The following is a 112,214-nucleotide window of genomic DNA, read 5'->3' as shown; positions in this document are numbered from 1 at the left end:
GAATGGGTCTTTTGGGAAACGGGCCGCGTGGACTTTCTCGCCTTCAAACTGGCCCTGCCTGGCATGCTGCGCTGGCTGGGTTGGGGAAGTCTGGCGATCGCCGTGGCCGTGCCCTGCCTGGCATGGGCGCTCCGCCGCCGGCGCCAAGTGCGCTAGGAAGGCTCGCCCGGCTGCAGCCACAGTTCGCGCCGCTGCACCGGCGTCTCGGGTGGCAACAGCGGGTTGCTCAGCTTCAGCACGCGGTCCGGCGCTATGGGGTGGGCCTTGATCACGGCGCCGTACTGCTCGCGATGCAGGCGCTGGAAGCTGCCGTCGGCGACCGCGGCTTCCAGCCCCGCCTTCAGCTCGGCGGCCAGGTCGGGGCGGGTCGGGCTGACGAAGAGATAGGCCGCCGCGGGATAGTGCAGCATCAGATTGGGCGCGATGGCCAGCTCGGGATAGCGGCCGCCCGCCATCTCGGCGTCGATCTCGAGGATGGAGCGCGGGAAGTAGTCGATGCGCCCGGCCGCCAGCATGCGGAAGAGGGCGTCGTAGCCGCTGCTGGTGCCCACCTGCAGGCCGTTGGCGCGCAGGATGGCTGTGTCGGGCCAGTCGTGGCCCTGGCCGGCCATGCGCTGGCCGAGCTCCTTCAACGTGCGCACGCGCTGCCACTGCGCCAGCTCGCTGCGCCTGACCAGCAGCAGACGCCAGCCCAGCAGGCCGCGGTCGATGGGGATGCGCACCGGCAGCAGGCCGCTGGATTCGCGCTGGATGTCGGTCATCGTCCACATCAGGTCGATGGGGGCATGGCCGGCGGCCAGCTCGACCAGGGTGCGGCCCTGGGTCATGTCGAGGTCCACCGGTTGGACGGCCAGCCGGGTGCTGCCCCGGCTCAGCGCCAGCTCGACGATGCGGCGCACATAGGCCAACTGCGGGTCGGGCATGGCGACATGGCGCGGCAGGCGCACGGGCTCGCCGGGCTGGGCCGGCACGGGGCGGGCCGCAAGCAGCAGGGGCAGGGTCAGCAGGGCGCGGCGCTGTATCGACGGGGGGATCGAAGGCATCGGCCGCCATCATGAAGCAGCCGGCGCAACGTCGGGTTATCCCTGGGCTCAGAGCTGGTGGCGCTGCGCCTCGAGTTCGTGTTCGCGCAGGCGGGCCAGCAGGGCGATGTCGTCCAGGGCCGCGTCCTCGTGTGCGAGGGCTCCGCGGGCACGCAGGCTGGCGCCATGCTCACGGATCACGCGCTGCAGCCATTGGGCACGGCGCAACGTCCGCGGCGTGCAGGAGCGGCCGCGCAGGTCGTCGTCGAGATCGCTGCTGTGGGCTTGCCAGGCGCTGGCGAGGTAGAGCTGGGCGGGCGCTTGCGAGATGGCGCTCTGCCAGTGCCGCGCCAGACCGCGGTAGTGGCCGAGCACCGCGGCGCTGGCGCCACGCCTGGCCAGGCGGTTGGCGAGGTCTTCATAGGCCTGGGCGGCCAGGCGCTTGAAGGCGAGGAAATGCGGCAGGGCCTCGTCATCGCTGCCGGCGTCCAGCAGGGCGCCAAAGAGATGGCGGCCCTCGATGCGCTCGGCGGGGTGGTGCTGAGGGCAGTCCAGGCCGTGGCCGGCGCTGTTGAACTGGGTCAGCGGATCGAAGCGGTAGCAGTAGCCGAAGTCGTAGAGCCAGATCCGCTCGCCGTCGTCCAGCAGGTTGCCGGCGCTGTAGTCCCATTCGAAGCAGCCCTGCTCCAGCAGTGCGCAGGCGGCTTCGAGCAGGGTGCGGGCCTGGCGCCCGTCCAGCACGCCGGGGTGGCGGCCGGCGATCCAGGGCGACACGACGAGGCCATCGCGCAGCGAGCCGTAGACGGGCTTGACGATGCCAGGTACATGCAGCGGCGCCAGTTCGGCATGGCGCTGCAACTCGTTGAGGAAGGAGGTCTGGCCATCGGCGTTGCGCACCCGGCATTCGGCGCGGGCGCGCTTGACGGCCCAGCGGCGGCCGGCGTGGTTCAGGCACAGCACTTCGGCCGTCAGGCCGCCGTCCTGGATGGCCTCGACGCCTGGACTCTCTGCGCTGAGAGCCTGCAGCGCGGCGACCGACAGGGGCAGGGCGGCCGCCGCGCCAAAGGCGAACTCGGCGCCGCTCGCGATGAAGGCCAGGTTGGCCTGCTGGCGGGCCTGGTCCAGCGTCAGATCAGGCCCGGCCATGCGTCGCCGTGGCGATCGAAGGCGGCGCGGATGTTGACGACCAGCTCGGCCGGCAGCGGGCCGCGGGCTATGGCGTCCAGGTTGCGGCGCAGATTGGCCGGCTTGGCCGTGCCGACGATGGCGCTGGCCGCACCGGTGTGGAAGGCGGCGAAGCGCAGGGCCACGTCGGCCCAGTCCTCGGCGCAGGGGATGCCCATGGCCTTGAAGCGGTCCCAGTACTGGCCTTCGGCAAAGTCACCGGGCCGCTCGGCATGGCGCCAGACCGCACCGGCCAGCGGGCGCTTGGCGATGACGCCGATACCGGCATGGTCGGCCAGCGCGGCGCGGGTCTTCAGGTGGGCCTGGTCGCAGAGGCTGATGGAGGTCTGCAGGCTGCCGAAGGCACCGCTCTTGATGGCGAAGTCGATCTCGGCGTTGTCGCCCGAGTAGGCGGCCACGCGCAGCTTGCCGGCTTTGCGGCAGTCGTTCAGCGCGCGGGCGACGTCGCCTTGCTGCAGCAGGGGCAGCGGGCAGGAGTGCAGGTGGACGATGTCCAGCCAGTCGGTCTTCATCAGCTTGAGCGCGCGCTCCACGCCGGCCACGATGCAGTCATAGGTCCAGTCCGGCACGCCTTCGACGCCATAGCCGACCTTGGTGGACAGCACGAAGTCGGCGCGGCGATGGGCGATGTGGCGGCCGATGCGCTCTTCGCTGAGGCCGTAGCCGCGGGCGGTGTCGACGAGGTTGATGCCTTGGTCCAGCACATGGTTGAGCAGGGCGCCGGCCTCGGCTTCCGAGGTGCGCTCGTCGTTGATGTGCATGGCGCCGAAACCCAGCGCGGAAACTTTCAGGCCGGTGTGGCCCAGGGGATTCAGGATCATGGCGTGATGAGGACGCGGCCGAACAGGGGCGGCACGGTGAGTTGGATGGCGCTGTTCTTCACGGCCACGGGCTTGCCGCCCAAGGCATCGCGCAGCTGCTCGGCCGGGAAGGGCAGGTCCACGTTGACGGTGCGGGGCTTGTCGCTGTTGTTGGTGGCCGTGACGGCCCAGGTCTTGCCGTCCTGGCGGGCCAGCACGACGACGTGGTCGTCGACATGCAGCGGTTCACTCAGCGTGCCGCGGCGCAGCACCGGCAGGTCGTGGCGCAGTTGCGTCAGGCGCTTGAAGTCGGCCAGCAGGGACTCGTCGGGCTTGCCGCCCTCGTCGGCCCAGGGATAGGGCGCGCGGTTGTAGGGATCGTCGCCGCCGCCCAGGCCCACTTCGTCACCGTAATAGATGGTGGGCGAGCCGGGGTAGGTCATCTGGAAGAAGACGGCCAGGCGCAGGCGCTTCTTGGCCAGGGCCAGGTTGCTGGCTTCGCCGAAGTGGTGGAGCGCGCGCGGCTGGTCGTGGGTGGACAACAGGTTCATCAGCGCATACAGAGACTGCTGCGGGTAGGCCTCGCGCAGCAACTCCAGGTTGGCGGCCATCGACTTCGCGGGCTTGCCGGCGGCGTAGTCCAACACGGCATTGCGGAAGATGTAGTTCATCGTCGAGTCGAACATGTCGCCGAGGAAATACTTCGAGCTGTCGAACCAGGTCTCGGCCACCGTCAGCGCATCGGGCTTCTTGGCCTTCACGGCCTGGCGCCATTCGCGCCAGAAGTCGTCGGGCACCCAGGGTGCGACGTCCATGCGCCAGCCGGCCGCGCCACGGTCCAGCCAGTAGTTCGTGACCGAGTCCTTGTCGCGGTAGGCATAGGCGCGGAAGGAGGGTTCGTTCTTGTCGAGTTCCGGCAGGTCGGTCACGCCCACCCAGCCCTGGAACTGCTTGTTCGGGTCGGTCTCTTCCGGCTTGAACTTGAACCACTTGGCGTAAGGCGAGGCGGGGTTGATCTTGCCGCCGTCAAAGGCGCCGCCCGGCGGGAAGTTGTTGAAGCGGTTGAAGTAGGGCGAGTCCGCGCCGACGTGGTTGAGAGATGTGTCGGGGATGACACGGATGCCGCGCCTGGCGGCCTCGGCGCACAGGCGCACGAAATCGTCGTTCGTGCCGAAGGCCGGGTCGATCTGCTTGTAGTCGGCCGCGTCGTACTTGTGATTGCTGGGCGCGCGGAGAACCGGCGTCAGGTACAGGGCGTTGGCGCCCAGGCCCTTGATGTAGTCGAGCTTGTCGATGAGGCCGGCGAGGTCGCCGCCGAAGAAGTCGTTGTTGTAGAGAGTGTCGGAGCCATCCCCCGTGCCGGGCTTGAAGGGCTTCTCGTTCCAGCTCGAGTGGCGCTCCACGTCTCGGTCCTGATAGCGGTCCTGCGGCCGGCCGCCACCGGGGCGCGGGTCGTTGCTCTTGTCGCCGTTGCGGAAGCGCTCGGGGAAGACGTAGTAATAGACGATGTCCTGGGCCCAGGCCGGCACCTCGAAGCCCGGCGCGTGGATGGTCTGGCGGTAGCGGCGCACGCGGTTGAGGTTGCTGGGCAGACGCTCGACCGAGGCCATGCCCATGGAGCCCTTCTCGCGCGTCCAGTAGATGGCGTCCTTGTTGTTCTGCAGCGCGTACTTGCCGTGGTCGGTCTCGATCTCGAACCAGTAGCCGTAGATGCCGGTGGCCGTGAAGGCATGGCGAGCCGTGAAGCCGGTGCCGAAGCCGCGCGGCTGGGGCGTCATGGCGATGCGGGCGACCGGCTCGTAGGCGAGCTGCTCCTGGTTGCCCGTCATGTTGCGCCGCTCGATGACGAGGGTGGCTCGCTTCAGGCCGGGCACGTCGTTGCCGATGGAGAAGCTGATCTCGCTGCCCGCCGGCTGGGCGCCGAAGGGCGTCTTGAACTCGGTGTTGCGCGAATCGAAGCGGGTGGTCAGCGCGGCCTTGTCGGCGAGAGGCTTGGGCGGCGTGGGCTTGAAGGTCCTGGGGCCGACGTCCAGGCGCGCGCTGCCGTCGGCGGCAAAGCTCAGGCGCAGCGTGTGGTCGCCGCGGAACTCGCGCTTGAGGTTGCCGGAGCCTGCGCGGCTGGGTTGGCCGTTGGCGCCGCCGCCAAAGGTGAGGGCGGCCGTCCAGTCCTCATCGGCGAGCTTGAACTCCTGGGCACCCTTGGCCTTGAGGTTCAGGAAATAGGCGTCGCAGCGGTACTCGAAGGCGTGTTCGTCCTGCGCCGCCCAGTTGTTCAGGCCACCGCGCAGATAGAGGGTAGCGTCGCCGAGCGGGGCGGGCTTGCAGGGGGCTGCATAGGCCGCAGGGGCGAGCGAAAGCAGCGCTGCGAGCAGCGCGGTCATCTTGGTCATCTGATCAGCCCTTGACGCCGCCCGCAGTCAGGCCGGAGACGATCCAGCGCTGGGCGAGCAGGAAGACCAGCGTGATCGGCAGGCCCGACAGCACGGCCGCAGCCGCGAAGTCGCCCCACAGGAAACGCTGGTCGTGCAGGAAGTATTTGGACCCCACGGCCAGCGTCAGGTTGCCCTCTTCGCGCAGCAGGATGGAGGCCACCGGGTACTCGATGATGGTGCCGATGAAGGCCAGCACGAAGACCACCATCAGGATGGGCACGGCCATGGGCAGCAGCACGCGCGAGAAGGCCTGCCAATGCGTGGCGCCGTCGACCTTGGCGTTCTCCTCGATCTCGACCGGGATGGTCTCGAAGTAGCCCTTGATGGTCCACACATGGGTGGCGATGCCGCCCAGATAGGCCAGCACCAGGCCGGCGTGGGTCTCGACGCCGAGGGCCGGCACATAGGTGCCGATGGTCTCGAAGATGGCAAAGATGGCCACCAGGGCCAGCACCGGCGGGAACATCTGCAGCAGCAGCATGCCGTTGAGCACCGGCTTGCTGAAGCTGAACTTCAGACGCGCGAAGGCGTAGGCCGCCGTCGTCGAGATGGCGACGATGAGGAGGGCCGAGGCGGTGGCGATCTTGATGGAGTTCCACAGCCAGGTCAGCACCGGGAAGGGCGGCTGCACCAGGCTGCCGTCGGCGGCTTGGTAGGGGATGCCCAGAGCGAGCTTCCAGTGCTCCAGGCTGATCTCGGTCGGGATCAGGCTGCCGGTGGCGAAGTTGCCGGGGCGCAGCGAGATGGACACGACGGCGAGCAGCGGGAACAGCGTGATCGCGATGAAGACCCACATCACCGCATGCGCGCTGAAGGTGCGCCAGCGAGCTTGTTTGCCGAGGACGATGGCCATTACTTTTGCGCCTTTGCAGAGAGCCGCAGGTTGATCAACGACAGCGCCGCGACCAGGAAGAAGATCAGCGTCGAGATCGCCGCGGCCAGGCCGAAGTCGGAGCCCGAGTCGCGGAAGGCGATGCGGTAGGTGTAGCTGACGAGGATGTCGGTCTGGCCCGCGGGCAGCTTGGTGGACAGGAAGTCCGGCCGGCCGTCGGTCAGCAGCGCGATCAGCACGAAGTTGTTGAAGTTGAAGGCGAAGGCGCTGACCAGCAGCGGCGCCAGCGGCTTGATGATCAGCGGCGCCGTGATCTTGAAGAAGTTGGTCGCCGGAGAGGCGCCGGCCAGGGCCGAGGCTTCGTAGAGGTCCGCCGGAATCGCCTTCAGCAGGCCCGAGCACAGGATCATCACGTAGGGGTAGCCCAGCCAGACGTTGACGATGACCAGCATGGTCTTGGCCAGCAGCGGGTCGGCGAACCAGGCGGGCTTGACGCCGAAGAGCGCATCCAGGATGGCGTTGATCTCGCCGAAGTTCTGGTTGAACAGGCCCTTGAAGACGAGGATGGAGATGAAGCCCGGCACCGCATACGGCAGGAAGAGCAGGGTGCGGTAGGTGGTGCGGTACTTCATGCCCTCCCAGTTCAGCATCACCGCGAACAGCATGCCGATGGCCGTGGCGAAGAATACCGTCAGCGCCGAGAACACCACCGTCCACGTGAAGATGGACAGGAAGGGGCCGCGGAACTCGGCGTCGAACAGCATGCGCGCGTAGTTGGCCGCGCCAATGAAGGCCTTGAAACCGGGCTGCAGCACCTCGCCCGCGCTGGACTCGAAGAAACCGGTGTCGCGGTTGGGCTTGAAGACGGTGCTGTCTGCCGTGCGGGTGAGGCTGTCGTCGGCGTTCGCGGCCCATTGCGGCTTGACCGGGCCGAACTCGCGCAGGCCGAGGTAGTGCAGTTCGGACTTGTCGGGCATCACCAGCACGAGCTTGCCCAGCGCATCGCGGTGCTTGATGAGCTCGGGCAAGGGCAGAGCGGCGTCGGCCGGCGTCGCGGCATCCGCTGCCGCAAGGTCCACGTGCAGTTCCTTGCCTGCACGCAGCGCCAGCGGCGGCGACACCCAGCGCGGCGCAGCTTCACCGTCGGCGCGCAGCACGAGACGGTGCTCGGCCCCGCTGGCATGCAGGCTGTACGCCAGCACCTGGTCTTCAACGGCGTCATGCTGCTCCAGCAAATACTCGCGCACCCGGCTCTCGCTGAGCAGATGGGTGCTGGAGTAGTTGGTGAAGCCGATCTGCGCGGTGTAGACCAGCGGGAAGGCGATGAAGACCAGCATGCCGGCGATGCCGGGGAAGAGATAGCGCCAGGCAAAGCCGCCGCGGCTCAGGTAGACATAGAAGCCCGCCGTGAACAGCACCAGAAGGCCGACGGCCCAGGCGGACTGGCCGGTCGTGTAGACGATGAAAACGAAGTAGAGGGCAGCGACGATGAGGGCGGCGGCAAGAGGCCAGTACAGCAACTTGCCGAGCTTCTCGGTGAGCGATGGCGGCAGCGTCGAGTAGCTGCCTTGTCCAAGAGTGGAAGTTGCAGCGTTCATTTGTTCAGCAGCATCCGTGCGGCGGCGCCGTCGAGCGCGTCCTTGGGGCTTTGCAGGCCGTTGGTGATGGCTTCCAGCGCCGCGTCCATCGCGGTCCAGAAGCGCCCCACCTCGGGGATGTTGGGAATGGGCGCGCCGTTGCGGGCGTTGGTCATGCTCGCCGCGATCAGCGGGTTGACCGACAGTTCGGCATAGAAGGCCTTGTTGGCCGGCACGCCGATGGGCACGTCGGCATCCAGCACCTTCAGCGCCGCGGGTCGCATCAGGTGGTTCTCGATGAACTCCTTGGCGATGTCCTTGTTCTTGCTCGGCGCCGAGATCATGCAGCCCAGCACGCCGACAAAGCTCTTGCTCGGCTTGCCGGCGATGACGGCGGGAATGGGCGCGACGCCGAAATCGATCTTGGCCTTCCTGGCGTTGTCCCAGGCCCAGGGGCCGGAGATCATCATGGCCACCTCGCCACGGGCGAAACCCGTCTCCATCTCGGAGTAGCGCGCGCCTTTGGGCATATGGCCGTCCTTGATGAGGCGCTCGACCATCTGAGCGCCGGCCAGGGCGCCTGCGTTGTTGACGTCGACCTTCCTGGCGTCGAAGTCACCCTGGGCATCCTTGCCGAAGATGACGCCGCCGGCGCCGGCGATCATGGGCCAGCTGAAGAAGCTCTTGTTGTAGTCCCACAGTACGGCGCTCTTGCCGTTGGCCTTGAGCTTCTTGTCGATGGCGATCAGCTCGTCCCAGGTCGCGGGCGGCGTGGGCACCAGGGCCTTGTTGTAGATCAGGCCGGTCGTCTCGATGGCGATGGGGTAGCCCCAGATGCGGCCGCGATAGCTCAGCGCTTGCCAGGCAGTCTCCTCGGACTCGGCCTTGAGCTTTGCCGAGGGGCGCAAAGGCGTCAGCAGGCCGGCCTTGGCCCATTCGCCGACGCGGTCATGCGGCCAGCAGAAGATGTCCGGGCCCTTGCCGGCGCCGGCGGCCTGCTGGAACTTGTCGGTCGGGTCGACCGGGTGCTCCACGACGACCTTGACGCCCGAGGCCTTCTCGAAGGCATTGCCGACCTTCTGCAGGCCGTTGTAGGCCTTGTCGCCATTGATCCAGACGAGCAGCTTCGGGCTCTCGGCCAGGGCCGGCGCTGCGAGGCACAGGGATACCAAAAGCGTCAACGCGGCCTTGCTCGGGCCGAGCGCCGGGCCGCTCCCAAGCCGGCCCGTCTGGCGATGTGCGTGGCGGTTGACCCGGCACGCATCGCCGTCCCCTCGGGGGACCGACCGGGCACGCCCGCGTTCAGCGCGGCGAGACTGGGCGAGGGGCTCGCGGCTCATGCGTGCAGCTCCGGCGCGGCCAGGCGGCGCAGAGCCAAGCCATCGGCGTTGAACACATACAGGGCCTCGGCCGGCAGGTGCAGGTCCAGGGCCTGGCCGCTGCGCAGGCGGTCGCAGCCGTTGCGGCCTTCGAACTGGCAGGTCAGCGGCTCTTCCAGGCCGGGGTAGGGGCAGTAGGCGAAGGTGATGCCGCCCAGCGACTCGACAAAGGCCACCGTGCTCTGCAGTAGATTGCCGGCGCCGCCCTGGCGGATGTGCTCGGGTCGCACGCCCAGGGTGACCTTGTCGCCCACCTTGGCGGCGCTGCCGTCGACCTTGGCCTGAAGCACCACGCCGCTGCCGTCCAGCTTCACATCCACATGGCCCGCCTCGACGGCGACCAGTTCGCCCGCGATGAAGTTCATCTTGGGGCTGCCGATGAAGCCCGCCACAAAGAGGTTGCGCGGGTGCTCGTAGAGCTCCAGCGGCGAGCCGACCTGTTCGACCTTGCCGGCCGACAGCACGACGATGCGGTCGGCCAGCGTCATGGCCTCCACCTGGTCGTGGGTCACGTAGATCATCGTGGTCTTGAGATCCTCGTGCAGCTTGGCGAACTCGTAGCGCATGCGCACGCGCAGCGCGGCATCGAGGTTGGACAGTGGCTCGTCGAACAGGAAGACATCGGGCTTGCGCACGATGGCGCGGCCGATGGCGACACGCTGGCGCTGGCCGCCGGACAGGTCCTTGGGCTTGCGGTCCAGCAGGTGTTCTATATGCAGGATCTTGGCGGCGCTGCGCACGGCCGTCTCGATCTCGGCCTTGGGCACCTTGGCCAGCTTCAGGCCGAAGGCCATGTTGTCGTACAGATTCATATGCGGGTAGAGCGCATACGACTGGAAGACCATGGCGATGCCGCGCTCGCTGGGCGGCACGTCGTTGACGACACGGCCGCCGATGGTCAGCTCGCCGCCGGTGATCTCTTCCAGGCCGGCGATGGAGCGCAGCAGCGTGGACTTGCCGCAGCCCGAGGGGCCGACGAAGACCATGAACTCGCCGTCGCGGATCTCCAGGTCGATGCCATGAAGGATGCGGATGTCGCCATAGGCCTTCTCCACGCCGGTCAGTCGAACGTCTGCCACTTCTAACCTTTCAGTCGCCGGGCGTCCTGTTGCTGAACTACGCCGGCTTGTCTCGTCGGGAGACGGCTAAATTTCTCTTGTTTGGCCGTCTTTGTAGACAATATACATTTGTGGAGCGCCGACAACAACAGCGACTACCCGCCTGAATCTTCACGAAACCCTTATGGATCAACGGTTTGCAAAACGTCTCGGGTTTTCCCGATGTAGTCAAACTACACAACGACTCGTGAGTGGTCGATACTTCAGCCATCGCTGCCTGTCCGGTAGCATTCTTGCCCTCGTTGCCGGGGGCTGGCACTGATGAACACCCCAACCCGTCTGCCCGTTCAACGCAAGCCTGCCGCAAAGGCCTCCACCGCGATGAAGAAGCCGTCTGCCCTCACTGCCGAAGACAAGGCCCTGCGCGCCGCCTTCGAGACCGCCTACGAGCGCGAGCTGTCCCAATCCAGCCATGGCGCCACGCCCCAGGCGGCCCTGCATGCCGCGGCCATCGCCTGCCGCGAGACCCTGGCCCGCCGCTGGGCCAGGACGCAGGCTGCCGACGCCCAGCGCGGCGACAAGGCGCCTGTGCGCCGCGTGCACTATCTGTCGATGGAATTCCTGATGGGCCGTGCGCTGTCCAATGCGCTTGCTGCCCTCAAGCTGGTCGATCCGCTGGAAGCCAAGCTGGCCGAGCACGGCACCACCTTGGGCGATGTGCTGGAGCGCGAGCCCGATGCAGCCCTCGGCAATGGTGGCCTGGGCCGTCTGGCCGCCTGCTTCCTGGACAGCTTTGCCGAGTTGGAGCTGCCGTCCTTCGGCTACGGCCTGCGCTACCGCTATGGCACCTTCGCCCAGGTCATCAGCCAGGGCCGCCAGCTGGAGCAGCCCGACGACTGGACGCGCGACTCGCCCGCATGGGAGCTGCCGCGCAATGATGTGCGCTTCCATGTCGGCTTCGGCGGCCGCGTCGAGGCCGATGCCTCCGGCGTGCGCCGCTGGATGCCGGCCGACAGCATCGAGGCCCAGGCCTTCGACTTCGTCGTGCCCGCCCACCACAGCGACCGCGTCTCCACGCTGCGCCAATGGCAGGCCACGGCCGCGCCCATCGCCTTCAAGCCCTTCTGCGAGGGCGACTACGCCCGCGCCGCCCGCCACCAGGTGCTGGCCGATGCGCTGAACTGGGTGCTCTATCCGGACGACAGCACCGAGGCCGGCCGCGAGCTGCGCCTGAAGCAGGAGGCCTTCCTCGTCAGCGCCTCGCTGCAGGACCTGATCGCCCGCCATCTGCGCGAGTTCGGCTCCCTGCACAACCTGGGCAAGACCAACGCCATCCACCTCAACGATACGCACCCGGCCCTGGCGCCCGCCGAGCTGATGCGCCTGCTGCTGGACGAGCATGGCCTGGGCTGGGACGAGGCCTGGAAGATCACCCGCCAGGCGGTGGCCTACACCAACCACACGCTGATGCCCGAGGCGTTGGAGACCTGGCCGGTGCGCATGTTCGAGAACCTGCTGCCGCGTCATCTCGAGATCATTTACGAGATCAACCACCGCTTCCTCGAAGAGGTGCAGGCGCGCTTCCCCGGCGACCACGCCTTCGCCGCGCGCGTGTCCCTCATCGACGAGGGCAGCCACGGCCATGGCGAGCGTCGCGTGCGAATGGCCGCCCTCGCGCTGGTGGCCTCGCATCGCGTCAACGGCGTGGCCGCGCTGCATTCCGAACTGATGGTGCAGACCATCTTTGCCGACTACGCCCGCATCTGGCCGGACCGCTTCCACAACGTCACCAACGGCGTCACACCGCGGCGCTGGCTGCAGCAGGCCAACCCGGCCCTGTCCGGGCTGCTGGACAGCCGCATCGGCGAGGGCTGGCGCAAGGACCTGGCCGAGCTGAGCGAACTCGCCCCCCTGGCCGCCGACCGCGAGCTGGGCGAGGAGTTCCTGACGGTCAAGCGTGCCAACAAGGAACGCCTGGCCGCCGTCATCCGCCGCGAGCTGGGCATCTCGGTCAATGTCGACAGCCTGTTCGACATCCAGATCAAGCGCATCCACGAATACAAGCGCCAGCTGCTCAATCTGCTGCACGTCGTCGCCCGCTACCAGGCCATCCGCGACAACCCCGATGCCAACTGGGTGCCACGCACCGTCATCATTGCCGGCAAGGCCGCTTCGGCCTACCAGATGGCCAAGAGCATCGTGCGCCTGGCGCATGACGTGGCCCGCGTCATCAACAGCGACCCGCGCGTGGGCGACAAGCTCAAGCTCGTCTTCCTGCCCAACTACAGCGTCACGCTGGCTGAAAGCATCATTCCGGCGGCCGACCTGTCCGAGCAGATCTCGACGGCCGGCACCGAGGCCTCGGGCACCGGCAACATGAAGTTCGGCATGAACGGCGCGGTCACGATCGGCACCTGGGACGGCGCCAACATCGAGATGGCCGAGGCCATGGGCGTGGAGAACATGTTCGTGTTCGGCCTGCGCGCCGATGCCGTCGCCAAGATCAAGCAGCTGGGCTACGACCCGCGCCTGTATGTCGAAGAGAATCGCCAGCTCAAGCGCGTCATCGATGCCATCGCGGCGGGCGTCTTCAGTAACGGCGATACCGAGCGCTATCGGGCGCTGGTCGACAGCCTGCTGCAACGCGACGTCTACCTGCTGATGGCCGATTTCGCCGATTACGTCGCCACCCAGGCCAAGGTCGATGCGCTGTTTGCCGACCGCGCTGCCTGGGCCGAGCGAGCCCTGCGCAATATCGCCGGCATGGGCCCGTTCTCGTCCGATCGCACGATCGCCGAGTACGTGGACCGGGTCTGGTCCGTGAAGAGTTTGAATAGCTGACGATGCTGAACGACGCCGACGTTGATTCCCTGCTGGCGGGCCGCCATGCCGATCCTTTCGGCCGGCTGGGCCTGCACGCGGATGACAACGGTCGGCTCTGGGTGCGCGTGCTGCTGCCGGGTGCCGCGGAAGTGGCCCTGCTGGATGCCGGCAGCCAGAAACGCATCGTCGAGCTGGAGCAGCGCCGCGCGGGCTTCTTCGAGGCCATGGTGCCGCGCCGCAAGCACCGCTTCGACTACCGCCTGGCCGTCAAATGGCTGGGGGGCGGGGAGGGCGCTGAGGGGGTGTACGCCGACCCCTATGCCTTCTACCCCCAACTGGCCGACGAGGAGCTGAAGGCCTTTGCCGAGGGCCGCAACTTCCGCCCCTGGCTGAGCCTGGGCGCCCACCTGGTCCGGCATGGCGACGTCAGCGGTGTGCGCTTCGCCACCTGGGCGCCGAATGCCAGGCGCGTCAGCGTCGTCGGCAGCTTCAACAACTGGGACGGCCGCCGCCACCCGATGCGCCTGCGCCACCAGGCCGGCGTGTGGGAGATCTTCGTGCCGCATGCGGGCGAGGGCGACCTCTACAAGTTCGAGATCGTCAACGGCAACGGCCAGCTGCTGCCGCTGAAGGCCGACCCCTATGCCCGCCGTGCCCAGCTGCGGCCCGAGACGGCCAGCATCGTCGCGGCCCTGCCCGAGCCCACACCGCTGCCGCGCCAGCGCGAGCGCGCCAACCGCCGCGAGTCGGCCATCAGCGTCTACGAGGTGCATGCGTCTTCATGGCGCCGCGGCGTCTCGGGTGAGTTCCCGACCTGGGACGAGCTCGCCGACCAGCTGCCCGCCTATGCGGCCGACATGGGCTTCACGCATCTGCAGCTGATGCCCATCAGCGAGCATCCCTTCGACGGCTCCTGGGGCTACCAGACGCTGGGCATGTACGCGCCAAGCGCCCGCTTCGGCCCGCCTGAGGGCTTCGCCCGCTTCGTCAAGGCCTGCCACGACCAGGGCCTGGGCCTGCTGCTGGACTGGGTGCCGGCGCACTTCCCGGCCGACCCCCACGGCCTGGCCGAGTTCGACGGCACGCGCATCTACGAATATGCCGATCCCAAGGAAGGCTTCCACCGCGACTGGAACACGCTGATCTACAACTTCGGCCGCACCGAGGTGCGCCAGTTCCTGATCGGCAGCGCCCTCTACTGGATCGAGCGCTGGGGTGTGGACGGCCTGCGCGTGGACGCCGTCGCCAGCATGCTCTACCGCGACTACTCGCGGCCGGCCGGTGAATGGATTCCCAACATCCGCGGCGGCCGCGAGAACCTCGAAGCCATCTCCATGCTGCGCGAGATGAACGAGCATGTCGGCGAGATCGAGGGGGCCCTCAGCGTGGCTGAGGAAAGCACCAGCTTCCCCGGTGTCTCGGCGCCCACCTATGCCGGCGGCCTGGGCTTCCACTACAAGTGGAACATGGGCTGGATGAACGACACCTTGCGCTACATGGCCGAGGACCCGATCAACCGCCGCTGGCATCACGACAAGATGACCTTCGGCCTGATCTACGCGTTCAGCGAGAACTTCATGCTGCCCATCTCGCACGACGAGGTCGTGCACGGCAAGGGCAGCATGCTGGCCAAGATGCCGGGCGACGACTGGCAGAAGTTCGCCAATCTGCGCGCCTACTACGGCTTCATGTGGGGCCACCCGGGCAAGAAGCTGCTCTTCATGGGCCAGGAGTTCGCCCAGCGCCAGGAGTGGAATCACGAGGAAAGCCTGCCCTGGGGCCTGCTGGAGGACGACCGCCACGCCGGCGTGCAGCGCCTGGTGCGCGACCTCAACAAGCTGTACCGCGATCACTCGGCCCTGCACCGGCTCGATTGCGACCAGGGCGGCTTCGAGTGGATCAGCGCGCATGACGCCGAGCACTCCATCTACGCCTGGGTGCGCCGCGACGGCACGGGCCGCATGGTGCTGGTCGTCGTCAACATGACGCCGGTGCCACGCGAGGGCTACTCGCTGGGCGTGCCCGACGGCGTGACGGCCTGGAAGGAAGCGCTGAACACCGATTCCGCCTATTACGGCGGCAGCAATATGGGCAACGGCGTTGCCGCCGCCGGCCTGCCGGTGCAGGCGCATCCTGCGCATGGCAAGCGCCTGTCCATCACGATCAATCTGCCGCCGCTGGCCACGCTTTTCTTTGTTCCGATCTGAGTCTGTAGTCCATGGCTCATCTGCCTGATCTGCAACCCGGCTGGCACGAGCCGCTGGGAGCGCTCGCCCGCGACGGCGGCGTCAACTTCGCCGTCGCCAGCGAGAACGCGACGCGCATCGAGCTCTGCGTTTTCGACGGCGAAGGCCAGCGCGAGCTGCGCCGCTACGAGTTGGTAGGCCCGCATGACGGCGTCTTCCACGGCTTCCTGCCCGGCGTTGGCCCCGGCCTCGTCTATGGCCTGCGCGCCCATGGCCCCTATGCGCCCGAGCAGGGCCATCGCTTCAATCCGCACAAGCTGCTGCTGGACCCGTATGCGCGCGAGATCGTCGGCCACTTCGGCTGGCGGGCCGAGCACCATGGCTATGAGCTGGGCCACCCGGATGGTCCGAGGTCTCTGGACCATCGCGACAACGCGACCCAGGCGCTGAAGGCCCGCGTGGCGCCGCCGCCGGTGGCTCATGCGCGCGCCCACCAGCCGCGCCGCGCACCTGCCGAGGTCGTGCTCTACGAGGTCCACGTCAAGGGCTTCTCCAAGCTGCTGCCGGGCGTGCCGGACGACCTGCGCGGTACCTATGCCGGCCTGGCCCATCCGGCCGCCATCGCTCATTTCAAGCGGCTGGGAATCACGACGCTGTCGCTGCTGCCGGTGCACTACTGCATCGACGAGCCTCACCTCGCCGAGCGCGGCCTGCACAACTACTGGGGCTACAACACCCTGGGCTTCTTCTGCCCCGACCCGCGCTGGGCGAATGCGGCCCATCGCCACGACCCCACCGCGGTGACGAGCGAGTTCCGCCGCATGGTCGATGCGCTGCACGCCGCCGGCCTGGAGGTCGTGCTCGACGTGGTCTACAACCACACGCCCGAGGGCAACGAGTTCGGCCCGACGCTGAGCTTCCGTGGCCTGGACAACACCACCTGGTACCGGCTGGTGGCCGACGACAAGAGCCGCAACGAGAACCTGACCGGCTGCGGCAACACCGTCAACTGCGCCCATCCGCGCGTGACCCAGTTCGTGCTGGACTCGCTGCGCTACTGGGTGGCCGAGATGGGCGTCGACGGCTTCCGCTTCGACCTGGCGCCGGTGCTGGGCCGCACCAACCATGGCTACGAGCCCAACGCCGCCTTCTTCACGGCGCTGAGGCAGGACCCGGTGCTCGCCGGCGTGCACCTGATCGCCGAACCCTGGGACGCCGCCTACGACGGCTACCAGGTCGGCCGCTTCCCCGGCCGCTTCCTGGAATGGAATGACAAGTTCCGCGACGCGGTGCGCGGCTACTGGCTGGGCGCCGGCCCGGGCGTGGGGCGGGGTGAGCTGGCGCGGCGCTTCATGGCCTCCAGCGACGTCTTCCATCACGGCCAGCGCCTGCCGACGGCCTCGGTCAACTTCGTTGCCGTGCACGACGGGTTCACGCTGGCCGACCTGACCAGCTTCAGCACCAAGCACAACCACGCCAACGGCGAAGAGAACCGCGATGGCCGCGACGGCGAGCTGGCCGCCAACTTCGGCGCCGAGGGCCCGACCGAGGACGCCGCCATCAACGCCACCCGCGAGCGCGTGCGCCGCGCGCTGCTGGCCACGCTGCTGCTGGCCCAGGGCACGCCCATGCTGTGCGCCGGTGACGAGATCGGCAATGGCCAGGGTGGCAACAACAACGCCTATTGCCAGGACAACGCCATCACCTGGCTGAACTGGGATCAGGCCGAAGGCCGCACGACCGAGCTGGTCGCGCAACTGCTGGCCCTGCGCGCGAGCGAGCCGCTGCTGCGCCATCCGCGCTGGTTTGCCGCCGGCCCGGGCGAGGCCAGCATCGCCTGGTATGCGCCCAGCGGCCACGAGATGACGCCGCATGACTGGCACGACGCCGGCCAGCGTGCCTTCGGCGCCCAGCTGCGCGAGGCCGGCGCCAGCGCGCCGCGGCTGATGATCGTCTTCAACCCCGACCCGGCGCCGCTGCCCTTCCTGCTCTGCAACGGGCCCTGGCAGCTGGTGCTGGACAGCAGCGGCGAATCCGCCGCGCCCCTCGTACTTCCCGGCCAGCCGCTGAACGTGCCGGCCCGTTCCCTCCTCGTCCTGAGGCATCAATGAACCTGAACCAACGCTCCTCGGGTGTGCTGCTGCACATCACCTCGCTGCCCGGCCCCCACGGCATGGGCGACTTCGGCCCCGACGCCTACCGCTTTGTCGACTGGCTGCAGTCGGCCGGCCAGAGCGTCTGGCAATTGCTGCCGACAACGCCCATCGGCCCCGGCGACTCGCCCTACCAGGGCGTGTCGGCCTTTGCCGGCAGCCAGTGGATGGTGGCCCTGGAGCCGCTGATCGCCAAGGGCTGGCTGGCCAAGCCCAGCGTTCCCGCCTTCAACGGCGGCCTCATCAACTACGGCGAAGTCACGCCCTGGCGCGAGCAGCAGCTGCGCGCCGCGGCGAAAGGCTTCTTCGCCAACGCGGCGGATGCCGACCGCATCGCTTTCGCCAAGTGGTGCCTGGAGGCGCAGAGCTGGCTGGACGACTATGTGCTCTTCATGGCCATCCGCTCGCCGCTGAACGGCCAGCCCTGGTGGGAATGGAGCGAAGGCCTGAAGAAGCGCGAGCCCTCGGCACTGGCCCAGGCGCGCAAGGACTACGCCGACGAGATCGCCTTCTGGCAGTTCGTGCAGTGGCAGTTCGACGTGCAGATCGGCGCTTTGAAGGCCTATGCCAACGAGCGCGGCGTCCACATCATGGGCGACCTGCCCATCTTCGTCGCCCACGACAGCGCCGACTGCTGGTCGCGCCCCGATCTGTACTACCTCGACAAGGACTTCCAGACCACCGTCGTCGCCGGCGTGCCGCCCGATGACCTCGGCCCGCTGGGCCAGCGTTGGGGCAACCCGCTGTACCGCTGGGACAAGATGGCCGCCGAGGACTACGCCTGGTGGACGGCGCGCGTTCAACGGGCGTTGACCCAGGCCGACGTCTTCCGCATCGACCATTTCCGCGGCTTTGCCGGCTATTACGAGATCCCTGGCGACAGCCCCGACGCCAAGCGCGGCGAATGGAAGACCGGCCCCGGCATGGCGCTGTTCGACGCCATCAAGAAGGCGCTGGGCCCGTTGCCCATCGTGGCCGAAGACCTGGGCTTCATCACCGACGACGTGCACGAGCTGCGCGACGGCTGTGGCTTCCCCGGCATGAAGATCCTGCAGTTCGCCTTCGGAGCCGAGGGCGACCACGAGTTTTTGCCGCATATGTGGACGCCCGCCTCGGTGGCCTACACCGGCACCCACGACAACGACACCGTGCGCGGCTGGTGGAACCAGGCCAAGCCTCGGGAGCGCGCCTTTGCCGGCTCCTATCTCGCCTGCGGCGAGCACGATGTGCACTGGGCCATGATCCGTGCCTGCGCCAACTCGGTGTCCAACATGGCCGTCTACCCGCTGCAGGACGTGCTCGGCCTGGACAGCCACCACCGCATGAATGTCCCCGGCGTGCTGGGCGGCAACTGGGGCTGGCGCTTCCACTGGGGCATGCTGGGCAGCGAGCCCGCGCGCGTGCTCGGCCTCATCACCGCGGCTTCCGGCCGCGGGCCGTTCGAGCTGCTGCGACTGCCTTGAGCACCGCTTCGCCGCATGAACAGAGGGCTCCGTGAGGAGCCCTTTTTCATTGGCGCCGAGGTCAGCGCGAGATCTCGAGGATCAGCGGGCTGCGGGCTGGGACGGTCAGCGTGTTGCCCAGCTTGAACTCCCGGCCGCCCATCACGTCGCGGGCGGAGTCGCCGGCGGCGATGCGCTCGGCGAAGCGGCCCAGGGCCAGTTCCACCGGCTTGGTCCCCTTGTTGAGCACCACCATCACGGTGCGCCCGCCGCCGTAGCGGAAGAAGACATAGCAGCCCTCCAGCGGCGCGTACTGCATCAGCGCGCCGTCATGGATGGCGGCTGCACCCTTGCGCCAGTTGAAGAGGCGGCGCGTCCAGTCCTGCATTTCGCGCTGTTCGGCGCCCAGCCCTGCACCGGTGAAGGCGTTGATCTTGTCGCCTGCCCACCCGCCGGGCATGTCGGCGCGCACGCGGCCGTCGTCGCGCTCGACGGGGCTCTGCATCAGGATCTCGCTGCCGTAGAAGAGCTGCGGGATGCGCCGCGTCGTGGCGAGGTAGGCCAGCGCGATCCTGCTCAGGCCGGCGTCGTTCTTCAGCAGCGAGAACAGGCGCGGCGTGTCGTGATTGCCGTCGAAGAGGACGAGATTGGACGGGTCGGGGTAGACGAAGTCATGGGCCAGGCCCTCGTAGAGCTTGGTCAGGCCGGTGTGGGCGCCGTCGTTCTCGGTGAGCGCGGCCAGCAGGTTGGACTGCAGCGGGAAGTCCATCAGGCTGGGCGCATACGAGACATAGCCGTCATGGTTCTTCTTGCCGCGCTGCCAATAGGCCACGACGGCCGGATGTGGGCTCCATTCCTCGCCGACGATGTTCAGCCGCGGGTACTCCTGCATGACGCGGGCCGACCAGCGCGACAGGAACTCGCGGTCCGAGTAGGAATAGGTGTCGGTGCGAATGCCCGACAGGCCGAAGCGCTCGACCCACCACAGCGTCATCTGGGTCAGATAGGTGGCCAGCTCGGGCCGGCGCTGGTTCAGATCGGGCATGCCGGGCACGAACCAGCCGTCGGTGAAGCGCTTGCGGTCGCTGGCCGAGGCATAGGGATCCTGCAGCGTCATGCGCGCGTGATGGGTCTCGGTGTACTGGGGCCAGGCGTTGACCCAGTCGGGCGCCGGCAGGTCCTTCATCCACCAGTGGCCGCTGCCGATGTGGTTGAGCACGACGTCCTGGATGACGCCGACGCCCTGGGCGCGGGCCTCGGTCACGAAGGCGCCGAAGTCGTCGTTGGTGCCGAAGCGCGGGTCGATGCGATAGAAGTCGGTCGCCGCATAGCCGTGGTAGCTGTATTTCTCGCTGTTGTTCTCGACCAGGGGCGTCGGCCAGACCTGGGTGAAGCCCAGGCCGGCGATATAGCCGAGGTGCTTGCGCATGCCGGCCAGGTCGCCGCCGTGGCGGCCGCCGTGGTCGGCGCGGTTGCTGCCCTCCTTCATGTCGGCCTGCTGGCCGCTGCCTGCCTTGGCGAAACGGTCGGGCACGACGAGGTAGATGGCGTCCTGGGGCCCGAAGCCCCGGCGCTGGGCGGAGCCGGGCGCGCGGGCCAGCAGGGCATAGCGCAGCGTGTGGCCGCCCACCGTCAGGGTCAGCTCGCCAGGCTGGGCTTGCGGGCCGATGTCGAGGTCGACGAAGAGGTAGTTGGCGCTGGTCGCGCGGTGGCTGCCCTTCAGCGTCACGCCAGGGTAGGGCGCCAGCACCGGCTGGGCGTCGGCGATGCCGGCGCCATGCAGCATCAATTGCAGGGAGGTGTCGCGCATGCCGGTCCACCAGTTCGGCGGTTCGACATGCTGCAGGCCGGCGGCCATCGTGTTCAGGCTCATCAACAGGGCTGTTGTTGCGGTCATCAGGGTGATCAGGATCTTGTTCATCGCGCGTCCAGTCGGTAGAGGCGCAGGGACAGGGGCGGCAGCGTCGCGCTGGCGGCGGCGGCCTTGGGATGCAGGGGGCGGGCGCCCTTGGGCAGCTCGAGCCTGGCCGGCGTGTCGCCGTAGTTGATGGCGACCAGCACGCGCTCCTTGCCGTGCACGCGTTCGAAGCGCCACACCAGGCCATCGACGCGGTCGGCCTCGTAGCGGCCCAGGGTCAGCGCGGGCGATGCGCGGCGCAGCGCGATCAGCTCGCGATAGAAGTTGAACAGCGAGCCAGCCTCGCGCGCCTGGGTCTCGGCGTTGTTGCGGCTGCGATTCAGGGCCAGCGGGCGGAAGGGCTTGTCGCTGCTGCTGAAGCCGCCGGCCGCGGTCCAGCTCATCGGCGAGCGCAAGGGGGCGTCGTCGTTGGCGTCCTGGGTGTCGATGCCGGCCTGGCCGATCTCCTCGCCGTAGTAGACGAAGGGCGTGCCCGGCAGCAGCAGGTAGCTGGCGGCCGCGAGCCGGTAGCGGGCCTCGTCGCCATGCAGCTGGTCCCACAGGCGTCGGCCGGTGAAGATGTCGTGGTTGTGCAGGAAGGTCGCCATCTCAGGCGCCATGGTCCGGTAGTAGTCGGCCATCTTCCGCACCGCGGCGGCCTCGCCCTTGGCCGCCTTGACGATCTCGTAGTTCTGGTTGAACGCGAAGGCGCCGCCGCACAGCTCGGGCTTGCCGTAGGCTATGGGCTCGGCCGTGGCTTCGCAGACGACATAGCGGCTTGGATAGCTCTTGATGAGGTCCTGGAAGCGCTTGGTCAGCTGGCGGCTTTCGGGCTGGTCGTTCCAGTCCTTGGCGTTGTTCTCGATGAAATGGGGCACGGCATCCAGCCGGTAGCCGTCCAGGCCGCGGTTGAGCCAGAAGCGCAGCGAGTCCTCGTGGTACTTCACGACCTCGGGGTTGCGCATGTTGAAGTCGGGCATGTGGGGCCCGAAGGTGCCGAAGAAGATGTCGGGCGAGCCGGGCTTGAAGGGCGGCAGGTCTTTCAGCTCGCCCGTCCAGGTCCAGGGCTGGGTGGCGGCGTCGTACCAGGGCACCTTGCCCCAGATGTCCCAGCCGGGGCCGGGGTTGGGGTTCCAGACGAACCAGCTGCGCCAGGGGCTGTTGCGGTCGGCCACCGCCTGCTGGAAGGGCGGGAACTGCCAGGACGCGTGGTTGATGACGTAGTCCATGACGATGGCTATGCCGCGCTTGTGGGCCTCGCGGATCAGCTCGTCGAAATCGGCCAGGGTGCCGTACTGCGGCTCGATGCTGCGGTAGTCGGTCGTGGCATAGCCGTGGTCGTGATCCGAGCTGGCCGTGATGGGCATCAGCCACAGGCCGCTGATGCCGAGCTTCTTCAGGTAGTCCAGCCTGCGTGTGAGGCCGCGCAGGTCGCCGATGCCGTCGCCATTGCTGTCCTGGTAGCCGCGCACGAAGACTTCCATGAAGACGCCGTGCTGCCAGTTCGCGGGCAGGGTGCTGGCGCGTGGCTCGGCGGGCACCGGGCGGGTGTCGATCTGGGCTTGCGCCACGGCGGCGGTGGCCAGGGCAAGGGAGAGCAGCAATCGCTTGGGCATGGCGTTCAGCGGGTGGTGGTGTAGACGCGCAGTGACTGCGCGGGCACGGTGATGCGGGCTTGGCCGCTGGCGTCGCTGGATGCGTTGGGGGCGCCGGCGGGATGGGCGGCTTGCAGCGTCGCGTTGACGGGCAGGCTCGTCAAGCCGGCCTCCACGGCGGTGTTGCCGAAATTGATGAGCACGACGGCCGCCTGCGTCGCGGTGCGGCGTTGAAAGGCCAGCAGCGCGCCGCTGGCGCTGGCGTTCGCATAGTCGCCGTCGCGCAGAGCGGGCAGGCCCTTGCGCAAGGCCAGCAGGGCGCGGTAGTGCAGCAGCAGGGAGTCCGGATCGGCCAGCTGGGCCGCCACATGATGGGTGGCGGCATTGGCGGCCAGCGCCCGGTAGGGCGTGCCGGTCGTGAAGCCCGCGCTGGCGCCGCTGCCCCAGGCCATGGGCGTGCGGATGGCCGCGTCGCCGCTCAGCGAAGTGGCGCCGCGCAGGCCGATCTCCTCGCCGTAGTAGATGAAAGGCGTGCCCGGCAGCAGCAGATAGGCGCTGGCGGCGAGCTTGAGCTGGGCGAGGTTGGCGCCGAGCTGGTCGGCCGGGCGCAGGCCGGCGAAGCTGTCATGGTTGGACAGCATGGGCGCCATGCCCGGCGTCGCCGTCTTGAAGTAGCTGGCCAGACTGGCGACCGAGGCGGCCTGGCCGCGCGCCGAGCCCATCAGCGCGTTCTGCAGGTCGAAGGCGAAGGCGCTGCCACAGGCCGCCGGCGCAGCGAAGCCCTGCGGGTCGGCCGGGGCCTCGCAGACCATGTAGCGCCGCGCATAGCCGTTCAGCAGCACGCGCATCTCGTTCATCAGCGTGTAGTTGCGCGGCTGGTTCTCCCAGGCGCCGGGGCCGTTCTCGACGAGGTTGCCGACGGCGTCGAACCGGAAGCCGTCGACGCCGCGGTTCAGCCAGAAGCGCAGCGCGTTCTTGTGGAAGTCGACAACCTCGGTCTTCAGCAGGTTGAAGTCGGGCATCTGCTCCCAGAAGGGCGCGAAATATGCCCCATTGGAGGCACCGTTGGCCGTGGTGCGCCAGGGATTGGCGCCGTAGATGCTCCAGCCGGTGGGGGCCGGGTTTTGCCAGACATACCAGTCGCGCCAGGGGTTGGTGGCCGAGTCCTTGGCGTTGACGAACAGCGGGTGCTGGCCGGCGCTGTGGTTGATGACGTGGTCGATGATGACGCCGATGCCGCGGGCATGGGCCTGCTGGATCAGCTCGTCCATGTCGGCCAGCTTGCCGTAGGCGGGTTCGATGTCGCGGTAGTCGGCCACCGCGTAGCCGTGATCGCCGTCCTGGCTCTTGGTGACGGGCATCAGCCACAGGCCGCTGACGCCGAGGTCCTTCAGATAGTCCAGCCGGCTGATCAATCCGCGCAGGTCGCCGATGCCGTCGCCGTCGCTGTCCTGGTAGCTGCGCACGAAGATCTGCATGAAGGCGCCGCGCTGCCAGGCTTCGGGCAGGGGGCTGCCGGGATCAGCGACGGCGACGTTGCTGACGTCGGGCGCAGGCAGCGGCGCCGGTGCGGGCGCAGGGGCCGGGGCCGGGGCCGGCGCGGGAGCAGGCGAGGGCGCCGGGCTGCCCGATCCCCCGCCACCCCCACAGGCCACAAGGGCCGACAGCGCAAGCGCGGCCAATGAAGTTCTGCTGGATAGTCGATTCATGTAATCAAACTACTTCAATGTTGAGGCCGAGCATAGCGAGCTGCCACAGTGGAGCGCTAGAGGGATTTCAATGAATGTAGTTTTGCTACCATCCTGAAAACATGAAGGAGACCTTGATGCCGACCCCTTCCACGCTGTCCATGCTGGTGGGCCTGAGCCTGATGGCCGGCGCCGCGCGCGCGGCCGATCTCGATGACTGCAATGCCGAGGTGCCGGTGCCTGCAGCTGCGGCGCGGGTTGCGTCCGAGGCCTATTGGCTGGATGCGCGCGGCCTGCAATGGCCGGGGCTGAAGCTGCAGCCCGGCGAGCGCGTGCGCCTGCATCACGCCCGCGCGGCAACGCTGCGCGCCAGCGTCGGCGAGGCGGTGACGGGCGCCGATGGTGCGGTCGAACTGCAGTCCAGCACGGCGCCGCTGCCGGCGAGATTCCGCTTCATCGGCGACGGCCCACGCTTCGCGGTCGCGGGAGTGGATGTGGCCCAGTTGCTGCGCAGCCAGGCCCTGCTCGTCCACGAGGCGGCGGATGGCAAGGTCATTGCAGCCACCGGCCTGCAGATTCCCGGCGCCCTGGACGATCTCTATGCCGCCGCCGAGCAGGCCAACGACCTCGGCAGCCACCCCGCCAAGGCTGGCACCCGCTTCGCCGTCTGGGCGCCGACGGCCCAGCGCGTCGTGCTGTGCCGCCATGCCGGCCCCGAATCGCCCGCGACGGCAGTCGACGCGATGCGCTTCGATGCCGCGACCGGCGTCTGGCGCGCGGACCTGGCCGGGAACCTGAGCGGGCAGGCCTACCGCTACCTCGTCGACGTCGTCACGCCCACGCATGGCCGCGTGCGCAACGTCGTCACCGATCCCTATTCGGTCGCGCTGACAGCCGACTCGCGGCTCAGCGTCGTCGCCGACCTCGCCTCGCCGGCCCTCAAGCCCAAGGGCTGGGATGCGGCGCCGCGACCGGCGCGCGTGAAGGCCGCCACCGACCAGCTCATCTACGAGCTGCATGTGCGCGACTTCTCCATCACCGACGCCACGGTCCGCCCGGCCTGGCGCGGCAGCTACCTGGGCTTCACCGAGCCGGCCTCCAACGGCATGAAGCATCTGAAGGCCCTGGCCAAGGCTGGCATGACCGACGTGCACCTGCTGCCCGTCTTTGACCTCGCCAGCGTGCCCGAACGCGGCTGCAAGACACCGGCCGTGCCCAGCGCAGCAGCCGACAGCGAGGCCCAGCAGGCTGCGGTCATGGCCGTGGCCGCTGAGGACTGTTTCAACTGGGGCTACGACCCCTGGCACTTCAACGCCCCCGAGGGCGGTTTCGCGACCGACCCGCTCCAGCGTGTGGTGGAGTTCCGCCAGATGGTGATGGCCCTGCACCAGGCCGGCCTGCGCGTCGGCATGGACATGGTCTACAACCACATGGCCGCGGCCGGCCAGGCCCCCAAGTCGGTGCTGGACAGGCTGGTGCCCGGCTACTACCACCGCCTCAGCGCCAAGGGCGAGATCGAGCGCTCCACCTGCTGCGACAACACGGCCACCGAGCACCGCATGATGGCCAAGCTGATGATCGACTCGGCGGCCCTGTGGGTGCGCGAGTACAGGATCGATTCCATGCGCTTCGACCTGATGGGCCACCAGCCGCGCGAGGCCATGGAGCGCCTGCAGAAGCGCGTCGACGCCGAGGCCGGCCGGCCCGTGCAATTGCTGGGCGAGGGCTGGAATTTCGGCGAGGTGGCCCATGGCGCGCGCTTCGTGCAGGCCTCACAGCTGAGCCTGAACGGCAGTGGCATCGGCTCCTTCAGCGACCGCGCCCGCGACGCGGCGCGCGGCGGTGGTGCCGGCGAGGGCGGTGACGACAGCGTGCGCCGTCAGGGCTGGCTCAACGGCCTGGTCTATGCGCCGAATGCGCTCGCGACCTCAACCCCGGCCCGGCCCGAGCAGTTGCTGAGTGCTGCAGACATGATCCGCGTCGGCCTGGCCGGCTCCCTGCGCGGCTATGAGCTGACGACGTGGCGGGGCGAGAAGAAGCGCCTGGACGCCATTCCCTATGGCGACCAGCCGGCGGGCTTTGCCTCCGAGCCCGGCGAGGTCGTCAACTACGTGGAGAACCACGACAACCAGACCCTGTTCGACGTCAACGCGCTGAAGCTGCCGCTGGCCACCTCGCGCGAGGACCGCGCCCGCGTGCAGATGCTCGGTGCGGCCCTCGTCGCCTTCAGCCAGGGCGTGGCCTATTTCCATGCCGGCCAGGACATCCTGCGCAGCAAGAGCATGGACCGCAACAGCTATGACAGCGGCGACTGGTTCAACCGGCTGGACTGGACCTACCAGAGCAACCATTTCGGCACCGGCCTGCCGCCCAGGCAGGACAACTACGGCAAGGACGGCCGCGACTGGGAGCTGGCGAAGGAGCGGCTGGCGGATGCCTCCATCGCGCCGGGTCCGGCCGAGATCGCCTGGGCCCGCGATGTCTTCCGCGACCTGCTGAAGGTCCGTGCCAGCACGACGCTGCTGCGGCTGCCGAACGCGGCGGAGATCCAGAAGCGCGTCAGCTTTCCCGGCAGCGGCGCGGGCCAGAACCCCGTGCTGATCGCGACCCGCATCGATGGGCGCGGCTTGAAGGGCGCGGGCTTCAAGGCGGTGATGACGCTGGTCAATGTGGCGCCGACGGCGCAGACCTTGAAGCTGCCCGAGGAGGCGGGCGCGGTGTGGCGTCTGCACCCGGTGCAGCGCGGCGCCAGGGCGGCGGATCAGCGCGTGGCACTTGAGGCCAAGTCAGCGTCAGGTGTGTTCCAGGTGCCGGCGCGCAGTGCGGTGGTATTCGTGAAGGAGTGAGCCAGAACCCTGTCGCCAGGGGCGTGCAACTGCGGGCTCGCAACATCTCCGCCGCACAATCCAAGCATGCAAGCTGCTCGTCGCGTCCTTCTCCTCGGCCTGGTGGCCGCTCTGTCCGGCTGCGCCGCACCCGGGCCGAAGTTCGCCGGACTGGCCCCGCTCAGTGCCAGTGAAAGTGATGTCTATGTGTACCGGGGCAGCGCCCTCTATTCGTTCGGCGTAGCGTTTGACGTTGCTCTCGACGGAAAAAAGGTCGGCGCCCTGAGCAACGGGTCCTACCTTCACCTTCGCCTGCCGCCGGGCACCTACAAGCTGAAGGTTTCTCCCGGGGGCGTTGGGAAGTCGTCGGAGCTGCAAATCCAGGCCGAGGCAGGACGGGCGACCTTCTTTCAATACGAGTTCGTCACGGGACCGCTGGCGAATGCCTTCTTCATCGGCTCCTCCATCGCGCCGCGCGAGCAAGCCCGTGCGGAGGCGGACATGAAGGAACTCAGCGCTGCAAAGTGACACCTCAGATCTGGCGCCAGCGCAGGCCGAGTGGTCAGACGGCGTTCCATCCAAGAAACCCATGATCACCTACGTCTGCCCCAATTGCAGCAAAGCCCTCAGCGAGGGCGCCGCGTCCAGGTCCTGCCCGGCCTGCGGCGCAAACTTTGGCGCGGGGTCGGCCTGGACGCCGGTGGATGTCGCCAAGCTGGCGGCAGAGGAACTGCCGACATCGTTCAAGGTGTTGAAGGCGTGCGCGGCTGCGGCATTCGCGCTGCTGGGCGCCTCCTATCTCTATCGCGGCTACCTCAAGGCCGTGATGTTCGGACTGGGCCCGACTTTCGCCTTCGGCGTCCTCTTCGTCTTTCTGGCCGCCGTGATCTTTGCCGCGCGCACGCCGCGCGGGATCTGGCTGTCGCTGGGGACGGCGTTTCTCGCGCTGACCCTTGCGCTGAAGGTGTGGCCGGGCTGAGCCGGCTTGGCCTGAATGTCAAAAGGGCTTGGCAAACGCCAAGCCCTTTTCTCTGTGCTGTGCAGGATCAGCCGTGTCGCGCGCGACGCGCCGAGACGCTGAGCAGCCCCAGTCCCAGCAAGGCCAAGGTCACGCTCGCCGGCTCCGGCACCGCCCCCACGCTGACCCCGAAGGTCAGGTTCCCGCTGACCCATTCACCCTCGGACACGCCGCTGGCGAAGTCCTTGAATGCCTCGCTGAATTCCAGCCGCAGCAGGCCGTCGGCGCCGACGCTGATGCCGAAGCTGCTCAGGTCGATGGAGCCGCTGTAGCTGCCGTTGCCGCTGAAGAAGTCGGCACTGCCCGGTGTGAAGGTGAGCAGGCTCAAGCCGCTGGAGTCGCCAAAGCTGACCTGCATCTCGGCCAGCACGCTGGGCGAGAAGGCGTTGAGCTCCAGCGCCCAGTCCAGCGAGGTCAGCACGGCATTGGCGCCGACGTCGATGAGCCAGACCGTGTTGCCGGCCTCGCCCTGCAGGTTGACGCTCTGCGCGCCGCTGACGTCGACGGCAACGGCTGCAGCGTGTGCGGCCGAGCCGGCAAACAAGCCCGCGACCGCGAGGGTGGCGGCGGCGGCCAGGTGGTGGAACTTCGTTTTCATGGCTTGGGCTTTCATTGGGCGGCGGGGCGGACGACAAAGACGACAGCGGTACGGGCCGGCACGCTGAAGCTGCCGGTCGCGCGGTCGAACGTGGCCTGCTTGGCGCGCCAGTCGACGGCGGTGGCGGCGGTGTGCACGGGATGCAGTTCCAGCGCGTGGCCGGCCAGCGTCGGCAGGGTCAGCTGCTTGGCGGTCTTGTCGACGTTGATCAGGTAGACGAGTTCATCGAAGTTGGCGCCGGCATAGCCCGTGCCGTCCAGGCGGCCAACCAGCACCGTGGCCTCCTGGCTGGAGCCGGTGTTCAGGAAAGAGAGGCGCGCCTTGATGTCCTCGGCCGTGCGCAGGCGCAGCAGCGTCGTGCTCTTGCGGATGCGCAGCAGGTCGCGGAAGGCATCGCGCGTCCAGGCGATGTCGTTGGCGTGCGGCTTGATCTGCGCATTGGCCAGCAGCGGACGGGCCAGGGCCCAGTTGTCGGCGTTGTCGCGCGAGGGCGGCAGGCCGACGCCGAAGTTGTTGTCCTGGTAGGTCCAATCCAGGCGGTTGAACCAGTCGCCGCTGTCGTAGCTGTTGCGATCCAGGCTCTTGCTGCGCAGCACGTCGGTGCCGGCGTGGAAGTAGGCCACGCCCTGGCTGAAGGCATTGATGGCATTGGCCAGGATCTGCACGCGGGCGCGGTCCTCCTTGCTGGTGCCGGTGGGCAGGCGGAAGGCGTTGTTGTCGAACAGGGTCAGGTTGTCGTGGTTCTCCACATAGTTGACGACCTCGCCCGGCTCCAGCACCCAGCCGGCCGGGATGCCGCCGACGTCGATCTGGTCCAGGCGCAGCGTGGCGTCCCAGTGGGTCTGCATCTGGAAGCTGCGGATGGAGCCCGCCAGCGAGGCCTTGATGCGGTCGGCCTGCCACATCAGCTCGTTGCGGCTCTGGCTGCCGTTGCTGCCGTTGGGGTCGTAGAAGAAGCCGTTCACATAGCCCTGGTTGGCGACGATGGCCGCGCCGGAATCGCAGCAGCCGCCACCGCGCACCGCGTCGCGGATCAGCGGGTTGAAGCTGCCGATGCCGGAGCCGTTCAGCGACAGCATCTCGGCCTGCACGAAGCGCGCGCCATTGGCCACTTCGCCGAAGTTCCAGCCTTCGCCGACGATCTGCACCTTGCGGCCGGCGGCGGCCTCGACGCGGGCCTTCAGCGTCTCCAGCACCGAGCGCGGGTGGTGGCCCATGATGTCGAAGCGCAGCGAGCTCATGCGGTAGTCGCGCACCCAGGTGACGGCGGAGTCCACCATCAGCTTGGCCATCATCAGGTTCTCGGCTGCGGTGTTCTCGCAGCAGGTCGAGCGCTCGATGCCGCCTGCCGAGTTGTAGCGGAAGTAGTAGTTGGGCACGACCTTGTCGAGCACCGAGGTGGCGTTCTGGCCGGACGAAGTCGTGTGGTTGTAGACCACGTCCATGCCGACGCGCAGGCCGGCCGCGTTCAGGGCCTGCACCATGCGGCGGAACTCGACGACGCGGGCCAGCGGGTCGTTGGCATTGCTGGCATAGGCGCCGTCGGGCGTCGTGAAGTGGTGGGGGTCATAGCCCCAGTTGAAGCAGTCGGTGCCGGCGGTGGCGGCGACCGTGGCCTGCTGGGCTTCGCTGTCCGGCGCGCCGCTGGGCGAGGGCGTCGTGCAGCTCTTCTCGTTGATGCTGGCCAGGTCGAAGACGGGCAGCAGATGCACGTCCGTCAGGCCGGCGGCGGCCAGCGCGGCGAGGTGCTTCATGCCGTTGGACTGGGTCTCCGCGAAGGCCAGGTATTTGCCGCGCTTGGCGGCGGGCACTGACGAATCGTTGATGGAGAAGTCGCGGACATGCAGCTCGTAGATGCTGAGGTCCGACGGCGCGGCCACGCTGGCGGGCGGGGCGCTCTGGTCCCAGCCATTGGGCTTGGTGGCCTGGGCCTGCAGGTCCATGACGACGCTCTGCTGGCCGCCCAGGGTCAGGCCCAGGGAATAGGGGTCGGTGACGAGGTTCTTCACTAGGCCCGTGCCCTTGACGAAGACCTGCACCTGGTAGCGGTAGGTGGCGCCTTGCAGATGGCCTTGCTTGGAGAGGCTCCACACGCCGGTGGCGGCGTCGCGCGCCATGGCCTCGGTCGTCGTGCGGGTCAGGCCGGAGTTGCCCAGGGCTTGCGTGAGCACCAGGGACACGTTCTGCGCGGTCGGCGCCCAGAGCTTGAAGTTGGTGCTGCCGTTCTTCGCGAGGGCGCCCAGGTCGGGCACGTCGTTGGCGGCGGCGTAGAGGTCGTCCAGCGCGCCGGCGATCTGCGCGGTGGTGGCGTTCTGCACCTTGCCGTTGGCATCCTCCTGCACGAGCACGAGCTGCTGCTGGTGCAGCGAGGGCAGGCGGGCGATGTCGGCGGCGCGCACCTGGAAGACGGTGCCGCTGGCCACGTACTTGAAGCGCAGCGCATCGGCGGCCGGCACGCTGCCCGTGAAGGCGTCCAGCGTGATGTAGCCGTCGGCGCCCTGCACGGCGGCGTCCAGGGCGACGCTGATCTGGCCGGTGGCGGAGTGGTAGAGGCGCACGGGGCTGCTGGTCGCGATGCGCGGCCACTTGACCAGGCCCTTGTTCAGCCACACGGCGCGGGCGTCGGTGCTGGAGACCTGGCGCAGGTCGGGCGGCGCCGTGTAGACGGTGGCGTCGCGTTCCACCAGCCAGATCTGGCCGACCTGGTTCTGGATGTTCAGCGCGGCGTACTCGACGCGGATGTTGTCATTGCGGCCGTCCTTGTCGTTCTCGTTGGGCGGCATGCCGTGGATGATGAATTCCAGGCCCTTGCGGTTCACGTCACCTTGCGGGTTCAGCACCGGGATGTCGAACACCACTTCGCCGTCGGCCACCGCGTAGCCGGCCATGCTGCTCAGGGGCACGGGCTGGCCCCAGTTCTCGATCTGCACGCCGGCCGGCAGGGCGGGGGCGTTCAGGCCGCTGCCGTTCCACAGGTGCAGGCCCCAGGCGCTGTAGCCGGCGTCAAAGCGCTTGTAGTGCACGCGCAGCGTCTTGATGTCGGGCACCGGCAGCAGCAGCGGGTTGCTGGTGTAGTTGGTGCTGTCGCCCTGCAGGCGCCAGATCTCGTTGGCGCCGGACTGCAGCACATGGCTCTGGTCGGCGCCGCCGTTGTCCTTGTTGTCGCCGAGGTGCAAGAGGAAGCCGACGCTGCCGCTGCCGGCGGCCAGGGGCACGTCGTAGTACACGCCGAAGTCGTCGCTGCCGGCGGCGTTCCAGCCGCCGTTCCAGTTGGGGCTCTGGGCGGCATTCCAGGTGTGGATCTGCCAGCCCGAATAGTCGCCGCCGGAGCGGCGGTAGTGCACGCGCAGCGAGGTGGCCGGCGCGCCCGGCGTGGCCACGGCGGCGATGCGGGCGCGTGGCGCCTGCGCAGCCGGCACGCCGGCCAGCAGTTCGACGCCACTGTCTGCGGCCGCCGCGCTGCTGGTGCTGCTCATGCTTTGCTGCGGTGCGACATCGCCGCCTCCGCAGCCGCCGAGCAGCGCCAGAGCGCCGATTGCCAAGCCCGCGATCGCCTGGCGCGCCTGCTGCGCCCAGCTTGCCCATGCCTTCATGTTCGTGCACTCCTTTGAAGTGCGCGGATGCTATTGAAGCAAAACTACATTCGATAGCTGGTGGAATCCCGAGGAGAAGTTCACGAATCCTGTGGAGTCATTGGTGGCTTCCTTGGTGTTTTGGCCAATACACGCTTAGATGTTGTAGTTTTATTTCAATGCTTCATTCGCGAATGGCGAGGCTGGTGGCAGATGTGACGGCGTTGGAATTCGTGAGGATGACTCACGACAGCCGCGCGGGGCGGGGCTAAGCTTCAAACCGGAGACCGCAACAGAGCAGGGGAACTGCCATGAACAAGATTCGTGTCCTGTATGCCGCGCTGGCCTTGGCCGCCACCGCGGTCGGCCTGGGCGGCTGTGCCGTTGAAACCAAGCCGCCGCCGACCACCGAGGTCTTTGCCGACTCGGCCTTCAAGCCGCCCAGCGTGAACATCGATGTGAAGGACGCGCTCGCCCTGAGCCCGGCCATGCAGCGCTTCGCCGAGACGGTGATGGCCAGCGAGATCCGCAACAAGGGGCTGCGCGACGGCCTCATCGACGCCCTCTACACCAAGGGCCGGCTGCAGCTGGACTATGACGCCGAGGCCACGCGCACGGCCGCCGAAGCCTTCGAGGCCAAGCGCGGCAACTGCATGTCGCTGGTGCTGATGACGGCCGCCTTTGCCCGCCATTTCCACATGCCGGTGCGCTTCAACAGCGTCTACCTGGAGGAGAGCTGGACCCGCTCCAACGGCATCTTCTTCGTCGCCGGCCACGTCAACATCAGCCTGGCCCGACCCTTGGCCACGGGCCGCTCCAATGTCTTCGGCGACCCCGAGCTGCTGACCATCGATTTCCTGCCGCCCGACCAGGTGCGGGGCCACCGTGGCCGCGTCGTCGACGAGTCCACCATCCTCGCGATGTTCCTGAACAACCGCGCCGCCGAGGCGCTGACAGTGGGCAAGGTCGACGACGCCTACTGGTGGGCGCGCGAAGCCATCCGCACCGATTCGCGCTGGCTGTCGGCCTACAACACCCTGGCCGTGCTCTACCGCCGCAAGGGCCTGATGGACCGTGCCGAGGCCACGCTGCGCCTGGTGCTGGAGCGCGAGCCGCTCAACACGCAGGCGATGTCCAACCTCATCCTGGTGCTGGCCGATACCGGTCGCCGCGACGAGGCCAATGCCTACGGCGCCCAGCTCGCGCAGATCCAGCCCGTGCCGCCCTACAAGTTCTTCGACGAGGGCCTGATGGCCATGAAGGCCGGCGAGTTCGCGGCCGCCCGCCAGTTGTTCCGCAAGGAAGTGGCGCGCGCGGCCTATGTGCCTGAGTTCCATTTCTGGCTGGGCCTGGCCAATTACGGCATGGGCGACGTCGGCGCGGCGCGCGGCGAGATCGCCAAGGCGCTGGAGAACAGCGCCACCGTCAAGGACCGCGAGATGTACGGCGCCAAGCTGGCCTGGCTGAACGAGATGCGCGAGCAGCATCGCCAGCAGCGCGTCCCGATCCGCGGCGCTGCAGGCTCCTAGAGCGGAGCGAGCCCGTGGCGGGCGCGGGCGCGGGCGCAGGCCTCGTCGCCTATGCCCATGGGCGCGCGCTCGCCGAATTCCCGGCAGGGCGAGGGCCGCCATTCGTGGATGCCGCAGCTGGCCTTGACACCCACCTTGCCCGTGAAGGCGGCGCAGCGAGGTTGGACGTGGTCGGTGCCGCGCATGCGCACCAGGCGGCCGGTCAGCTCCACCGCCAGCCCGTCGGGCACGCGGCCGCCCTCGCTTTCCAGTTCGCTGCGGTCGAAATCGACCCGGAAACTCGCACAGCAGGCGCCGCAGCTCAAACAGGGGTTGTCACTCATCCAGCCAGTGTAGGCAGCGGTGAGACACTGGATCGATCCCGGCTCATCTCTGCCCACCATGCGCGCACTTCTTGGCACCCTCCTGCTGCTGGCCGCCGCGGCATCCCATGCCGCCGACCTGACCGTCACCGTGCTGGACCGCAATGGCAAGCCGCTGGCCGATGCCGTCGTGCTGGTGGACAGCGCCGTGCAGGGCGCCCGGCCCGCCATGGTGATGGAGGCCAACATCGCGCAGGAGAAGCTGCGCTTCACGCCGACCGTCAGCGTCGTCGGCCTCGGGGCCAAGGTCAGCTTCAGCAATCTCGACACCTGGGACCACCACGTCATCCTCGGCCTGATGGGCGCAGGCGGCGTCTATGTCGATCCGGGCCAGAACACCCAGTTCCGCCTCGCCGGCCGCGTCGGCAACAAGCCACCGGCCAGCGACAGCAAGGTGCTGAACCAGCCGGGCGCCTATCTGCTGGGCTGCCACATCCATGGCTCCATGCGCGGCCACATCTATGTGGCCGACACGCCCTGGGCCAAGCTCGGCGGCGAGGACGGCAAGGCCGTGCTGCAGGGCCTGCCGGAAGGCCCGGCCAAGGTGCGCATCTGGCACCCTGACCAGCTCGTCGACGGCGCGCCGACGGAGGTGAAGATCGCGGCCACCGGCAGCGCGGTGGCCATCACGACGCAGATCGCCCCGGCGCGCAGGAAAATCAAACCCGCGGGCGATCCTTACTTCGGTGGCTAGTGGGCAAACGGGTTCGCCGTCGCGAACCACAGGCCGATACCCGTGGCGATGATGAAGGCGCCGTCGGTCACGCCCACCGCAAGGAAATACTTGGTCTGAAGCTCGGGCGCCAGTTCGGGCTGGCGCGCCATGCCTTCCAGCAGCTTCATGCTGGCCAGGCCTATTCCCAGGCAGGAACCGAAGGCGGGGATGCCGATCAGCAGGGCGACGGCGAGGGGCAGGACATCGAAGGCAGGCATCAGATTTACTCCTTGGTGTGTGTGCGAGAAGGAGTCTGGCCGCGTCATGGCGGCGCGTCGATGACCTCGGAAGTCATGGAGTTCAGGCGCCGATTCGGGTCAACTGGAGTCTTCCTTCCTCACTTTTCCTGGGCACCGGCCGGCTCGCGCACGACGGTGACGGTGCAGTCCGATTCGGCCACGACCTGGCCCGACACGCTGCCCAGGTAGCGCCGCAAGGCCGACGCGCCGCGCGCGCCCATGACGATGTGGTCGACGCCGTTGCGGTGGGCGAAGTCGATGATGGCGCCGGCCGCATCCGGCGCCTCCAGCACATGGAAGGTCAGACGCCCGTCGTCCAGGGCCAGGGCCTTGCTGATGGGGCGGGCCCAGTGCTTCAGCGCGATGAGCTGCTTCACATGCAGGCTCTGGCCGTGCTGGTCGGTCAGCTCGTCGAGGCCGATGCGGTTCACGCGCATGACGGACACGCAGGCCAGGCGCGCGCCGGCCTCGGTCTGCACGATGCGGCGCACGGTTTCGCAGAGCTGGGTCAGCAGCTCGGGCGTGGCGTGGTCGACGTCCACCGCCGCCATGACGATGGGGCTGCGCGCCAGCTGCTGGCCGGCCGGCGCCGCCGGTGCCGGCTCGGCACCCAGCGCGAAGAACCAGCGCTTGAAGCGGGTCATGGCGCCGCCCACCAGCAGCTTCTCGGCACGGGCGGTGAGCGCCACGCCGGCGGGCTCGCGCAGGTCCAGCGCCAGCTGGGCGGCGCTCTGGTAGCGGCGCTCGGGCTTGACCTCCAGGCAGTGCAGGATGATCTCCTGCAGCCAGGGCGGCAGCTCGGGCCGGATCGCGCGCGGCGGCGGCGGCTCGACGAAGAGGCGGCGGCGCAGCCCGCGCACCGAGTCCGGCTGCCCGAACGGGCGCTCGCCGGTGGCCAGGTGGTAGAGCATGACGCCCAGCGCGAACAGGTCGCTGCGCGGGTCGTTGCGCACGAACTGCACCTGCTCCGGGCTCATATAGGGCCCGGTGCCCATGGGCAGCGTGAACTCTTCTTCCAGCAGGTCGGGCAGCTGCTCATGGCGGCTGAGGCCGAAGTCGACGAGGACGGCCGTGCCGTCGGGCCGGAACATGATGTTGCTGGGCTTGATGTCCAGGTGCACCACATGCTGGCGGTGCAGGGCCGCCAGCGCGGTGGCCACGCGGGCGCCGATGTCGGCCACCTGCTCCGGCGGCAGCGGCGCGTCGTCGAGCAGCGGGCGCAGCGTGTCGCCGGGGATGTGCTCCATGACGATGAAGGCCTGGCGCGTCCAGTCGCCGCGGGCGACGAAGCGCGGCACATGCGGTCCGCTCAGTTGCGGCATCAGCATCTGCTCGACCTCGAAGCCGACGATGGTGGCCGGGTCCTCGCCGCCCTTGATGCGCGGCACCTTCATCAGCAGCTCGATGCCGTCATCCACGCCGCCATCCGCGCGGCTGACCCGCCACAGATTGGCCATGCCGCCCTGGTGCAGCCGCGCTTCCAGCCGGAAGCCGTCCAGCACCTGGCCGGCCTCCAGAGGCGCGGGTGGAGCGGGGGGCAGGGTGGTCGTCATCACTCGCCGCGGGTGAGGCGCTTGGCCAGGCGCTCCGCGATCAGCGGCGGCAGCTCGGTCGAGCGCAGGGCCGCGACGGCCGCATCGACGTCATAGGCGACGCGCTGGAAGGTGATGCGGGCATCGTCCAGTTCCGACTTGGCGGGGTCCAGCAGGGCATAGCAGGCGGCCGGGTTGCCGTCGCGCGGCTGGCCGCAGGAGCCGGGAATGACGAGCCATTGCCGATGCGCCGGCAGCGGCATGGGCACGCCGGCCACGGGGCGGAAGTCGCCCGCCTTGCCCGTGCCCGACAGATGGAAGAGCATGGGCTCGTGCATATGGCCGCAGACCTGGATGCGGGCCGGGCTGGCGTGCAGGCTCTTCACGGCCTCGGCGCGCCCTTGCACATAGGCCCAGCCATTGGGCTCGAAGGCATTGGCATGCACGAACAGGCAGTGGCCCGGCTCGCCATGGGCCTGCAGCGGCAGGCGCGTCAGGAAGCGCAGCTGGTCTTCGTTCAGCTGGGCCCGCGTCCAGTCGATGACGGCACGGGCATCGGGGTGCATGCCCGGCGTGCTGCCATGGGCCACGGCCTCGTCATGGTTGCCCTGCACGGCGATGGCGCCGTCGGCGGCCAGGGCCATGACCTGGTCGACCACCCAGGCCGGGTCGGCGCCGTAGCCGACGAAGTCGCCCAGCAGCGCATAGCGCGTGGCCCCCTGGGCCTTGGCGTCCGCCAGCACGGCTTCGAGGGCCTGTCTGTTGGCATGAATGTCTGTAATGAAAGCCCAACGCATGGGCGACAGCTTGCCACGATGGGCTGACGTCCCGCCAACACGCGTTCAGAGGGTGGTCAGATCCGCTGAAGCCGCTCCGGGTTCCGTGCCCCCGGGGCGGCTCGCTGGCGAGGTGTCAGCCCTTGCGCCGGCGGCGGGCCACCGCAGCCACGACGGCCATGCCGGCCAGCATCAGCCCATAGGACTCGGGCTCGGGCACCGAGACGGTCAGCGAGAAGCTGTCGCCCACCTGGGCGCCGGCCAGGTTGATCGTCCAGTCGGTACCCGTGCCCAGCGGCGCACCGAGGTAGAACTCCGTCGTCAGGGCCGGCGAGAACCTGGCCCAGCCGCCCTGCGCGGAGCTGCCGGATGCGGCGATCTGCTGGAAACCGTCCGTGGCGATGCTGCCCGGCGCGCTGAAGCTGGCGCCGCTGATGGACAGCGTGGCGCCCTGGATGCCCAGGCCGCTGAGGTTGCGCACCAGGCTGTTGAAGCTCAGCGAGCTGCCGACGTCGGCGGCCTCGACGCCGAAGCTCAGCGTCACCGAGCCGAGGCTGGAGAAGTCCAGGTCGAAGGACAGCTGGGAGCCATTGCTGAACGAGGTCACGGCGGCGGCGCCGCTGCTCGCGTTCAAGGTGACGGCCTGGGCCGAGCCGGCGGCCAGCAGGGCGGCCAGCATGGAGGCGAGGAGTTGATGCTTCATGGAATGTCCTTGGGAATGCGGGGCGGGATCAGATCGAGCCGTTGGCCCAGGGGCCGGTGATCGCGAAGGTGATGCCGGGGGTCTGGATGTTCACGAACAGCCAGCGGCCGCTCGGGTCGAAGCAGGCGCCCGCGAATTCGTTGGTGTTGTGCGCGCCGGCCAGGCTGGTGCTCTTGCCCGCGGCCGTCAGCTGCCCGGCCGTCAGGTTGATGTTGTTCTTGGCGAAGATGAAGGTCTCGCCGGCGGCGCTCAGGCCCATCAGGCGCTGGCCGATGCCGAATTCGTCATTGGCGGCGTTGGAGGCGTCCTCGCAGATGACGATGCCGCCGCGCGGGCTGACGGTGATGTTGTCGCCCATGTTGCCGACGCTGGCGCCGGACGTGGAGTAGATGCAGGTCATGACCTGGGTGGCCAGGTCCAGCTCCCAGATGGCGCCCAGGTTCACGGTGCCGCCGGCCGTGTCCATGATGTAGATCTTGCCGGCGTCGTGCCACATGCCTTCGCCGCGGTTCATGCGCAGGGCGCCCTGCTGCCAACCCTGCACGAAGGGGCCGGCGGCGGAGGTGATGGTCTGTCCGTTCAGGCCGGTGGCGTTGCCGCGGTTCTGGTCGGGGTTGTTGATCGTCACCCATTCCAGCGCATGGGTCTGGCCGAGCTGGGCCGGTGCGACGTTGACGTTGTTCTGGCCGACGACCTTGGCCATCTGCAGCGTGCCACCCTGGGCCAGCGAGCCCAGCGAGCCCTGGGTCACGTTGGGGATGTAGCGGTAGAAGCCGGATTTGCCCGACGAGTCTTCGCTCTGGTAGACGATGCCGCTGGCCGGGTCGACGGCGACCGCCTCGTGGGCGAAGCGGCCCATGCCGATGATGGGCTGGGCGCTGGTCTGCACCGGATCGGCGGCGACCTCGAAGACATAGCCATGCTTCTTGCCCTGGTTGCTGGCGCTGTCCGAGCCCACCTCCTCGCAGGTCAGCCAGCTGCCCCAGGGCGTGGGGCCGCCTGCGCAGTTGGTGCGGGTGCCGCCCAGGCTGGGCGACACGCTGACCCAGTTGCCATCGCGGAAGATGACGTTGGTGTTGCCGCCGGCCGAGTACTGGCCGGAGGTGGTGCCGAGGTCGTAGACGGCCGGTGCGCCGAAGAAGGCCGAGCTGGAGGTGCCGCCGAGTTCGTGATTGCGGATCAGCACCATCTCCGTGGAGCGGCCGACGCGGCGGGTCGTCACGACGGCCATGCCGTCGTGCGCGCCGGGGCAGGGCAGGCCGTTGGTCATCTTGTCGCCCGTCCAGCCAAAACTCTTGTAGCTGAAGCCGGCGGGCAGCTTGAGCAGGGGCAGGCCCGTCGTCAGGTCGTTGACCGGTGCGATCGGGCCGTAGGGGCTGGCGATGCGCGTGGTGGTGCCCGCGGCCATGGCTTCACGCGCGTGCAGCGCGGCGAGGCAGGAGAGGAGGGGGAGGGAGGCGGCGCCCTTCAGCAGGACGCGGCGGCTGGCCTGGACGGTGGGGTCGGTCATGGTGGCGATCTCGGTGGGGTGAAGACACAAAGGCGCTGGCTGCAGCGCGGCGGTCGCGACTGTGACCACGGCTGATGAAACGCGCGTGACTTGTTCACGCCCGGCTTTCATCGCCGGGCAACAAAAAAGCCGGCTGGAAGCCGGCTTTGCAAGAAGTGGGGCCGCGTCAGCCGATGCGGCCGAGCAGCAGGTACTCCATCAGCGCCTTCTGCACATGCATGCGGTTCTCGGCCTCGTCCCAGACCACCGACTGCGGTCCGTCGATGACCTCGGCGGCCACTTCCTCGCCACGATGCGCCGGCAGGCAATGCATGAAGAGGGCATCCGGCTTGGCGCGGGCCATCATGTCGGCGTCCACGCACCAGTCGGCGAAGGCGGCCTTGCGGGCCTCGTTCTCGGCTTCATAGCCCATGCTGGTCCAGACATCGGTCGTGACCAGGTCGGCGCCGATGCAGGCCTCGCGCGGGTCCTTGAAGACCTTGTAGCAGCCGGCGTCCTTGATGCCGGCCACGGCGGGGTCCACGCCATAGCCGCTGGGCGTGCTGACATGCACCTTGAAGCCCAGGATCTCGGCGGCCTGCAGCCAGGTGTTGGCCATGTTGTTGCCGTCACCCACCCAGGCCACGACGCGGCCCTTGAGGCAGTCCATGTCGATGGCGCCGCGGCGGTCCATGCCGCGGTTCTCGATGAAGGTGAACAGGTCGGCCAGGATCTGGCAGGGGTGGTACTCGTTGGTCAGGCCGTTGATGACCGGCACCCGCGAGTGCGCCGCGAACGCGTCGAGCTTGCTCTGCTCGAAGGTGCGGATCATGACGATGTCGACCATGCGGCTGATGACGCGGGCCGAGTCTTCCACCGGCTCGGCGCGGCCCAGCTGGCTGTCGCCCGTTGTCAGGTGCACGACGGAGCCGCCCATCTGGTACATGCCGGCCTCGAAGCTGACGCGGGTGCGCGTTGAAGCCTTCTCGAAGATCATGGCCAGCGTGCGGTCCTGCAGGGGCTGGTATTTCTCGTAGTTCTTGAAGCGGCGCTTGATGATGGCGGCGCGGTCGAACAGATGGGCGTATTCCTCGGCGCGCAGGTCCTTGAACTGCAGATAGTGGCGCATCAATGCGTCCCCCGGCTTCATGGCTTGGGCTGCGCGAGCAGCGCCTTGATCAGCGGCACGAGCAGGGCTGCGATCTGGCGAGCCTCGTCGTGCGTCAGGATCAGCGGCGGCAGCAGGCGCACGACGCGGTCGGCCGTCACGCTGATCAGGAGGCCGGCATCCAGCGCCTGGCCGAGCAGGGGGCCGGCGGAGCGGTCGAGCTCGATGCCAAGCATCAGGCCCTGGCCGCGGATCTCGACGACGCCGGACTCGCCGCTCAAGCCTTCGGCCAGCGCGGTGCGCAGCGTGGTGCCGGTGGCTTCGGCATGGGCCAGCAGGCCGTCCTCTTCCATGATCTTCAGCGTCTCGACGCCGGCGCGCATGGCCAGCGGGTTGCCGCCAAAGGTCGTGCCGTGGTTGCCGGCCTTCAGCACGTCGGCGGCGCGCGGGCCGCAGACGACGGCGCCGACCGGCACGCCCGAGCCCAGGCCCTTGGCCAGGGGCATCACGTCAGGCTTGATGTCCGCCCACTGGTGGGCGAACCACTTGCCGGTGCGGCCGATGCCGCATTGCACCTCGTCCAGCATCAGCAGCAGGTCGCGGGCATCGCAGACGCGGCGCAGGCCCTGGAGGAACTCGATGCGCGCCGGGTTGATGCCGCCTTCGCCCTGGATGGTCTCCAGGAAGATGGCGGTGATGTTGGGGTGGGCGTCCAGCGCGGCCTCGACGGCGGCGATGTCGTTGAGCTTGACGCGCACGAAACCGGGCACCAGCGGCCCGAAGCCGGCATGGATCTTGGGGTTGGCCGTCGCCGACAGCGTTGCGAGGGAGCGGCCGTGAAAGGCGCCCTCGAAGACCAGCACTTCCGGCGAGGTGTTGCCGCGGTCATGGCCGAACTTGCGGGCGATCTTCAGCGCCGCCTCGTTGGCTTCGAGTCCGCTATTGCAGAAGAAGACATTGGCCAGACCCGAAACCTCGCAGAGCTTGGCGGCGAGCTGCTCTTGCAAGGGCACGCGGTAGTAGTTGCTCGTGTGGATGAGCTTGGTGACCTGATCCTGCAGTGCGGCCACCAGGCGAGGATGGTTGTGGCCCAGCGTGTTGACCGCAATGCCGCCGAGACCGTCCAGCAATCGTCGGCCTTCCGTGTCCCAGACCCAGCAGCCCTGGCCGTGCGACAGCGCAACAGGCAGGCGGCCGTAGGTCGGCATGACATGGGGCTCGGACGAGGGCGGGACAGCGTTCATCGGGTCTCCGATTGGGTCGAGAAAAAGTGGACTTTTGATTCTAGAGTCGAGATGGGGCGATATTGCTGCGGCGCAGCAGATCGATCGGTGTCGAGGCACAATAGCGGTCTTTGACAGCGGTGCTCCGCTGTAGACGCGAAGCCCCCCTGTTCATGACCGTTGCCCCCCCGCCGCGCGAAGTCTTCATCCAAGGTCTCACTCTGGATGGACGCACCTTCCGCCCGAGCGATTGGGCGGAGCGGCTGGCCGGCGCGATGTCCTGCTTCCGCCCGGGTGGCGCACGCGGCGGCATCGGCGCCCATATCGGTTACTCGCCGTACTGCGTGCCGACCGTCATCAACGGCGTGAAGTGCGTCATCGTCAATGAAGAGCTCAAGCGCATCGAGCCGATGGCCTGGGATTTCGTCATGAACTTCGCCCGCGACAACAAGCTGCAGGTCGCGGATGCCTGCCTGCTGCCCGACGGGCCAGGCGGCAAGCCAACCGCTTGAACGCGTGGCCTCCTAGCGAGACTCCGGGGGCGCGCCCGGTCGCGGCGCCGTTATCCTCGCCGGCAATGTTTGGAAACATCCCGATCAACGCCGGCGCCACGGGCGCCACCTCCCAGCCCATGGCCACCGAGCCAGCCGCGGCTGCGGCGCCGGTCTGGGTGCTCTTGCGTGGCCTGTCGCGCGAAAGCGGGCATTGGGGCGTTTTTCCCGAGCATCTGTTGCGTGAACTGCGTGCGTTGCAGCCGGCCGCAAGGCTGGTCATGCTGGATCTCCCCGGCACCGGCGCCCTGCGCCGCCAGGCCAGCCCGACCCAGGTCTGGGCCATCGTCGAGGCCTGCCGGGAGCAACTGCAGCGCCATGGTGTGACCGGGCCGGTATCGGTGGTGGGCATGTCGCTCGGGGCGGCCGTGCTGAGCGAATGGGCGAGCCGCCATCCCAAGGAAGTCGAGGCTGGCGTGCTCATCAATCCCAGCCTGCGGCCCTTCAGCGAGTTGTTCCGCAAGCCGCGGCCGCTGAAGTATCTGGGCCTGGCCCTGCTGTCGTTGAGCCGCTTCAGCGCGCGCATGCGCGAGGAGCGCGTGCTCAGCCTGACGACGCGACTGACACCGCCGCAGGCCGTCATCGAACGCTGGGTGGAACTGCAGCGCCAGCATCCCCTGGGCGTGCGCAATACGGCGCGCCAGCTGCTGGCCAGCATGCGCTACCGCGCCAGCCGCACCCGCCCGGGCGCGCCGATGCTGCTGCTGTGCAGCAAGGCCGACAACCTGGTCGACTGGCGCTGCTCCCAGGCCATCAGTCGTGCCTGGGGCGCGCCGCTGCGCCTGCACACCAAGGCCGGCCACGACCTGCCGCTGGACGACCCGCAATGGGTTGCCCGCGCCGTCGCCGAGTGGCTGCGCGACCGCAGCATCCAGGGCGTGACCGCCGGCGAATGGCATTAGCACGAGCCCCTCGGCCAGTTCGCCGCCGCTGAACGCGGGGCGATCTGGCCGGTCCCCCGAGGGGACGGCGATGCAATCGGCTTCGAGCCGCTTGCACATCGCCCAAGGCGGGCCGGCTAGGGAGCGGCCCGGCGCCCGGCCCGCAATTGCGGCGCGGAAATGCAAAAGGCCCGCCGAAGCGGGCCTTTTGCTTGCACCAGAGCTGGATTGGTTATCAGGCGGCGAGCGCCTTGATCTTGGCGGACAGGCGGCTCTTGTGGCGAGCTGCCTTGTTCTTGTGGAAGATGCCCTTGTCAGCGACAGAGTCGATGACCGATTGGGCGGCCTTGAACAGATCGGCGGCCTTGGACTTGTCGCCGGCCGTCACGGCCTTTTGCACGTTCTTGACGACCGTGCGGAAATGGGAGCGCAGCGCAGTGTTGGCGGCGTTGAGCTTGACGTCCTGGCGGGCGCGTTTGCGGCCCGATGCCAGGCGAACCGTCTTCTTCTTGGCTTTGGAGCTGGTTGCCATGCTGTATCTATACCCAGTTGGTGCAAAGACGACGAGTATAGCCTGAAATCAGGGTTAAAGCCAAGTGTCGGCGCCGAGTATCGGAAGTGGAGTCTTTCACGACACAGATAATCCGCCGCCATGAATCTGCTGCGCGCTGCGTCGACCATCTCCCTGCTGACCCTGACCTCGCGCATCACCGGCCTTGTCCGTGAAACCATGGTGGCGGGCCTTTTCGGTGCCACGGCCATGACGGATGCCTTCCTCGTGGCGTTCCGGATTCCCAATCTGCTGCGGCGGCTGTTCGCCGAGGGCGCATTTTCCCAGGCCTTCGTGCCCTTGCTCGCGGCCACGCGGGCGACCGAGGGCGAGGAGGCGACGAAGCGCCTCATCGATGCCGTCGCCACCGTGCTGCTGTGGGCCCTGGTGGCGACATCCGTGGTGGGCGTCGTCGGCGCGCCGCTGCTGGTCTGGCTGCTCGGCTCGGGCCTGCCCAAGCCGGCCTTCGAGGCCTCCGTCGTCATGACGCGCTTCATGTTCCCCTACATCGCCTGCATGTCGATGGTGGCCCTGTCGGCCGGCATCCTGAACACCTGGCGGCGTTTTGTCGTGCCGGCGGCGACACCGGTGCTGCTCAACCTCAGCGTCGTCGCCGTCGGCTGGGCGTTGGCCGGGCCGCTGGAGCGAGCCGGCTATCCGGGCATCTATGCGATGGCCTTCGGCGTCATGCTCGGGGGCGTGCTGCAGTTGCTGGTGCAATGGCCGGCGCTGCGGGCCATCGGCGCGATGCCGCGCATGCGGCTGAGCTGGCGGGGCTTGCAGGAAGCGCGGGCCAACCCGGGCGTCGGCCGCGTCCTGCTGGGCATGGGGCCGGCGCTGCTGGGCGTGGGCGTGTCCCAGCTGTCGCTGATGATCAACACCCAGATCTCCAGCCATCTCGCCGAGGGCGCCACCTCCTGGCTGAACTACGCCGATCGCCTGATGGAATTCCCCATCGGCCTGCTGGGAGTGGCCCTCGCCGCGGTGCTGACGCCGCAGCTCTCCGCCGCCCAGGCCTCGGGCGAGACCGAGCGCTACAGCCGGCTGCTCGACTGGGGGCTGCGCATGGTCATGCTGTTCGCCTTGCCCTGCGCCGTGGCGCTGCTGGTCTTTGCTGAACCGCTGACGGCCGTGCTCTACCACCGCGGTGCCTTCACGGCGACCGACGTGACCCACACGGCGCAATCCGTGATGGGCTGGGGCGTCGGTCTGATGGGGCTGATCGCCGTCAAGGTGCTGGCGCCGGGCTTCTTCGCGCGCCAGGACACCGGCACGCCGGCCAAGATTGCCGTGGCGGTGCTGGTGCTGACGCAGGGCTTCAACCTCGTCTTCGTGCCCTGGATCGGCGTCGCCGGCCTGGCGCTGTCCATTGGCCTGGGAGCCCTGGTCAATGCCAGCTGGCTGTTCTGGGGCCTGAAGAAGCTGGGCAGCTACCGGCCCGAGCCGGGCTGGACGGCCTTTGCCGTGCGCGTGGTGCTGGGCTGCACGGCCATGGGCCTGCTGCAATGGCAGCTCGCCACGCGGCTGGATTGGCTGGCGCTGGGCGCGCACGAGTTCCAGCGTGGCCTGTTCATGGCGGCCAGCCTGGGTGCCAGCGCCGTGGTCTATTTCGCCGTGCTGCTGCTGGTCGGCATGCGGCCGCGCGCCCTGGGGCGTCCGGGTTGACGATGAAATATGCGGCGCCGACCCCGCTGGACTATTTCGCCACGCTGGTGGCGGATGACGACGGCCTGAATCTGCTGGAAGCCGCCATCAGCCTGGCCCACGACGACCATCCCCGGCTCGATGTGCAGGCCGTGCTGGCCCATGTGGACGGCCTCGCGCGCCGGCTGCGCGAGCGCATCGCGCGGGATGCCGCCCCCGTCGAGCGCCTGCGCCAGCTGACGCGCTTCTTCCATGGCGAGCTGGGCTTTGCCGGCAATCTGAACAACTACTACGCCGCCGACAACAGCTATATCCATCGCGTGCTGGAAACCCGGCGTGGCCTGCCTATCGCCCTGGCGGTACTGCTGCTGGAGCTTGCCGAGCATGCCGGGTTGCGCGCGGCTGGCGTGGCGTTCCCGGGGCACTTCCTGGTCAAGTGCAAGGTCGGCCTGGGCGAGGTGGTGCTCGATCCCTTCACCGGCGAGTCCCTGTCGCCCTCGCGGCTGGATGAACGCCTGGCCCTGTACCGCCAGGGCAGCGGCCTGCCGGACGACATGGAGCTGCCGCTGGAGTTCTTCCTGCGCGCCGCCACCAAGCGCCAGATCCTCGCCCGCATGCTGCGCAACCTGAAGGAGGTGCACCGCGCCGCCGAGGACTGGCCACGATTGCTGGCCGTGCAGCAGCGGCTGGTCGTCCTGCTGCCGGCCGACCCGGCCGAGTGCCGCGACCGTGGCCTGGTGCTGGCTTCGCTGGGCGCCTTTGCCGCCGCGGCCGAGGACCTGGGTTTCTATCTCGCCGAGCGCCCCGACGCGCCCGACGCCCCCGATCTGCGTGCCCGTCTGGCCCTGTTGCATGACCAGGCCCGCCCGCCGCTTCAGTGACAATCCGCGCCCGCCTGCCGACCACCATGATGAAGCTCAGCAAGACCCAACGCAACGCCCTGGCCTGGGGCGGTGTCGCCCTCGCCCTCGTTCTGCTGCTGTGGCTGTTGTCGCCCGTGCTGGCGCCCTTCATCACCGCTCTGGTGCTGGCCTATGCGCTGGCGCCGGCCGTGCAGGCTTTGGTCAACCGACGCGTGCCGCGCGTGCTCGCCGTGCTGATCGTCGAGCTGCTGTTCGCGATGGTCCTGCTGGCCCTGGTGCTGCTGGTGCTGCCCATCCTCAGCAAGGAGCTGCCGGCCCTGCGCGAGCAGATCCCGGCACTGGCCAAGCTGGCCAACGACAAGCTCTCGCCCTGGCTGGCCCAGCATGGCATCTACATGCAGCTCGACCCGGCCAGCATCAAGGCCTTCGTGCTGAAGTATCTGGATGCGAATCTGGAGGAATGGCTGGCGACGGCGCTGAGCTCGGCCCGCATCGGCGGCAGCTTCCTGCTCGCCTTCATCGGCAACGCGGTGCTGCTGCCGGTCGTGCTGTTCTACCTGCTGGACGATTGGCCCAGCCTCGTCGAGCGCATGCGCGCCCTGGTGCCGCCAGCTGCGCGTGAATCGGTGGGCAGCTTCCTCGACGAATGCCACGAGACGCTGGGCCAGTACCTGCGCGGCCAGTTGCTGGTGATGGGCGCGCTGGCTGTTTTCTACAGTGTCGGCCTGGCGCTGGCGCGCTTCGACCTGGCCCTGCCCATCGGCGTCTTCACGGGCCTGGCCGTTTTCATTCCCTACCTGGGCTTCGGCCTGGGCCTGGTGCTGGCCCTGCTGGCCGGGCTGCTGCAGTTCGCCAGCTTCTATGGCGTCATTGCCGTGGTCATCGTCTTCGGTGTCGGCCAGTTGCTGGAGAGCTTCGTGCTGACGCCGCGCTTCGTCGGCGAGCGCATCGGCATGAGCCCGCTGATGGTCATCTTCGCGCTGCTGGCCTTCGGCCACCTGCTGGGCTTCGTCGGCGTGCTGATCGCGCTGCCGCTGTCGGCCGTGGCGGCCGTGGCCGTCAAGCGTCTGCACAAGGCCTACCTCGCCAGCTCGCTGTTCCGCTGATCCGTCCATGAGGCAGATTCCCCTCGCGCTGCTGGCGCCGCCCGCGCACAGCTTCGACAACTTCCTGCCCGGCGCCAATGCCGAGGCCCTGGCCTATCTGGCGGGCCTGATGCCTGGCGACCCGCCCGTGCTGCTCTGGGGAGCGACTGGCGCGGGCAAGACCCATCTGCTGCAGGCCCTGGCCGAGCGCTGGCAGGCGGCAGGGCAGCGCGTCGCCTGGTACGACGCCGACACCGCCTTGCCCTGGGAGCTGCCGGCCCATGAGAGCCTGCTGCTGCTGGACGACTGCCAGCGCTTCGACGCTGGCCAGCAGCATGCGGCCTTCGCGCTGTTTGTCGCGTCGGCAGGGCAGGGCTATACCGTTGTTGCGACCGCGGACGCGCCGGCCGTCGACCTGGCCGTGCGCGAGGATCTGCGCACCCGCCTGGGCTGGGGGCCGAGCTTCGCGCTCGAACCCCTGCGCGAGGCCGAGATGCGCGCCGTGCTGCGCCGCGAGGCTGACCGCCGTGGCCTGCTGCTGGGCGACGAAGTGCTGTCCTATCTGCTGACGCGCTTCGAGCGCAATCTCAAGGGCCTGATGGCTTTGCTGGAGCGCCTGGACGAGTTCGCCATGGCCAGCAAACGGGCGCTGACCTTGCCCTTGTTGAAGGCCATGCTGGCCGACGAAAAAATAGACTCTGACCCCAATTTATGAATCTCACGCTGTTTGATCTGGACGGGACGCTGATCCCCATCGATTCCGACCATTCCTTCGGCGCCTTCATGGTCGAGGTGGGCTGGGTCGACGGCGAGGTCTGGGGAGCGCGCAACGATGAGTTCTTCGCCCAGTACAACGCCGGCACGCTGGACCTGCCGGCCTATGTCGATTTCGCGACCTCGGCCTTCCGGAGCAGGCCGCTCGAAGAGGCCCTGGCCATGCGTGAACGCTTCATGGCCGAGGTCATGCAGCCGGCACTGCGACCCGAGGCCATGGCCCTGGTCGAGAAGCACCGCGCGGCGGGCGATCTCATCGCGCTGGTCACGGCGACCAACGAGTTCGTCACCACGCCATTTGCCGAGGCCTTCGGCATCGAGCATCTCATCGCCGTCCAACTGGAGCGTGACGCCGAGCGCTACACCGGCGCCATCCGCGGCGTGCCGAGCTTCCGAGAGGGCAAGATCGCGCGTGTTGAGAGCTGGTTGCAGGGCTTGGGGGCACAATGGCGCGATTTCGAGCGCGTGAGCTTCTACAGCGACTCGACCAACGACCTGCCCCTGCTCGAACGCGTCAGCCACCCGGTGGCGACCAATCCCAGCCCGACGCTCGCCGCCATTGCCGCCGAACGGGGCTGGCCCCAGTTGCACCTCTTCGCATGATCAAAAAGTTCATCGACAAGCTGCTCGGCAAGCCCGCCGCAGCGCCCAAGAAGACCAGCCCTCTGGGCAAGCGGGTCGAGATCACCGCCGATGTCCACGGCATCAATCCCGATCTGCTCGATGAACGCGCTGTCAAGGTCGTCAAGACGCTGACGGACGCCGGCTTCGAGGCCTATATCGTCGGTGGCGCCGTGCGCGACCTGCTGCTGAGCATGCGGCCCAAGGACTTCGACGTCGCCACCAACGCGACGCCCGAGCAGGTCAAGGGCCTGTTCCGCCGCGCCTTCATCATCGGCCGGCGTTTCCGCATCGTCCACGTCGTCTATGGCCGCGGCCGCGAGCACGAGGTCATCGAGGTCTCGACCTTCCGTGCCCTGCCGACCGAATCCGAGGCTGTCGCCGGCAACGAGAAGACGGCCAAGGCAGAACTCGACGGCAAGCATCACGCCGTCGATGCCAGCGGCCGCGTGCTGCGCGACAACGTCTGGGGCCCGCAGATCGAGGATGCCGCCCGCCGCGACTACACGGTCAACGCGATGTACTACGACCCGCAGCGCCAGTTGGTCGTGGACTATCACGGCGGCCTGGCCGATGCCAAGGCCAAGCTGCTGCGCATGATCGGCGACCCCGAGACGCGCTACCGCGAAGACCCGGTCCGCATCATCCGCGCCGTGCGCTTTGCGGCCAAGCTGGGCTTCACGCTGGAGCCCAAGACGCTGGCACCGGTGAAAACCTCGTCGGCCCTGCTGGCCAATGTGCCGGCCTCGCGCCTCTTCGACGAGATGATCAAGCTGCTGCAGACCGGTCATTCCCTGGCCAGCATCGCGCAGCTGAAGAAACTTGGCCTGGGCCGCGGCGTGTTCGCGGTGCTGGACGCCATGCTGACCGAGACCGGTGACCTGCATGAAGGCGTGCGCGGCAACTTCGTGCGCCAGGCCTTCGAGGACACCGATCGCCGCGTCAACGAAGGCCGCGGCGTCAGCCCCAGCTTCATGCTGGCCTGCATGCTCTGGTACGAGGTGCTGGACCGCTGGACCAAGATCCGCAACGGCGGCGAGCCGGCCGTGCCGGCCCTGGCCCAGGCCATCGATGCCGTCTTTGACGCCCGCATCGGCGACATCTCCGGCCGCGGCAAGCTGGCCGCCGACATGCGCGAGATCTGGATGATGCAGACCCGCTTCGAGCGCCGCAGCGGCTCGGGCGTCTTCAGCCTCATCGAGCAGCCGCGCTACCGCGCCGGCTTCGACTTCCTGCGTCTGCGCGCCGATGTCGGCGAGATCGACCCCAGCCTGGCCGACTGGTGGGAGGACTTTGCACTGGGCAGCGATGACGACCGCCAGGCCCTGCTGGCCGATGCCCGCGCCAGCCAGCAGAAGCAGCCCCGCGTCGTGCGCGCGCCGCGTCCGGAGGCGCCCGAAGGCGAAGAGGCCGAGCCGGCCGCCGCCGATGCCCCGGCCAAGAAGCGCCGCCGGCGTCGCCGCAAGCCCGGCGGAGGTGGGGAGGGCGCCGCCGCCCCGGCGCCCGCCGCCGAGTGACTTCCCGGGCCTACATCGGCCTGGGTGCCAATCTCGGCGCCGATCTCTGCGCGACCCTGACCCAGGCCGCCCTGCACCTCGCGGCCTTGCCCGACACGCGGGTCACGGCCCTGTCCAGCGCCTGGCGCAGCGCGCCGGTGGATGCCGGCGGGCCGGACTTCCTCAATGCCGTCGCGGCCCTGGACACCGTCCTGCCGCCCCTCGAGCTGCTGGATGCCCTGCAGGCCATCGAGCTGGCCCACGGCCGCGAGCGCCCCTACCGCAACGCGCCGCGCACCCTCGATCTCGACCTGCTGCTCTACGGCGACCTGCGCCTCGACACGCCCCGCCTGACGCTGCCTCACCCGCGCCTGGGCGAGCGCGCCTTCGTGTTGCGCCCGCTGCTGGAGATCGCGCCCGAACTGGCGCCTCTCGCCGCGGGCGATGCCTGGCGCACCCAGCGCATCGAGCGCCTCGGCCCTCTCTCCCTCTGACCGGAAATTGCCATGTTCTCGACCCTCGCCGGCTGGCAGACCGTGGGACTGCTGCTGCTGTCCAACGTCTTCATGACCTTTGCCTGGTATGGCCACCTGAAGGGGCTGTCGACCAAGGCCTGGTGGATCGCCGCACTGATCAGCTGGGGCATCGCGCTGTTCGAATACCTGCTGCAGGTGCCGGCCAACCGCATCGGCCATGGGGCCGGTTTCAGCCTCGCCCAGCTCAAGATCACCCAGGAAGTCATCACGCTGGCGGTCTTTGTGCCCTTCGCCGTCTGGTACATGGGCGAGCCCATCAAGCTCGATTTCCTGTGGGCCGGGCTGTGCCTGATGGGGGCCGTCTACTTCATCTTCAGGTCAGCTTGATGACGATTGGGTGACGGCGCCCGGTAAACTCCGCCCCTTCGAGAAATCCAAGGATGGCCATGTTGTTTGGCAAGCTGCTGCCCCGTGAGGGCAATTTTTTTGAGCTGTTCAATGAGCACGGCGGATTCATTCTGGAGGGCGCGCGCGCCTTCCAGAAGATGATCGAGAACTATGCCGACCCGGCGCTGCGCCAGCAGTACGCCGACGAAGTCGACAAGGCCGAGCATGCTGCCGACAGGGTCACCGCCGAGGTGAACCGGCTGCTGCACCGCACCTTCATCACGCCCATCGACCGCGAGCAGATCCATGGCCTGATCAATGCGATGGACGACATCCTGGATCTGCTGCAGGACTCGTCCGAGACGCTTTCGCTGTACGACGTGCGCACCGTGCCCGAGCAGGTGTTGCAGCTGTGCACGCTGTCCGTGCGCTGCTGCGAGCGCGTGCAGCATGCCGTGACCCTGCTGCCCAACCTCAGCAAGCCCGCCACGACCGAGGCCGCGCTGAAGACCTGCGAGGAGATCGACCGCCTCGAGTCCGATGCCGACCGCGTCATGCGCTCGGCCATGTCCCGCCTGTTCCGCGAACAGGAGGACGTGCGCGAGCTGATCAAGCTCAAGGCGATCTACGAACAGCTCGAGTCGATCTCCGACCGCTGCGAGGACGTGGCCAACCTGATCGAGGGCATCGTCCTCGAGAACTCCTGATCAGGCGCTTCCATGGCATCCGCTGAGATCGCCTTCTGGGTGGTGGCCCTGCTCGTCGTGCTGGCCCTGCTGTTCGACTTCATGAACGGCTTCCACGACGCGGCCAATTCCATCGCCACCGTTGTTTCCACCGGCGTGCTGAAGCCTCAGCAGGCCGTGCTGTTCGCGGCCTTCTTCAACGTCGTTGCCATCCTGTTCTTCCAGCTCAAGGTGGCCGCCACCATTGGCAAGGGCATCGTCGAACCGGGCATCGTCGACCATCACGTCGTTTTCGGTGCGCTGATAGGCGCCATTGTCTGGAACGTCGTCACCTGGTGGTGGGGCATCCCGTCCAGCTCCTCGCATGCGCTGATCGGCGGCATCGTTGGTGCCGTTGTCGCCAAGGCAGGCCCGCAGGCCCTGGTCGCCGGTGGCATCTGGAAGACGGTGGCCTTCATCATCGTCTCGCCGCTGCTGGGCTTCCTGCTCGGCTCGCTGATGATGGTGCTGGTCGCCTGGATATGCAGGCACAAGTCACCGATACGAATAGACCGCTGGTTCCGGCGGCTGCAGCTCGTGTCGGCCGGCCTGTACAGCCTGGGGCACGGCGGCAACGACGCGCAGAAGACCATCGGCCTGATCTGGATGCTGCTGATCGCCGCCGGCATGGTCAGCGTGGGCGACAGCGCGCCGCCGAGCTGGGTCATCGTGTCCTGCTACGTCGCCATCGGCCTGGGCACGATGTTCGGCGGCTGGCGCATCGTGCAGACCATGGGTCAGCGCATCACCAAGCTCAAGCCGGTGGGCGGCTTCTGCGCCGAAACGGGCGGAGCCATCACGCTCTTCCTGGCGACGGCGCTGGGCATCCCGGTGTCCACCACCCACACCATCACCGGTGCCATCGTCGGCGTCGGCTCGGTGCAGCGCGCGTCTGCCGTGCGCTGGGGCGTGGCCGGCAACATCGTCTGGGCCTGGATCTTCACCATCCCGGCCGCGGCTCTGATGGCCGGCGTCTGCTACTGGGTCAGCTTCATTCTTTATTGACCGGCCTGGGACTCGAAGTAGCGCTGGGCGCTGAAGGCGATGGTCGCCATCAGCGCCGTGCCGCCGAACAGCAGGCACAGCACGACGCCGATGACGGCCGGCCAGCCGCCCGTGCTGGCCGGCCGGCCGGCGTTGAAGCGCTCATTCCAGCGTTCATCCGGCATCAGCCCGTAGATGATGCCGCCCAGCAGGGCGGCGACGAGGCTCAGGCCCAGCAGCGGAATGAGCGCCCAGGCCAGGCGGTCGTCCTGGCCCAGCTGGTCCATGCGCTGCACGCCGACGAGGCCGAGCAGGGTGGGCAGCGGCAAGAGCCAGGCCCAGCGGTCCTTGAGGCCGTGCAGATAGAAGCGGTGCGCACCGAAAACGCCGACCAGCAGGGCCAGCCAGGTCGCAACGGCCTTGTGCTTGGTGCCGGTGCTCATTCGGCTGCGGCGCTGTCGCCCAGGCCGAGGGTGCGCTGCATCAGCACGACATCCAGCCAGCGGCCGAACTTCCAGCCGGCGCTCTTCAGCACCCCGGTGTGCTGGAAGCCCAGAGCGGTGTGCACGCCGACCGAGCCGGCATTCGCTGCATCGCCGATGACGGCGAGCATCTGGCGGGCCCCGGCGGCCTCGCAGCGTGCCATCAGTTCGGCCAGCAGCAGGCGGCCCGCGCCCTGGCCCTGGGCGGCGGGCGACAGGTAGATGGAGTCCTCGACGCAGAAACGGTAGGCGAGGCGAGGGCGGAAGTAGTTGGCATAGGCATAGCCCAGCACCTCGCCACCGCGCTCGGCCACCAGCCAGGGCAGGTTGCGGCCCAGCACCTCGGCGCGGCGGCGGGCCATCTCGTCGACCGTCGGCACCTCGGTTTCAAAGGTGCCGGTGCCCTCCAGCACGGCCTGGGCGTAGATGGCCTGGATGGCCGGCAGATCGGCGTCGGTGCTGGGGCGGATGGTCAAGGGCAAGGCGGGGGCGGCGGACTGTGACATTTGTCGGTTTTGAGAACTGCTCAAGAGGTACTTGATCGAGTTTATAATGCTCGGTTTTCGGCACTGGTCGCAGATGGCTGCGGCGTATCTACAGTGGCTCCCCCGGCAGGGGTTCCTGCCATTCGACTTGCTCGCCCTGAGTGTCTCCTCGTGCAGTGGTCGCCCAATTTTTAGGAAACATCATGGTTGTGATTCGTCTGGCTCGCGGCGGCTCCAAGAAGCGCCCCTTCTACAACATCGTCGTCGCCAACAGCCGCCAGCGTCGTGACGGCCGCTTCATCGAGCGCGTCGGCTTCTACAACCCCGTCGCTTCCGGCGCTGCCGAGAAGCTGCGCGTCGAGCAGGACCGCGTGAGCTACTGGATCGGTGTCGGCGCCCAGCTGTCGCCCACCGTGGCCCGCCTGGTTGGCGACGCCAAGACGGCCGCTGTCGCCGCCGCCTAAGCAGGCGTGGCAGGCAACAAGCCTCAGCAAGACGGCGCCTCGGCGCCGTCTTTTGCATCCACGGGCGCCTCGGCGTCGTCTGGCGCTTCCTGGCCCGACGATCTCGTGCCGGTCGGCCGCATCTTGGATGCCTGGGGCATCAAGGGCGGCCTCAAGGTGCAGGCCTATTCGGCCGACGCCGACGCGCTGTTCAGCGCCAAGCGCTGGTATTTGAAGGCCACCGGCCCCAAGCCCGGCCAACTGCTGCTGGCGGTGCGCTCCGTGCGTGAGCAGGGGGAAGGCATCGTCGCCACGGCCGAAGGCGTGGACGACCGCAATGCCGCCGAAGCCCTGCGTGGCCACGAGATCTACATTCCCCGCAGCGACTTCCCGCGCACGCCCGATGGCGAGTATTACTGGATCGACCTGATCGGCCTGGACGTCGTCAACCGTGAAGCGCAGGCCCTGGGCCGCGTCATCGGCCTCATCGACACCGGCCCGCATGCCGTGCTGCGCATCCTGCCGCCCGGCGTGGAAGGGCCGGCCAAGCCCGACCAGGAGAGGCTGATCCCCTTCGTCGGCAACTTCATTGACGACGTGAGCCTCGAAGCGAAACGGATCACGGTCGACTGGGGCCTCGACTTCTGAGCTGAAGCCATGCGCTTCGACGTCCTGACGATCTTCCCGGAGCTGTTCGCGCCGCATCTGACGCACGGCGTCACGCGGCGCGCCTTCGAGAGCCGGCAAGTCGACGTGCGCCTGTGGCCGCTGCGCGATTTCGCCGACGACAACTACCGCCGTGTCGACGACCGCACCTATGGCGGCGGCCCCGGCATGGTCATGCTGGCCGAGCCGCTGGAAAAGGCGCTGGCGGCCGTCAAGGCCGACCGCGGCGAGGCGACCCCGGCCGTCATCCACTTCACGCCCACCGGTGCCCGCATCGATCAGGCCGGCGTGCAGGAGCTGGCTGGCAGCTCCGGTGCCATCCTGCTCTGCGGCCGCTACGAGGGTATCGACCAGCGCGTGCTGGACCGCCATGTGACGCTGGAACTCAGCCTGGGTGACTTCGTGCTTTCGGGCGGCGAACTGCCGGCCATCACCTTGCTGGACGCCGTGGCGCGCCTGCAGGACGGCGTGCTGGGCGATTCGAAGTCGCACGAGCAGGACAGCTTCTCCGATGGCCTGCTGGACTGCCCTCACTACAGCCGCCCCGAGGTGCTGGCCGATGGCCGCGAGGTGCCGCCCGTGCTGCTGTCCGGCCACCACGCCGACATCAAGCGCTGGCGCCGCGAGCAGTCCCTGGCCCTGACGGCCGCGCGCCGTCCTGACCTGATCGCCGCCGCTCGCGCAGCCGGCCGCCTCAGCAAGGCCGACGAGGCCTTCCTGTCCAAGCTCTAGGCAAAACCCGCATCACCGGGCTATACTTGCGGGCTGTCCGATCCTCTGGCGGGTCGAGTGGTCTGGAAATCCAGGCTGCAAACATCCCGATAAATAGCGTTCCGCCAAGATCCCTAGGAGTACAGATGGACCTGATCCAAACCCTTGAGCAAGAAGAAATTGCTCGCCTGAACAAGACCATCCCGGTCTTCGCCCCCGGCGACACCGTGATCGTCAGCGTCAACGTCGTTGAAGGCAGCCGCAAGCGCGTGCAGGCCTACGAAGGCGTCGTGATCGCCAAGCGCAACCGCGGCCTGAACAGCAGCTTCATCGTCCGCAAGATCTCCAGCGGCGAAGGCGTCGAGCGTACCTTCCAGCTGTACAGCCCCCTGATCGCCTCGATCGAAGTCAAGCGCCGCGGCGACGTCCGTCGCGCCAAGCTGTACTACCTCCGCCAGCGTTCGGGCAAGTCGGCGCGTATCAAGGAGAAGCTGGCCTAATCAGCCGGTATCTCACCGCCAAAGCCGCCGCGAGCTACGCTCCAGGCGGCTTTTGTTTTTTTCGCGCATGAAACGTCCCGCCATCACCCAGCCCCAGCTCGTGCCGGTCACGAGCGTCGACGACCATCTTCCGGCGGTCCCCGATCTCGCGCTGACGGCTTCGGCCGTGCGTGCCCGCCTGGCCGCCGTGGCGGCCTGGACGCCCGAGTTCGCCGGTGACGGTGGCCTGTTCGCCGATCGCGAGCCCGCTGGCGCCGCGGTGCTGGTGCCGCTGGTGCAGCGCGAGACCGGGCTGAACCTGCTGCTGACGCGACGCACCGACCATCTGCGCGACCACGCCGGCCAGATCAGCTTTCCCGGTGGCCGCGTGGAGCCGGAGGATGACGGCCCCATTGCGACCGCGCTGCGCGAAACCGAAGAAGAGATCGGCCTGTCGCGCCAGCACATCGAAATCATCGGCCAGTTGCCGGTCTACTCGACGGTGACGGCTTTCCAGGTGACGCCGGTCATCGCCCTCGTCGAGCCCGGCTTCACGCTCAAGCTGGACGACTTCGAAGTCGCCGAAGCCTTCGAGGTGCCGCTGGCCTTCCTGATGAATCCGGCCCACCACCGCCACCACCGTTTCGAGTTCGCCGGCGCTGAACGCCGCTTCCTGTCCATGCCCTGGCAGGGCGCCGAGCGCGAGTACTTCATCTGGGGCGCGACGGCAGCGATGTTGCGCAACTTCTATCGCCTCCTCAGCGGAGGCTGAGCGCGCCACTATCATCCCGGCCCATGAATTTCTTCGCGGTGCTGCTGGCCCTGCTCTGTGAGCAACTCAAGCCCCTGAGGCATGGCAACCGCGTGCATCAGTCCGTCATCGGCTGGGTGCGCTGGACGGGCCGCAACTTTGACGCCGGCGATGAGCACCACGCTGCCATCGTCTGGGCCATCACCGTCCTTGTGCCGGGGCTGGCGGTTGCGCTCATCTACTGGGCGCTGCGCCATTTCAGCGTGCTGCTGGCGCTGGGGCTGAACGTCCTCATCCTCTACCTGACGCTGGGCTTCCGCCAGTTCAGCCATTACTACACCGACATCCGCGACGCCCTCGAGCGTGGCGACGATGCGACCGCGCGCCAGCTGCTGGCCGAATGGCGCCATCTGGATGCCAGCGAACTGCCCCGCACCGAGCTGATCCGCCATGTCATCGAGCATTCCCTGCTCGCCGCGCATCGCCATGTCTTCGGCGTGTTCTTCTGGTTCATCGTCTGTTCCACCGTCGGCTTGGGCCCGGCCGGCGCCGTGCTCTACCGCATGGCCGAGTTCGCCGGCCGCTACTGGGCCTTCAAGAGCCGCACGCTGGATGCGCCCACCAACCCCCGCCTGCTCGCACTGTCGCGCCAGGTGTTCGGCCTCATCGACCATGTGCCGGCCCGGCTGACTGCAACCGGCTTTGCCATCGTCGGCAACTTCGAAGAGGCCGTGAACGGCTGGCGCCGTGACGCCAGCCTCTGGCTGCATTCCAACGAAGGCATCATCCTCGCGTCGGCGGCCGGGGCCGTCGGCCTGCAGCTCGGCGGTGCCGCGGCGCCGGGCGTGACGCCGGACCGCAGCAAGACCTTCGATGCGGGCTTCGAGCCCGAATCCACCGGCGCCGCCGGCTCGACGGCCGGTGCGCCGCCGCAGCTTGGCCATCTGCAAAGCGTTGTCGGCCTGGTCTGGCGTTCCGTCGTGTTGTGGATGCTGCTCCTCGCGCTACTGACTCTCGCCAACCTCGTCGGCTGATCCCATGACCTTTCCTGAATTGCCGGCCCTGGCCGAGCCCAGCCTTGCCGCGCGCGTTCAACACGCCATCGACCACAAGACCAAGCCGCTGGGCGCCTTGGGCCGCATCGAGGCCCTGGCCCTGCAGCTCGCGCTGATCCAGGGCCTGGAGAAGCCCGCATTGCGCGAGCCGCAACTGGTTGTCTACGCCGCCGACCATGGCCTGTCCAGGCGGGGCGTGTCGGCCTATCCGCGCGAAGTCACACCGCAGATGGTCGTCAACATGCTGGCGGGCGGTGCAGCCGTCTCGGTGCTCGCGCGCCAGCAGGGCCTGGCGCTGACGATTGCCGATTGCGGCGTTGATGCACCACTGGCCGAAGGGGCCGCCGACCTGCGCATCGCGGCTGGAACCGCCGACGCCAGCATCGGACCCGCGATGACGGCGGAACAAGCCGAACGCGCACTGCGCAACGGCATGGTCCTCGTCGAGCGCTTGCCCGGCAATGCGCTGCTGCTGGGTGAGATGGGCATTGGCAACACGTCCTCGGCCAGCCTGCTGATGCAGCGCCTGACCGGCCTGCCATTGGTCGACTGCGTCGGCCGCGGCACCGGACTGGATGACGCCGGCGTGGCGCGCAAGCTCCGGGTACTGGAGCAAGCCCTGGCGGCCAATGCAAGCGCTGCGACGCCTCTCGAGATTGCGGCCGCCGTCGGGGGGTTCGAGATCGTCACGATGGCCGGCAGCGTCATCGCGGCTGCAGCGCAGCGCCGCGTCGTCGTCGTCGATGGCTTCATCACGACGGCCGCCGTCGCGCTGGCCGAGGCGCTGCGCCCGGGCGTGCTGGCCGCTTGCGTGTTCGCCCACCGCTCGGCCGAGGGCCCTCACGCGCGCTGGTTGCAGCACATCGGCGCGCGTCCGCTGCTGGACCTGCACCTGCGCCTGGGCGAGGGCAGTGGCGCGGCCCTGGCATGGCCGCTGCTGACGGCGGCCTGCGCGCTGCTGGCCGACATGGCCAGCTTCGACAGCGCCGGGGTCAGCAACAAGGACTGAACCCGATGCGGCTCTTTCTTGTCGCGCTGCAGTTCCTGACGCGGCTGCCGGTGCGGCTGGAGCGCTTCGAGCCGGCCTGGCTGAACGATTGCGTGCGCCACTTTCCGCTGGTCGGCCTGCTGGTGGGCGGTGTCGGCGCGACGGTGCTGCTGGGCGCGGCTCAGTTGTGGCCGGCCTGGGTGGCCGCGGTGCTGGCCTTGTCGGCCACGGTCGCGCTGACCGGCGGCTTCCACGAGGACGGCCTGGCCGATACCTTCGACGCCCTGGGTGGCGTCGTCGCCCGCGACAAGGCGCTGCTCATCATGAAGGACTCGCGCATCGGCAGCTACGGTGCGCTGGCCCTGGGCCTGAGCCTGCTGCTGCGGGCGGCGCTGCTGGCGGTACTGGCGACGCGGCCGCTGCTGGGCGCCGTGGCGGCCCTGCTGGCCAGCCATGCGCTGGCGCGCGGGGCGGCGGTGGGCGTCATGGTCAGCCTGCCCTATGGCGGCGATGCCGACCATGCCAAGGCCAAGCCACTCGCGCTGGCCGTGGCGCCGCGCAACTTCTCGATCGCGCTGGGCTGGTGCGGCCTGCTGCTGCTTGTGCTCGCCATGATCGGCGTCGATCTGCCGCGCCTGCTGCTCGCGGCAGCAGTGGCCGCCGCGGTGGCGCTGCTGATGCGCCAGTGGCTGAAGCGCCGCCTGGGCGGCTATACCGGCGACGGCCTGGGGGCCACCGAGCAGTTGGCCGAGATGGCCGTGCTGCTGGCCTTCACGGCCTCGTTCTGACGGCCGTGTTCACCATCTGGCGCCACCCCAAGCCGATGGGCGCCGAGGGGCGCTGCATCGGTGCCCGCACCGATCTGCCGGTCGATGCGCGCAAGGCCAAGCGTCTGGCTCATCGCGTGCGCGCCCATGCGCGCCGCCATGGGCTGCCGCGCGAGGTCGTCACCTCGCCGCTGTTGAGATCGGCGGCGGTCGGGCGGTGGCTGAAGCGCTGGGGCTTTGGCTGGCATGTGGACCCGGCACTGGCGGAGATGGATTTCGGCAGCTGGGACGGCAGGCGCTGGAGCGAGATCCAGGCTGCGGAGTTCGATCGCTGGATGCGCGATTTCTGCTGCTTCGACTTCGACGGCGGCGAGTCGCTGGATAGCTTGCTGGCGCGCGTGGCGCACTGGCAGGCGCCTTGTGCTCTGGTGGTGGGGCACGGCGGCTGGATCACGGCCCGTCACTGGAGCGGCGAAAAAAAAGGCCAGGCGCCCACTTCGGAGGCCTGGCCCGCGGCGCTGCCTTACGGCCGCGCTACTTCAGTACCGTCTGCTGCATGAACAGCACCGTGGCATAGAACTGGAAGTCCTGGTTGTCCTTCTTCTGGAAGCCATGGCCCTCGTTCTCGGCGCGCAGATACCAGACCGGCGTGCCGCCCTTGCGCACGGTCTCGACGATCTGCTCGGCCTCGGTATAGGGCACGCGCGGATCGTTCTTGCCCTGGATGACGAACAGCGGCTTCTTGATCCGGGCCGCATTGGTCAGCGGCGAGATCTTCTCGAGGTGGGCCTTCATGGCCGGGTCGCGCTCGTCGCCGTACTCGACGCGGCGCAGGTCGCGGCGGTAGCTCTCGGTGTTGTTCAGGAAGGTCACGAAATGGGAGATGCCGACCACGTCGATGGAGCCGGCAATCCGTTCGGCGTAGTTGGTCGCCACGGCCAGGGTCATGTAGCCGCCATAGCTGCCGCCGGTGACGAGCACGCGCGAGGCATCCAGGTCGGGCTGGGTGGCGATCCAGTCCAGCAGGGCGCCGATGTCCTTGACGGAGTCCTCGCGCTTGAAGCCGTTGTCCATGGCCAGGAAGCTCTTGCCATAGCCGCTGGAGCCGCGCACGTTGGGCTGGATCAGGGCCATGCCCAGTTCCTGCACGTAGTAGGCGTTGCGGCCCAGGAAGCCGAAGCTGGCCTGGGACTCGGGGCCGCCATGGATGGAGATCAGCACCGGGCGCTTGCCGGTGAACTTTTTCGGCGGGGGCGTCAGCAGGCCCGAGATTGTCGTGCCGTCGAAGCTCTTCCAGCGCACGATCTTCTGTTCGCTGAAGCCCGAGGTGTCGACGGCGCCCGTGGCGCGCGTCCATTGCTGCACCTTGCCGTCCTTGCCCAGCGAATAGATCTGGCTGGGGCCCTGGGCGTTGCTGATGGAGAAGGCCAGCTCGCCGAGGCCATGGTGGTAGGACGCCGCGCCCACATTGCCGTTGGGCAGGGCTGCCGGGGCCGCCACTTCCTTGGCGGTGGCGGCATCGAAGAAATGCAGCTCGTCGCGGCCGTCCACATTGAACTGCGCCGCCAGCTTGCTGCGGTCCTCGGTCAGCGTGACGCCGCTGACGTCCCAGGGGATGTGGCCGCTGACGCGGTCGATGCGGCCTGGATTCGGGCCGGCCAGGTCCAGCTTCATCAGCTCGCGGAACTCGCCGGCGCGGTCGCTGGCGATCCACAGGGAGCGGCCATCCGGTGCCCAGCCCGTCGGGGTGTAGCTGGCCTTGGCCTCCTGGCTGCCCGCGGCCGGGGCGACCTGCCGGGTCGCGCCGCTTTCCACGTCCAGGGTCCAGATCTGCGATTCATTGGCCGACAGATAGCGGGTCAGCGACAGCGTGCGTTCATCGGGCGAAGGCCGGCTCGCCGCCCAGCCGCCGCCGTCCAGTTCGGCCAGCTTGCGGCGTGCCTCGGGCTTCTCGGGGTCCATCAGCCACAGCGTCGTCGTGATCTTGCTGCGCTTGCCGCCTTCGGCCGTGCGGTCGATGGGCACCGAGGAGTAGACGAGGCGGCCGCTCTTGCGCAGCCAGGTGTTGATGGCATGGCGCTCGTCGGGGCTGGTCAGCAGCACCGGCTGCGCGCCGGCCGGGTTCAGCGGCAGGCGGTAGATCTGGCCGACTTCATTGCCGCCCGTCGAACGCTCGAAGACCATGTACTGGCCGTGGCGGGGCTCGTAGGTGGCGCGGGTGACGGGGTCGGCGCCGTCGGTCAGCTGCTGGCCTTCGCCCAGGGGCGAAGTCACGCGGAAGATCTGCGCGGTGTTGGCGCCGGCCTTGCGGTGGCTGACCAGCATCTCGCGCTGGGTCGGATGCCAGTCGGAGAAGGCGTGGCCGCGGAAGTCGTTGTAGCGGCCGATGGCATCCGCCAGGCTCTGGGGCACAGCCGGGATGCCCTGCACGACCAGGTTGCTGTTGGGCGCGACGACGGGTGCCGGCGCGGGCGTGGAGGCGCAGGCGGCCAGCAGGGCCGAGCCGAGGGCGCAGAGGGAAAGACGCAGACGAATCATGTGGGGCCTCAAAGGAAAATGGGCGCTCGAAGCGCCCATTCTCGGTCCGGTCAGACTCGGGTCTAACCCGCTGTGACGTTGGTCATGCCGTCGGCTGGATGCCCGCGATCAGCCAGCCGTCGCCGGCCTGGACCAGGTGCCAGATCTCGTCGAAGTTCTCGGCTGCCTGCTCGCTCTTCTCGCGCACCAGGCCCGAGAAGCGCACCGAGACGATCTGCTGGCCGTCCTCAGTCGCCACATCGACGACACGGGCGTCGAGCTGCAGCACTTCGGTGCGCTGTGTCTGGCTGCCGCGCTCCAGCAGCTCGCTCTGGATGCTCGCGTACATCTGCGGCGTCGTGAAGCGGCGCAGGTCGGCCTGGTCGCCCGCGTCGTTGGCGGCCTGCAGGCGGATGAAGACCTGCTTGGCGAGCTTCTCGAAGCCGGCGCTGTCGAAGTCCGACGACGCCGCTGCCACTGGCGCTGCTGCCGTGGCGGGCGCGGCATTCCAGGCCGGCTGGGCCGCCTGGAACTGATGGCCGCCACCGGCCATGGCCAGTTGCGGCTTGGGCGCGGCGAAGCGGCGCATGACGAAGCGGATCACCATGAAGGCCACGAGGGCCAGCAGGGCCAGCATCATGAAGTTGGCCATGCCCTCGCCGAAGCCGAGGTGGCTGGCCAGCGCGGCCAGCCCCAGGCCAGCAGCCAGGCCGGCGATGGGGCCGAGCCAGGAGCGCTTGGGCGCTGCTGCCGCTGCGGCAGCGGGCGCTGCGGCCTGCTTGCCGGGGGCGGCCTGCTGCGGTGCCGGCTGCTGTGCCGGCGGCGTCTGCGGCGAGGTCTGGGTGGGCACGCTGCGCTTGATGCCGCCGCCACCGAGGCGCTTGGCCTCGGCGTCATGGACGGGCAGCGCGACGGCAATCAGGGCGGCCAGGGTCACGGCGAGGATGCGATTCACGAAAGTCTCCAGTCAATGGAATACGAACCCGGAGTTGCGGGCTCAGTTCAGGATTTTCAAGCGTCTCGGATGTCAGCGACAACGGTTTTTCCGAAGTCTGGCCGCATGAGAAAGCGAACAATCGCGTCTGCCGTGCTGTCGGCCGTCTGCAGCTGGCCGCCGTCCTTCAGCCCCTGGAAGCGCGTCTGCTCGGGGAAGCGGGCGGGATCGGCGCCGCGCAGCTGGACCTGCATGTCGGTGTCGATGACGCCGGGCGCCAGGGAGACGACGCCGACCTCGGGCTCTTCGAGCGCCAGCGCGCGGCTGAGGTGATCCAGCCCCGCCTTGATGGCGCAATAGGCCGAGCTGCCGGCCATGGCGCGCCGGCCCAGGCCGGAGGAGATGTTGAGGATGCGGCGCTGCGGCACCGCGCCGGTCTCGGCCAGGAAGACGCGGCTCAGCAGCGTGGGCGCCTCCAGGCCGACGCGCAGCGCCGCGGACAGTTCACCAAGATCGGAAGCCGCCAGCGGGCCGGGTTCGCTGAGCAGGGCGGCGTTGTTGATCAGCGTGGCGCTGGCCCAGCCCACGTGGGCGCGCAGCCAGGCCTGCAGGCGCTCGGCGGCGGCGGCCGGGTCCGCGAGGTCCAGCGTCCATTGCTCGGCCTGCAGCTCGGGGTTGGCCTTGCGTGCGATGCCGATGACGGTGTTGCCGGGCCGGGCCAGTTGCCGGACCAAGCCGGCGCCCAGGCCGCGGGAGCTGCCGGTGATGATGTAGAGATGCATTTCAGAACTCCGGTGGGCAGATGAAATGATGGCCGCCGACCTGCAGCTCGCTGGCGTGCAGCAGCAGGCGCGGGCTGGCGGCGGCGATGGCGGGCGCCGCGTACAGCGAGTCCCCCAGGATGGCATGTCCCAGATGGGCGAGATGCACGCGCAGCTGGTGGCTGCGGCCCGTCAGCGGTTCCAGTGAGACACGCGTATGTTGGCCCTCCTGCGCCAGCACCTGCCAGCGCGTCTGCGAGGGCTTGCCGTGTTCCAGGTCGACCTGCTGGCGCGGCCGGTTGGGCCAGTCGGCGCCGACGGGCAGGTCGATCAGCCCCTGGCCTTGCAGATGCCCCGCCACGACGGCGACGTAGCGCTTGCCGACGCGGCGCTCGGCGAAGTCGGCGCTGAGTTCGCGCTGGGCTTGGATGCCGCGCGCAAACAGCAGCAGGCCCGATGTCGCCTGGTCGAGGCGATGCACGATCAGCGCGTCCGGGTAGAGGGCCTGCACGCGGGCGCTGGCGCAGTCCGGCTCGGTTCGGCCCGGCACGCTGAGCAGGCCGGCCGGTTTGGCTATGACGACCAGGCGATCGTCGGCGTGCAGCACGCGCATCAGCGTGAAGAGACGAGGATGCCCGCGGCGATCAGCACGAAGGCCAGGCCGTGGTACCAAGCCGGCGCCACGCCCAGCAGGGCCGCCGAAATGATGGCGGCGAAGACCGGCGTCAGGTTGACGAAGAAGCCCGCCAGCGCCGGCCCCGCCTCGGCCACGCCCATGCCCCAGCAGCGGTAGGCGATCAGCGAGGGGCAGATGGCCACATAGGCCAACACGGCGACCAGGGTCGGGCTCCAGTGGATGGGCGCCAGCGCGACGACCTGCTCGACGCCCGCCGCCACGCCCGAGAAGACGACGCCGAACATCAGCTGGGCCATCAGCGCCTCGGCCCAGTTCCAGTCCGGCTTCTCGCCGGGGCGCAGGCCGGGCGCGGGCCGGGCCAGCATCCAGGAGTAGATGGCCCAGGTGAACAGGGCCACCAGCATCAGCAGGTCGCCCGGCACGAAATGAACGGCCAGCAGGGCGGCGGGATCGCCGCGCGCAATGACGACGGCCACGCCGAGCAGCGACAGGGCCGCGCCCGCGAGTTGGCGCGGCTTGGGCTTCACGCCGTAGAAGACGGCACCCACGCCCAGCATCCAGACCGGCATGCTGGCGGTGATCAGCGTGACGTTCAGCGGCGACGAGGTGTGCAGGGCCAGGTACTGCAGCGCGTTGTAGCAGCCCATGCCCAGGAAGCCCAGCCAGGCCAGGCCGCGCCAGCGCTTCAGCGCTTCGCGCGGGTCGGCGAGCAGGCGGCGCGCCAGCGGGGCCAGCAGCAGAAAGGCGATCAGCCAGCGCAGCGCGTTCAGCGCCATCGGCGGGATGTCGTTGCGCACCATGCGGCCGATGACGGCGTTGCCAGCCCAGAGCAGGGGCGGCACCGTCAGCAGCACAGCAAGGCGTGGGGTCAGCTTCATCGGCAACGACAAAGGGCGGAAAGGGCTGGCACGATAGCCGACCTCGCAACAGGAGACTTCGCATGAGTGAAAAGGCCATCGTCATCGAGGCCCCGGGTGGCCCGGAACAACTGAAGCTGGTGGACGTGGACGTTGGCGCGCCAGGCCCCGGCGAGATCCGCATCCGCCATGAGGCCTGCGGCCTGAACTACATCGATGTCTACCACCGCAACGGCAGCTATCCCTTGCCGCTGCCGGCCCGACTGGGCATGGAAGGCGCCGGTGTTGTCGAAGCGGTGGGCGAGGGCGTCACGCATCTGCGCGCCGGCGACCGGGCCGCCTATGCCAGCCAGCCGCCGGGCGCCTATGCGACGGCGCGCGTGATGCCGGCCAAGTGCGTGCTCAAGCTGCCCGATGCGATCCCGACGGACACGGCCGCAGCCATGATGCTCAAGGGCCTGACGGTGCAGTACCTGCTGCGCAAGACCCTGCCCCAGGGCGGTCTGCTAGCCGGCGACTTCGTGCTCTTCCACGCGGCGGCTGGCGGCGTCGGATTGATCGCCTGCCAATGGGCCAAGGCCCTGGGCCTGCAGCTCATCGGCACCGCGGGCAGCGACGAGAAATGCCAGCTGGCGCTGGACCATGGCGCCACGCACGCCATCAACTACAGGCGTGACGTGGACTTCGCCGCCAAGGTGCGCGAGATCACCGGCGGGCGTGGCGTGAAGGTCGTCTACGACTCGGTCGGTGCCGACACCTGGGAGGGCTCGCTGAACAGCCTGGCGCCCTTTGGCCTGCTGGCCAGCTTTGGTGGCGCCTCCGGGCCGGTGCCGGCCTTCAACGTGAGCACATTGGCGGCCAAGGGCTCGGTCTATGTGACGCGGCCGACGCTGTTCACTCACCTGGCCACGCGCGAGGCCACCCAGGCCATGGGCGACGACTTGTTCGCCATGGTGGCCAGCGGCCAGGTCAAGATCCGCATCGACAAGCGCTATGCGCTGGCCGACGCAGCCCAGTCGCACCGGGACCTCGAGGCTCGCCAGTTGCTCGGCAGTGCCGTGCTGCTGCCCTGAACAGGGCTTACATGATGCGGCCCAGTTGCAGCTCGAAGCTGAAACTGGAGCCCACACCCGGCTCGCTCTCGACGGCGATCTGACCGTCCATCAGGCCGACCAGGCGCTGCACGATGGTCAGGCCCAGGCCGGTGCCACCGTAGCGGCGGGTGATGCTGCCGTCGGCCTGGGTGAAGGGGTCGAAGATCTGGCCGATCTGGTCGCGCGTCATGCCGATGCCGGTGTCGGTGACGGCCACGCGCAGGCGCAGGCGGCTGGGGCCGTCGTTTTCGTGCGGGTCGGCCATGGCGATCTCGATGCGGACCTCGCCATGCTCGGTGAACTTCAGCGCGTTGCCGATCAGGTTGATCAGTACCTGGCGCAGCCGCAGCGCGTCGCCGATCATCCAGGACGGCACGCCGGGCTGCACGAGGGCATGCAGCTGGATGCCCTTGTCGTGGGCCTGCAGCAGCAGGGGTTGAAGTGACTCGCCCAGGCAGTCGTGCAGGCTGAAGGGCTGCTCTTCGATGACGATCTTGCCGGCCTCGATCTTGGCCACGTCCAGCAGGTCGTTGATGATGGTCATCAGGCCCTTGGCGGACTGGTGGGCCATGCCGATGAAGCGGCGCTGGCGCTCGTTGAGATCGCTGGTCTGCAGCACGAGCTCGGTCAGGCCCAGCACGCCATTCATCGGCGTGCGGATCTCGTGGCTCATGTTCGCCAGGAAGCTGCTCTTGGCCTGGCTGGCCATCTCGGCCGCCTCGCGCGCGGCGACCAGCGCGGCCTGGCTGGCCTTGAGGTCGGCGATGTCGCGTGCGTTGAGCAGCATGACGGTGTCGCCCGTGACCGGGTCGCGCATGGGGCGTGCATCCAGCGCATGCCAGCGCGGGCCGGCCAGGGTCAGCAGCTCGACGTCCTGCCGGCAGGTCTCGCCGCGCTGCACGCGGCCGAGGATGCTGGCGGCGTCGCCGGTATGGGCGAAGAGGCGGGTGAACTCGCTCTGGCCGGGGCCGGGCGGCGTGTCGCCGAAGGTCAGGGCCGCGGCGGGGTTGCGCATCAGCAACTCGCCCTGGCCCAGGCCGAAGACGGCGATGCGCACCGAGGTGTGCTGCAGGGCCTCGACGCCTCGCAGCATGGCGAGATCGGCGCCGCCGCCCAGGGAATCGGCCGCGAACAGCATGACCTGGCGGCGGTCCGGCGTGCGCATCCCGCGCGAGACCAGCATCACCGTCGTCGGCTCGCCCTTGGGATACAGCGTCCATTGCTCGCGGACGATCTTGCCCTGGGCATGGTCGGCCGCCGTGACGGCCAGACGCTCGCGCACGGCGTCGCCGTGCTCGGAAAAGTCGCGCGACAGGAACTCCTCGGCGCTGTCGGCATGCCAGAAGCGCAGGGCCGCAGCGTTGGCCCAGAGGTTGCGCTGCTGTTCGGGGTCGAAGACCCACAAGGGAACGTCGAGCCAGTCGTAATGGCTCAGGCTGGCGAAGTCGAGGAGCATCGAGGGGACGGTGAGAGGCGCGCGATTGTCACCGCTTGTCACATCTCCGCCCCGTGAACTAGTGCGCGCGCCGCCGCCTGCGCTCAACCGCGGCGTACGCGGCGCAGTTCGTCGACGATGAGCAGCACGGCTCCGATGCTGATGGCGGCGTCGGCCACGTTGAAGGCCGGGAAGTACCAGCCGCCGGCGTGGACCTGGATGAAGTCGACGACATAGCCATGGATGGCGCGGTCGATGACATTGCCCAGGGCTCCGCCGAGGATCAGCGTCAGGGCCCAGGAGAACAGCTTCTGCTGGCCGTGCTTGCGCAGCATCCAGATGATGAAACCGGCCGCGACCAGGCCCAGGCCGAGGAAGAACCAGCGCTGCCAGCCCGAGGCGCCATGCAGGAAGCTGAAGGCGGCGCCGAAATTGTGGGCGCGCACCAGGTTGAAGAAGCCGGTCACGGGGCGCACATCGCCGAGCTGGAAGGCGCCGATGACGAGGATCTTGGTGAACTGGTCGGCCAGGATGATCAGGGCGGCGATCAGCAGCCAGGCGGTCAGGCCGGAAGACGAGGACGACGAACGAGAGGGCATGGAATTCCGGTCGCGGTGCGAGGGGCGTCAATGTAACTTGCCGCCGGCCTCGGGCTTGTAGGCGCAGGAGAAGGGGCGTAGAAGAGGAGTTCTTCCGTTTCCGTTGGAGGACGAGCCATGCGAAAGCGCATCTACTGGCTGCTGCCCCATCTGAGCAGCGCGCGGCGCACGATGGACGAGCTGTTGCTCGCCCGCATCACCGAGCATCACATCCATTTCGTCGCTGCCGAGGGCGCTTCCATGGATGGCCTGCATGCTGCCAATGTGCTGCAGACCTCGGACCTGGTCGAGGCCGCGCAGAGCGGCGCATTGATTGGTTCGGGGCTGGGCGCGGCGGGCGGCGTGGCGGCCGCCATGGCGATCAGCGCGGCTTCGCCGGCGGCGGTCGTCATCGGCCTGGCGGCGGTAGGCGCCATGCTGGGCACCTGGTCGTCCAGCATGATCGGCAGCTCGACGCCGAGCCGGCGTCTGAAACGCTTCGAAAAGGCCATCGAGGAGGGGCAGTACCTGCTCATCGTCGACGTGCCGCGCACGCGCATCACGGAGATCGAGCAGCTGCTGGAGCGCACCCACCCCGAAGCGCACTTCGAGGGGGTCGAGCCCAACGTCCCGGCGTTTCCGTAAGCGAGTTCAGGCGACGGTGCGGGTCTCGCCCGCGCCGTGCAGGTTGCTGTCGCAACGCCCGCAAAGCGTCGGGTGGGCGGCAATGCTGCCGACGTCGGCGCGGTAGTGCCAGCAGCGCTCGCATTTGGCGTGGGCGCTGGGCGTGACGACGACGCCCAGTTCCCCCGCCGAGGCGAGTCGCACCGCCGACGTGATGAAGACGAAGCGCAGGTCGTCGCCCAGGCTGGCGAGCAGCATCTGGTCCTGCTCGTTGACCTTGAGCACCAGTTCGGCCTGCAGCGAGGCGCCGACGGCGCCCGTCGTGCGCACGGCCTCGATGGCCTTGTTGACCTCGTCGCGGATCTCGTGGATGCGATTCCACTTGGCCAGCAGGCTGGCGTCCGTTTTGCCGAAGTCCCAGTACGTCTCGGTGAAGATGCTCTCGCCCTTGGCAAACACCTGCCACGCCTCCTCGGCCGTGAAGCTGAGGAAGGGCGCCATCCAGCGCAGCATGGCGTGGGTGATCTGCCACAGCGCCGTCTGGGCCGAGCGGCGCGCCAGGCTCTTGGGCGCCGTGGTGTAGAGGCGGTCCTTCAGCACGTCGAGGTAGAAGGCGCCGAGATCTTCGGAGCAGTAGACCTGCAGCTTGGCGACGACGGGGTGGAACTCGTAGCGCTCGAAGTGGGCCAGGATGTCCGTCTGCAGCTCGGCCGCGCGGGCCAGGGCATAGCGGTCGACTTCCAGCAGGTCTTCGGCCGCCACCGCGTCCGTCGCAGGATCGAAGTCGCTGACGTTGGCCAGCAGGAAGCGCAGCGTGTTGCGGATGCGTCGATAGCTGTCGACGACGCGGGCGAGGATCTTCTCGTCCAGGCCCAGGTCGCCGGAATAGTCGGTCGCGGCCGTCCACAGGCGCAGGATCTCGGCACCGAACTTGTCCGACACGGCCTGCGGCGCGACCACATTGCCCATGGACTTGCTCATCTTGCGGCCCTGGCCGTCGACGACGAAGCCATGGGTCAGCAGGCCCTTGTAGGGCGCACGGCCGTAGAGGGCGCAGGCGATCAGCAGCGACGAGTGGAACCAGCCGCGGTGCTGGTCGTGGCCTTCCAGGTAGAGGTCGGCCTCGGGGCCGGTCTCGTGGCCCGCGCCCTTGTGGCTGCCCTTGAGCACATGCTCGAAGGTCGAGCCGGAGTCGAACCAGACGTCCAGGATGTCGTTGCCCTTGGTGTACTGGGCGGCTTCTTCGCCCAGCCACTCGGCGGCGTCCAGCTTGGACCAGGCTTCGATGCCGTTCTGCTCGACCAACTGGGCAGCGCGCTCGATGAACTCCAGCGTCTTCGGATGCGCCTCCCCCGTGTCCTTGTGCAGGAAGATGGGCAGGGGCACGCCCCAGCTGCGCTGGCGCGAGATGCACCAGTCGGGCCGGCCGGCGATCATGTCGTGCAGGCGGGCGCGCCCGTTCTCGGGGTAGAAGCTGGTCGCCTCGATGGCGGCCAGTGCCGTCTCGCGCAGGCTCTTGGGGGCCTTGTCGGCCGTGAACAGGCCGTCACCTTCGTCCATGCGTACAAACCACTGGGCCGCGGCACGGTAGATGACGGGCGTCTTGTGGCGCCAGCAATGCGGGTAGCTGTGGGTCAGCTTGCTTTGGGCCATCAGGCGGCCGTTGTCCAGCAGCGTCTGGGCGATGACGGGGTTGGCCTTCCAGATGTGTTGGCCGCCGAACAGCGGCAGCTCGGCCGCATAGGCGCCATTGCCCTGCACGGGGTTCAGGATGTCGTCGAAGGCCATGCCGTGGGCGACGCAGGACTGGAAGTCGTCCAGGCCATAGGCGGGCGCGGAGTGGACGACGCCGGTGCCGTCCTCGGCCGTCGCGTAGTCGGCCAGGTAGACCGGGCTTTCGCGGTCATAGCCGGGGTGCACGTGCGCCAGCGGGTGCTTGAACTTGAGCAGCTCGAGCTTGCGGCCCGGCACCGTGGCCACAGCCTGGCCTTCCAGCTGCCAGCGCGCCAGGCACTTCTCCACCAGCGCCTCGGCAATGACGAAATAGCCCTTGGGCGTGTCGACCAGCGCATAAGGCAGCTCGGGGTTGAGGTTGAGCGCCTGGTTGGCCGGGATGGTCCACGGCGTCGTCGTCCAGATGACGGTGAATGCGTCCTTGTTGAGCGGTGCAACGCCGAAGGCGGCGGCCAGCTTCTCGGGCTCGGCGCTCAGGAAGGCCACGTCGACCGCAGGCGACTGCTTGTCGGCGTACTCGATCTCGAACTCGGCCAGCGACGAGCCGCAGTCGAAGCACCAGTAGACGGGCTTGAGGCCGCGGTAGACGAAACCGCGCTCGAACAGGCGCTTCAAGACGCGGATCTCACCGGCCTCGTTGGCGAAGTTCATCGTCTTGTAGGGGTTGTCCCATTCGCCGAGCACGCCCAGGCGCTTGAAGTCCGTGCGCTGGCCGTCGATCTGCTCGGTGGCGTAGGCGCGGCTCTTGGCCTGCACCTCGTCGCGCGGCAGGCCGCGGCCGAAGGTCTTCTCGATCTGGTTTTCGATGGGCAGGCCGTGGCAGTCCCAGCCGGGGATGTAGGCCGCGTCGAAGCCCGCCAGCTGGCGCGCCTTGACGATCATGTCCTTCAGGATCTTGTTGGCGGCGTGGCCGATGTGGATCTGGCCGTTGGCGTAAGGCGGGCCGTCGTGCAGTACGAACTTCGGAGCGCCGCAGCGCGCGTCACGCAGGCGCTTGTACAGGCCTTGCTCGTCCCAAGCCTTGACCCAGCCCGGTTCGCGCTTGGGCAGGTCGCCGCGCATCGGGAAGGGCGTGTCGGGCAGGTTGAGTGTGGAACGGTAGTCCGGGGTGGTCATGGCATGCGGCCAGGCGATGGGCCTGGCGATCAAGAAGCGGGGAGGGCGGAACGAAGAGCGGCGGGGAGCCGCTTCAAATTCGGTCGCGCGTGGTCTGGCGGCGTTGGGCAGCGTGGGTGGCCAGGAAGGCGCGTGCCGCAGCCGTATCGGCCGCGATGGCAGCCGTGAGCGCTTCCAGCCCGTCGTACCTGGCTTCGTCGCGAAGTTTGTGCAGCAGTTCCACGCGGGCCAGTTTACCGTAGCCCCCTTCGGGACCCAGCGGCCAGTCCAGGCAATGGACCTCCAGCAGCACCCGGCCGGCGTCCTCCACCGTGGGGCGGTTGCCCAGGCTGGCGACGCCGGGCAGGGGCTCGGGCGTCAGGCCATGCACAAGGACGGCAAAGATGCCGTGGGCGGCCGGCTTGTCGTGGGGGAAGCGCAGGTTCAGCGTGCGAAAGCCGTCGGCCGCGCCGGGCTTGGTCTCACCGAGCTGGCGGCCGAGCTTGCGGCCATGCGTGACATGACCCGAGATGGCATAGGGCCGGCCCAGCAGCGACGCTGCCGCGGCCATGTCGCCGGCGGCCAGGGCCTCGCGCACGGCCGAGCTGCTGACACGCAGCCCATGCACCTCGTAGCTCATCATGCGGGCCACGTCGAAGCCCTGGGCCTGGCCGGCGGCGTCCAGCGTGGCGTAATCGCCCTGACGCTTGGCGCCAAAGCGGAAGTCGTCACCGACCAGCACATAGCGTGCCCCCAGGCCTTCCCGCAGCACCTGGCGGATGAAGTCCTGGGCCGGCAGCGAAGCCAGCGCCTCGTCGAAGCGCAGGATGACGACCTGGTCGACGCCGCAGCGCTCCAGCTCGCCCAGCTTGTCGCGCAGCGGCGCGATGCGGGCGGGGGCGAGTTCGGGCTTGCCGGCCTTGGCGGCGAAGAAGTCGCGCGGATGCGGCTCAAAGCTCATCACGCAGGTCGGCAGGCCGCGGTGGCGGGCCTCGGACTGCAGCAGGGCCAGCATGGCCTGGTGGCCACGGTGCACGCCGTCGAAGTTGCCGATGGTCAGCGCGCAGGCGGGGGCGATGCCGGGATGGTGGAAGCCTCTGAAAACTCGCATCGGCCTTATTGTCCCCAGACCTCGGCCGGGCTGCCGACCCAGCGCCATTCACCCGGCTTGAGCTCGGGCGACAGCGTCAGTGCGCCGAACTGTGGCCGGTGCAGGGACTCCACGCGATTGCCGACGGCGGCGACCATGCGCTTGACCTGGTGGTATTTGCCTTCGACGAGCGTCAGCCGCAGCAGGGTCTCGTCGACGATCTCGGCCCCTTCGGCCTTGCTCATCTCAGGAGGGCGCTGGAACTTGCCCGGCACCTTGCTTTCAGGCTCCTTCAGCTCGACGCCGGCCAGCAGCTGCTCGACCATGGCCGGCGTCAGCGGATGCTTGCAGCGCGCTTCGTAGACCTTGGGCACATGGTGCTTGGGCGAGGTCAGCTTGTGGATCAGCGTGCCGTCGTCGGTCAGCAGCAGCAGGCCCGTCGTGTCTTCATCCAGCCGGCCGATGGGCTGCAGGCCGCGCTCGCGCAGCGGCGCGGGCAGCAGGCTCAGCACGCTGGGATGGTGCTTGGGCTTTTGCGAGCACTCGTAGCCGGCCGGCTTGTTCAGCAGCACCAGGGCCTTGTCGAAGAAAGGCCATTCCTGGCCGTTGACGGTGAAGCGCAGCCCCTCGGTCTCGAACTCGGTGTCGGGTTCCTCGACAACCTCGCCGTTGACGGAGACCTCGCCGTGCCACACCAGCCCCGCGCACAGGCGGCGCGTCCCGAATCCCTGGCTGAACAGGATCTGCGAAAGCTTCTGCTTCACTTGGCCGCGGCGGATTTCTTGGGTTGCACGCTGCCACAGTCGCTGCTCAGCCAGCGTGCTTCGCTGCTGAGCTTGGTGGTCTCGGTCTTGCCGTTGCGTTGATGGCGAACGGTGACGTCGTTGGTGAAGGCTTCGCTGCCACGCAGCGTCGTCGTCACATCGCCTTCCGAGGCCGGGTCGGTGCAGACGAAATGGGTCTGGATGGTGTTGCCGCTGCGCTTGGAATCGTGGCTGCAGCGGCCGTTCTGATCGACGGGCGCCTGGTTGCGCTCAGCCTGTTCCTTGGTGATGCAGACCTTGAGGGCCATGCCGCCGCCCGAAAAGCTCATGCCTGCGCCTTGCTTGCCCATCATGTCTTCCATCATCTTGCGACGCTCGGGAGGCATGTTCTCCAGGGCCTTTTGCATCTGCGCCATCTGCGCTTGATGCTCGGGGGCGATCTGGCTGGCGTGCTTGAACTCCCACAGCCCAGGCTTCATGGTCTGGGCGTGGGCCGCGCCGGCAAGGCCGGCGATCAGCAGCAGGGCAGGAAACTTCATCGGACGACCTCCACGAGGGAAGAGAGGGCGGCGCCGACAAGCGCCGCCTATGCGAACACCCCCGCAGTGTCCTGCATCCGGGCGCTGACTTCACCGAGGTGATGCAGGGTGTCCCCCCACTGCATCTCCATGACGGTCAGGCGCTTGAAGTAGTGGCTGCCGACATATTCATCGGTGACGCCGATGCCACCGTGCATCTGCGTGCATTGCTGGCCCACGTAGCGCATCGAGTTGCCGAGTTGCACCTTGGCCTGCGAAACGGCACGGCGGCGCACGGCGGGCACGTCGCCCAGGCGCAGCGTCGCGTAGTAGCTCATGGAGCGGGCCAGCTCGAGCTGCATCTTCACGTCGGCCGTGCGATGGCGCAGGGCCTGGAAGCTGCTGATGACGACGCCAAACTGCTTGCGCGTGTTCAGGTATTCGACCGTCAGGGCGAGGTATTTCTCCATGACGCCGACGGCCTCGGCGGCCTGGGCGGCAATGCCGATGTCGGCGGCCAGCTCCAGCAGCGCCAGACCCGCTTCAGGGCCGGCGATCAGCTGGGCGGGCGTGTTCTCAAAGTGGACCTCGGCGGCGCGTGAGCCGTCGTAGATCGAATAGGGACGGGTGTGCACGCCAACTGCAGAGCGCTCGACGAGATAGAGGGCGATGCCTTCCGAAGCGTCATCGGCGCCGGACACGCGGGCCGGCACGATGAAGGCATCCGCCACGTCGCCCGCCGGCACCAGGCTCTTCACGCCGGTCAACTTGCCGTCCACGGCGCGCGTGGTGACGCGGTTCAGGCGGTAGCGCGACTTGGCTTCCTGGTGGGCCAGCACGACGAGGGCTTCGCCACCGGCGATGCGTGGCAGCCATTCGGCCTGCAGCGCATCGGGCGCCTTGCTCAGCAGCGCCGGCGCGATCAGCGCACCCTGGGCCACGGGCTCCATGACCAGGCCGCGGCCCAGCTCTTCCATGACCACCATGGCCTCCACGGCGCCAAAGCCCAGGCCGCCATGGGCCTCGGGCACGGCCAGCGCGGTCAGGCCCAGGCCGGCCAGGCCTTCCCAGGCGGCGCGGTCGAAACCGCCGGCGCGCTCGATCTGCACGCGACGTTCAAACGTGTAGTCCTTGTCGACGAAACGGCGCACGGCATCGCGCAGGGCTTGCTGGTCTTCAGAGAAATCGAAATCCATTTGTTTGTCTCCCTTCAGCCGAGCACGGTCTGCGCGACGATGTTGCGTTGCACTTCGTTCGAGCCGCCGTAGATCGTCGTCTTGCGCACGTTCAGGTAGTTGCCCGTCAGCGGGATGGCATGGTCGGCACCGCCGATCCAGGCGCCGCCCAGCCACTGGTCGCCCTGCCAGCCGGCCTCCATGGCCTCGTGCACATAGGGCAGGGCCAGCGGCCCGCCGGCCAGCATCATCAGCTCGGTATAGCGCTGCTGCAGCTCGCTGCCGCGGATCTTGAGGAGGCCGGCGACGTCCAGCGGCTGCTTGCCGGTGCGTTCGCCCGACAGCACGCGCAGCACCATCATCTCCAGCGCGACGACGTCGACCTCGCACAGCGCGATCTGGTCGCGGAAGCGCGCATCGTCCATCAGCCCTTCGGCCTTGGCGATGCGCTTGAGGCGCTCCAGCTCACGCTTGGCGCGGTTCACGTCGGCGATATTGGTGCGCTCGTGGGACAGCAGGTGCTTGGCATAGGTCCAGCCCTTGTTCTCCTCGCCGATGAGGTTCTCGGCCGGCACCTCGACGTTGTCGAACCAGACCTCGTTCACCTCGTGCTCGCCGTCCAGCATGATGATGGGCTTGACGCTGACGCCGGGCGTCTTCATGTCGATCAGCAGGAAGCTGATGCCGGTCTGCGGCTTGCCCTCAGAAGACGTGCGCACCAGGCAGAAGATCCAGTCGCCGTATTGGCCGAGCGTTGTCCAGGTCTTCTGGCCGTTGACGATGTATTTGTCGCCCTGGCGCTCGGCGCGGCACTTCAGCGAAGCCAGGTCGGAGCCCGAGCCCGGCTCGCTGTAGCCCTGGCTCCACCAGACCTCGCCGCTCATGATGCCGGGGAGGAAGCGCTGCTGCTGCTCGGGCGAGCCGAAGGCCATGATGACGGGCGCGACCATGACAGGGCCGAAAGGCACGATGCGCGGCGCGCAGGCGAGGGCGCATTCCTCTTCGAACAGATGGCGCTGCACGGCGTTCCAGCCCGGGCCGCCGAACTGCTTGGGCCAGGCCCAGCCATGCCAGCCCTTGGCGCCGAGGATCTTGGCCCAGCGCTGCAGGTCGTCCTTGTTCAGGCGCAGCGCGTTGCGCACCTTGTGGGCGATGTCGGCCGGCAGGTTGGCGCGAACCCATTCGCGCACCTCGGCGCGGAAGGCCAGTTCCGCATCGGTGAAGTTGAGGTCCATTGGTCTGTCGCGTCGCTGCGTTGTCGTGATGGGAATGCCGGGCTTTTTAGCACGGTCGTTCGCATCCTGGCTGTCCGGCCAGGGACAGAACAGCGAGTTGGCGCCCAAAAGCAAAAAGGCACTCCGAAGAGTGCCTTTTGCAGCGAGATGACCCGGAAGGATCAGGCGGCGAGCTTGGCCTTGCGGCGGCGCAGGCCGGCCACGCCCACCAGCGCCACGCCGGTCAGGGCCAGGGTTGCCGGCTCGGGCAGCTTGACGGTGGTGCCACCGCAGACACCGTTGGCATCGACGGTGCTCGTGCACTTGGTGCCGGCCGCGGCGAACAGCTTGAAGAAGTCGTCGCCGTTGGTCAGCGAGCCACGGTTCACCGTGCTGGCGCTCTGCGTGAAGCCACTGTTGTAGGCGGAGATCAGCCACCAGCTCGAAGTCTTGCCAGCGGCATTGACCGAGTTGTAGGGGTTGCTGGTGTCCTTGATGAAGTCACCGTAGTTGCCCACCAGTTCCCAGCCGCCCATCGTGCCGGCACCGGTGCTGGTGAGGGAGGTCGGGGCGCTGGTGCCCGTCCAGCGGAACAGCGACACGTCGACCGTCTTGCCCTGCGAGGTCGTGCCCGCGGCGCAAGTCGATGCGTAGGTCATCGCATTGGTGGTGTTGTTCTTGCAGCCCAGTTCGGGGGAGGCGGCGGTGCTGTCGGCGAAGCCCAGGCCGATGCTGCTCAGCACGGTGGAGGCGCTGAAGCTCAGCAGCACGGCTTCGGTGTTCTGGTTGTTGTCCAGCGCGTGGTAGGGCGAACCGTTGTCGCTGCCGGTGTACATGCCCTGGCCATTGCCCGAGAACTGGGTCAGCGCGCCCGACGACCAGTTGTTGGCCAGCTTGTTGGAACCGTTCAGCGTGTTGGCAACGTAGAAGCCGGACATGTTCACCGTGTAGGCGGCATTGCCGCTGTCACCGATGGTGGCGGTCGGCGTCGTGTCCAGATTCCAGTACGCCTGAGCCGCGCCGCTCCAGGCTGCCAGGCCTGCGATGAGCGCGGTGAGTGCGGTCATGCGGATGGAGAGGACTTTCATCGGGTTTTTCCTTTGTTAATCGCCGGCTGGCGTCTCAATCTGATTCGGTAGAAGCAAACTCAGTGCCAGGGGTGGAATCTCTTTGCCGTTCAAGGACTTGTTGTTGTCTCTTGGACGGCTTGATAAAAATTGTAAGAACAACCGACAGCGATGCGGAGGGTTTTGACCCCTCAGTTAAGGGTGGCCAGCAACTTCTTGGCATCTTCCGCTGCGGCGAAATTCGCATTTCCCTTCAAGGCCGCGTTGATTTCCTCGCGGGCCTCCGCTTTTCGGCCGGCCTTGGCCAGCACGGCGGCGAGGTGGTAGCGGATGTCGGGAACGTCGGGAGCGCGCAGGCGCGCCTCGCGCAGCAGTTGCAGGGCACGTTCGGGTTTTCCCGCCAGGTGGTTGGCCCAGCCCGCGGTGTCCATCAGCTTGGGGTTGCGGTTGTCGACCTTGTAGGCCCGCTCGGCCGCCTCCAGCGCGCCGGGGTCGCCGGATTCCATCATCAGGTTGGCGAGGTTGTTCAGCGTCTCGGCGTGGTTGGGGCGCTGCTTGAGGATGGCTTCGAATTGCTTGCGCGCGGCCCCGAAGTCGCGCAGGCGCAGGTGCTGTTCGGCGACGGCGTTGCGCACGGCCAGGTCCCCGGGATTGCGCTTGAGCCAGTTTTCGCCGAGATCGATGGCGGCCTTGGGGCCGCTCTGGCCGCCCACCGCACGCATCAGCCGGGCCAGGCTGGCCTGGGATTTCTCGATGTCATGCGCCTTGCGCAGCGCGTCGATGGTGGCCGAGGCCTGGCCGCGGTAGGTGGCGACCTCGGCCAGCAGGTTGTAGCCGATGGCTGACTTCGGCGCGGCCTGGATGACCTGGCGGGCGCGCTGTTCAGACTTGGCCGCATCGCCCTGGGCCAGCTCCACGCTGGCCAGCATGGCCTGGGCGGGCACGAAGTCGGGGCTGCCGCTCAGCGCCTTGTCCAGGCTGTAGGCGGCACCGCTGTAGTCCTTGATGCTGACCTGCTGGCGAGCCACCTCCAGCAGGCGCGGTGCGTCGAAAGCCGCGCGGCGGGCCGCATTGGTCAGCGTCGACTTGGCGCCGGCCGTGTCGCCATTGGCGGCCTGGGCGCTGGCATAGGCCTGCAGGGCTTCGACATCCTCGGGCAGCTTGGCCAGCAGGGCCTTGGACGCTTCGACGGCCCGGGCCGGCTGGCCCTTGCGCAGATGCCAGGCGACGAGAGCGAAATTGGCACGCGTCTCGCGGGCGCTGCTGGCCTCGGCCGCGCTTTCCAGCCACTTCAGCGACTCCTCGTCCTTGCCCCAGAGTTCGTGCAGCAGCGCCAGCTCGAACAGCACCTGGGTGTTGCGCTCGTCGCCCTTGAGGACCTCGCGCAGCCGCTTGTTGGCGGCGTCGAAGTTGCCGGTCATCGTGTCGATGCGCACGAGTCCCAGCCTGGCCTCCAGCAGCTTGGGATCCAGCTTGAGCGCCTTCTCGTAGCCGGCCCGGCCACCGGGATAGTCGCCCGACTGGGTCTTGGCATAGGCCTGGACCATGAGGACGGTGGCGTTGTTCGGATTGGCCCGGGCGATGTTCTCCGCCACGGTCAGGGCCTTGGCCGGCTGGCCTTCGCGCAGATGCAGGGTGATCAGGGCCAGGCCGGCATAGGTCTGTTTGGGGTCGGCCTTGTAGGCCTTGATGAGCTCATCGGCGGCGAGCTCGGCCTTGCCGCTCTGCAGCAGCGACAAGCCCAGGGCGGTGCGGTACTCCGGCGAGTCCTTGGCCTTGAGCGCATCCTGCATCAGCGTGACGGCCCGTGAATGCCGGCCCTGGCTCGCCTGCGCTGAGGCCAGCATCAGCAGGGCCTGGCCGTCGCCGGGCCGCGCCTTGACATAACCCTCGAGCAACTCGACGGCGCGGTTGACGTTGGGCTCCCTCAGCGCCACCTGGGCCAGCAGCTTGATCAGCGGGCTGCCGGGCTGCTGGCGCGAGGCCAGTTCCAGGAAGGGCTTGGCCTTCTCCAGCTCGCCCAGGCTGTAGTGGGCCAGGCCGTTGAGCATCAGCAATTGGGTGCGGTAGCGGATGTACTCGATGGGGACGGGGTCCAGCAGGTCCGTGACCCGCTTCAGCGCGGCCCGCGATCCGGGCATGTCGCTGGCGCGCTCGGCCAGCACGGCGCGCAGGTAGGAGCCGCGCGGGTCATTGGGCTTGAGGACGTGCAGCTCGTTGACTTCCGCCAGCGCATCGGCGTCGCGGTTCAGGTCGACCAGCAAGCCGGCGCGCGCCAGGTGCGACTCCGAATGCTTGGGGTCGACCTTGATGGCTTTCTCATAGCCGGCCAGGGCCTGGGGAATCTGGCCGTTGGCGTGGTGGATGGAGGCCTTCTGGTAGAGGGCTTCCGCGTTGTCGGGGGCGATCTTGAGGGCCTGGTCGGCGGCGGCATGCGCCTCGGCGAACTGGCGGTTGCGCACGCGCAGCGGCACTTCGGCCAGCCAGCCGTTGACTTCCTGGGTGTTGAGGGCGCGGGCGTCCAGCACGGCGGCCAGGGCGGCCTTGGTGTCGCCCAGGTCGGAGTAGGCCAGCGCGCGTTCCAGCAGGAGTTGCTGCTGGATGCCGGGCGGCAGGCCGCCGGCCTGCACGCGCGGGTCTTCGAGCACCTGGGGCTGCTTGCCCTGGGCGCTCAGGGCCATGGCCAGCGGCACGGCCACCTCGGCGCGGTTCACGCCCATGCGGATCGCCTCGCCGAATTCGAACTCGGCGGCCGCCGGCTGGCTGTCGGCCAGCAGGGCCTTGCCGAGCAGCACATGGACGGACAGCTGGCTCTTGTCGGCCTGCAGCGCGTTCTTCAGCTGGACGATGGCGCCCGGGATGTCGCGCTTCTCATAGCGCTGCAGCGCGTCTTCGTAAAAGCGTGAGGCCTTGGCGGCGTCCTGGGCCAGGGCAGCGGGCGCCCCGGCGATCAGCAGGGCGGCCAGCAGGCTGGGCAGCGAAGCGGGCAACAGGGCGCGGGAAGAGGTCATCGAGGCGGGCCGGCTAGGGGAGGCGCCGGATTCTTGCAGATGCCGCCTGCCGCGATCAGTACCTCAGCTCCAAAGTCATGACGTCGTTCTCACGACGCATCTGGAAGCGGTTCAGGAAGCTGTTGCCGAGCAGCACATGGCTGGTCAGGCCGGGAATGACGATGGCGTCGACATCGCGGACTTCGACACTGCCGACGCGCACGCTGGCCAGCTGGATCTGGTAGGCCGGCACGACGCCATTGGCCGTCTGCGTGACGATGCGCTTGCCGTACATGTAACGCAGGCCCAGCTTCTCGGCCTCGATCTGGCCGATGGCCACGCTGGTCGAGCCGGTGTCGACCAGGAAGGTGGTGATCTGGCCGTTGATCGTGCCCAGGGTCGTGAAATGCCCGCCGGGTCCGACGGGCAGCACGATCTGGCGCGGCGGCGCGGCATTCTGGGCGAGCACGCGGCCGGGGGCCGCACCCAGGCCGAGGGTCTGGCGCCGCCCGCCGTACTCGACGACGGCGCGGCCGTCTTCCAGCGCGATCAGGCGCACGCCCTTGACCATGGCGCCGACCTCGACGGTGCGGGCTTCGCCGTCAATGACCAGCAGGGCCGCGCGCGCGCCCAGCATGCCGTTCAGGTGCACCTGGGCGGGCGTCTGGGCCGACGCCGGGCTCAAGGCCGGCAGCAGGGACAGGGGCAACAGCAGCCCCACGAGGCGGGCCATGCTCAGTCGCGGAAGTTGTTGTAGGTGAGGGGCGTGTCGGCGAAGCTCTTCTTCAGGTGGGCGATGGCCGTCTGCAGGTCGTCACGGTTCTTGCCGGTCACGCGCACGGCATCGCCCTGGATGCTGGCCTGGACCTTGAGCTTGCTTTCCTTCAGCGAGTTCACGATCTTCTTGGCCAGCGTGGCCTCGATGCCTTCCTTGATCTTGTAGACCTGGCGCACCTTGTCGCCGCCCAGCTTCTCGACCTTTTCCTGCTTGTCGAGGAAGCTGATGACGACGTCCTGCTTGGTCAGCTTGCCGTAGAGCACGGCCTCGATCTGCTCCAGCTGGAAGTCGCTGTCGCCGGTGGCTTGGATTTCCTTGTCCTTGAGCTCGACCTTGGCGCCCGTGCCCTTGAAGTCGAAACGGGTGCCGATTTCCTTGATGGCGTTGTCCACGCCATTGCGGATCTTGACGTGGTCGGGCTCGAGAACGGTGTCGAAGCTGGGCATTTGCGGGAGGGATGAGTGGAATCGGCGAAAATTTTGCTTCCTGCACGTCGTGCAGGGAATCCAAAAATTGTCCCATGTCCACCCAGCCACAGACCCCCTCGAACGGAGTGCCCAACGGGGTGCCGATTCCCCTTCAGCCCCTGCAAATCGAGGTGGACGTCAATCTCAAGCCCTACAACACCTTCGGTCTGCCGGCCGTGGCGCGCCGGCTGGTGCGCATCCGGGAAGCCGCCGACGTGCGTCGCGTCGTCGACCACCCGGAACTGGGTCTGGCGCCGAAGTTCGTGCTGGGCGGCGGCAGCAACCTGGTGCTGACCCGGGACGTCGAGGCCGTCGTGCTGAAGGTGGAGATCCCCGGCATCCGGCTGCTGGAGACGCGTGACGATGCCTGGATTGTCGAGGCCGGTGCCGGCGTGGTCTGGCATGAGCTGGTGACCTGGACGCTGGACCATGGCTATCCCGGCCTGGAGAACATGGCGCTGATCCCAGGCACGGTGGGTGCCGCGCCGGTGCAGAACATCGGTGCCTATGGCATCGAGCTCAAGGACAGGCTGGAGGCCGTCGAGGTCATGGACCTCATCACCGGCCGCCCGGCCCTGCTGCCGGCCGGGGTCTGCCGCTTCGGCTACCGCGACAGCGTCTTCAAGCAGAGCGATTTCGGCGGCCTGGCCGGCAAGAGCGTCATCACGCGGGTGCGCTTTCGCCTGCCGCGGCCCTGGCAACCGGTGCTGGGCTATCTCGAGATCGAGCGCAAGATGGCCGAGACCGGCATCGCGGCGCCCGAGGCGCGCCAGATCTATGACTGGATCTGCGCGGTGCGCCGCGCCAAGCTGCCCGATCCGGCCGTCATCGGCAATGCCGGCAGCTTCTTCAAGAACCCCGTGGTCACGGCCGAGCAATGCCGCGACATCATCGGCCGCGACCCCGGCATCGTTCACTACCCCATGCCGGATGGCAGCGTGAAGCTGGCCGCCGGCTGGATGATCGACGCCTGCGGCTGGAAGGGAAAGACCGTGGGCGGCGCAGCCGTCTACGAGAAGCAGGCCCTGGTGCTGGTCAACAAGGCCGACGCGCGTGGCGCCGAGGTCGTGACGCTGGCGCGCGCCATCCAGGAGAGCGTCTACGGGCGCTTCGGCATCCGGCTGGAGCCGGAGCCGGTGGTGGTCTGAGGCTCAGAGCCAGCTCAGGAGGCGCTGCAGCCACAGGGGCAGGGGGCGGCCGGGGACGTAGTTCTGGCGGTACTGGCTGTACATGGCGGGCTCCTTGGTTGAATACTGTGAATTTATACAGTATTCAACCAGCCCCGCCAGCCGCGGTCAACCCTTACTCGATCTGGGGCAGTCCGCCGCCGGCCAGCAGGCCGGCGCCGGTGTAGATGCCCAGCTTGCCGCGGGTGTCGCTGATGTCCAGGTTGCGCATGGTCAGCTGGCCGATGCGGTCGGCCGGGCTGAAGGGCGCGTCCTCGACCTTCTCCATGCTCAGGCGCTCCGGCGCATAGGTCAGGTTGGGGCTGCGGGTGTCCAGCAGCGAGTAGTCGTTGCCGCGGCGCAGTTCGACGGCCACCTCGCCGGTCACGGCGCGCGCCACCCAGCGCTGGGCGGCCTCGCGCAGCATGATGGCCTGGGGGTCGAACCAGCGGCCCTGGTAGAGCAGGCGACCGAGCTTCATGCCGTTGATGCGGTACTGCTCGATGGTGTCCTCGTTGTGGATGCCGGTCACCAGGCGCTCGTAGGCGATGTGCAGCAGGGCCAGGCCCGGGGCCTCGTAGATGCCGCGGCTCTTGGCCTCGATGATGCGGTTCTCGATCTGGTCGCTCATGCCCAGGCCATGGCGGCCGCCGATCTTGTTGGCCTCGGCCAGCAGGGCCACCGGGTCGCGGAACTCGATGCCGTTCAGCGCGACGGGCACGCCTTCCTCGAAGCGCACGGTGACCTCTTCGGCCTTGATGGCGACATCCTCACGCCAGAAGGCCACGCCCATGATGGGGTTGACGATCCTGATGCCGCTGTTGAGGTGCTCAAGGTCCTTGGCCTCGTGCGTCGCGCCCAGCATATTGGAGTCGGTCGAGTAGGCCTTCTCGGCGCTCATCTTGTAGGCGAAGCCCTTCTCCGTCATGAAGGCCGACATCTCGGCGCGGCCGCCCAGCTCGTCGATGAAGGTCTGGTCCAGCCAGGGCTTGTAGATCTTCAGCGCCGGGTTGGTCAGCAGGCCGTAGCGGTAGAAGCGCTCGATGTCATTGCCCTTGAAGGTGCTGCCGTCGCCCCAGATGTTGACGCCGTCGGCCTGCATGGCGGCCACCAGCATGGTGCCGGTCACGGCGCGGCCGATGGGCGTGGTGTTGAAGTAGGTGACGCCGGCGGTGCTGATGTGGAAGGCGCCGGCCTGCAGGGCGGCCATGCCTTCGGCCACCAGCTGGGCGCGGCAGTCCACCAGCACGGCCTTCTCGGCGCCGTACAGCATGGCCTTGCGCGGGATCTCGTCGTAGTCCGGCTCGTCGGGCTGGCCCAGGTTGGCCGTGTAGGCGTAGGGCAGGGCGCCCTTGAGCTTCATCCAGTGCAGGGCCGCGGAGGTGTCGAGGCCGCCGGAGAAGGCGATGCCGACCTTCTGGCCGACGGGGACGGATTGCAGGATCGTGGACATGGGATTCTCTTAAGCGACGAGGTGTTGCCACTCGGGGTGGCGCTGGAGGTAAAGCTGTGTGTAGCTGCAGGCCGGCACGACCTTGAGCCCTTGGTCCTGGGCCCATTGCAGGCCGGCTTCGACGAGCTGCCCGGCCAGCCCCTGGCCACGGTAGGCCGGCGGCACGACGGTGTGCGTGAAGATGACGCGGCCCGGGCCCAGTTCGTAGTCGAGCACGCCGATGGGCGTGGTCGGCAGCGTGAAACGCAGCTGCTCGGGTTCGTGCCGCGGGGTCATTCGGCGGCGGCCTTCAGCGCCACGGGATGGATCTCGACCGACGCGTTCGCGGTCGACACGTAGATGCTGCCGTCCTGGATGCTGATCTGCAGCTGCATGCTGCGCTCGGCCAGCGCGGCCAGCGCCTGCGACTGGTCGGCCGGGATCTGCCAGACGGCCACGCGCGGCGCGCGGGTGAGCTTGTTCTCGAGGTTCGCCCACCACACCGGCGTGCTGGACGCGAAGCTGTAGACGCTGACGCGCCGCGCACGGCCATGGGCTTTCATCAGGCGGCGGTCGTCGGGCTGGCCGAGGTCGATCCAGTGCTGCACCTCGCCGGTGAGGTCGAGCTGCCAGAGGTCGGGCTCATCGACGTCGGACAGGCCCTTGGTGAACTCGAGCCGGCCGTTGAGGTCGTCGGCCGGCACGTTCAGCGCAAAGGCCAGCACGCGGATCATCAGCCGCTCCTCGGTTTCGCTCGGATGGCAGGCGAGCGTGAGGGCATGGTCCCCGTAGACATGGCGGTCCATGTCGGCGATCTGGAGTTGGGCTTTGTAGATGGTGGCCTTGAGCGCCATGGGATGGTGGTAACCGGAAGCAGCCGATCATTATCGCGGCGAAGCCTCGTGGCATGATTCCGGTTCCCGTTTGGAACCTTCGCAACCCGGTTGCGCCCTCTTCATGAAACGCATTCTTCTTCCGCTGGCCCTGGTCCTCGCCGTCTCTGCCCAGGCACAGATCACCACCAACACCAAGGCCAAGGTCGACCCGAAGAACAACAAGGTCAGCAACCCGGTTGTCGAGAAGCCCAAGGCCAAGCTGATGTCGCGCGAGGAACTGCGCGCCTGCATGGACACGCAGGAAGCCAACAGCAAGGAATCGGAAGCCATCAAGGTCGAACAGGCCTCCTACAAGGCCAACGCCGACAAGCTCAGGGCCGAGAAGGCCAGCATCGAGGCCGGCGACGCCGCGCTGACCAAGCAGGTCACCGACGTGAAGGCCGAACGCGAAGCCATCACCAAGCAGCACGAGGCCATCGTGGCCGAGCAGTCCAAGCTCAGCAAGGAAGAGCTCAAGGCCCGCAACGACGCCTACCAGGCCCGTGCCAATGCCTTCGGTCCCATGGTCGACGCCGTCAAGGCGGCCGACGCCGAGATGAGCACCAAGCGCAAGGCCTTCTCCGACAAGGTCGACGCGCTGGAGGCCCAGTTCAAGGGCATCGAGGACCGCACCGAGAAGCACTTCGACGCCAACGACAAGTGGAAGGCCGAGTGCCAGAACAAGGCCTACGACGAGAACGACGAGAAGGCCATCCGCAAGGAGAAGGCAGCCGCCGCGGGCAAGTGATCCGCCCCGGCCACTGACGACAGCCCCAGGGGCCGCCTCCGGCAGGACGCGGCCCTTTTCGTTTCCAAGGACGTTGCATGAGCACCAACCCGCTGCTGCAGGACTGGACCGGCCCCCATGGCCTGCCTGCCTTCGCCGACATCGCCCCGGCGCATTTCCAACCGGCCTTCGACGCCGCGCTGGCGGCGCATCGCGCCGAGATCGACGCCATCGCGAACCAGGCCGAGGCGCCATCCTTCGTCAATACCGTGGCCGCTTTCGACGCCAGCGGCCGCCAGCTGACGAAACTGGAGCACCTCTTCTACACGCTGGCCGCTTCCGCCACTTCGCCCGAACTGCAGGCCGTGCAGCGGGCCCTGGCCGCGCCGCTGGCCGAACATGGCAGCGCCGTCTACATGCACCAGGGCCTGTTCACGCGCATCGATGCGCTGTTCGAGCAGCGCGAGCGCCTGGGCCTGACGCCCGAGCAGCGCCGGCTGCTGGAGCGCGTGCACCTGGACTTCCTGCGTGCCGGCGCCCGCCTGGCGCCCGAGGCGCGCACCCGCTACGCCGCCGTCATGGCGCGCCTGGCCGAGCTGAACACCCGATTTGCGCAGAATGTGCTGGGCGCCGAGAACGGCTATCGGCTGCGCCTGACCAGCGAGGCCGAGCTGGCCGGCCTGCCCGGCTTCGTGCGCGCGGCCGCCCGCCAGGCGGCCATCGACCGCGGGCTGGAGGAGGGCGTCCACGTCATCACGCTGTCGCGCTCGCTGATCGTGCCCTTCCTGTCCTTCAGTGCGCGGCGCGACCTGCGCGAGCAGGCCTGGCGCGCGTGGGTGGGCCGCGGCGACGACACCGGCACGACGGACAACCGCGAGATCTGCCGCGAGATCCTGGCGCTGCGCGCCGAGCAGGCTCGGCTGCACGGCCACGCCTGCTACGCCGACTATGCGCTGGAAGACACCATGGCGCGCAACCAGGGCGCCGTCATGGGCCTGCTGGAGCGCGTCTGGCACCCGGCCCTGGCCGCCCAGGCCCGCGAGCGCGAGGCCGTGCAGGGCGCGATGGCCGCCGCCGGCGCCTCGCATGCCCTGGAAGCCTGGGACTGGCGCTTCTATGCCGAGCAGGCCAAGCGCGCCCGCTTCGAGCTGGACGAGGCAGAGGTCAAGCCCTATTTCTCGCTGGACCGCATGGTGGCCGCGATGTTCGACTGCGCCACGCGCCTGTTCGGCCTGCAGTTCAAGGCCCGGCCCGACATCGCCGGCTACCACGCCGACGTGCGCGCCTACGAGGTGCTGAACGCCGACGGCTCGCTGCGCGGCCTCTTCCTGCAGGACAACTTCGCCCGCCCCACCAAGCGCAGCGGCGCCTGGATGAATGCGATGCGCAACCAGAGCCGCGTGCTCGGCGCCACGCCCGTCATCCTGAACAACAACAACTTCGCCCGTGGTGCCGCCGGAGAGCCGACGCTGCTCAGCTTCGACGACGTGCGCACCCTCTTCCACGAGTTCGGCCACGGCCTGCACGGCCTGTTGTCCAGCGTCGAGCACGAGCGCCTGGCCGGCACCCAGGTGCTGCGCGACTTCGTCGAGCTGCCGTCGCAGCTCTACGAGCACTGGATGGCCGAGCCGCAGGTGCTGAAGCAGTTCGCCCGCCACTGGCAGACCGACGAGCCCCTGCCCGATGCGCTGCTGGCCAAGCTGCAGGCCGCGCGCCAGTTCGGCCAGGGCTACGAGACGCTGCGCTACACGGCCAGCGCCATCGTCGACATGGCGGCCCATTCGGCCGCCCAGCCGCCCACCGACGTCGTCGCCTTCGAGCGCGACACGCTGCAGAAGTGGCAACTGCCGGCCGAGGTCGGCGTGAACCACCGGCTGACCCATTTCCAGCATCTGTTCAGCAGCGCCGGCTATGCGGCCGGCTACTACGTCTACCTGTGGGCCGAGGTGCTGGACTGCGACGCCTTCGACGCCTTCGTCGAGGCCGGCAACGTCTTCGACCCGGCGGTGGCGGCGCGCCTGCGCGAATGCATCTACTCGGCCGGCAACAGCCGCGAGCCGGGCGAGGCCTTCCGCGCCTTCCGCGGGCGAGATCCGGTGGTGGAGCCCATGTTGAAGGATAGAGGCCTGCTGCCCGCCTGAGGTAAAACCCGGGACGCTGCGATCGTCTTGCGTGCGGTCGTGGCGTTATCCAGGGAGACCTCAAGAATGATCCAGCAACGCATCCTCCTGTCGGCCACCGTGCTGGCCGGCTCGCTCGGCCTGAGCGCCTGCGGGGGTGGCGGCAGCGACGCCGGCACGCCCCATCTGCCCACACCGCCGGACTCCCAGCTGCTGGGCGTCAACGGCAGCAACTATGTGGCCGTCGGCCAGGCGACGATGTCCAGCGCCTTCTATCTGAACGACGCCGGCGGCATGCTGGCCGGCAGCGGCGCAGGCGCCCGGGTGCTGCAGCAGGCCGCTGGCGCGACGCGTCGCGCGCTGGCTGCAACCAGCGCTGCGCCGGCCGCCGTCGAGCTGCGCCAGACCCTGAACTGCGGCGAGGGCGGCACGCTGACGCTGACCATCAACGACGCCAACAACAACGCCCAGGTCGACGTCGGCGATGGCATCACCCTCGATGCCCAGGCCTGCAAGGAGGACGGCTCCGTCATGCAGGGGCGCATCAGCCTGGGCCTGCAGGCGCTGACCGGCAGCTTCGGCGGCAACAGCTACAGCGCCACGCTGGCCATGACGCTGACCGGCTTCAGCAGCAGCCACGGCAGCGACACCGTACAGGGCGACGGCACGCTCAACCTCACGCTGAGCCAGAGCCTGCAGGGCGTGACCGAGCTGACCGTCTCCACGCCCCGCCTGGTGCTGGGTGGCCGCTATGCAGGCCAGGCCTTCTCGACGACGCTGACGGACAGCAAGTTGACCGTGCGCGTCGAGCCGCTGGGTGCTGGCCACAGAAGCAGCCTCAGCTACAGCGGCGGCCTCGCCAGCAATCTGTTTGCCGACAAGCAGGTGCAGATCAGCACGCCCCAGCCGATGGTGGCCACGGGCAGCGAGGCCTTCCCGAGCAGCGGCCAGATGCTGGTCAAGGGCAATGGCAACTCGGCCCTGCGCATCACGCCCGTCAGCGCCACGCATGCGCGGCTGGAACTGGATGCCCAGGGCGATGGCGTCTTCGAGATACAGATCCTGAAGACCTGGGCCGAGCTGCAATGAATTGCTAGCGCTCGGGCCGGCGCCAGAGCCAGATCGCCACGGCCAGCATCACGGCGGGCACGGCGATCTTGACTGCCAGTGGTGCGGGCGTCAGCGCCAGCATCAGGGCGCTGGCGCTCATCATCACCGTGGCCAGCCATTTGGCCCGGCGCGGCACGGCGCCGCGCTCGCGCCAGCTGCGGATGCTGGGGCCGAAATGGGCATGGTTGAGCAGCCAGGTCTCCAACGCCGGCCAGCCCTTGCCGGCGGCCCAGGCGGCCAGCAGCAGGAAGGGCACGGTGGGCAGCAGGGGCAGCGCGATGCCGAGGATGGCCAGCACCAGGCTGAGTACCGCCAGCGTCCGCCACAGCAGCCTGACGACGGCGCGGTGCATCGCCGGGCCGGCCTACTTGAGCCCGCCGCTGAGGAACTGCTGCAGGCGCTCGCATTGAGGCTTCAGCAGCATCTCCTTGGGGTTGCCTTCCTCTTCGACCTTGCCCTGGTGCAGGAAGAGGCAGTGGTTGGAGACCTCGCGTGCGAAACCCATCTCATGGGTCACGACGACCATGGTGCGGCCCTCGGCGGCAAGGTCGCGCATGACCTTGAGGACCTCGCCGACCAGTTCGGGGTCCAGGGCCGAGGTGGGTTCGTCGAAGAGCATGACCTCGGGGTCGACGGCCAGGGCGCGGGCGATGGCCACGCGCTGCTGCTCGCCGCCCGACAGCTGGGCCGGGTAGACATGGGCGCGGTGCGACACGCCGACGCGCGCCAGCAGGCCTTCAGCGCGCTCGATCGCCTCGGCCTTGGACTTGCCCAGCACATGCACGGGCGCCTCGATGACGTTCTCCAGCACCGTCATGTGGGCCCAGAGGTTGAAGTTCTGGAACACCATGGCCAGCTTGGCCCGCCAAAGCTGCAGTTGCTTGGCATCGGCGGCCTTCAGGCTGCCGTCGCGGTCGCGGGTCAGCTTCAGGTTTTCGCCGCACAGGCTCAGTTCGCCCTCGTTCGGTTGTTCCAGCAGATTCAGGCAGCGCAGGAAGGTGCTCTTGCCCGAGCCGGAGGAGCCGATCAGCGTGACGACGTCGCCGCGGCGGGCGCTGAAGGAGATGCCCTTGAGCACCTCGCGCTCGCCGAAGCGCTTGTGGATGTTGGTGGCCTGGAGTTGGATCGTCATTTCAGTTGTTTGTTGCGGGCCGAGCGCCGGGCCGCTCCCTAGCCGGCCCGACTTGGCGATGTGCTTGCGGTTCGACGCCGCAAGCATTGCCGCCCCCCAGGGGGACCGACCGGACCTGCCCGCGTTCAGCGCGGCTGGGCTGGGCGAGGGGCTTCATGTCATGCACCGAGCAGCTTGCCCGTGCGGATCGCCTCGCGGCCTGCCACCTTGGCGACGCGCATGCCGGCATTGGCAAAGCGCAGGAAGTCGCGGGCGAAGAACAGGCCGTCGACCGGGCTCTTCAATTCGGTGACCTGGGCCGTGATGGGGTCGATGACATGGGCCAGCACCTCGCCTAGCTTCACTTCGGCGCCGACCTCCTTGACGAAGGTCAGCACGCCGGCCACCGGCGACTTGATGGGCATGCTGCCGGCCAGCGGGCGGGCGTCGCCTTGCGCCTCGGGCACGGCCGGCTTGTCGCCAGCGATCAGGCCGCGCCAGCGCAGGAAGTCGACGATGTTCTTCGCGTCGGCCGAAGCCAGTTCATGCGTCACATCGGCGGCGCCGCGCAGTTCGACCGTGACCGACAGGCAGGCCTGCGGAATCGGGAAGCGGCCGGCGAAATGCCTGGCCCACTTCCACCAGACCTGGGAGCAGGCCTCGTCGAAGGGGTTGTCGCCCGAGTCCTGGGCCAGCAGCGTCACGCGCGAGCCGAGGAAGCGTGCCAGCGGATCGCAGTCGGGCCAGCAGGGCGTCTCGGTGTAGAGATGCATCAGGGCCTGGGCGTCGCAGTGCAGGTCCAGCACGATGTCGGCGTCGCAGGACAGGGCCATCAGCGTGCGGCGCTGCGACTGCAGCTCGGTGTCGACCGGCGCGGCCTCGACGGCCGCCTTCAGCGCGCGGCGCAGGATGGCGACATTGGCGGCGGCGTCGCTGCCGAGCTGCGGCTCCACGGCGGCGGCGACGGCTTCGATCTGGTCGGGATAGTGGCGGTTGAAGTTCTCGCCCGTCGTCAGCTCGAAGCGGCCCAGGTGGGCATGCAGCAGGAACTGGCTGATGCCTATTGGGTTGGCCATGGGCACGAGCACGACCTCGCCCGTGATCTGGCCGGCGGCTTCGAGCGCATCCAGCTGCAGGCGCAGGTGGTGGGCGACCAGCATGCCGGGCAGCTCGTCGCCGTGCAGCGAGGCCTGGACATAGGCCTTCTGGCCGCCGGGCTTGCCGTAATGCAGGGACACCAGCTCGCGCTGGGTGCCGGGGGCGGGGGAGATCAGGGGATGGCGGATGAGATTCATGATCAGCGGCTCATCATGGGTTTCAGCCAGCGGTTCTCGGCCCAGCGGAACAGTCCGACCAGGCTGAGCGTCAGCACGAAATAGAAGGCGCCGGCGGTGATGAAGGCTTCGAAAGGCAGGTAGTACTTGGCATAGACCTGCTGGGCTGCGCCGGTCACGTCCAGCAGCGTGACCGTGCTGGCCAGCGAGGTGCCGTGCAGCATGAAGATGGCCTCGTTGCCGTAGGCGGGCAGGGCGCGGCGCAGGGCCGCCGGCAGCACGATGCGGCGGATCATCAGGCCGCGGCCCATGCCCATGGCCTTGGCGGCCTCGATCTCGCCGGCGGGCAGGGCGCGGATGCTGCCCGCGATGATCTCGGTCGTGTAGGCGGCCGTGTTCAGCGTGAAGGTCAGCCAGGCGCAGAAGGTGGCCGAGGACAGCCAGGGCCAGGCCCAGCTCTCGCGCACGATCTCGAACTGCGCGGCGCCGTAGTAGACGAGGAAGAGCTGCACCAGCATCGGCGTGCCGCGGAACACATAGGTGTAGAGCCAGACCAGGCGCGACGGCCAGCCCAGGAAGGCCGTGCGCACGACGGCCAGCGGCACGGCCAGCGCGAGGCCGCCGAGCAGGGACAGCACCAGCAGCTGCAGCGACGTGACCAGGCCGTTCAGGTACAGCGGGTAGTTCTCGAAGACGGCTTCGAAGTTCATTTGTGCACCCTTCGCGCTTCGCGCTTGCCTGGCCGAGACGGCCAGGCGTTTGCCAGGCTAGCGATGCCCCCCGGGCATCCCAAGTCCGGGCGCACTCCCGCCAAGCGGGAGCGAGCCCCTTCGGGCGGCCGTGCGAGGCTCATAGCTGGCCCCGCTTGGTGCCGATGGCCAGGCGCTTCTGCGCCCAGGCGAAGAAGAGCTCGGAGACGCTGGTGAAGACGAGGTAGATGACGGCCACGGCCAGGAAGAAGGTGAAGGGCTCGCGCGTCGTGCCGGCGGCCTGCTTGCCGCGTGTCATCAGGTCGGACAGGCCGATGACGGACACGATGGCCGTGCTCTTGATCAGCACCAGCCAGTTGTTGGAGATGCCCGGCAGCGCATGGCGCAGCATCTGTGGCAGCGTGATGCGCCACAGCACCTGGCGCGGGCTCATGCCATAGGCCAGGCCGGCTTCGCGCTGGCCCGGCGGCACGGCCAGGAAAGCGCCGCGGAAGGCCTCGGTCAGGTAGGCGCCGAAGATGAAGCCGATGGTCAGCACGCCGGCGAAGAAGGGGTCGATGTCGATGTAGTCCTCATGGCCCAGCATGGGCGCGGCCGCATTGATGGCGAGCTGGCCGCCGTAGAAGACGAGCAGCATCAGCACCAGGTCGGGCACGCCGCGGATCAGCGTCGTGTAGGTGGCGGCGATGCCTTGCGCGACGCGCGAGCGCGACAGCTTGGCCAGGGCGCCGACGAGGCCGAGCAGGGCGGCTATGGCCAGCGACGACAGGGCCACCGCCAAAGTGACGGCGGAGCCTTCGAGCAGGCTGGGAAGAAATCCGTGCAACATGAGAGAGAGGCCGCGCTCAGCGTGGCGGGTTCACGAGGTCGAAGCTGAAATAGCGGTCGTTGAGGGTCTTGAGCGTGCCGTTGCTGCGCAGCGCGGCCAGCGCCTCGTCGACGCGCTGGCCCAGCGTGGCCACCTCGGCCTTGCGCAGGCCCAGGCCTATGCCCTTGCCGTAGTAGCGCTGGTCCCGCGCGAAGTCGGGCCCGACGAAGCCGAAGCCGCGGCCGTCGGCATGGTTGAGGAAGCCGAACTGCGCGATGACGGCGTCCACCAGGGTGGCATCCAGGCGGCCGGACCTGAGGTCCAGGAAGGCCTGGTCCTGGGTGGCATAACGCACCAGTTGGATGCCCTTGAACTGCTCGGCCAGGAAGCGTTCGTGGATGGTGCCCCTCTCCACGCCGACGCGCTTGCCCTTCATGCCGGCCGGGCTGACGTCCGTGCCCGCGTCGCCGCGCATGACCATGCGGGCCGGCGAGAAGTAGTAGGGCGAGGAGAAGGCGATGACCTGCTGGCGCTCGGGCGTGATGGACATCGAGGCCATGATGGCGTCGATCTTGCGCGACTGCAGCGCCGGGATCAGGCCGTCGAACTCCAGGATGACGGGCGTGTATTGCACGCCCAGCTTGGCGCACAGGGCCTGGGCGACGTCGATCTCGAAGCCCTTGAGCTGGCCGTCGGTGCCGATCTCGCTGAAAGGGGCATAGCCGACGGCGAAGCCGATGCGCAGGCGCTGCTGCGCCTGCGCCACCACCGGTCCGGCGATGGCCAGCGAGAAGGCCGAGGCCAGGGCTTCGCGGCGTCGCATCACTGCTTGGTGCGCGGTGCGATGTCGTAGTCGAAGTATTTGTCGGCCAGCTTCTTGAAGGTGCCGTTGGCCTGCACGGCCTCGATGGCGGCGTTGAACTTCTTGCCCAGCGTCGCCTCGTCGGCCTTGCGCATGCCGACACCGGTGCCGACGCCGAAGACCTTGTCGTCCATGATGGCCGGGCCGGAGAAGGCGAAACCCTTGCCCTCGGGCTTCTTCAGGAAGCCGAAATCGCCGGCGGGCGAATCCATCAGCGTGGCGTCGATGCGGCCGCTCTTCAGGTCCAGGAAGACCTGGTCCTGGCTGCCGTAGCGCACGATCTCGCTCTGCTTGAAGGTGGCGGCGGCATAGGTCTCATGCGTCGTGCCGCGCTGCACGCCGATCTTCTTGCCCTTCAGGCCGGTAGCCGTCGGGTCCAGTTTCACGCCGGCCTTGGCGATGAGGCGGGCCGGGGTGTTGTAGTAGGGCTTGGAGAAGGCGATGACCTTCTGGCGCTCCTCGGTGATGGAGACGCTGGCGAAGATGGCGTCGACCTTGCGCGACTGCAGGGCCGGGATCAGGCCGTCGAAGTCCTGCTGCACCAGGGTGCACTGGGCCTTCATCTCGGCGCAATAGGCCTGCACCAGCTCGATCTCGAAGCCCTTGAGCTTGCCGTCGGGGCCGATCTCGGAGAAGGGCGGGTAGGCACCTTCGACGCCGATGCGCAGCTTCTTCCATTCGGGGGCCTGAGCATTGGCCAGGCTGCTGGCGGCCAGCAGGGCCAGGGCAAGGAGGCGGGTCTTCATGAGGGGTCCTTCGTGGGGATCAAGGTTGGACTTGAGGTAGCCAGTCGCGCAAGGCCGCAAGGGTAGCAGCCGGGTCCTCCTCCTGCGGCACATGGCCTAGGGTCGGGAAAACCACCAATCGGCTGCCCGGGATGGCCTTCTCGAACTCGCGGCCCCAGCGCAGGGGGATGAGCCGATCGCGTTCGCCCCAGAGGATGAGGGTGGGCACCTTGATCTCGGGCAGGCGCTGGTAGGGGCCGGGCGCGAGCTGGTCCATGCGCCTCATCAAGGCGACACGGTTGCCTTCGCGCAACGCCAGTTCGTAGTAGCGGTCCACCAGGGCGGCGGTGACGCGGCTCTTGTCACCGTAGACGTTGAGCACGCTGTCCTCGATGGCGCGGCGGGGCAGCACCCAGCGCATGGGCTCGCGCAGCACCGGGATGCGGGCGATGGCAAAGCCCAGCGGCAGGGACTCGGGCACGAAGTCGAAGCCGGCGGCGTCGACCAGCACGAGGCCGGCCACGCGCGCCGGTTCGGCCAGGGCCACCTGCCAGGCGATCTCGCCGCCCAGGGAATTGCCGCCGATGATGGCGCGGCCGACGCCCAGCCGGGTGAGGAACTGGCGCACGAAGGCGACGTAGCGGGCGTCGCTGTAGTCGTGGTCGGCATTCGGCCCGGTCAGGCCGAAGCCGGGCAGGTCGAAGCTGATGACGCGCCGGGTGGCGCTCAGTTCGGTCACCCAGCCCTCCCAGGTGTGCAGGCTGGCGCTTGTCCCGTGGATCAGCACGATGGGCACCGGGTCGCTGCTGGGGCCCTGGTCGCGGTAGTGCACCAGCAGGCCGTCGATGTCGACGAAGTCCGACGGCGGCGGCGCCCAGCGTGGCACCAGGCTTTCCAGCGAGCGGTCGGGGGCCTTGCTGATGGCAAAGCCGAGGGCGGCCAGCATCAGCAGGATGCCGAGGGCCTTCAGCGCGAAATCACCGAATCGGCTGCTCATTTGGGGCTTAAATCGGCGTTGACGCCTCGGCGATCGTCGAAGACGAAGCAGTTGCCGTGGTAGTGCTTGCCGCCGGTGTCCTCGAAGTACTTGAGGATGCCGCCGTCCAGCTGCCAGGCCGTCAGGCCCTGCTCCTCCAGCACCATGGCGGCCTTCTCGCAGCGGATGCCGCCGGTGCAATAGCTCACCACCGCCTTGCCGACGAGTTCGTCGCGATGGGCGGCCAGGGCGCCGGGGAAGTCGCTGAACTTGTGCAGCCGCCAGTCGATGGCCCCGTCAAACGCGCCCTCGTCCACCTCGAAGCCGTTGCGCGTGTCCAGCATGACGACCTCGCGGCCCTCGTCGTCATGGCCCTGGTCCAGCCAGCGCAGCAGCGTCGCCGGGGCCAGCGCGGGGGCGCGCGGGGCCTGGTCGGGGCGCACGGCAGGCCGGTTCATGCGGATGATCTCGGGCTTGACCTTGACCTTGAGCCGCTGGAAAGGCTGCACCTCGCTCCAGCTTTCCTTGGGTACCAGCGCGGCGAAGCGCGGGTCGCTGCGCAGCTCCGTCACCCAGGAGTTGACGGCGTCGGCCGGGCCGGCCAGGAAGAGGTTGATGCCCTCCTCGGCGATCAGCACGGTGCCCTTGAGGTCCAGGGCTTGCGCCCGGGCTTCGAGGCGGTCGCGCAGCGCTGCCGTGTCGGTCAGCGAGACGAAGAGGTAGCAGGAGATATTGAGGGTGGGGCCGGACTGCATGGGTCCGCGATTATCAATCCGCCCATCGAGAGGCAATGCCGCGCACTTCGTCCAGGCAGGCGTTCAACGCGTCGACGATGCGGGGGTCGAAATGGCTGCCGCTGCCGCCGCGGATGAAGGCCAGGGCCTCGTCGTGGCTCATGGCCTGCTTGTAGGGGCGCACGCTGATCAGCGCGTCATAGACATCGGCCACCGCCATCAGCCGGGCCGACAGCGGGATGGCCTCGCCGGCCAGGCCGTCGGGGTAGCCGCTGCCGTCCCATTTCTCGTGGTGATGGCGGGCGATCTGCTTGCCGAAGGTCAGCATGGGCCCGGCGTCCTCGCCGAGCTTGTCGATGGCGCGCTGCAGCAGGTCGGCGCCATGCTCGGCGTGGGTCTTCATGACCTGCCATTCGTCGGCCGACAGCTTGCCCGGCTTGAGCAGGATGCCGTCGGGGATGGCCACCTTGCCGATGTCGTGCAGGGGGGCGGCCTTGGCGAGCTCGTCGATGGCCTCGGCCGTCAGGTCGGCGGGGCCATCGGGCTGGGCGGCGATCCACTGCGCCAGCGTGCGCACGTATTCCTGGGTGCGCTGGATGTGGTTGCCGGTGTCGGCATCGCGGAACTCGGCCAGGCCGACCATGACGAACAGGGTGGTGTCGCGCAGCCGCTCGACCTCGACCCGGCGCGCCTCCAGCTCGCCGCTCAGCTGGGCGTTGTGGCGCAGCAGATGGTCCTCGGCCAGCTTGAGCTGCAGGTGGGTGCGCACCCGGGCCAGCACGGTGGCCGGGTTGAAGGGCTTGTGGATGAAGTCGGCGCCGCCGGCCTGGAAGCCGGCGCTCTCGTCCTCGGGCCGGGTCAGGGCGGTCAGGAAGATGACGGGCACGCGGCGCGTCGCCGGGTCGCTTTTCAGCTGACGGCAGACCTCGTAGCCATCCATCTCCGGCATCATCACGTCGAGCACGATGAGGTCGGGCGGCTGGCGGCGGCAGATCTCCAGCGCCTTGGCGCCGCTGACGGCCAGCTGCACGCGGTAGTCGGGCTTGAGCACCTGGGCCAGCAGGGTCAGATTGGCCGGGGTGTCGTCGACGACCAGCACCGTGGCCTGGGTCATGGCGGCAGGCGCGGCGGCGATTTCGGGCGGCATCAGGGTCATGGCTTGCTCGCCTCCTTGCTTTTGCCGCGCAGCGCGGCCTGGGCCTCGTCGAAGTCGAAGCGTTGCATGGCGCCGGCCAGCGCCTTGGCCTGCGGCGCCGGCAGCATCTCGATGAAGGCCGATTCATGCTGTTCGTACAGCGTCAGCGCATTGCTGTCGGCCTCGCCCAGCAGGGTGTCCAGCTCGCTCATCAGCGTCGTGGGGTCGGCGCCAGTGTTGGTCGGGTCCACGACCTCGGACAGCGGCAGGTCGACGGGGAGCGGGCGCTCCAGGTCCATCAGGCGGCGCAGCATATGGGGCAGCAGGGGCTTGGCGCACAGGGCCTCGGCCCCCAGGCGCAGCGCGCGATCGCGCAGCACCGGCGTGTCGAAGGCGCTCAGCAGCACGGTGCGGCGGGCCCGTGGCGGGCCGCTTTCCTTCAGGCTGGCCAGCAGCTCGCTGCCCTCCATGTCGGGCAGCACCCAGTCGATCAGCAGCAGGTCATAGGGCTGGCTGGCCGGCACGGCGACGAGGCGGGCCAGGGCCTGGCGGCCCTGGGCCAGCAGGTCGATGCGGCTGCTCGGGGCCAGGGCCTTCAGCAGCGCGATCAGCGTCTCGTGGCCGCCGCTGTGGGCGGCCTGCACCACCAGCACGCGGCGCGGTGGCGGCACCGGCGGCGGGGCCAGTTCGGGGCAGGGCGATGGCGGCAGGCTCAGTTCGAACTCGCTGCCGCGGCCGGGGGCGCTGCGGGCCGTCAGCGTGCCGCCCATGCGTTCGGCCAGGGCGCGGCAGATGGCCAGGCCCAGGCCGGTGCCGCCGAAGCGCCGGGTGGCGCTGGCCTCGGCCTGGGCGAAGGGCGTGAACAACCGTGCCAGCTGCTCGGGCGCCATGCCCAGCCCGCTGTCGCGCACGCGCAGCAGCCAGCCGCCGGCGGCATCCACCGACGCGCTGAGCTTGACCTGGCCGGCCGGCGTGAACTTGACGGCATTGACGAGCAGCTCGGTGAGGAGCTGGGTCAGGCGTACCGCGTCGCCGCGGCGGGCGCCGGCCGCGCCCAGCAGTTCGGGCGAGGCAATGTCGCAGATCAGTTCCAGCTGCTTGGCCTGGGCGGCCGGCCGCACGGCGTCGAAGGCGCTGGCCAGCAGCGGCTCCAGCTGCAGCGGCTCGGTGGCCAGCTGCATGCGGCCGGCGTCGAGGTCGGCATAGTCCAGCAGGCCGTCGATGAGCTTGACCAGGGACTCGCCGGCCTTGGCCACCTCCTGCAGGCGGCCGCGCTGCTCGGCGTGCAGCCGGCCCTCCAGCAGCAGCCGGGTCAGGCCGAGCACGGTGTTCATCGGCGTGCGGATCTCGTGGCCGATATTGGCCAGGAAGTCGGACTTGGCGCGCGAAGCCGCCTCGGCGGCGGCGTTCGAGCGCTCCAGCTCGGCCAGGCGGGCCTTGATGAGGTCCTCGGCCGTGGCCAGGCCGCCCGAGACCGGGGCCAGCTGGGTCAGGCGTCCGATCTGGCGCGACAGGCCCCACAGCGCGATGCAGAACATGGTCTGGCACAGGCCGAGGTTGGCGATCAGCGGCCAGCCGTCCATCAGCCATTGCGGCGGCGTGCCGAAGAAGCGCAGCAGCAGCGGCGGTGCCAGCATGACGGCCAGCAGGCTCAGGGAGATCAGCAGGGCCTCGCGCGCCCGCCAGGTCGTGAACAGCAGCAGGCTGCCGCCCATGGCCCAGGGGGTGAAGCTGCCCAGCGTGTAGAGGCTGGGCCCCGGGTCCGGCCGGAGCGTGAAGACCAGCATGGTCAGCGAGAAATACAGGGCCAGCAGCGTGACGCCGGTGCGCTGCCAGACGCGCAGCCGCTGCGGCAGGCGCCAGACCAGCAGGGCCAGCGCGGAGAAGGCCGTCGCGATCAGGGGATAGGCGATGCGGTCGCTGGGCTCGATGACACCGAGCCAGGCCTCGCTGGCCCAGGCGAACAGCGCCGAGGCGACGATGACCTTGAAGAGCCAGCGCGTGCCGACGGGGCCGAGGACGACGATGACCGGGGACTTCAAGCCTTGCCCTTCAGCGCGACAGCCGCGGCGTCGAAGTCGAGGGCGGCGAGGGCCCGGTCCAGGCGCTGGTGCAGCTCGGGCGCCAGGCCGCTGTGGGCGCCATGGGCCTGCCACCAGTCCAGCGCGCGGCTGTCGCTGTGGGCCAGCAGCTGGTGCAGTTCGGCGACGTCGCCCGGCCCGCTGGCGCGCGGTGCCGGGGCGACATCCCAGCTGCGGGCCAGGGCGGCGTGGATCTCGGCCTGCAGCAGCTCCAGGGCCGGGGCGACGCGGTCGAGATGCCCTTGCGCGCCCTCGGCGTCGGCGATGGCGGCGCTGCGCTCCAGGGCCAGGGCGGCGTGGTGCAGGGGCTGGGCCCCCAGCGTCGCGGCCAGGCCCTGCAGGGTGTGGGCGGCGCGGCGCAGTTCGGTCCAGGCGCCGCTGGCCAGCCAGTCGGACCAGCCGGCCAGGCCGGGGGCGTACTGGTCGGCAAAGCCCTGCAGCGTGCGGCGGTACAGGGCTGATTGGCCGTCGAACTGGCGCAGGCCGGTCTGCAGGTCCAGCGTGGGGCGCGGCGGCTGCGCTGCCGGGGGCGGGCGGTAGCGCTGCAGCTCGCGCACCAGCCGGGCGACGTCCAGCGGCTTGGCGATATGGCCCTGCATGCCGGCGGCCGTGCACTGGGCGCGCTCCTCGGCCAGGGCATGGGCCGTCATGGCCAGCACGGGCAGGGCGTCGAACTCGGGCAGTTCGCGCAGCCGGCGCGTGGCGCTCAGCCCGTCGAGCACCGGCATCTGCAGGTCCATCAGCACGAGGTCATAGGCGGTCGGGCCGCGGGCCAGCAGGCGCTCCAGGCCTTCCTGGCCGTTGCCGGCGACGTCGACCTGGGCGCCACGGCTGCTCAGCAGGCGCAGCGCGATCTCCTGGTTGACGGGATGGTCCTCGACCAGGAGCACGCGCAGGCCGGCCAGAGACTGGGTGTCGACCCCGATGCCGCGCTCGGACGGCGCATCGTCCAGCAGGCGGCGCAGGTCGCCGGGCAGCAGGGGCTTGGGACAGAGGGCCCGGGCCCCGAAGCTGCGCGCCTGCGCCGGGCCGTCGTCGGCACCCGGCGGGCTCAGCACGGCGATGCGCAGGGCCGGGTGGTCGCGGCGCAGCTGCGCCAGCAGTTCGGCACCGGTGGCGCCGGGGCCGGGCAGTTGCCAATCGAGCAGCAGCCACTCGAAGGGCTTGCCGGCTTCGCGGGCACCGACCAGGGCGGCCAGGGTGCTGGCGGCATCCGTGCTGGCGGCGACGCCGGCGCCAAGGCCGAGATGGCGCAGCAGGGCGAGGGTCGCCTCGCGGCCCTCGGGCCGGCCCTTGGCCAGCAGCAGGCGCTGGGCCTTCAGCGGCGCGGGTGCGCTGGCCGTGGCATCCAGCGGCAGGGGCAGGCGGATGTCGAAGCTGCTGCCGCGGCCGGGAGCGCTCTGCACATCCAGCGAGCCGCCCATCAGCTCGACGAGGCGGCGGGCGATGGCCAGACCCAGGCCGGTGCCGCCATACAGGCGCGACACGGAGACGTCGCCTTGCCGGAACTCGCGGAACAGGCCCTCGAGCTGCTCGGCGCTCATGCCGATGCCGCTGTCCTGCACCGTCAGCATCAGCGGCACGCGGCCCTGCTCGTCGGTGGGGGCCGCGGCCAGGCGCAGCAAGACCTGGCCCGAGGGCGTGAACTTGATGGCGTTGGACAGCAGGTTGACCAGCACCTGCTGCAGGCGCAGCGCATCGCCGCGCAGCTGGCCGCGCGGGCCCAGCAGGCTGGCGTCGGCCCAGTCGCAGATCAGTGCGACGGCGGGGTTGGCATGCACCGGCCGCACCAGCTCCATGGCCTGGCCGACGACGTCCTCCAGGCGCAGCGGCTGGGACTCGATCTCCATGTGGCCGGCCTCGATCTTGGAGACGTCCAGCACGTCGTTGACGAGGCTGAGCAGGGTGCGCGAGGCCGCGTCGGCCTTGGTCAGCAGGTCGCGCTGCTCGGGCGTGAGCTGGGTCTGCAGGGCCAGTTGGGTCATGCCCATGACCGTGTTCATCGGCGTGCGGATCTCGTGGCTGATCTGGGCCAGGAAGCGGGTCTTGGCTTCGGTGGCGGCCTTGTGGGCCTTCACTGCATCGACGTTGCGGCGCAACGCGAACACGCACAGGGGCGGCAGGGGCAGCAAAAGGGCATTAATCACCAAGGCGGCGTCGATGGCCGCGCCGCCCGCGCCGCGCAGCTTCCAGAGCAGAGCGAGGAGGGCCAGCAGTGCCGCCATGGCAAGCCAGAGAAGACCGAGCGTGAGCTTGCGCGGGGGCATGGAACGATCGCGTGGGTACGGGCCGATTATGAAAGGGCGCCATGCGCGAAATGTGCGACGGAATCCACGCCGCCGCCCTGGGGAAAGCCCAGGGCATGGCACTGGTCTCCAGCAGGGTGCAGCGGTTATTCTGATCCGCCATGCCGCTCATCCTCGTAGTCGACGACCAGCCGAGCAACATCCATGCGCTCTACCAGTTGCTGGTGGACGAATGCGAGGTGTCCATGGCCACCAGCGGCGCCGAGGCCCTGGCCTTCTGCGCCCAGCAGCTGCCCGACCTCATCCTGCTCGATGTGCTGATGCCCGAGATGAGCGGCTACGAGGTCTGCGACCGCCTCAAGGCCGACCCGCGCACGCGCAGCGTGCCCGTCATCTTCGTGACCGTGCAGGGCAGCGCCGACGACGAGGCCCAGGGCTTTGCCCACGGCGCCGTCGACTACATCCCCAAGCCCTTCGTCGATGTCGTCGTCAAGGCGCGGGTGCGCACCCAGCTCGCCCTCAAGCTGGCGTCCGAGAGCTTTGCGCGCTCGCAGATCGAGCTCTTCCAGCGCGACAAGCTGGCCTCGGTCGGCCGCACCATCTCCGGCATCGCCCAGGAGCTCAGTTCGCCGCTGGGCAATGCGCTGATCTCGGCCTGCACGCTGCAGGACGACCTGACCCATCTGCGCGGCCTGACCCACCAGGGCAACATCAAGCGCAGCGACCTCGACAAGCATCTGCGCGTCAGCGAGGAGAGCGTCGGCCTGGTGCTGTCCAATCTGCAGCGCACCCTGTCCATCGTCGACTCCTTCCTGCAGTCCACGGCCGACAACTTCGGCGACCAGCGGCGCAGCTTCTCGCTGCTGGAGCTGGTTCACGAGGTGGTCGCGGGCCTGGCGCCGGCGCTGGAGGCCCACCAGGTGCGCTGCGAGCTCGATGCCGGCGACGACCTGCACCTGCTGAGCTTTCGCGGCGCGCTGGCCAAGGTGCTGTCCACGCTGATCCAGAACGCCGTCAAGCATGCCTATCGCGAGGCCGGCGGCGAGGTGCATCTGCGCGTGCGCCCGCTGGGCAACGACCAGCTCACCGTCACCGTGCAGGACCATGGCGTCGGCATCCCGCCCGGCATGCTGGGCCGCGTCTTCGATCCCTTCTTCTCGACCCGCTTCGGGCCCAACCGCAGCGAGCCGGGCCTGTACATCGTGCGCAATCTGGTCACCTTCGCGCTCGGCGGGCAGATCCAGGTCGAATCCACGCCCGGCGTGGGCACGACGGCCAGGCTGACCCTGCCGCTGATTTCGCCCGAGGCGCGGCGCGCGGCGGGCTGATACATGCTGGAGCCTCTGCGGGCCCGATTGGCGCTGCTGGGGGGGCTGCTGCTGGTGCTGGCGCTGGCTCTGGGCCTGTATCTGCTGCAACGCCCCTCGCCCGAAGCCGCGCGCGGCCCCATCGTCATCGGCCTGCTGCAGGCCCTCAGCGGCCCGATGGCGACCAGCGAGGCGCCCCTGGTGGCCACCGTCAAGCTGGCCGTGGAGGAGATCAATGCCGCCGGCGGCCTGCAGGGGCGCCGCATCGAGCTGAAGATCGAGGATTCGCGCTCCGATCCCCGCATCGCGGCGGCGGCGGCCGAACGCCTCATCAGCACCGAGCGCGCGGTGGCCCTGTTCGGCTGCTGGTCGTCGGTCTGCCGCCAGGCCGTCAAGCCCGTCGTCGAGACCCACCGCCACCTGCTGTTCTATCCCATGGCCTATGAGGGCATGGAGCAGTCGGGCCACATCATCTACACCGGCCCGACCCCCAACCAGCAGCTGCTGCCCGCCACCGACTGGGCCATGCATGGCTTCGGCCGGCGCATCTACATGGTCGGCACCGACGGCCCCTACCAGCGCCGGGTGCATGCCGTGCTGCGCGACTTCATCCTGCTGGGCGGCGGCGAGGTGCTGGGCGAGCGCTATGTGCCGCTGGGCGGCCGCGATGTCGCGGCGGTGCTGGACGATCTGCAGAAGCTGCAGCCCGACGTCGTCCTCAGCACCATCAGCGGCGACAGCAACCGGGCCTTGTTCGACGCCCTGGTGGCGGCCGGCCTGACCGATCTGCCGCTGCTGTCCTTCAGTGCCGCCGAGCCCGAGATGCTGGCCTATGAAGGCGGCCGGCTGGATCGCCATTTCACGGCCTGGAGCTATCTGCAGTCCCAGCCCGGGCCGGTCAACGAGAATTTTCTCGCCCGGCTGAGGCGCAGCCAGGGGGAGGCGGTCCAGGCCAGCGACCCGGCGGTGTCGGCCTATGTCGCCGTGCAGCTCTGGGCCGCCGCGGTACGCGAGGTCGGCAGCCCGCAGACCGACGCGGTGAACGCCAATGTGCTGCAGCAGACGGTGCCGGCGCCGCAGGGCTTCGCGGCGGTGGACAGCCAGAGCCGGCATCTGTGGCGCCAGCTGCGCATCGCCCAGGTCAAGCCCGGCGGCCAGCTCAGCGAGGTCTACCGGCTGCCGCGCTACATCAAGCCCGAGCCCTGGCCGACCTTCCGCTCGGCCGAGCACTGGATGGCCGTGATGCCGCGCACCGAGGTGAAGCCTTGAGCGCCGTCGTCGAGGCCGAGGTCTCGCCGCGGCGCGCCTGGCCGGTCGGCCCGGCCCTGCTGATGGGCATGGTGCTGCTGTCCCTGCTGCCGTTGGGCGTGCTGGGGACCTGGCAGCTCGCCAGCTTCGAGTCCAGCCTGCGCGAGACGGTGACCGAGGGCCTGGTGGCCATCTCGCGCAAGAAGGTCAACGAGATCAACGAGTACCTCAACGAGGTCGAGGTCGACGGCCGCCTCGTGGCCCAGTCCGGCGACACGCGCGAGCTGCTCGTGCAGCGCGGCGATGCCGTCGCGACGCGCGTGTCGGCAGGCAGCCGCGGCTTCTACGAACGCCTGTATGACAGCGGCAAGTACCAGAACCTGCTGCTGGCCCAGCCCGACGGCCGCATCAGCTTCGCGATGAAGGCGCCGGCCGGCTCCAGCCTGGAACTGGCGCGCCTGGACGGCGGTGCCTTCGAGGGCAGCGAGCTGCTGCAGGCCCATCGCCGTGCCATCGGCCAGCTCGACCCGCAGCTGACGACCGTCCAGCGCCTGAGCGGGGACGGGGGCGCGACGCTCTTTCTCGTCCACCCCGTGGTCGACGGCGACCGCGTGCTGGGCAGCGTCGTGCTGCAGCTCGACCTGCAGCGGCTGCAGCGCGTGGCGACCGAGCGCTCTGGCCTCGCGCTGAGCGGCGAGACCGTGCTGGTGCAGCGCGAGGGCGAGCGTGCCGTCTTCATCAACGACCTCAAGCGCCCGCCCTCCCAGACTTTGAGCGGCGCCATCGACCTGAGCGCGCCTGACCTGCCGCCGGCCGTGCGCGGCCTGCGCGGCGACAGCGGCAGCGGCGAGACGCGGGACTATTCCGGCGTGCCCGTCGTCGCCTCCTGGCGCCATCTGCCGGCGCTGGACTGGGGCATCTCCGTCAACATCGACTCGGCCGAGGCCTTTGCGCCGGTTCGCGAGCTGCGCGACCGCCTCTTCATCGCCCTGGGCCTGGGCCTGCTGCTGGCCCTGGGGCTGGGCCTGCTGCTGGGACGGCGCCTTGTCGAACCCGTCGAGTTGCTGAACCGGGCCGTCGGCCGCATCGCCGGCGGCAAGCTCGACGAGCGCGCGCCGGTCTGCGGCTTCCGCGAGTTCCGCGAGCTGGCCCAGGGCTTCAACCACATGACCGAGCAGCTTGTCGTCGAGCGCCAGCTGCTGGAGGCCCGCGTCGAGCAGCGCACGCGCGCCCTGAACGACAGCGAGCAGCGTTTTCGCGGCGTCTTCGAGCGTGCCCAGGTCGGCATCGCGCTGTGTGATGCCCAGGGCGTCATCCTCGACGTCAACACCGCGCTGACGGCCATGCTCTGCCGCGAGGCAGGCGAACTGCGCGGCGCCAAGCTGGCCGACCTGCCGGACTTCCGCGCCGGGCGCGTGCTGGGCAGCGAGCTGGCGCGCCTGGCCACGGCACGGCTGGACCATGTGCGCTTCGAGCGCGGCTTTGCGCTGCCGGGCGGCGGCGAGCTCTTTGTCGACGCCAGCGCCAGTGCCATCCGCGACCGGCGCGGCCGCCTCGTCAACGTCGTGCAGATGCTCATCGACGTGACCGAGCGCCATCGCGCCGAGGTCGACCTGGTGCGCGCCCGCGTCGCGGCCGAAGCGGCCAGCCAGGCCAAGAGCGACTTCCTCGCCAACATGAGCCACGAGATCCGCACGCCGATGAGCGGGGCCCTGGGCATGCTCAATCTGCTGCTGCGCACCGAGCTCGCGCCGCGCCAGCTCGACTATGCGAGCAAGGCCCGCACGGCGGCCCAGGCCCTGCTGGCCGTCATCAACGACGTGCTGGACTTCTCCAAGGTCGAGGCCGGCAAGATGGAGCTGGACCCGCACCGCTTCGAGCTCAGCGACTTCATGCGCGAGCTGGCCGTCATCCTGTCGGCCAATGTCGGCGCCAAGGACATCGAGGTGCTGTTCCGCCTCGACCCGCGCCTGCCGGCCGCCCTGATCGGCGACGCGACGCGCCTGCGCCAGGTGCTGCTCAACCTGGCCGGCAACGCGCTGAAGTTCACCGAGCGCGGCGAGGTCGTGCTGGGCCTGACCCTGCTGCGGGAGGAGGGTGGCAAGTCCTGGCTGCGCTTCGAGGTGCGCGACACCGGCATCGGCATCCCGGCGGACAAGCTCGAGCACATCTTCGTCGGCTTCAGCCAGGCCGAGCAATCGACCTCGCGCCGCTACGGCGGCACCGGCCTGGGCCTGGCCATCAGCCGGCGCCTGGTCGCGCTGATGGGCGGCGAGCTGCGCGTGGACAGCCGCGTCGGCGAGGGCAGCCGCTTCCATTTCGATCTGCTGATGGAGGCCGCGCCGGCCGACAGCGGCGAGGCCGACACGGCCCAGCGCGGCCTCAAGGTCCTCATCGTCGACGACAACCCCATGGCCCGCGAGGTGCTGCAGGGCATAGGCGCCAGCCTGGGCTGGGACTGCGACATGGCGGCCAGCGGCGAACAGGCCCTGGCCCTGGTGCACGAGGCGGCCGAGGGCGGCGAACCGCACTATCAACTCATCCTGATGGACTGGCGCATGCCCGGGCTGGACGGCTGGGAGACCTCGCGCCGCATCCGCGACAGCCACGAATCCGACGCGCCCGTCATCATCATGGTCACGGCCCATGGCCGCGAGCTGCTGGCCGAGCGCAGCGAGCAGGACATCCAGAGCCTGGGCGGCTATCTCGTCAAGCCGGTGACGGCCTCGATGCTGCACGACGCCGTCGCCGAGGCCACGCGCGGCCAGCCGGCGCCCCTGCCGCATGCGAGCGCCGCGCGCCGGCTGCAAGGCATGCGGCTGCTGCTGGTCGAGGACAACAGCTTCAACCAGCAGGTCGGCCAGGAACTGCTGGACGGCGAGGGCGCACTCGTGACGGTGGCCGGTGGCGGCGTCGAGGGTGCGCATCTGGCCCAGGTCGCCGAGCCGCCCTTCGATGCCGTGCTGATGGACCTGCAGATGCCCGACATCGACGGCTTCGAGGCCACGCAGCGCATCCTCGCGCGCCGGCCGGGAACGCTCATCATCGCGATGACCGCCAATGCCATGGAGTCGGACCGTCAGGCCTGCCTGGCCGCCGGCATGCGCGACCACGTCGCCAAGCCCGTCGACCTGGAGCAACTCGTCGCCTGCCTGCTCCGCCATGTTGGGCCGCTGCCGCTGCGGCCGGCGCCATCGCCGCCGGCCGTGCCCCTGCTGGAGCGCGAGGCGGCCCTGCAGCGCCTGGGCGGCCGCACGGCCCTGTACGAACGCCTGGCCCGGTCTTTTGCGCAGGACGGCCCCGCCGAGCTGGAGGCCCTGAAGCGCCATCTGCAGCAGCCGGCTCCGGCCGACGCGACACGCGCCTTGCACACCTTGCGCGGCCTCGCCGGGGCCATCGGCGCCACGGCCCTGGCCGCGCTGGCCGGGCGGCAGGAGCTGGCCTTGCGCGAGGGCGGCGATGCGGCCGCCGTCGACGTGGCCGGCCTGCAGGGCCTGCTCGACGCCAGCCTGGCCGCGCTGTCGGCCCTGGCGGCGCCCAGCCCGCCGCCACCGCCCGTCGCCGCGACAGCCGACGAGCCTCTTGAAGCGCTGCGCCGCCTGCGCCAGCTGCTGGTGGAGCGCAATATGCGCTCGGTCTCGGTCTGCGAGGAACTGGCCGCCCAGCAGGCCGGCGGCCTGGGTGCCGAACTGGCCCAGCTGTCAGCGGCCGTGGCCCGGCTGGACTTCGCCAAGGCCCTGAAGGCCTGCGACCAGCTGCTGGACCAGCTCAACCCGAGGTGACGCAAAGCCCGCTTCCCGGCGGGAGAGCGATGGGCCTGCGTACAATGAGAATCATTCTCATCCAATCGACTCGCCCGTCGAGCCCGCTCCCATGTCCGAGCCGCTGCCCTCCAGCCTCGCCGCCGCCCCTGCCGGGCAGGCGCTGACCGTCCAGCAGGTCAGTGCGCCCGCGCATTCGCCGGAATGGGCAGGCTGGCTGGCCGACCTGGGCTTCCTGCCAGGCGAAGCGGTGCGCGTGCTGCGCCGCGGCGCCCAGGGCACGGGCAATCTGGTCGTGCGCGTCGGGCAGTCGACGTTCGCGCTGCGCCATGCCGAGGCCGAATGCATCGCGGTGAAGCCGCGATGAGCGAGTCCGTCATCCATGTACACAAGGGCGGCCGGCTGGTCGCCCTGGTCGGCAATCCCAATTGCGGCAAGACGGCCCTGTTCAACGGCCTGACCGGCAGCCATCAGAAGGTCGCCAACTACGCCGGCGTCACCGTCGAGCGCAAGGAAGGGCGCCTCATCTTGGGCGCCGGCAAGGCGCTGCGCCTGCTGGACCTGCCCGGCACCTACAGCCTGCATCCGCGTTCGCCCGATGAGCGCGTCACCTGCGACGTGCTGGCCGGCCGCGCCAAGGGCGAGAAGCGGCCCGACCTCGTCGTCATGGTGCTGGACGCCACCAATCTGCGCCGCAACCTGCGCCTGCTGCTGGCCGTACGCCGCCTGGGCCTGCCCGTCGTCGCCGCGCTGAACATGGCCGACCTGGCCGCGCGCCGCGGCCTCAAGGTCGATGCCGCCGCGCTGTCGGCCCAGCTCGGCGTGCCGGTGGTGCGCACCGTCGCCATCCACAAGGAAGGGCTGGACGAGCTGCGCGCCGTGCTCGACAAGCCCGAGGTCTGGGAGGGCGCCGCCGTCGCCGTGGCCGGCGAGCAGCAGGTCGACGATCACGTCACCGTCAAGACCTGGCTGCGCGCCCTGCACCTGGACGACGAACTGCCCACCCTGCCCAGCGACCGCGTCGACCGCGTGCTGCTGCATCCGGTGGCCGGCTCCATCATCCTGGCGGTGCTGCTCTTCCTGCTGTTCCAGGGCGTGTTCTCCTGGGCCGAGCCGCCCAAGGCCCTCATCGAGGACGGCATGGCCTGGCTGGGCACCCAGGTCGGCAACTTCATCCCGGCGGGCTGGTTCCACAGCCTCATCGTCGACGGCGTCATCGCCGGCGCCGGCGGTGTGCTGGTCTTCCTGCCGCAGATCCTGATCCTGTTCTTCTTCATCCTCGTGCTGGAGGAGTCGGGCTATCTGCCGCGCGCGGCCCTGCTGCTGGACCGGCTGATGGGCAGCGTCGGCCTGTCGGGGCGCAGCTTCATCCCGCTGCTGTCCAGCTTCGCCTGCGCCATCCCCGGCATCATGGCCACGCGCTCCATCGCCAATCCGCGCGACCGTCTCGTCACCATCATGATCGCGCCGCTGATGACCTGCTCGGCGCGGCTGCCGGTGTATGCGCTGCTGATCGGCGCCTTCATCCCCAACCGCGAGGTAGGCGGCTTCGAGCTGCAGGGCCTGGTGCTGTTCGGGCTCTACGTGGCCGGCATCATCGGCGCCATGGCCGTGGCCTGGGTGCTGAAGCGCTTCACCAGCACGGGCCGCCTGGTGCGCCCGCTGATGATGGAGCTGCCGAGCTACCACTGGCCGCATCCGCGCTCCATCGCCATCGGCCTGTGGCAGCGCGCCGTCGTCTTCGTCAAGCGCGTGGGCGGCATCATCCTGCTGCTGACGCTGGCGCTGTGGCTGCTCTCCAGCTTCCCGTCGCCGCCGGAAGGCGCGACCGGCGCCCCCATCCAGTACAGCATCGCCGGCTACCTCGGCGCGGGCCTGGCCACCATCTTCGAGCCCATCGGCTTCAACTGGCAGATCAGCCTGGCGCTGGTGCCGGGCCTGGCGGCCCGCGAAGTGGCCGTCGGCGCCCTGGGCACGGTGTATGCGCTGTCCGCCACCGGCGACGACGCCGCCCAGGCCCTGACGCCGCTGATCGCCCAGAGCTGGAGCCTGGCGACGGCCCTGTCCCTGCTGGCCTGGTATGTGTTCGCGCCGCAGTGCATCGCGACGCTGGCGGCCGTGAAGCGCGAGACCGGCGGCTACAGGCTGCCGCTGATCATCACGGGCTATCTGTTCGGCCTGGCCTACCTGGCCTCCTTCATCACCTACCGCGTGGCGCTCTACTTGGGCGCCTGAGGCGTCGGCCTCGTGGGTACCGAGGCGCTGCAGACGTCGATGTAGCCGGGGCTGTGCACGAACCAGCCGCCACGGTAGCGGCGGGCGTCCAGCAGCTGGGTCCAGGTGCTGGACTCGGTCTTCAGCACCTGCAGGGCCGGGCGTTCCTCGGCTGGCACTTCGGCCAGCAGGCGGATGCGCTGGATGCCGGTGCGCTGCTCGGGCTTGTCGTAGAAGCCCATGGCCGCCGTGCCGCGCGGCAGGGCGGACAACAGCTCCATGCCCTTGAGCACGCGGCCGACCGTCGTGATGTTCAGGTCCAGGCCGCGCGGCGCCTGGCCGATGACGACATAGAGCTCGGTGCCGTTGCTGGAGTCGACCGCATCGCTGCGGCCGGCGCCGACGACGCCATAGCAATGGGCCAGCCAAGCCTTGCCGGTCTTGGGGTCGGCAGCGACCGGCATGCCGCCCGCGAAACCGGTGCGGGGCGCCCAGCCTTCCACGTCCGGCAGCTTGGCAAAGCCGGCTTCCTTGCCGATCTTGTCCAGCGACACCGAGAACTCGGCGGGCAGCTTGGGCGAAGCGCCGGCCGGCAGCGGTTTGGCCTTGGCGGCATCCTCGCCATCGGGGTCGCCCCATTGGGTGACGAAGTTGTCCTGCACGCGCAGGATGGCCAGGCCGTCCCAGTAGCCGCCACGGGCCAGGGCGCGGATATTGGCCGCATGGGCGGGCGCGAAGCGGGGCGCCAGCTCGATGATGACCTGGCCCGAGGCCAGGTCCATCAGCAGCGTGTTCTCGGGATCGAGGCCGCGCCAGTCGCCGGCGGGCGAGGCGGCCAGGATCTGCTGGGCCGTCATCTTGAGGGCCCCGGATTTGGGCGCCGCCTTGGGAGCCGCTTTGGGCGCCGCCTTGGGGGCGGCCAGGGCCGAGGACAGCAGGCCGGCGGTGGCCAGCGCGAGGGCGAGATGTTTCATGGGCGCGCAGCTTAACGGCGGCGAGCCTCAGGAGGGCGGCAGGAAACGCCCCAGTTCGCCGGCGCGCAGTGCGCCGGCCAGGCGTACTGCCAGCGCCTGTGCCTGCGACGTCTCCCGCTCGACACGCGAGGCCGCACAGCCGTCGCCGCGCAGGCAGCTCAGCCAGACTTCGGGGTCGCGCTCATCGCAGGCGAGGCCGAAGTGGCAGGGCAGCAGGCGCAGCGCGGCCTGGGCGGTGGCGCGCTCGGTGTCGGTGTCGAAACGCTGGCCGTCGAAGAACAGCCGCGGCTCGCCTTCGATGCGGCGCAGCAGCAGGCGCTCGCCGAGTTCGTCGAGCAGCAGCGCATCGGGACGGGCCAGCACCGCGCTCAGCAGGGCCCTGTCATCGAGGTCGGACTGCTGCAGGGCCAGCAGCGGGTCGCCGGCGGGGTGCTCGTCGGCTGCGACATTGACCAGGGCCAGCCACTCGCCGTTGGCGAACTGGCTGCAGCCGGCGGCCAGGGCCGCCTGGCGGGCGACGGCGCGCTGGTGGCGGGCATCGTTGACGTCGGGCGTGGCGGGCGGCTGCAGGCCGGCCAGGTCGGCGCAGCGGCGGGCCAGCGCGCGGGCATAGAGGCGCCCGCCCTCGGCCGGCCGGGCCAGGGCGGCCTGCACGCTGCTGCGCAGG

General features: G+C 68.8%; 100 protein-coding genes (1 of these 100 running past the window's edge). 42 read left to right on the top strand and 58 right to left on the bottom strand.

The window, feature by feature from the left end:
* A protein-coding gene (locus AC07OY_RS28775; protein ID WP_495046040.1) for a serine hydrolase domain-containing protein crosses the window boundary here: on the top strand, positions 1-156 show its 3' end. It extends 1,107 nt beyond the left edge of the window; the window shows 156 of its 1,263 coding nt (coding positions 1,108-1,263); its start codon lies beyond the left edge, outside the window; it ends in the stop codon at positions 154-156.
* Here the strand turns inward: AC07OY_RS28775 and AC07OY_RS28770 are convergent.
* From AC07OY_RS28770 to AC07OY_RS28735, 8 genes are all read right to left on the bottom strand, one after another.
* On the bottom strand, positions 153-1,043 hold the full coding sequence (locus AC07OY_RS28770; RefSeq protein ID WP_495046039.1) for a hypothetical protein: 891 nt from the start codon (positions 1,041-1,043) through the stop codon (positions 153-155). The two genes, AC07OY_RS28775 and AC07OY_RS28770, sit on opposite strands and share 4 nt — an antisense overlap.
* A 48-nt stretch (positions 1,044-1,091) precedes the next feature.
* Positions 1,092-2,168, bottom strand: a complete 1,077-nt coding sequence (locus tag AC07OY_RS28765) for a protein kinase family protein (RefSeq protein ID WP_495046038.1) — start codon at positions 2,166-2,168, stop codon at positions 1,092-1,094.
* On the bottom strand, positions 2,150-3,028 hold the full coding sequence (locus AC07OY_RS28760; protein WP_495046037.1) for an aldo/keto reductase: 879 nt from the start codon (positions 3,026-3,028) through the stop codon (positions 2,150-2,152). The genes AC07OY_RS28765 and AC07OY_RS28760 overlap by 19 nt, the downstream gene beginning before the upstream one ends.
* Positions 3,025-5,397, bottom strand: a complete 2,373-nt coding sequence (locus AC07OY_RS28755; protein ID WP_495046036.1) for an alpha-amylase family glycosyl hydrolase — start codon at positions 5,395-5,397, stop codon at positions 3,025-3,027. Before AC07OY_RS28755 ends, AC07OY_RS28760 begins: the two co-directional genes overlap by 4 nt.
* 4 nt (positions 5,398-5,401) lie before the next feature.
* On the bottom strand, positions 5,402-6,292 hold the full coding sequence (gene malG, locus AC07OY_RS28750; protein WP_495046035.1) for a maltose ABC transporter permease MalG: 891 nt from the start codon (positions 6,290-6,292) through the stop codon (positions 5,402-5,404).
* Positions 6,292-7,869, bottom strand: coding sequence for a maltose ABC transporter permease MalF (gene malF, locus AC07OY_RS28745; protein ID WP_495046034.1), 1,578 nt, complete (start codon positions 7,867-7,869; stop codon positions 6,292-6,294). The genes malG and malF overlap by 1 nt, the downstream gene beginning before the upstream one ends.
* Entirely contained in the window at positions 7,866-9,029 is a 1,164-nt protein-coding gene (gene malE / locus AC07OY_RS28740) for a maltose/maltodextrin ABC transporter substrate-binding protein MalE (RefSeq protein WP_495046033.1), read from the bottom strand. The genes malF and malE overlap by 4 nt, the downstream gene beginning before the upstream one ends.
* 155 nt (positions 9,030-9,184) lie before the next feature.
* Positions 9,185-10,306 carry an ABC transporter ATP-binding protein gene (locus AC07OY_RS28735; protein ID WP_495046032.1) on the bottom strand — a complete coding sequence of 374 codons (1,122 nt, stop codon included), beginning with the start codon at positions 10,304-10,306 and terminating at the stop codon, positions 9,185-9,187.
* A 360-nt stretch (positions 10,307-10,666) separates the two neighbouring features.
* On the opposite strand from AC07OY_RS28735, the gene AC07OY_RS28730 reads away from it, so the two are divergent.
* The 4 genes from AC07OY_RS28730 to malQ are packed head-to-tail and all read left to right on the top strand — an operon-like array spanning position 10,667 to position 18,910.
* Positions 10,667-13,126, top strand: a complete 2,460-nt coding sequence (locus tag AC07OY_RS28730) for a glycogen/starch/alpha-glucan phosphorylase (protein WP_495046031.1) — start codon at positions 10,667-10,669, stop codon at positions 13,124-13,126.
* Between the two features lie 2 nt (positions 13,127-13,128).
* Positions 13,129-15,315: a 1,4-alpha-glucan branching protein GlgB gene (gene glgB / locus AC07OY_RS28725; protein ID WP_495046030.1), complete on the top strand. Its 2,187-nt coding sequence runs from the start codon at positions 13,129-13,131 to the stop codon at positions 15,313-15,315.
* An 11-nt stretch (positions 15,316-15,326) separates the two neighbouring features.
* Positions 15,327-17,405, top strand: coding sequence for a glycogen debranching protein GlgX (glgX, locus tag AC07OY_RS28720; protein WP_495046029.1), 2,079 nt, complete (start codon positions 15,327-15,329; stop codon positions 17,403-17,405).
* Entirely contained in the window at positions 17,402-18,910 is a 1,509-nt protein-coding gene (gene malQ, locus AC07OY_RS28715; protein WP_495046028.1) for a 4-alpha-glucanotransferase, read from the top strand. Before glgX ends, malQ begins: the two co-directional genes overlap by 4 nt.
* A 61-nt stretch (positions 18,911-18,971) precedes the next feature.
* Here the strand turns inward: malQ and AC07OY_RS28710 are convergent, their stop codons facing one another.
* The 3 genes from AC07OY_RS28710 to AC07OY_RS28700 are packed head-to-tail and all read right to left on the bottom strand — an operon-like array spanning position 18,972 to position 24,090.
* Positions 18,972-20,810 (bottom strand): glycoside hydrolase family 13 protein, encoded by a 1,839-nt coding sequence (locus AC07OY_RS28710; RefSeq protein ID WP_495046027.1) that lies wholly within the window; start codon positions 20,808-20,810, stop codon positions 18,972-18,974.
* A complete protein-coding gene (locus AC07OY_RS28705; RefSeq protein ID WP_495046026.1) occupies positions 20,807-22,402 on the bottom strand; it encodes an alpha-amylase family glycosyl hydrolase in 1,596 nt (531 codons plus the stop codon). Before AC07OY_RS28705 ends, AC07OY_RS28710 begins: the two co-directional genes overlap by 4 nt.
* 5 nt (positions 22,403-22,407) lie before the next feature.
* Positions 22,408-24,090, bottom strand: coding sequence for an alpha-amylase family glycosyl hydrolase (locus AC07OY_RS28700; RefSeq protein WP_495046025.1), 1,683 nt, complete (start codon positions 24,088-24,090; stop codon positions 22,408-22,410).
* A gap of 116 nt (positions 24,091-24,206) precedes the next feature.
* On the opposite strand from AC07OY_RS28700, the gene pulA reads away from it, so the two are divergent.
* The 3 genes from pulA (at position 24,207) to AC07OY_RS28685 (ending at position 27,873) form a co-directional block, all read left to right on the top strand.
* Positions 24,207-26,915, top strand: a complete 2,709-nt coding sequence (pulA, locus tag AC07OY_RS28695; protein WP_495046024.1) for a pullulanase-type alpha-1,6-glucosidase — start codon at positions 24,207-24,209, stop codon at positions 26,913-26,915.
* Positions 26,916-26,981: 66 nt separating this feature from the next.
* A complete protein-coding gene (locus AC07OY_RS28690; protein WP_495046023.1) occupies positions 26,982-27,422 on the top strand; it encodes a DUF2846 domain-containing protein in 441 nt (146 codons plus the stop codon).
* A gap of 61 nt (positions 27,423-27,483) precedes the next feature.
* On the top strand, positions 27,484-27,873 hold the full coding sequence (locus AC07OY_RS28685; protein WP_495046022.1) for a TFIIB-type zinc ribbon-containing protein: 390 nt from the start codon (positions 27,484-27,486) through the stop codon (positions 27,871-27,873).
* Between the two features lie 67 nt (positions 27,874-27,940).
* On the opposite strand, the gene AC07OY_RS28680 is transcribed toward AC07OY_RS28685, so the two are convergent.
* On the bottom strand, positions 27,941-28,510 hold the full coding sequence (locus AC07OY_RS28680; protein ID WP_495046020.1) for a PEP-CTERM sorting domain-containing protein: 570 nt from the start codon (positions 28,508-28,510) through the stop codon (positions 27,941-27,943).
* Positions 28,511-28,521: 11 nt separating this feature from the next.
* Positions 28,522-32,103: an alpha-1,6-glucosidase domain-containing protein gene (locus tag AC07OY_RS28675; RefSeq protein WP_495046019.1), complete on the bottom strand. Its 3,582-nt coding sequence runs from the start codon at positions 32,101-32,103 to the stop codon at positions 28,522-28,524.
* 290 nt (positions 32,104-32,393) lie between these two features.
* On the opposite strand from AC07OY_RS28675, the gene AC07OY_RS28670 reads away from it, so the two are divergent.
* A complete protein-coding gene (locus AC07OY_RS28670; protein ID WP_495046018.1) occupies positions 32,394-33,611 on the top strand; it encodes a tetratricopeptide repeat protein in 1,218 nt (405 codons plus the stop codon).
* Here AC07OY_RS28670 and AC07OY_RS28665 read toward each other — a convergent pair.
* Positions 33,608-33,934 carry a YkgJ family cysteine cluster protein gene (locus AC07OY_RS28665; RefSeq protein WP_495046017.1) on the bottom strand — a complete coding sequence of 109 codons (327 nt, stop codon included), beginning with the start codon at positions 33,932-33,934 and terminating at the stop codon, positions 33,608-33,610. The two genes, AC07OY_RS28670 and AC07OY_RS28665, sit on opposite strands and share 4 nt — an antisense overlap.
* Positions 33,935-33,992: 58 nt before the next feature.
* Between AC07OY_RS28665 and AC07OY_RS28660 the strand changes: the two genes are divergently transcribed.
* Positions 33,993-34,667, top strand: coding sequence for a cupredoxin domain-containing protein (locus tag AC07OY_RS28660; RefSeq protein WP_495046016.1), 675 nt, complete (start codon positions 33,993-33,995; stop codon positions 34,665-34,667).
* Here the strand turns inward: AC07OY_RS28660 and atpE are convergent.
* The 7 genes from atpE to AC07OY_RS28625 all read right to left on the bottom strand — a co-directional run bounded on the left by atpE (position 34,664) and on the right by AC07OY_RS28625 (position 41,779).
* Complete coding sequence (atpE, locus tag AC07OY_RS28655; RefSeq protein WP_057299296.1) at positions 34,664-34,906, bottom strand: F0F1 ATP synthase subunit C; 243 nt, start codon at positions 34,904-34,906, stop codon at positions 34,664-34,666. The genes AC07OY_RS28660 and atpE overlap by 4 nt on opposite strands.
* A gap of 119 nt (positions 34,907-35,025) precedes the next feature.
* Positions 35,026-36,480 carry a protein kinase domain-containing protein gene (locus AC07OY_RS28650; protein ID WP_495046015.1) on the bottom strand — a complete coding sequence of 485 codons (1,455 nt, stop codon included), beginning with the start codon at positions 36,478-36,480 and terminating at the stop codon, positions 35,026-35,028.
* Complete coding sequence (locus AC07OY_RS28645) at positions 36,480-37,256, bottom strand: metallophosphoesterase family protein (protein WP_495046014.1); 777 nt, start codon at positions 37,254-37,256, stop codon at positions 36,480-36,482. The genes AC07OY_RS28650 and AC07OY_RS28645 overlap by 1 nt, the downstream gene beginning before the upstream one ends.
* Before the next feature lie 115 nt (positions 37,257-37,371).
* Positions 37,372-37,938, bottom strand: a complete 567-nt coding sequence (locus AC07OY_RS28640) for a PEP-CTERM sorting domain-containing protein (protein ID WP_495046013.1) — start codon at positions 37,936-37,938, stop codon at positions 37,372-37,374.
* Positions 37,939-37,966: 28 nt separating this feature from the next.
* The gene (locus AC07OY_RS28635; protein WP_495046012.1) at positions 37,967-39,448 is read right to left on the bottom strand and encodes a PhoX family protein; all 1,482 of its coding nucleotides are present in this window, start codon (positions 39,446-39,448) and stop codon (positions 37,967-37,969) included.
* Between the two features lie 166 nt (positions 39,449-39,614).
* Positions 39,615-40,577 carry an ornithine carbamoyltransferase gene (argF, locus tag AC07OY_RS28630; RefSeq protein ID WP_495046011.1) on the bottom strand — a complete coding sequence of 321 codons (963 nt, stop codon included), beginning with the start codon at positions 40,575-40,577 and terminating at the stop codon, positions 39,615-39,617.
* Positions 40,574-41,779, bottom strand: coding sequence for an aspartate aminotransferase family protein (locus AC07OY_RS28625; RefSeq protein ID WP_495046010.1), 1,206 nt, complete (start codon positions 41,777-41,779; stop codon positions 40,574-40,576). Before AC07OY_RS28625 ends, argF begins: the two co-directional genes overlap by 4 nt.
* A gap of 152 nt (positions 41,780-41,931) precedes the next feature.
* Here AC07OY_RS28625 and AC07OY_RS28620 point away from each other — a divergent pair, with 152 nt between their 5' ends.
* Both AC07OY_RS28620 and AC07OY_RS28615 read left to right on the top strand, forming a co-directional pair.
* Positions 41,932-42,270, top strand: coding sequence for a DUF3579 domain-containing protein (locus tag AC07OY_RS28620; RefSeq protein ID WP_495046009.1), 339 nt, complete (start codon positions 41,932-41,934; stop codon positions 42,268-42,270).
* Positions 42,271-42,335: 65 nt separating this feature from the next.
* Positions 42,336-43,211, top strand: a complete 876-nt coding sequence (locus tag AC07OY_RS28615) for an alpha/beta fold hydrolase (protein WP_495046008.1) — start codon at positions 42,336-42,338, stop codon at positions 43,209-43,211.
* Positions 43,212-43,425: 214 nt separating this feature from the next.
* Here the strand turns inward: AC07OY_RS28615 and rpsT are convergent, their stop codons facing one another.
* Entirely contained in the window at positions 43,426-43,722 is a 297-nt protein-coding gene (gene rpsT, locus AC07OY_RS28610; protein WP_495046007.1) for a 30S ribosomal protein S20, read from the bottom strand.
* Positions 43,723-43,842: 120 nt separating this feature from the next.
* On the opposite strand from rpsT, the gene murJ reads away from it, so the two are divergent.
* From murJ to AC07OY_RS28560, 10 genes are read left to right on the top strand one after another with little or no spacing between them, the layout of a single operon-like run.
* Positions 43,843-45,405: a murein biosynthesis integral membrane protein MurJ gene (gene murJ, locus AC07OY_RS28605; RefSeq protein WP_495046006.1), complete on the top strand. Its 1,563-nt coding sequence runs from the start codon at positions 43,843-43,845 to the stop codon at positions 45,403-45,405.
* A 2-nt stretch (positions 45,406-45,407) separates the two neighbouring features.
* Entirely contained in the window at positions 45,408-46,265 is an 858-nt protein-coding gene (locus AC07OY_RS28600) for a SirB1 family protein (protein ID WP_495046005.1), read from the top strand.
* The gene (locus tag AC07OY_RS28595) at positions 46,262-47,353 is read left to right on the top strand and encodes an AI-2E family transporter (protein WP_495046004.1); all 1,092 of its coding nucleotides are present in this window, start codon (positions 46,262-46,264) and stop codon (positions 47,351-47,353) included. Before AC07OY_RS28600 ends, AC07OY_RS28595 begins: the two co-directional genes overlap by 4 nt.
* Positions 47,354-47,360: 7 nt before the next feature.
* On the top strand, positions 47,361-48,047 hold the full coding sequence (locus AC07OY_RS28590) for an HdaA/DnaA family protein (RefSeq protein ID WP_495046003.1): 687 nt from the start codon (positions 47,361-47,363) through the stop codon (positions 48,045-48,047).
* A complete protein-coding gene (locus AC07OY_RS28585; RefSeq protein ID WP_495046002.1) occupies positions 48,044-48,709 on the top strand; it encodes a histidinol-phosphatase in 666 nt (221 codons plus the stop codon). The genes AC07OY_RS28590 and AC07OY_RS28585 overlap by 4 nt, the downstream gene beginning before the upstream one ends.
* Positions 48,706-50,244, top strand: coding sequence for a polynucleotide adenylyltransferase PcnB (gene pcnB / locus AC07OY_RS28580; protein ID WP_495046001.1), 1,539 nt, complete (start codon positions 48,706-48,708; stop codon positions 50,242-50,244). Before AC07OY_RS28585 ends, pcnB begins: the two co-directional genes overlap by 4 nt.
* Entirely contained in the window at positions 50,241-50,717 is a 477-nt protein-coding gene (folK, locus tag AC07OY_RS28575; RefSeq protein ID WP_495046000.1) for a 2-amino-4-hydroxy-6-hydroxymethyldihydropteridine diphosphokinase, read from the top strand. Before pcnB ends, folK begins: the two co-directional genes overlap by 4 nt.
* Before the next feature lie 12 nt (positions 50,718-50,729).
* A complete protein-coding gene (locus tag AC07OY_RS28570) occupies positions 50,730-51,086 on the top strand; it encodes a DMT family protein (RefSeq protein ID WP_495045999.1) in 357 nt (118 codons plus the stop codon).
* A 59-nt stretch (positions 51,087-51,145) separates the two neighbouring features.
* Entirely contained in the window at positions 51,146-51,793 is a 648-nt protein-coding gene (locus AC07OY_RS28565; RefSeq protein WP_495046069.1) for a DUF47 domain-containing protein, read from the top strand.
* A 12-nt stretch (positions 51,794-51,805) separates the two neighbouring features.
* The gene (locus AC07OY_RS28560; RefSeq protein WP_495045998.1) at positions 51,806-52,816 is read left to right on the top strand and encodes an inorganic phosphate transporter; all 1,011 of its coding nucleotides are present in this window, start codon (positions 51,806-51,808) and stop codon (positions 52,814-52,816) included.
* On the opposite strand, the gene AC07OY_RS28555 is transcribed toward AC07OY_RS28560, so the two are convergent.
* Together AC07OY_RS28555 and AC07OY_RS28550 are read right to left on the bottom strand one after the other, a co-directional pair.
* Positions 52,810-53,238, bottom strand: a complete 429-nt coding sequence (locus AC07OY_RS28555; RefSeq protein ID WP_495045997.1) for a TM2 domain-containing protein — start codon at positions 53,236-53,238, stop codon at positions 52,810-52,812. The two genes, AC07OY_RS28560 and AC07OY_RS28555, sit on opposite strands and share 7 nt — an antisense overlap.
* A complete protein-coding gene (locus tag AC07OY_RS28550) occupies positions 53,235-53,783 on the bottom strand; it encodes a GNAT family N-acetyltransferase (RefSeq protein ID WP_495045996.1) in 549 nt (182 codons plus the stop codon). The genes AC07OY_RS28555 and AC07OY_RS28550 overlap by 4 nt, the downstream gene beginning before the upstream one ends.
* A 182-nt stretch (positions 53,784-53,965) precedes the next feature.
* On the opposite strand from AC07OY_RS28550, the gene rpsP reads away from it, so the two are divergent.
* The 9 genes from rpsP to AC07OY_RS28505 all read left to right on the top strand — a co-directional run bounded on the left by rpsP (position 53,966) and on the right by AC07OY_RS28505 (position 60,182).
* The gene (gene rpsP / locus AC07OY_RS28545) at positions 53,966-54,226 is read left to right on the top strand and encodes a 30S ribosomal protein S16 (protein ID WP_495045995.1); all 261 of its coding nucleotides are present in this window, start codon (positions 53,966-53,968) and stop codon (positions 54,224-54,226) included.
* Positions 54,227-54,331: 105 nt separating this feature from the next.
* Positions 54,332-54,853 carry a ribosome maturation factor RimM gene (rimM, locus tag AC07OY_RS28540; protein ID WP_495046068.1) on the top strand — a complete coding sequence of 174 codons (522 nt, stop codon included), beginning with the start codon at positions 54,332-54,334 and terminating at the stop codon, positions 54,851-54,853.
* A gap of 9 nt (positions 54,854-54,862) precedes the next feature.
* Positions 54,863-55,603 (top strand): tRNA (guanosine(37)-N1)-methyltransferase TrmD, encoded by a 741-nt coding sequence (trmD, locus tag AC07OY_RS28535; RefSeq protein ID WP_495045994.1) that lies wholly within the window; start codon positions 54,863-54,865, stop codon positions 55,601-55,603.
* Positions 55,604-55,728: 125 nt separating this feature from the next.
* Positions 55,729-56,082: a 50S ribosomal protein L19 gene (rplS, locus tag AC07OY_RS28530; protein ID WP_310259721.1), complete on the top strand. Its 354-nt coding sequence runs from the start codon at positions 55,729-55,731 to the stop codon at positions 56,080-56,082.
* Between the two features lie 67 nt (positions 56,083-56,149).
* Complete coding sequence (locus tag AC07OY_RS28525) at positions 56,150-56,833, top strand: CoA pyrophosphatase (RefSeq protein WP_495045993.1); 684 nt, start codon at positions 56,150-56,152, stop codon at positions 56,831-56,833.
* A 23-nt stretch (positions 56,834-56,856) separates the two neighbouring features.
* The gene (locus AC07OY_RS28520; protein WP_495045992.1) at positions 56,857-57,846 is read left to right on the top strand and encodes a CobD/CbiB family protein; all 990 of its coding nucleotides are present in this window, start codon (positions 56,857-56,859) and stop codon (positions 57,844-57,846) included.
* 4 nt (positions 57,847-57,850) lie between these two features.
* Positions 57,851-58,876, top strand: coding sequence for a nicotinate-nucleotide--dimethylbenzimidazole phosphoribosyltransferase (gene cobT, locus AC07OY_RS28515; RefSeq protein ID WP_495045991.1), 1,026 nt, complete (start codon positions 57,851-57,853; stop codon positions 58,874-58,876).
* Between the two features lie 5 nt (positions 58,877-58,881).
* Positions 58,882-59,643, top strand: coding sequence for an adenosylcobinamide-GDP ribazoletransferase (gene cobS / locus AC07OY_RS28510; protein ID WP_495045990.1), 762 nt, complete (start codon positions 58,882-58,884; stop codon positions 59,641-59,643).
* Positions 59,644-59,648: 5 nt separating this feature from the next.
* Complete coding sequence (locus AC07OY_RS28505) at positions 59,649-60,182, top strand: histidine phosphatase family protein (RefSeq protein WP_495045989.1); 534 nt, start codon at positions 59,649-59,651, stop codon at positions 60,180-60,182.
* On the opposite strand, the gene AC07OY_RS28500 is transcribed toward AC07OY_RS28505, so the two are convergent.
* From AC07OY_RS28500 to AC07OY_RS28480, 5 genes are all read right to left on the bottom strand, one after another.
* Positions 60,157-62,160: a S9 family peptidase gene (locus AC07OY_RS28500; RefSeq protein ID WP_495045988.1), complete on the bottom strand. Its 2,004-nt coding sequence runs from the start codon at positions 62,158-62,160 to the stop codon at positions 60,157-60,159. The genes AC07OY_RS28505 and AC07OY_RS28500 overlap by 26 nt on opposite strands.
* Positions 62,161-62,242: 82 nt before the next feature.
* Positions 62,243-63,094 (bottom strand): Tim44 domain-containing protein, encoded by an 852-nt coding sequence (locus AC07OY_RS28495; RefSeq protein ID WP_495045987.1) that lies wholly within the window; start codon positions 63,092-63,094, stop codon positions 62,243-62,245.
* A gap of 56 nt (positions 63,095-63,150) precedes the next feature.
* Complete coding sequence (locus AC07OY_RS28490; RefSeq protein WP_495045986.1) at positions 63,151-63,855, bottom strand: SDR family NAD(P)-dependent oxidoreductase; 705 nt, start codon at positions 63,853-63,855, stop codon at positions 63,151-63,153.
* Position 63,856: 1 nt separating this feature from the next.
* Positions 63,857-64,447: an RluA family pseudouridine synthase gene (locus AC07OY_RS28485; protein ID WP_495045985.1), complete on the bottom strand. Its 591-nt coding sequence runs from the start codon at positions 64,445-64,447 to the stop codon at positions 63,857-63,859.
* Positions 64,447-65,349, bottom strand: a complete 903-nt coding sequence (locus tag AC07OY_RS28480; RefSeq protein ID WP_495045984.1) for a DMT family transporter — start codon at positions 65,347-65,349, stop codon at positions 64,447-64,449. The genes AC07OY_RS28485 and AC07OY_RS28480 overlap by 1 nt, the downstream gene beginning before the upstream one ends.
* A gap of 62 nt (positions 65,350-65,411) precedes the next feature.
* Between AC07OY_RS28480 and AC07OY_RS28475 the strand changes: the two genes are divergently transcribed.
* Entirely contained in the window at positions 65,412-66,401 is a 990-nt protein-coding gene (locus tag AC07OY_RS28475; RefSeq protein ID WP_495045983.1) for a quinone oxidoreductase family protein, read from the top strand.
* Positions 66,402-66,408: 7 nt separating this feature from the next.
* Here the strand turns inward: AC07OY_RS28475 and AC07OY_RS28470 are convergent, their stop codons facing one another.
* Both AC07OY_RS28470 and lspA read right to left on the bottom strand, forming a co-directional pair.
* The gene (locus AC07OY_RS28470) at positions 66,409-67,878 is read right to left on the bottom strand and encodes an ATP-binding protein (RefSeq protein WP_495045982.1); all 1,470 of its coding nucleotides are present in this window, start codon (positions 67,876-67,878) and stop codon (positions 66,409-66,411) included.
* A gap of 83 nt (positions 67,879-67,961) precedes the next feature.
* On the bottom strand, positions 67,962-68,456 hold the full coding sequence (gene lspA / locus AC07OY_RS28465; protein ID WP_495045981.1) for a signal peptidase II: 495 nt from the start codon (positions 68,454-68,456) through the stop codon (positions 67,962-67,964).
* 117 nt (positions 68,457-68,573) lie between these two features.
* Between lspA and AC07OY_RS28460 the strand changes: the two genes are divergently transcribed.
* Positions 68,574-69,080, top strand: a complete 507-nt coding sequence (locus AC07OY_RS28460; RefSeq protein ID WP_495045980.1) for a DUF1269 domain-containing protein — start codon at positions 68,574-68,576, stop codon at positions 69,078-69,080.
* Positions 69,081-69,086: 6 nt separating this feature from the next.
* Here AC07OY_RS28460 and ileS read toward each other — a convergent pair whose 3' ends face one another.
* From ileS to AC07OY_RS28410, 10 genes are all read right to left on the bottom strand, one after another.
* Positions 69,087-71,909: an isoleucine--tRNA ligase gene (gene ileS, locus AC07OY_RS28455; protein WP_495045979.1), complete on the bottom strand. Its 2,823-nt coding sequence runs from the start codon at positions 71,907-71,909 to the stop codon at positions 69,087-69,089.
* Between the two features lie 73 nt (positions 71,910-71,982).
* The gene (locus AC07OY_RS28450; RefSeq protein ID WP_495045978.1) at positions 71,983-72,999 is read right to left on the bottom strand and encodes a bifunctional riboflavin kinase/FAD synthetase; all 1,017 of its coding nucleotides are present in this window, start codon (positions 72,997-72,999) and stop codon (positions 71,983-71,985) included.
* Between the two features lie 5 nt (positions 73,000-73,004).
* Positions 73,005-73,742 carry a pseudouridine synthase gene (locus AC07OY_RS28445; protein ID WP_495045977.1) on the bottom strand — a complete coding sequence of 246 codons (738 nt, stop codon included), beginning with the start codon at positions 73,740-73,742 and terminating at the stop codon, positions 73,005-73,007.
* Positions 73,739-74,281 carry a DUF3617 domain-containing protein gene (locus AC07OY_RS28440; protein WP_495045976.1) on the bottom strand — a complete coding sequence of 181 codons (543 nt, stop codon included), beginning with the start codon at positions 74,279-74,281 and terminating at the stop codon, positions 73,739-73,741. Before AC07OY_RS28440 ends, AC07OY_RS28445 begins: the two co-directional genes overlap by 4 nt.
* Positions 74,282-74,328: 47 nt before the next feature.
* Positions 74,329-75,456 (bottom strand): acyl-CoA dehydrogenase family protein, encoded by a 1,128-nt coding sequence (locus AC07OY_RS28435; protein ID WP_495045975.1) that lies wholly within the window; start codon positions 75,454-75,456, stop codon positions 74,329-74,331.
* A gap of 14 nt (positions 75,457-75,470) precedes the next feature.
* Entirely contained in the window at positions 75,471-76,670 is a 1,200-nt protein-coding gene (locus AC07OY_RS28430; RefSeq protein WP_495045974.1) for an acyl-CoA dehydrogenase family protein, read from the bottom strand.
* A gap of 161 nt (positions 76,671-76,831) precedes the next feature.
* Positions 76,832-77,737, bottom strand: a complete 906-nt coding sequence (locus tag AC07OY_RS28425; RefSeq protein ID WP_495045973.1) for a PEP-CTERM sorting domain-containing protein — start codon at positions 77,735-77,737, stop codon at positions 76,832-76,834.
* 170 nt (positions 77,738-77,907) lie between these two features.
* Positions 77,908-80,727 (bottom strand): XrtA/PEP-CTERM system TPR-repeat protein PrsT, encoded by a 2,820-nt coding sequence (gene prsT, locus AC07OY_RS28420; RefSeq protein ID WP_495045972.1) that lies wholly within the window; start codon positions 80,725-80,727, stop codon positions 77,908-77,910.
* Between the two features lie 55 nt (positions 80,728-80,782).
* Positions 80,783-81,439, bottom strand: coding sequence for a retropepsin-like aspartic protease family protein (locus AC07OY_RS28415; RefSeq protein WP_495045971.1), 657 nt, complete (start codon positions 81,437-81,439; stop codon positions 80,783-80,785).
* 2 nt (positions 81,440-81,441) lie between these two features.
* Positions 81,442-81,930, bottom strand: coding sequence for a YajQ family cyclic di-GMP-binding protein (locus AC07OY_RS28410; RefSeq protein ID WP_495045970.1), 489 nt, complete (start codon positions 81,928-81,930; stop codon positions 81,442-81,444).
* 140 nt (positions 81,931-82,070) lie between these two features.
* Between AC07OY_RS28410 and murB the strand changes: the two genes are divergently transcribed.
* The gene (gene murB, locus AC07OY_RS28405; RefSeq protein WP_495046067.1) at positions 82,071-83,099 is read left to right on the top strand and encodes a UDP-N-acetylmuramate dehydrogenase; all 1,029 of its coding nucleotides are present in this window, start codon (positions 82,071-82,073) and stop codon (positions 83,097-83,099) included.
* 154 nt (positions 83,100-83,253) lie between these two features.
* On the opposite strand, the gene argG is transcribed toward murB, so the two are convergent.
* Genes argG through AC07OY_RS28390 form a run of 3 tightly spaced genes read right to left on the bottom strand, consistent with a single transcriptional unit; the run spans position 83,254 to position 85,403 of the window.
* On the bottom strand, positions 83,254-84,570 hold the full coding sequence (gene argG, locus AC07OY_RS28400; RefSeq protein ID WP_495045969.1) for an argininosuccinate synthase: 1,317 nt from the start codon (positions 84,568-84,570) through the stop codon (positions 83,254-83,256).
* 9 nt (positions 84,571-84,579) lie between these two features.
* Positions 84,580-84,846, bottom strand: coding sequence for a GNAT family N-acetyltransferase (locus AC07OY_RS28395; protein ID WP_495045968.1), 267 nt, complete (start codon positions 84,844-84,846; stop codon positions 84,580-84,582).
* A complete protein-coding gene (locus AC07OY_RS28390; RefSeq protein WP_495045967.1) occupies positions 84,843-85,403 on the bottom strand; it encodes a YaeQ family protein in 561 nt (186 codons plus the stop codon). The genes AC07OY_RS28395 and AC07OY_RS28390 overlap by 4 nt, the downstream gene beginning before the upstream one ends.
* A 103-nt stretch (positions 85,404-85,506) precedes the next feature.
* On the opposite strand from AC07OY_RS28390, the gene AC07OY_RS28385 reads away from it, so the two are divergent.
* From AC07OY_RS28385 to AC07OY_RS28375, 3 genes are all read left to right on the top strand, one after another.
* Positions 85,507-86,172 carry a hypothetical protein gene (locus tag AC07OY_RS28385; protein ID WP_495045966.1) on the top strand — a complete coding sequence of 222 codons (666 nt, stop codon included), beginning with the start codon at positions 85,507-85,509 and terminating at the stop codon, positions 86,170-86,172.
* A gap of 77 nt (positions 86,173-86,249) precedes the next feature.
* A complete protein-coding gene (locus AC07OY_RS28380) occupies positions 86,250-88,292 on the top strand; it encodes a M3 family metallopeptidase (protein WP_495045965.1) in 2,043 nt (680 codons plus the stop codon).
* A 66-nt stretch (positions 88,293-88,358) separates the two neighbouring features.
* Positions 88,359-89,360, top strand: coding sequence for a hypothetical protein (locus tag AC07OY_RS28375; protein ID WP_495045964.1), 1,002 nt, complete (start codon positions 88,359-88,361; stop codon positions 89,358-89,360).
* 4 nt (positions 89,361-89,364) lie between these two features.
* On the opposite strand, the gene AC07OY_RS28370 is transcribed toward AC07OY_RS28375, so the two are convergent.
* From AC07OY_RS28370 to AC07OY_RS28315, 12 genes are all read right to left on the bottom strand, one after another.
* Positions 89,365-89,733: a YbaN family protein gene (locus AC07OY_RS28370; RefSeq protein ID WP_495045963.1), complete on the bottom strand. Its 369-nt coding sequence runs from the start codon at positions 89,731-89,733 to the stop codon at positions 89,365-89,367.
* A 12-nt stretch (positions 89,734-89,745) separates the two neighbouring features.
* Positions 89,746-90,513 carry an ABC transporter ATP-binding protein gene (locus AC07OY_RS28365; protein WP_495045962.1) on the bottom strand — a complete coding sequence of 256 codons (768 nt, stop codon included), beginning with the start codon at positions 90,511-90,513 and terminating at the stop codon, positions 89,746-89,748.
* A gap of 158 nt (positions 90,514-90,671) precedes the next feature.
* Positions 90,672-91,787 (bottom strand): succinylglutamate desuccinylase/aspartoacylase family protein, encoded by a 1,116-nt coding sequence (locus AC07OY_RS28360; RefSeq protein WP_495045961.1) that lies wholly within the window; start codon positions 91,785-91,787, stop codon positions 90,672-90,674.
* 2 nt (positions 91,788-91,789) lie between these two features.
* On the bottom strand, positions 91,790-92,476 hold the full coding sequence (locus AC07OY_RS28355; protein ID WP_495045960.1) for an ABC transporter permease: 687 nt from the start codon (positions 92,474-92,476) through the stop codon (positions 91,790-91,792).
* Between the two features lie 139 nt (positions 92,477-92,615).
* Positions 92,616-93,305 carry an ABC transporter permease gene (locus AC07OY_RS28350; RefSeq protein ID WP_495045959.1) on the bottom strand — a complete coding sequence of 230 codons (690 nt, stop codon included), beginning with the start codon at positions 93,303-93,305 and terminating at the stop codon, positions 92,616-92,618.
* Between the two features lie 16 nt (positions 93,306-93,321).
* Positions 93,322-94,107: a transporter substrate-binding domain-containing protein gene (locus AC07OY_RS28345; RefSeq protein ID WP_495045958.1), complete on the bottom strand. Its 786-nt coding sequence runs from the start codon at positions 94,105-94,107 to the stop codon at positions 93,322-93,324.
* Positions 94,107-94,892 (bottom strand): ABC transporter substrate-binding protein, encoded by a 786-nt coding sequence (locus AC07OY_RS28340; protein ID WP_495045957.1) that lies wholly within the window; start codon positions 94,890-94,892, stop codon positions 94,107-94,109. Before AC07OY_RS28340 ends, AC07OY_RS28345 begins: the two co-directional genes overlap by 1 nt.
* 19 nt (positions 94,893-94,911) lie before the next feature.
* Positions 94,912-95,868 carry an alpha/beta fold hydrolase gene (locus AC07OY_RS28335; protein ID WP_495045956.1) on the bottom strand — a complete coding sequence of 319 codons (957 nt, stop codon included), beginning with the start codon at positions 95,866-95,868 and terminating at the stop codon, positions 94,912-94,914.
* The gene (locus AC07OY_RS28330) at positions 95,865-96,602 is read right to left on the bottom strand and encodes a sulfurtransferase (protein WP_495045955.1); all 738 of its coding nucleotides are present in this window, start codon (positions 96,600-96,602) and stop codon (positions 95,865-95,867) included. The genes AC07OY_RS28335 and AC07OY_RS28330 overlap by 4 nt, the downstream gene beginning before the upstream one ends.
* A gap of 13 nt (positions 96,603-96,615) precedes the next feature.
* Positions 96,616-97,737, bottom strand: a complete 1,122-nt coding sequence (locus AC07OY_RS28325) for an HD-GYP domain-containing protein (RefSeq protein WP_495045954.1) — start codon at positions 97,735-97,737, stop codon at positions 96,616-96,618.
* Positions 97,734-99,758 carry an ATP-binding response regulator gene (locus AC07OY_RS28320; RefSeq protein WP_495045953.1) on the bottom strand — a complete coding sequence of 675 codons (2,025 nt, stop codon included), beginning with the start codon at positions 99,756-99,758 and terminating at the stop codon, positions 97,734-97,736. Before AC07OY_RS28320 ends, AC07OY_RS28325 begins: the two co-directional genes overlap by 4 nt.
* Positions 99,755-102,064 carry a hybrid sensor histidine kinase/response regulator gene (locus AC07OY_RS28315; RefSeq protein WP_495045952.1) on the bottom strand — a complete coding sequence of 770 codons (2,310 nt, stop codon included), beginning with the start codon at positions 102,062-102,064 and terminating at the stop codon, positions 99,755-99,757. Before AC07OY_RS28315 ends, AC07OY_RS28320 begins: the two co-directional genes overlap by 4 nt.
* 140 nt (positions 102,065-102,204) lie before the next feature.
* On the opposite strand from AC07OY_RS28315, the gene AC07OY_RS28310 reads away from it, so the two are divergent.
* From AC07OY_RS28310 to feoB, 5 genes are all read left to right on the top strand, one after another.
* Positions 102,205-103,371 carry a response regulator gene (locus AC07OY_RS28310; protein WP_495045951.1) on the top strand — a complete coding sequence of 389 codons (1,167 nt, stop codon included), beginning with the start codon at positions 102,205-102,207 and terminating at the stop codon, positions 103,369-103,371.
* A 3-nt stretch (positions 103,372-103,374) separates the two neighbouring features.
* Positions 103,375-104,619, top strand: coding sequence for an urea ABC transporter substrate-binding protein (locus AC07OY_RS28305; protein ID WP_495045950.1), 1,245 nt, complete (start codon positions 103,375-103,377; stop codon positions 104,617-104,619).
* Positions 104,616-108,380, top strand: a complete 3,765-nt coding sequence (locus AC07OY_RS28300) for a response regulator (protein WP_495045949.1) — start codon at positions 104,616-104,618, stop codon at positions 108,378-108,380. The genes AC07OY_RS28305 and AC07OY_RS28300 overlap by 4 nt, the downstream gene beginning before the upstream one ends.
* A gap of 91 nt (positions 108,381-108,471) precedes the next feature.
* Positions 108,472-108,726, top strand: a complete 255-nt coding sequence (locus AC07OY_RS28295) for a FeoA family protein (protein WP_495045948.1) — start codon at positions 108,472-108,474, stop codon at positions 108,724-108,726.
* Positions 108,723-110,594 carry a ferrous iron transporter B gene (gene feoB, locus AC07OY_RS28290; RefSeq protein WP_495045947.1) on the top strand — a complete coding sequence of 624 codons (1,872 nt, stop codon included), beginning with the start codon at positions 108,723-108,725 and terminating at the stop codon, positions 110,592-110,594. The genes AC07OY_RS28295 and feoB overlap by 4 nt, the downstream gene beginning before the upstream one ends.
* On the opposite strand, the gene AC07OY_RS28285 is transcribed toward feoB, so the two are convergent.
* Both AC07OY_RS28285 and AC07OY_RS28280 read right to left on the bottom strand, forming a co-directional pair.
* Positions 110,579-111,547: a peptidylprolyl isomerase gene (locus AC07OY_RS28285; RefSeq protein WP_495045946.1), complete on the bottom strand. Its 969-nt coding sequence runs from the start codon at positions 111,545-111,547 to the stop codon at positions 110,579-110,581. The genes feoB and AC07OY_RS28285 overlap by 16 nt on opposite strands.
* 27 nt (positions 111,548-111,574) lie before the next feature.
* Positions 111,575-112,214, bottom strand: a 640-nt coding sequence (locus AC07OY_RS28280; RefSeq protein ID WP_495045945.1) for a hypothetical protein, incomplete at its 5' end; no start/stop codon positions are given.

This window comes from Roseateles sp. GW821-FHT09H10 (assembly GCF_059415865.1).
The sequence above is the reverse complement of the archived record's forward strand: the minus strand, read 5'-3'. Positions and strand labels throughout refer to the sequence as shown.

Excerpts from the sequence above, each read along its gene's own strand:
- AC07OY_RS28770 (WP_495046039.1), bottom strand. The coding sequence starts at position 1,043 with ATGCCTTCGATCCCCCCGTCGATACAGCGCCGCGCCCTGCTGACCCTG.
- AC07OY_RS28765 (WP_495046038.1), bottom strand. The coding sequence starts at position 2,168 with ATGGCCGGGCCTGATCTGACGCTGGACCAGGCCCGCCAGCAGGCCAAC.
- AC07OY_RS28760 (WP_495046037.1), bottom strand. The coding sequence starts at position 3,028 with ATGATCCTGAATCCCCTGGGCCACACCGGCCTGAAAGTTTCCGCGCTG.
- AC07OY_RS28755 (WP_495046036.1), bottom strand. The coding sequence starts at position 5,397 with ATGACCAAGATGACCGCGCTGCTCGCAGCGCTGCTTTCGCTCGCCCCT.
- malG (WP_495046035.1), bottom strand. The coding sequence starts at position 6,292 with ATGGCCATCGTCCTCGGCAAACAAGCTCGCTGGCGCACCTTCAGCGCG.
- malF (WP_495046034.1), bottom strand. The coding sequence starts at position 7,869 with ATGAACGCTGCAACTTCCACTCTTGGACAAGGCAGCTACTCGACGCTG.
- AC07OY_RS28730 (WP_495046031.1), top strand. The coding sequence starts at position 10,667 with ATGAAGAAGCCGTCTGCCCTCACTGCCGAAGACAAGGCCCTGCGCGCC.
- glgB (WP_495046030.1), top strand. The coding sequence starts at position 13,129 with ATGCTGAACGACGCCGACGTTGATTCCCTGCTGGCGGGCCGCCATGCC.
- glgX (WP_495046029.1), top strand. The coding sequence starts at position 15,327 with ATGGCTCATCTGCCTGATCTGCAACCCGGCTGGCACGAGCCGCTGGGA.
- malQ (WP_495046028.1), top strand. The coding sequence starts at position 17,402 with ATGAACCTGAACCAACGCTCCTCGGGTGTGCTGCTGCACATCACCTCG.
- AC07OY_RS28710 (WP_495046027.1), bottom strand. The coding sequence starts at position 20,810 with ATGAACAAGATCCTGATCACCCTGATGACCGCAACAACAGCCCTGTTG.
- AC07OY_RS28705 (WP_495046026.1), bottom strand. The coding sequence starts at position 22,402 with ATGCCCAAGCGATTGCTGCTCTCCCTTGCCCTGGCCACCGCCGCCGTG.
- AC07OY_RS28700 (WP_495046025.1), bottom strand. The coding sequence starts at position 24,090 with ATGAATCGACTATCCAGCAGAACTTCATTGGCCGCGCTTGCGCTGTCG.
- pulA (WP_495046024.1), top strand. The coding sequence starts at position 24,207 with ATGCCGACCCCTTCCACGCTGTCCATGCTGGTGGGCCTGAGCCTGATG.
- AC07OY_RS28690 (WP_495046023.1), top strand. The coding sequence starts at position 26,982 with ATGCAAGCTGCTCGTCGCGTCCTTCTCCTCGGCCTGGTGGCCGCTCTG.
- AC07OY_RS28685 (WP_495046022.1), top strand. The coding sequence starts at position 27,484 with ATGATCACCTACGTCTGCCCCAATTGCAGCAAAGCCCTCAGCGAGGGC.
- AC07OY_RS28680 (WP_495046020.1), bottom strand. The coding sequence starts at position 28,510 with ATGAAAACGAAGTTCCACCACCTGGCCGCCGCCGCCACCCTCGCGGTC.
- AC07OY_RS28675 (WP_495046019.1), bottom strand. The coding sequence starts at position 32,103 with ATGAAGGCATGGGCAAGCTGGGCGCAGCAGGCGCGCCAGGCGATCGCG.
- AC07OY_RS28670 (WP_495046018.1), top strand. The coding sequence starts at position 32,394 with ATGAACAAGATTCGTGTCCTGTATGCCGCGCTGGCCTTGGCCGCCACC.
- AC07OY_RS28665 (WP_495046017.1), bottom strand. The coding sequence starts at position 33,934 with ATGAGTGACAACCCCTGTTTGAGCTGCGGCGCCTGCTGTGCGAGTTTC.
- AC07OY_RS28660 (WP_495046016.1), top strand. The coding sequence starts at position 33,993 with ATGCGCGCACTTCTTGGCACCCTCCTGCTGCTGGCCGCCGCGGCATCC.
- atpE (WP_057299296.1), bottom strand. The coding sequence starts at position 34,906 with ATGCCTGCCTTCGATGTCCTGCCCCTCGCCGTCGCCCTGCTGATCGGC.
- AC07OY_RS28650 (WP_495046015.1), bottom strand. The coding sequence starts at position 36,480 with ATGACGACCACCCTGCCCCCCGCTCCACCCGCGCCTCTGGAGGCCGGC.
- AC07OY_RS28645 (WP_495046014.1), bottom strand. The coding sequence starts at position 37,256 with ATGCGTTGGGCTTTCATTACAGACATTCATGCCAACAGACAGGCCCTC.
- AC07OY_RS28640 (WP_495046013.1), bottom strand. The coding sequence starts at position 37,938 with ATGAAGCATCAACTCCTCGCCTCCATGCTGGCCGCCCTGCTGGCCGCC.
- AC07OY_RS28635 (WP_495046012.1), bottom strand. The coding sequence starts at position 39,448 with ATGACCGACCCCACCGTCCAGGCCAGCCGCCGCGTCCTGCTGAAGGGC.
- argF (WP_495046011.1), bottom strand. The coding sequence starts at position 40,577 with ATGAAGCCGGGGGACGCATTGATGCGCCACTATCTGCAGTTCAAGGAC.
- AC07OY_RS28625 (WP_495046010.1), bottom strand. The coding sequence starts at position 41,779 with ATGAACGCTGTCCCGCCCTCGTCCGAGCCCCATGTCATGCCGACCTAC.
- AC07OY_RS28620 (WP_495046009.1), top strand. The coding sequence starts at position 41,932 with ATGACCGTTGCCCCCCCGCCGCGCGAAGTCTTCATCCAAGGTCTCACT.
- AC07OY_RS28615 (WP_495046008.1), top strand. The coding sequence starts at position 42,336 with ATGTTTGGAAACATCCCGATCAACGCCGGCGCCACGGGCGCCACCTCC.
- rpsT (WP_495046007.1), bottom strand. The coding sequence starts at position 43,722 with ATGGCAACCAGCTCCAAAGCCAAGAAGAAGACGGTTCGCCTGGCATCG.
- murJ (WP_495046006.1), top strand. The coding sequence starts at position 43,843 with ATGAATCTGCTGCGCGCTGCGTCGACCATCTCCCTGCTGACCCTGACC.
- AC07OY_RS28600 (WP_495046005.1), top strand. The coding sequence starts at position 45,408 with ATGAAATATGCGGCGCCGACCCCGCTGGACTATTTCGCCACGCTGGTG.
- AC07OY_RS28590 (WP_495046003.1), top strand. The coding sequence starts at position 47,361 with ATGAGGCAGATTCCCCTCGCGCTGCTGGCGCCGCCCGCGCACAGCTTC.
- AC07OY_RS28585 (WP_495046002.1), top strand. The coding sequence starts at position 48,044 with ATGAATCTCACGCTGTTTGATCTGGACGGGACGCTGATCCCCATCGAT.
- pcnB (WP_495046001.1), top strand. The coding sequence starts at position 48,706 with ATGATCAAAAAGTTCATCGACAAGCTGCTCGGCAAGCCCGCCGCAGCG.
- AC07OY_RS28570 (WP_495045999.1), top strand. The coding sequence starts at position 50,730 with ATGTTCTCGACCCTCGCCGGCTGGCAGACCGTGGGACTGCTGCTGCTG.
- AC07OY_RS28565 (WP_495046069.1), top strand. The coding sequence starts at position 51,146 with ATGTTGTTTGGCAAGCTGCTGCCCCGTGAGGGCAATTTTTTTGAGCTG.
- AC07OY_RS28560 (WP_495045998.1), top strand. The coding sequence starts at position 51,806 with ATGGCATCCGCTGAGATCGCCTTCTGGGTGGTGGCCCTGCTCGTCGTG.
- AC07OY_RS28555 (WP_495045997.1), bottom strand. The coding sequence starts at position 53,238 with ATGAGCACCGGCACCAAGCACAAGGCCGTTGCGACCTGGCTGGCCCTG.
- AC07OY_RS28550 (WP_495045996.1), bottom strand. The coding sequence starts at position 53,783 with ATGTCACAGTCCGCCGCCCCCGCCTTGCCCTTGACCATCCGCCCCAGC.
- rpsP (WP_495045995.1), top strand. The coding sequence starts at position 53,966 with ATGGTTGTGATTCGTCTGGCTCGCGGCGGCTCCAAGAAGCGCCCCTTC.
- trmD (WP_495045994.1), top strand. The coding sequence starts at position 54,863 with ATGCGCTTCGACGTCCTGACGATCTTCCCGGAGCTGTTCGCGCCGCAT.
- rplS (WP_310259721.1), top strand. The coding sequence starts at position 55,729 with ATGGACCTGATCCAAACCCTTGAGCAAGAAGAAATTGCTCGCCTGAAC.
- AC07OY_RS28525 (WP_495045993.1), top strand. The coding sequence starts at position 56,150 with ATGAAACGTCCCGCCATCACCCAGCCCCAGCTCGTGCCGGTCACGAGC.
- AC07OY_RS28520 (WP_495045992.1), top strand. The coding sequence starts at position 56,857 with ATGAATTTCTTCGCGGTGCTGCTGGCCCTGCTCTGTGAGCAACTCAAG.
- cobT (WP_495045991.1), top strand. The coding sequence starts at position 57,851 with ATGACCTTTCCTGAATTGCCGGCCCTGGCCGAGCCCAGCCTTGCCGCG.
- cobS (WP_495045990.1), top strand. The coding sequence starts at position 58,882 with ATGCGGCTCTTTCTTGTCGCGCTGCAGTTCCTGACGCGGCTGCCGGTG.
- AC07OY_RS28500 (WP_495045988.1), bottom strand. The coding sequence starts at position 62,160 with ATGATTCGTCTGCGTCTTTCCCTCTGCGCCCTCGGCTCGGCCCTGCTG.
- AC07OY_RS28490 (WP_495045986.1), bottom strand. The coding sequence starts at position 63,855 with ATGCATCTCTACATCATCACCGGCAGCTCCCGCGGCCTGGGCGCCGGC.
- AC07OY_RS28485 (WP_495045985.1), bottom strand. The coding sequence starts at position 64,447 with ATGCGCGTGCTGCACGCCGACGATCGCCTGGTCGTCATAGCCAAACCG.
- AC07OY_RS28480 (WP_495045984.1), bottom strand. The coding sequence starts at position 65,349 with ATGAAGCTGACCCCACGCCTTGCTGTGCTGCTGACGGTGCCGCCCCTG.
- AC07OY_RS28475 (WP_495045983.1), top strand. The coding sequence starts at position 65,412 with ATGAGTGAAAAGGCCATCGTCATCGAGGCCCCGGGTGGCCCGGAACAA.
- AC07OY_RS28470 (WP_495045982.1), bottom strand. The coding sequence starts at position 67,878 with ATGCTCCTCGACTTCGCCAGCCTGAGCCATTACGACTGGCTCGACGTT.
- lspA (WP_495045981.1), bottom strand. The coding sequence starts at position 68,456 with ATGCCCTCTCGTTCGTCGTCCTCGTCTTCCGGCCTGACCGCCTGGCTG.
- AC07OY_RS28460 (WP_495045980.1), top strand. The coding sequence starts at position 68,574 with ATGCGAAAGCGCATCTACTGGCTGCTGCCCCATCTGAGCAGCGCGCGG.
- ileS (WP_495045979.1), bottom strand. The coding sequence starts at position 71,909 with ATGACCACCCCGGACTACCGTTCCACACTCAACCTGCCCGACACGCCC.
- AC07OY_RS28450 (WP_495045978.1), bottom strand. The coding sequence starts at position 72,999 with ATGCGAGTTTTCAGAGGCTTCCACCATCCCGGCATCGCCCCCGCCTGC.
- AC07OY_RS28440 (WP_495045976.1), bottom strand. The coding sequence starts at position 74,281 with ATGAAGTTTCCTGCCCTGCTGCTGATCGCCGGCCTTGCCGGCGCGGCC.
- AC07OY_RS28435 (WP_495045975.1), bottom strand. The coding sequence starts at position 75,456 with ATGGATTTCGATTTCTCTGAAGACCAGCAAGCCCTGCGCGATGCCGTG.
- AC07OY_RS28430 (WP_495045974.1), bottom strand. The coding sequence starts at position 76,670 with ATGGACCTCAACTTCACCGATGCGGAACTGGCCTTCCGCGCCGAGGTG.
- AC07OY_RS28425 (WP_495045973.1), bottom strand. The coding sequence starts at position 77,737 with ATGAAAGTCCTCTCCATCCGCATGACCGCACTCACCGCGCTCATCGCA.
- prsT (WP_495045972.1), bottom strand. The coding sequence starts at position 80,727 with ATGACCTCTTCCCGCGCCCTGTTGCCCGCTTCGCTGCCCAGCCTGCTG.
- AC07OY_RS28415 (WP_495045971.1), bottom strand. The coding sequence starts at position 81,439 with ATGGCCCGCCTCGTGGGGCTGCTGTTGCCCCTGTCCCTGCTGCCGGCC.
- AC07OY_RS28410 (WP_495045970.1), bottom strand. The coding sequence starts at position 81,930 with ATGCCCAGCTTCGACACCGTTCTCGAGCCCGACCACGTCAAGATCCGC.
- argG (WP_495045969.1), bottom strand. The coding sequence starts at position 84,570 with ATGTCCACGATCCTGCAATCCGTCCCCGTCGGCCAGAAGGTCGGCATC.
- AC07OY_RS28395 (WP_495045968.1), bottom strand. The coding sequence starts at position 84,846 with ATGACCCCGCGGCACGAACCCGAGCAGCTGCGTTTCACGCTGCCGACC.
- AC07OY_RS28390 (WP_495045967.1), bottom strand. The coding sequence starts at position 85,403 with ATGGCGCTCAAGGCCACCATCTACAAAGCCCAACTCCAGATCGCCGAC.
- AC07OY_RS28385 (WP_495045966.1), top strand. The coding sequence starts at position 85,507 with ATGAAACGCATTCTTCTTCCGCTGGCCCTGGTCCTCGCCGTCTCTGCC.
- AC07OY_RS28380 (WP_495045965.1), top strand. The coding sequence starts at position 86,250 with ATGAGCACCAACCCGCTGCTGCAGGACTGGACCGGCCCCCATGGCCTG.
- AC07OY_RS28375 (WP_495045964.1), top strand. The coding sequence starts at position 88,359 with ATGATCCAGCAACGCATCCTCCTGTCGGCCACCGTGCTGGCCGGCTCG.
- AC07OY_RS28370 (WP_495045963.1), bottom strand. The coding sequence starts at position 89,733 with ATGCACCGCGCCGTCGTCAGGCTGCTGTGGCGGACGCTGGCGGTACTC.
- AC07OY_RS28365 (WP_495045962.1), bottom strand. The coding sequence starts at position 90,513 with ATGACGATCCAACTCCAGGCCACCAACATCCACAAGCGCTTCGGCGAG.
- AC07OY_RS28360 (WP_495045961.1), bottom strand. The coding sequence starts at position 91,787 with ATGAATCTCATCCGCCATCCCCTGATCTCCCCCGCCCCCGGCACCCAG.
- AC07OY_RS28355 (WP_495045960.1), bottom strand. The coding sequence starts at position 92,476 with ATGAACTTCGAAGCCGTCTTCGAGAACTACCCGCTGTACCTGAACGGC.
- AC07OY_RS28350 (WP_495045959.1), bottom strand. The coding sequence starts at position 93,305 with ATGTTGCACGGATTTCTTCCCAGCCTGCTCGAAGGCTCCGCCGTCACT.
- AC07OY_RS28345 (WP_495045958.1), bottom strand. The coding sequence starts at position 94,107 with ATGCGACGCCGCGAAGCCCTGGCCTCGGCCTTCTCGCTGGCCATCGCC.
- AC07OY_RS28340 (WP_495045957.1), bottom strand. The coding sequence starts at position 94,892 with ATGAAGACCCGCCTCCTTGCCCTGGCCCTGCTGGCCGCCAGCAGCCTG.
- AC07OY_RS28335 (WP_495045956.1), bottom strand. The coding sequence starts at position 95,868 with ATGAGCAGCCGATTCGGTGATTTCGCGCTGAAGGCCCTCGGCATCCTG.
- AC07OY_RS28330 (WP_495045955.1), bottom strand. The coding sequence starts at position 96,602 with ATGCAGTCCGGCCCCACCCTCAATATCTCCTGCTACCTCTTCGTCTCG.
- AC07OY_RS28325 (WP_495045954.1), bottom strand. The coding sequence starts at position 97,737 with ATGACCCTGATGCCGCCCGAAATCGCCGCCGCGCCTGCCGCCATGACC.
- AC07OY_RS28315 (WP_495045952.1), bottom strand. The coding sequence starts at position 102,064 with ATGCCCCCGCGCAAGCTCACGCTCGGTCTTCTCTGGCTTGCCATGGCG.
- AC07OY_RS28310 (WP_495045951.1), top strand. The coding sequence starts at position 102,205 with ATGCCGCTCATCCTCGTAGTCGACGACCAGCCGAGCAACATCCATGCG.
- AC07OY_RS28305 (WP_495045950.1), top strand. The coding sequence starts at position 103,375 with ATGCTGGAGCCTCTGCGGGCCCGATTGGCGCTGCTGGGGGGGCTGCTG.
- AC07OY_RS28295 (WP_495045948.1), top strand. The coding sequence starts at position 108,472 with ATGTCCGAGCCGCTGCCCTCCAGCCTCGCCGCCGCCCCTGCCGGGCAG.
- feoB (WP_495045947.1), top strand. The coding sequence starts at position 108,723 with ATGAGCGAGTCCGTCATCCATGTACACAAGGGCGGCCGGCTGGTCGCC.
- AC07OY_RS28285 (WP_495045946.1), bottom strand. The coding sequence starts at position 111,547 with ATGAAACATCTCGCCCTCGCGCTGGCCACCGCCGGCCTGCTGTCCTCG.